Here is a 109,025-nt window from a genome sequence, read left to right as displayed (position 1 = left end):
TCGACACTCTGGCGAACGGCCTGCTCGAGTTCGAGACGCTGACCGGCGAGGAGCTGATCGGCCTGCTGCAGGGCAAGCGCCCGGTGCGCGAGGACGTTCCGCCGACGCCGCCGCCGACGCGCCCCTCGCCGGTGCCGTCCACCGGCCGCACGCGCCCCTCGCCCGAGCCCGACGCGGGCGGCCTCGAGCCGCATCCCGTCTGAGCGACGAGCGACGGACAAACAAAAATAAGCCCGGCGATGAGCCGGGCTTTTTTTCACGAAAGGCGCGCCTTTCTCTTTCGCGCTACTCCCGAACGCCGCAGCAAGGCGTCGCCGCCGGGTCCTTCGCCCGAGCTTCCTGGACGGGCGGGCACGGATGATCGCCATAGGAGCAGAAAACGCAGCAATCGCCAGCTTTTGGCCGCAGCAATACGCCACAGCCCCTGCATTCGTAGAAAAATTGGCAGGCGTCGGCCGGCATGGTCTCCAGAGCCCTATGTCCGCAATGCGGACAGGTGATTGTCGATGTGAGCTTCATTCCATGAATCTCTCAGTTCCTCGGCGTCGCCGGATAGCCGGCGTCGGCCGAAGCGGCCGCCAGAGAGCGTGGATCGGTCTTCGCATCGTCATAGGTCACGACCGCCGCCTTCTGCTCATAGGACACGACGACAGCGACGACGCCGGGCACGCCCTCGAGGCTGCGTTTTACGATGACCGGACACGCCTTGCAGGACATGTTCGCCACGGCGAATGTCACCGTCTTCTCCGCCGCGAAAGCGGCCGGCATTGCGGTGAAAGCGATGGCCGTCACGGCCGCGCGAAAAAGCTTCGGCATTTTCCACCTCGAGACTTCAGCAGCCGCATCCCGCCAACAGGAGGCTGGCGGCGAGAACGACGACGATGAGCGGACGGGTCATGCGAGAACCTCATTCGAAGAGAAGCGGGATGACGAGGTCGGCCGCGAGCGCGACGGCGACGAGCGCGGCGGAGAGGACGAAGCCGATGACGACGAGCCGGTTCGTCGGCACAGTCGCGCAAGCCGCTCCAGTCCCACAGGCGTCCCGACGCGAGCGCCAGGCCGACCACAGCCCTAAGGCGAGACAAGCCGCCGTGAACGCGACGAAATAGGGCTGGTACGGCGCGAGACGCGTCAGCTGGCCGATCCATGCCCCGCCGACGCCGAAGCTGAACAGCGCCAGCGGCAGAACGCAGCATGACGACGCGGCCAGCGCGCCGAGAAGGCCGCCCGCCGCGAGCAGGCGCTGCGCGGAAGAAGACGCCTCGGCCGGCGCGGCCTTCCCGACCGGCTCGGAGCGGCAATAGGCGGAAGGCGAGAGGTTCTCATTGATCGGCATGGGAAGATGTTGCATCCTGTAGCGACTACAGGAGCAAGGACAATTTGCGATGGCCGCCGTCCCGGATGCGCGCAGCGAGGACATATCGATCGGCGAGCTGTCGCGCCTGACCGGCGTGCATGTCGAAACCATTCGCTACTACGAGAAGATCGAGATGCTGCCGGCGCCGCCGCGCTCGCACGGCGGTCGGAGAATTTACGACGCGGGCCACAGGCGGACGCTGGCGTTCATCCGCCACGCCCGGGAGCTGGGCTTCACGCTCGACGAAATCCGGACGCTGCTCGGCCTCGCGCGACCCGGCGGAACGTCCTGCGCGCAAGTTCGCGACATCGCCGCCGCACATCTCGGGAGCGTCCGCGACAAGATCGCCAATCTCATGCGGCTCGAGGCCATTCTCTCGCGGACGATCGCGCAATGCGCAGACGGAGCGCCGACGAGCTGCGCCGTTCTCGATATGCTCGAAACGCCCGACGCAGCCTCCGTCGTGCGCCGCGTCATGTCGAAAAAACCTAGCCGCGCGGACCGAAAAATATGACCGCCGCGCCGGCGAGGCAGACCGCCGCGCCCCCCAGATCCCATCGATCCGGCCGAACGCCTTCGGCCGCCCAGAGCCAGACGAGCGAAGCGGCGATATAGACGCCGCCATAGGCGGCGTAGGCGCGGCCCGCCGCCTCTGTCTCGACGCGCGTCAGAAGATAAGCGAAGAGAAAAAGCGAGGCCGCGCCCGGCGCCAGCCACAGCGGCGACTTGCCGAGCCTCAGCCACGCCCAGAAAGCGAAGCAGCCGCATATCTCGGCGAAAGCCGCGCCGACATAAGCGGGAATCGTCGTCGCGCCGAGGGGAGCGCTCATCCGAGCAGCGCCTCGACGGCCTCCGGCGGGCGGCACAGCGCGGCCTTCTCGCCCACGACGACGATCGGCCGCTCGATCAGGATCGGATGCTTCTCGATCGCGTCGAAGATCGCCTCGTCTTTCACCGAAGGAGCGTCGAGGCCGAGCTCCTCATAGGGCGTCCCACGCTTGCGCAGAATCTCGCGCACGCCCTTGCCCATCTGCTTCAGCAGCGCCTTCAAGGTCTTTCGGTCCGGCGGCGTCTTCAGATATTGCACCACCTCTGGCTCGAGCCCGGCCTCCTTCAGCCGCGCCAGCACCTTGCGAGACGTGCCGCAGGCGGGATTGTGATAAATGACGACCTTCATCGAGCCCCCCGGATCATGTTACCATTGCGCAGGAGCATAGCCTCGTCCGCAGGCGGGGCGAAGCCGCGGAAAGCGGGAGTTTCGGCCACGCTCGGGCATACGCGTTAACCACAAGGCGCGAAATGCGATGGAAGCGGTCAGTATGAACGGCGATATTTGTTCATACGCTTTTCCTATGACGCGGAAAGGGACGGCCCCCCGTCCGAAAACGTCCACAATCTCGAGTTCGACTTAGCGCGGCGGCGGCTTTCGCGCCTTCGAGGCGTCGCCGCCCTCGCCGTTTCTCGGAGAACGACAAGCAATGACGCGCAGCTATTTCGGCACCGACGGCATTCGCGGACGCGCCAATCAGAAGATCACGCCCGAGCTCGCCTTGAAGGTCGGCCAAGCGGCCGGCCTCGTCTTCAACCGCGAGAGCGAGCGGCGCCATCGCGTCGTCATCGGCAAGGACACGCGGCTCTCCGGCTATATGATCGAATATGCGCTCGTCGCCGGATTCACCTCCGTCGGCATGGACGTTCTGCTGCTCGGCCCCATGCCGACGCCGGCCGTCGCGATGCTCACGCGCTCGATGCGCGCCGACCTCGGCGTGATGATCTCCGCCTCGCACAATCTCTACGAGGACAATGGCATCAAGCTGTTCGGCCCCGACGCTTTCAAGCTCTCCGACGAGACCGAGGCGGAAATCGAGAAGCTCATCGACCGCGATCTGACGAGCCGCCTCGCCGGCCCGCACGAGTTCGGCCGCGCCAAGCGCGTCGAGGACGTGCGCGCCCGCTACATCGAATACGCCAAGCGCACATTGCCGCGGAACATGAGCTTCGAAGGCCTGCGCGTCGTGCTCGATTGCGCCAATGGCGCGGCCTATAAGGTCGCGCCGGAGGCGCTGTGGGAGCTCGGCGCCGAGGTCATCACCATCGGCGACCAGCCGGATGGCTTCAACATCAATCGCGATCTCGGCTCCACGGCCCCGCAGGCGCTGCGCGACAAGGTGCGCGAGATGCGCGCCGATGTGGGCGTCGCGCTCGACGGCGACGCCGATCGCGTCATCATGGTCGACGAGCTCGGCCATATCATCGACGGCGATCAGCTGATGGCCGTGGTCGCGCGCAGCTGGCGCGACGAGGGCCTGCTCGCCAAGCCCGGCGTCGTCGCGACCATCATGTCCAATCTCGGCTTCGAGCGCCATCTGCAGCGGCTCGGATTGAGTCTCGAGCGCACCGCCGTCGGCGACCGCTATGTCATCGAGCGCATGCGCGAGCTCGGCTACAATCTCGGCGGCGAGCAATCGGGACATGTGATCCTCTCCGATTACGGCACGACCGGCGACGGGCTCGTCACCGCCATGCAGGTGCTGGCGGCGGTGAAGAAGCTCGACCGCCGCGTCAGCGAAGTGTGCCGCTGCTTCGAGCCGCTGCCGCAGGTGCTGAAGAATGTGCGCGCCCGCGGAGCCGCCCGCGCGCTCAAGCAGGAGCCGGTCGTCGCGGCGATAGAGGCGGGACGGCGCCGGCTCGAGGGCTCGGGCCGGCTGGTGATCCGCCCCTCGGGCACGGAGCCGGTCATTCGCGTGATGGGCGAAGGCGACGATCCGGAAATCGTCGCCAGCGTCGTCGACGACATTTGCAACGCTCTTTCCCGCTTCGCCGAAGCCGCGTGAGCGCCGAGAGTGAGTGGTGAGCGGCGCATGGTGAGCAGGGCGTGGCGTGCGGTGAGCGGCGAGTCGTGAGTGGCGAGTAGCCGCCACCCACCACTCACGACTCGCCGCTCACCGATATACGCCTAGAGAGGATAGCCCATGCTTAATAAATTGAAACGTGCTCTTGAAAATATGCAGTATCTGTGTTTTCGTCCAGTTATAAATGAACTAACTAAACAATTCGGCGCACTGCAATCTCAGCATGACATAATTCTGCGCGCGGATATGGAACGATTGAACTTTACAAGCAAAAACCCACTTAACAAATACGGTTCTAAATACTTCTCGCAATCCGATGAGGATGGAATAACTCTTGAAATTTTACGACGGATTGGTTTAGATTGTGGGACATTTGTCGAATTAGGCGTTGGAAATGGACTGGAAAATAATACATTGATTCTTCTTGCCTCTGGCTGGAAGGGGTTTTGGATAGGAGGAGAGGATTTGGCTTTCAACGACAAGGCCAATCCTGAAGTATTTTTATTTTTCAAGGAGTTTGTCACAAGAGAAAACGTAGCACAACTTATAAAGTCCGGACTGGATAAGGCAGATATTTCATCTATTGATGTTTTATCCATCGACCTGGACGGGAACGATTTATATTTCATGCAGGAGATTTTAAGGTCTGGAATCAATCCGTGTGTCATAATTGCAGAATACAACGCCAAATTTCCACCGCCAATCAGGTGGAGCATAGAATATAATGAGAATCATGTTTGGGACAATAACGATTACTTTGGAGTATCACTACAGCTTTTGAGCGATCTTTTGTTAAAGCACTCTTATATGCTCGTCTGTTGTAACGCAGGCGCCGGCACGAACGCGTTTTTTGTAGCAGGTCGCTTTCGTAATATGTTCGAAGATGTTCCCTCTGATATCTCGGAAATCTATATACCGTGTCGCTACAATTTATATAAACGTTGGGGGCACCCTCCGTCTCCTAGAACGATCGAGCAAATGCTGGCCTCGCGTATGACCGAGTTGGAGCCGCTTCGATGTGAACCGCCCCCCGGGATGACTGCGGGTCGCGTAATAGTCGAGGATGGCGCGGATGACCTTTGCTCGCCGGCGCGGCGCGCTTAGGTACATCGCCGGTAAGGTTAACTCTGCTTTAAGCGTTCTCGCTCAATCTTCCTTCACATCGGCGCCAGCCAAGGGTCCGCGCCGCGGTTCTCTATCGTGAAGGGAAGATTTAATGGGCATGACCAGAGCCCTCATCATAGCGGCCGCGCTCGCTTCCGGCGTGAGCACGGGCGTTTTCGCCGCCGATCTCCTGCCTCCTCCTCCTTTGGTCGAGCCGCCCCCGCCCGAGTTCGGCGGCTGGTATCTGCGCGGCGACGTGGGCGTCGGCGTCAATCAGATTTCCGAGCTTCGCTCGACCTTCAGCCCGACCGTCCTCGTCCCGGCTCCGCAATTCGATCAATATTCGATCGGTGACAGCGCTTTCGCGGGCGCCGGCGTCGGCTATCAGTTCAACAATTGGTTCCGCGTCGACGTGACCGGCGAGTATCGCACCGCCGCGAACTATCGCGCGACGCAGAGCTACGCCAATATCTTCGGCCTCCCCTGCGGCCTGCGCTGCTACGACATCTACAGCGCGCAGCACAGCGCGGCGGTGTTCCTCGCGAACGGCTATGTCGATCTCGGCGCCTGGTACGGGATCACGCCCTTCGTCGGCGGCGGCGTCGGCGTCGCGGTCAATAGGCTGAACGATCTCTACGACCTCTCGGCCCAGCCGGCCGGCGGCTTCGGCATCGCCCAGGACGCGACCAAGACCAATTTCGCTTGGGCCGTCATGGCGGGCCTCGCCTATGACATCACGCCCAATTTCAAGGTCGAGCTCGGCTACCGCTATCTCGACATGGGCAAGTTCGAGACCAATGTGATCGGCTGCATCGCCGCCGGCTGCGCGGGCGAGCGCCAGTCCTTCCGGCTCGCCTCGCACGATATTCGCCTCGGCTTCCGCTACGCGCTGATGGCGCCGCCGCCCATGCTGATGGCGCCTCCCGGCCCGCTGATCCGCAAATACTGATCGGGGCTTCCTCTCCGAGATTGGGCGCGCGGCTCGAAGGAGCCTCGCGCCTTTTTTCTTTTGCAAGCGCATTTATGTGCCCAACGTACGCGCTCATTTTGAGACATCAGCTCTTTGCACTCATCGGACGAGCTTGATTTTTCAATAGCCGGCCGTATAACTCCTCGCCACCTATGGTCGGAGGTGATTTATGTATATTTTGAGCGTGCATAGAACATTTTTGGCTTCTGATGGAGCATCAGCGATAAAACAACTGCCGATTGGCGACAACAGCGACCAAAAATCATTCTTATCGCTGGACATATCTGACGTAGCCGCCGGGCGCATCAAGACCGGTCCATTGTCTGGCTATGATGTGATCGAGGATAACGGAACATTTTATTTTCGATGTGGCGAGCATTATTTGTGCGCCGACAGAGAGAGTCCCGCTGTCACAACCGATAGATTGACTCCGCACGCGTGGGAATCGTTCACGCTCGTGCATCCGGATCGCGTTGACAGCGTCAAGATTCATGGCTCCGCCGCCGAGGAGATGATGCGCTTCAGACAGCGTGTCGAGCAGCTCAGAGCGGAAGGTAAACCGATCAAACTCTACGTCGGAGCCGGCGAGGTTCCGCGACTCGGCTTTTTGAATATCGATCTCGTCCCCGCCAACGCTACATTCTCATTCAACCATTTCGAAGATTACTTTATATTTCCTTGCGTGGACATGCGATGGGATATCCCCGATAATTCTGTAGATTACATCTTTAACGAGGACTTCATCGAGCATATAGACCAGACTAACCAATTCCGATTTCTGGCAGAATCTCTGCGTGTGCTGAAACCTGGCTGTTGGCACCGCGTAAATACGCCTGACATCATTTGGTCGATGAAAACAAGGTCCGATTTTTCCCGCGGGATGGACGGAATCTATACTGGCGAACGGCAATGGGACCACATTGCCATTTTCTCGCACGCCTCACTCGCCGAGGTCGCGAGAACGGTCGGGTATAAAGATGTCGTGTTTACGAAGAAAAACGAAGGCGTCTCCCCTTACGCCGAGGCGGACCATCGGCCGCTCGACGATCGCGATCCCGTGCTCGGAAACATCTATGCCGATCTATTGAAGGAGTGAGCGTAGCGATCAATGAGAGATCCAGGCGCGCCGAGACACTGATATCGAGTCGTCGGCGATCCTGAAGAATTCCTGTGCCGGTCGCGGCGCCGCCGCAATCCACTGGACGACCGCCCCGCCCCCCCTCGCGGGGAGCCACAAAATCGGCCATATCTCGCCCATGGCCAAGCGCCCCGCCAAATCCCCCGCCCCCGAGGCCGACGATCCGCCCGCGCCGATCGCCGCCGGGCCCAATGTGCCGGAGCTCTCCGTCTCCGAGCTCGCCAATGCGCTCAAGCGCACGGTGGAGGATCGCTTCGGCCATGTGCGCGTGCGCGGCGAGATCACCAATTATCGGGGGCCGCATTCCTCCGGCCATGTCTATTTCAGCCTCAAGGACCAGAACGCCCGTCTCGACGCGGTGATCTGGAAAATGACCTTCCTGCGCCTGCGCGTGAAGCCGCAGGAGGGGCTCGAGGTCGTCGCCACCGGCAAGATCAGCACGTTTCCAGGCAAATCCTCCTATCAGATCGTCATCGAGACGCTGGAGCCGGCCGGCGCCGGCGCGCTGATGGCGCTGCTCGACGAGCGCCGCAAGCGCCTCGCCGCCGAGGGCCTCTTCGACGCCGAGCGCAAGAAACCTCTGCCCTTTCTGCCGGCGGTCGTCGGCGTCGTCACCTCGCCGACCGGCGCGGTGATTCGCGATATTCTGCATCGGCTGCTGGATCGTTTTCCACGCCGCGTGCTGGTCTGGCCCGTTCGCGTGCAAGGGGAGACCTGCGCAGCCGAAGTGGCGGCGGCGATCGAGGGTTTCAACGCCCTGCCCCCCGGCGGCCCCATTCCGCGGCCGGATGTGCTCATCGTCGCGCGCGGCGGAGGCTCGCTCGAGGATCTGTTCGGCTTCAATGAGGAGATCGTCGTGCGCGCGGCGGCGGCGAGCGCCATTCCGCTGGTCTCGGCCATCGGCCATGAGACCGACACGACGCTCATCGATTTCGCCGCCGATCTGCGCGCCCCGACGCCGACCGGCGCGGCGGAAAAATGCGTGCCGGTGCGCGCCGAGCTCGTCGAGCAGACGGCGACTCTCGCCCGCCGGCTCGCCAGCGCGGAGCGGCGCCTTCTCGACGCCAATCGGCGGCATCTCCTCTCGCTGCAGCGCGTGCTGCCGGCGGGGACGCAATTGCTGCTCGCTCCCGCCCAGCGCGCCGATCGCGCGGGCGAGCGGCTGCGCAGCGCGCTTCATCGCGCGATCGACGGCAAGCGCCTTGCGCTCTCGCGCGTCTCCCATGTCCTCGCCCGCCATTCGCCGCAGGCGGAGCTGGCGCGCGCCTCCGAGCGGCTGAAGGGCCTGCACGCCCGCCTGCGCCAGGGCCTCGCGGCGCGGCGCTCTCTGGCCATCCGCGAGGCCGAGAGCGCGCACAGGCGGCTCGACCACGCCGAGCAGCGGCTACGCTCGGCCTTTCAGCGCATCATCGACGAAAAGCGCGCGCGGGCCGAGCGGCTCGACCAGCTGCGCAAGACGCTCGGCTATGAGCAGGTGCTGGCGCGCGGCTTCGCCCTGGTGCGCGACGAGGGGGATGCGCTGCTGCGCCGTTCCGCGGACGTCGCTCCCGGCGCGCGGCTGACGATTCAATTCGCCGACGGAAAAATCGGCGCGCGGGCGGAGACCGGGGACGCGCCGCCCCCTCCGGCCCCAGCGTCCAAGGGGAGGCGCCCCAAGGGCGGGAGCGACGGCGGCCAGGGGTCACTGTTTTGAAACGACAAGGCAAAATTCCTCTCGGCGTGCGTCGCCGGCTCGGCTGCGCGGTTGCAGGCAGGGCGGCGGCTCGCCATATGCTCGAACAGGAGGCTCGCGCCATGTTCAAGCGCTCGTCGTCGCCGCAGCCCGAAGGTCTGAGGCTCCAAGCCATGGACGCCGAGGATCTCTCCTGCCTCTCGGCCCTGCTCCAGGACGCCTTGGTCAGGGTCGGAGACATCGCCTTTCTACCGGAAAAGCGCCGTTTCGCCTTCGTCGGCTGCCGCTATGACTGGGCCGCCGCCGAGCAGGGCCGGCGCGAGCGCTGCCACTCTGGCGTGCATTTCGACGGGGTGCGGCGCGTCCGGCGGCTGAAGATCGCCCTCGACCGGCCGGAGGCGATCTTGGAGCTGCTGGCCGTCACTTTCGAGCCCGCCGCCGAGCCGCCGGGCGGCGTGGTGACGCTGATTTTCGCGGGAGGCGCGGCGATTTCGCTCGATGTGGAATGCGTCGAGGCCCGTCTCCAGGACCTCGGCTCCCGCTGGGGCGTGAGAGCCTGTCCGTCACATGAGCTTGACGAAGACGGCGAGGGAAGGTCATGACAACCGGAAATTCCGGTTGGAGAAGAACATGACTTGGCGATTGGATGCGTCGGCGGCGGATTTCGAGGAGCGCTTCTCGGCGCTGCTGGCGACGAAGCGCGAGGCCGCGCAGGACGTCGACGACACCGTCCGCGGCATTATCGAGGAAGTGGCCGCCCGCGGCGACGCGGCGTTGATCGATTATTCCAAGCGCTTCGACCATATCGACCTCGCGCAGACCGGCATCGCGCTGACAAAAGAAGAGATCGACGTTGCCGAGGCCAAAGTGCCGAAGGAGACGCTCGCCGCCCTCGATCTCGCCCACGCCCGCATCAAAGCCTTCCACGAGCGCCAGCGGCCGCAGGATCTGCGCTACAAGGACGAGGCCGGCGTCGAGCTCGGCTGGCGCTGGACGGCGCTCGAATCGGTCGGCCTCTACGTGCCGGGCGGCACCGCCTCCTACCCCTCCTCCGTGCTGATGAACGCCGTGCCCGCCAAGGTGGCCGGCGTCGACCGGCTGGTGATGGTGGTTCCCGCCCCGCATGGGGTGATCGACCCGCTGGTCCTGGCCGCCGCCAAGCGCGCCGGCGTCGACGAGGTCTATCGCGTCGGCGGCGCGCAGGCCGTCGCGGCGCTCGCCTATGGCACCAAGACCATTCGCCCCGTGGCCAAGATCGTCGGGCCGGGCAACGCCTGGGTGGCGGCAGCCAAGCGCCGCGTCTTCGGCCTCGTCGGCATCGACATGATCGCCGGCCCCTCGGAAATTCTCGTGCTCGCCGACAGAAGCGCCAATCCCGATTGGGTGGCGATCGATCTGCTCGCCCAGGCCGAGCATGACGAATCGGCGCAGTCGATCCTCATCACCGACGATCCCGCCTTCGCCGACGCCGCGGCCGCCGCCGTCGAGCGCCAGCTGGCGACGCTGTCGAGGCTCGAGATCGCCACCAAGAGCTGGCGCGACTATGGCGCGATCATCGTGACCAAGAGCCTCGAGGACTCCATTCCGCTCGCCGACCGCATCGCGGCCGAGCATTTGGAGATCGTCGCGGAGAACGCCGAGGAATTGGCGGCGAAGGTGCGCAACGCCGGCGCGATCTTCATCGGCGCCTATACGCCCGAGGCGATCGGCGATTATGTCGGCGGCTCCAATCACGTGCTGCCGACGGCGCGCTCGGCGCGCTTCTCTTCGGGTCTCAGCGTGCTCGATTTCGTCAAGCGCACCTCGATTTTGAAATGCGACTCCGCCTCGCTGAAGGAGATCGGCCCCGCCGCCGTGGCGCTCGGCGACGCCGAGCGGTTGCAGGCCCATGCGCGCTCCGTCGCGCTGCGTCTCGACCAGCGCGGGGCGTGAGGTGGCGGAAAGCGCGACCAAGCGGCTGATCTCGGTCACGCTCGATGAAGCATCCATCGGGCGCGGCACGGCGGATCAGGAGCATGAGCGCGCCATCGCCATCTATGATCTCATCGAGGACAATAGTTTCGCGCTCGAAGGCCATGACGGCGGCCCCTACGCCCTCGTCATCGCCCTGCACGACGCCAAGCTCGTCTTCGACGTGCGCGACGCAACGGGCGCCACCGTCGTCACGCATATTCTGTCGCTGACGCCCTTCAAGCGGCTGCTGAAGGATTATTTCCTCGTCTGCGAGACCTATTACGCCGCGATCCGCACCGCGACGCCGAGCCGGATCGAGGCGATCGACATGGGCCGGCGCGGGCTGCACAATGAAGGCGCCGCCCTGCTCGCCGAACGGCTGAAGGGCAAGATCGACTGCGACACGGACACCGCGCGCCGCCTCTTCACGCTGGTCACGGCCCTGCATTGGAAGGGCTGAGCCCATGCGGGACGAAGGCGGACCCGCACGACGGCCGCATGCCGTGCTGTTCGCCTGCACGCAGAACGCGGTGCGCTCGCCCATGGCGGAGGCGCTGGGGCGTCATTATTTCGGCCGCGAGATCTATTTCGCCTCGGCGGGGCTGAAGCGCGGAGAAGCCGATCCTTTCGCCGTCGCGGCGATGGAGGAGGTCGGCGTCGACATCTCGCGCCACAAGCCGCACACTTTCGAGGATTTGGAGGATTCCAACTTCGATCTCATCGTGACTTTGTCGCCGGAATCGCATCACAAGGCGCTGGAGCTCACCCGCACCATGGCGGTGGACGTCGTCTATTGGCCGACGCTCGACGCCACCGCGACGAGCGGCTCACGCGAGACGATCATGGAGTCCTATCGCGCCGTGCGGGACTCGCTTTCACAACGAATATTGAAGCTGCTGTCGGTCGAGCATGGCTCCGACTGACGCAACCGAAAAAACAACCGTCATCGCGAGCGCAGCGAATGGATCCAGGGGCCGCCCCTCGGCTCTGGATTGCTTCGCTGCGCTCGCAATGACGGGAAACGTCACACGCGCGCGAGAATGGCGAAGAGCAGCGTGAGCTGACAGCCCAAGCCGATGAGGAACATGGGCGTGCGCGCCCACGGCAGGCCGAGCGTATAGACGACATAATGCGCCGCGCGCGTCGCGAAGAAGAGCGGCGCCGCGATCGCCGTCGCCGCCGTGCCGCCGCCGATGATCTGGATCGTCAGCGCGAGCACAGCGAAGACGAGGAGATTTTCGATCATATTCGTATGCGCGTTCTTGGCGCGCTGCGCCCAGGGCGCCTTCGTCGAAACGTCATGCAGCGGATCGCGAAAGGTCTCGATCGGGCCGAGCTCGACGATACGCTGCAGAATATAGGGAATCCAGAGAATGGAGGCGAGACCGGCGGTCAGCACGGTCCAATAGAGCTCGGGGGAAATCGCATTGGTCATCGCTTGGCGCGCTCCTCTTTCGTCGAAGACGGCGCGAAACTAGCGAAACGCTTTTCATTGGTGAATTACGCAGAAATATCGCATATACTGCTGCGTAATGCCGATACGGCAACATTGGATACTTACAGCGCGATTGGGCGACGAAGGGCGCATCCACCCTCCCCTTCAGGGAAAGGGTCGGCCTGCGAAGCAGGCCGGGGTGGGGTGAAGCCCGTGACTCGGCGCGTCACCCCCTCCCGATCGCCTTCCTTCATGCGTTTCCGGATTCACCCGACTGCCGTGAATGGATACAATCTCATGCGCAAGCAGCGACACGAGCAATATGACGAATGCCCGATCGAAGGCGCGATGGACATTATCGGCGGCAAATGGAAGCCGTCGATTCTCTTTCGTCTCGCCGACGGAACCAAGCGCTTCAGCGAATTGCAGCGCCTCTTGAAGACGATCACGCAGCGCACGCTGACGCAGCAATTGCGCGATCTCGAGCGCGATCGCATGATCTCGCGCCGCGTCTATCCCGAGGTGCCGCCGCGCGTCGAATATAGCCTCACCGAGCGCGGCCGCTCGCTGGAGCCGGTTCTGGCGCTGCTGTTCCGCTGGGGCGTCGACAATGTGCTGGCGGAGAAGGCTACAGCCGCTCGACAAGCCCCCGCGCCGCGGCGATCAGCCGCCGATCCGACCAGCGCGGGCCGATCAACGAAATCCCGAGCGGCGGCGCGCCCGCGGGTTGCGAAAGAGGGAGGCTGATCTGAGGCAGGCCGAAGAAGCTCGCGAAGAGGAAGGTGCGGAACATCGAATAGCGTTTGCGGTCGAGCTCCTCCTCGCCCTCGTCGAGCCGCGGCGCGGCGAAAGGCGTCGTCGGAACCACGAGCAGAGTTTTCGGACCAAACATCGCGTCGACGCGCGCGCGCGCCGCGCTGCGGAAAGCGTCGGCCTCGGCCTTGGCCGCTTTTGTCACCGTCGCCGCATAATCGAAACGTCCGGCGACGCCGGGCCCGAATTTCGGCTCGGCCGCCGCGATCCATGCGCCATGCGCGCGCCAGGCCTCATAGGCCTGGAGATTGCGGAAATGGCGCAGCGCATCTGTCCAGAACGCCTCGCCGAGCGAGACCTCGCGGCAGGAGAAATTCTGCGCGACGACGGCGAGCGCCGGCTCCATCGCCGCGCGCGTCTCCTCGTCGCATTGCGCGAAACTCTCCTCGAGGATCGCGGCCTCCTCCAGCGCGTCGCCGCAGAGATCGCGCGGCAGCAGCGCGTCCCCGACGCGCGCGAAAAGATCGAGATCGCGCGCGAACCAGCCGACGACATCGAGCGACTCCGCGAGCGGAACGACGCCATTCGCCGAGATCGCGCCATGCGAGGAGCGAAAGCCGAAAATTCCGCAAAAGGCGGCCGGCGCCCGGCAGGAGCCCGCCGTATCCGTGCCCAGCGCGAAATCGGCGAGGCCGGCGGCCACAGCGACGGCCGAGCCCGAGGAGGAGCCGCCGGGATGGCGGTCCGGCGCCGCCGGATTGATCGGCGTCCCGTAATGGGCGTTGGCGCCGAGCAGGCTGTAGGCCATCTCGTCCATATGCGCCTTGCCGACCAGCCGCGCGCCGGCGGCGAGCAGGCGGTCGACGACGGGCGCGTGCATCGCCGCAGGCGCGTGACTCGCCGCCCATGTCGGCTGGCCATTGGTCGAAACGCAACCCTCGACGTCTATATTCTCCTTGACGACGAAGCTCGCGCCGGCGAGCGGCGCATCCGCGCCCGCCTCATGCGCGATGTCGAGCGAAACAGTCGTCGCGGCGAAGGAATCCGTCATCTCTCGAGCCCCCCTCTCGAGACGATGATAGGGAGACTTTCGCTCCCGTCAAAACGCCCTTTCGGCGCGAGCCCCGCGCCCAAAGCTCGAGCGCGCGAGGAGAATTGCTCATGACCAATCGATGCGGCGAGAGCGCCGTCCTGCTCTTTCTCTTGTCTCTCGCGGCTCCGGCTTTCGGCCAGAGCCTCGATCTTTCCAAATCGACGATCGTCGATCTCACCCATCCCTTCGACGCCAAAACGATCTATTGGCCGACCTCGCCCTCCGGCTTCGAGCTCAAATCGCTGCACAATGGGCTGACCGAGCGCGGCTATTTCTACGCCGCCAACAGCTTCTGCTCGCCCGAGCATGGCGGCACCCATCTCGACGCGCCGCTGCATTTCGCGCAAGGCCATTGGACGAGCGCGGAAATTCCCGTCGACCGCTTCGTCGGGCCGGCCTTCGTCATCGATGTGAGCGCCAAGGCCGCCGCCGATCCGGACTATACGCTGAAGCCCGAAGACGTCGCCGAATGGGAGGCCGCGCATGGGCGCATTCCGGAGGGCGCGATCGTGCTGCTGCGCACGGGCTGGAGCGCGCGCTGGAGCGACCGCAAGGCCTATCTCGGCGACGATACGCCCGGCGACGCCTCGCATCTGCATTTCCCCGCCTATGGCCCGCAGGCGGCGGCGCTGCTCGTCGTCGATCGCCGGGCGAAATTGCTCGGCGTCGACACGGCGAGCGTCGACAACGGCCCCTCGCAGGATTTCCTCGTGCATCGCATCGTCGCCAGCGCCGACGCCGCGGGTCTCGAAAATCTCGACAATCTGGACAAATTGCCGGCGACGGGAGCGATCGTCTTCGCGCTGCCGATGAAGATTTCCGGCGGCACCGGCGGTCCGGCGCGCATCGTCGCCGTCATCGCCAGACGAGCCGACGGAAGGTGATTTGGCGGAAGGCCGCCGGCGAGCCCGCCGTCACGCCTCGTGTTCGAGCAGGTCGGGAATGCGCTTGGCGAGGCTTCTCAACACGCTATCCGCGCCTTTGAGCATGATGTCGTAGAGCGCGTCGGCCGCCGGATCGGCGTCTATCCCTTCCTGCACGAAGAGGAGATGCGTGCCGCCGTTCGGCAGCGGGGAAATGGTCCAGGTGACGGTCACGTCCATAAAGTGGCCGAAGCCCTTGAGCTCCTCATGGCCGCCCTTCCATCGGAAGCTGAGCTTCTCATTGGGGACGACCTCGAGCACTTTGCATTGGAACTCGCCGTCCCAACGCTCGATCGGGCGGCTCCAAATGGTGAAGGAATGCCCTTCGACGGGCCGAATGTCATTGGGAAAGAACCAGACGGCGAGCCATTCCGAATCCGTCATGGCGCGCCAGACGGCGTCGATCGGATGCTCGAAATCCTTCTCGGTCGTGATGCTTCTCGTCTCGGACACGGCTGTCGCTCCTGTTTCACGATTAATTGCAAGCAACAAGCAAGCCAAAGGCCGATCCGGAGCCGACCGCCCCGCCGTGGCGAAAGCGGCGGTCACGCCGTGGCGCGCGGCGCCCTGGCGGGGCCGAGGTCGACCTGAATCTCGTCGCCCTCGACCCTCAGCTCGTAAGGATGCAGAGCGTTGCGGACGAGATGCGTCACGCATTTGCCATTGGCGCCGTCGAAGCCCCATTGATGATAGTTGCAGAGCACCGTCTTCCCGTCGAAAGCGGCCTCGTTCAGCGGCATGTCGGCGTGCGGACAGCGGCCGCGAAACGCCTTGAGCTCGCCGCCCGCCGGCCAGACCAAAAGCACGCTCTTGCGGCCGGCCTGAAACAGGCCCATGGCCCCTTCGCTCACGGCGCTGGTGTGACAGATAAAGGTGAACGCCATCGGGATCGCCCTCGTTTCAAGAAGCTTCCCGCGGCGAGACGCAAGTTGCGGACCACGGCGCGCATTGCGACGGATCGAACGCGCAATCCAGATCGAGCCGATCGCCATGAGCGGCGCAATCGAGTCGAGGCCGTCCTTTCTTAAAAAAACATGGTCGAATCGAGAAAAAATCTGCGGCGCCGCAACGTCGGAATCGGTTTCTGATTACAACCTTCAATATGTGTCCGAGGTCGCTGCAATCGTCGCTGCGCGGCCGATAAATCTCGCATCTTCCGCACCTCATCCGTTCGAGGGATTTTGAGGCGCCGCGTTTGCCCTAGGATGCACAGGACCGAGCCTATGTTCCATTTTGGACAGGGCCCGGGCCGCGAAGGCCTGTCGAATATTGCGTAAATACAAAGTCTCTAGTTCCGCGTTGCCAAGTTCTCGATCGCTGCGCCAAAACGCTACAGACGACATATGCGATGAAAAAGAAAAGCAACCCACCGATCAATCACGAGCCGTCGCCGTCTCGGCGGCGCGCGCTCCCTCATGCGCCTTTGGACAATGAGAGAAAACCGCCGCCTGTCGAGCCGCTGGCGGACAAGCTGCGGCATGTCCGGGCGATCCTTCGCGCCGTCGAAGAGTCGCGGGAGCGGAATCTGATGACGAAGCGCCTTTTCGAGCCGACAGCGCTCGACTGTCTCAAACAGCTGGTCGCAGCGCTCGACAAGGACGAAGGCGTCGAAGACGCCCTCGCCGAGGCGCGCACCATATTGAAGACGGCGGGAATCGGCTGAACGTCACGCGGCCCGTCGGCTCGGCGACGGCGGGCGCGGCGATTGCGGTCCTACCGCGCGACGAGCTGCGAATTGAACAGCGTATAGGCCGCGACGGCGAAGACGACGATCGCGAAGGCGATGGTGAGCCGGCCCGTCTTCCTCGAGAGACGCCGCGCAACAGCCGCGCCCATCAGCGTGCCCGCGGCGCCGCTGCCGATGATGACGATGGCGAGCAGCCAGTCGACGAGGCCGGAGAGCGCATAGGTGATCGCCGTCGTCAGGCCGAAGACGGTGACGGCGACGAGCGATGTGCCGACGGCGTTGATCATCGGCATTCCGGTGGAGCCGACGAGGCCCGGCACGACGAGAACGCCGCCGCCTATGCCGAAAAAGCCCGAGAACAGGCCAGTGACGAGGCCGAAGGAGGCGACGCGCGGCGCCCGCTCCAGCGTGCATTCGACAGCGGCGTCGCCGGCGGCGCCGCGGCCGCGCAGCATCATCACGCCGGTCACGATCATCGCCAGCGCGAAGAGAAACAGCAGACGTTGCCCGTCGAAACTCTTGCCGATCGTCGAGCCGACCACGGCGCCGAGCATTCCGGCCGCGGCGTAAATGCCGCCGCAGCGCCATTTCACCGAGCCGGAGCGCGCATGGCGCCACAGGCTGAAGGCCGCATTGACGGCGACGGCGAATGCGCTGGTGCCGATCGCGACATGCGGGTCCTTCACGCCGACGACATAGATCAGCAGCGGCACGGCGAGCACCGAGCCGCCGCCGCCGATGAGGCCGAGCGTGAAGCCGATGGCGCCGCCGCAGACGCCGCCGATCAGATATTGAACGAGCTCGAGATGCACATGCGCCTCTTCATTCTGCAGGCTGCTCGCCTTTTTCGATCATATGCGGCTTGCACAGCCATTCCTGGCCCTCGAGCATGACGCGCCAATAGATCGGCGGCAGCAGCCGCTCCTTCAGGAACCAGGCGGCGCGAGAGGGCCGCGTTCCATCGATGAGCCATTTGGGGAAGCTCGGCAGCAGCTTGCCGCCATAGCCGAATTCGGCGAGCACGATCTTGCCGCGCTCGACGGTCAGCGGACAGGAGCCATAGCCGTCGTAACCGACATGCGGCGCCTTGCCGTCGAGAACCGAGAGCACATTGATGGCGACGACGGGCGCCTGCTTGCGCGCGGCGGCGGCCGTCTTGGCGTTGGTCGTCGCGATCGCGTCGCCGAGCGCGAACACATTCGGATAGCCCGTATGGCGCAGCGTTTCCGGATCGACGGCGATGAAGCCGGTCTCGCCCGCGAGCTCGCTCTTGGCGACGAAATCCGGCGCGCGCTGCGGCGGCACGGCGTGCAGCATGGCGAATTCGCGCTCGACGCGCACAGCGGCGCCGTCCGGCCCCTTCTGCTCGAAGGTCGCGACCTTCGCGCGTCCGTCGACGGCGACGAGCTTCGACTCGAGCCGCAGATCGACGCCGTAGCGCTTCACATATTCCATCAGCGCCGGCACATAGGCCGGCACGCCGAAGAGCGCGGCGCCGGCGTTGTGGAACTCGACCTCCATGTTCGAGAGCGCGCCGGCGCGGCGCCAAGCGTCGCAGGAGAGATACATGGCCTTTTGCGGCGCGCCGGCGCATTTGATCGGCATGGGCGGCTGCGTGAACAGCGCGCGGCCGCCGCGCAGCGTCTGCGCGAGAAAATGCGTATAGGGCGCGAGATCGGCGCGATAGTTGGAAGTGACGCCATTCTTGCCCAGCGTCTCGACGAGGCCGGGGATGGCGTCCCAATCGAGCTTCACGCCCGGCGAGGCGACGAGCGCGCGATAGCGCAGCCGCGAGCCGTCGTCGAGGACGACCTCATCGGACTCGGGCGCGAATTCGGCGACCGCTTTTTTGATCCAGACCGCCTTGTCCGGAATGACCGCGGCCATGGGACGCCTCGTCACCTCGGGCTCGAACACGCCGGCGCCGACGAGGGTGAAGCCCGGCTGGTAGTAGTGAATTTCCGCCGGCTCGATGATGGCGACGGAGAGCGAGGAACGGCGCTTCAACAGGCTCGCCGCCGCCGCGACGCCGCCGCTGCCGCCGCCGACGATGACGACATCATAGGAGGCCGCGCCGCGGTCGCCGGAAGGCGCGGCTCCGCGCGCCATGATGCGCGCTTTCCACGGCTCGAGATCGACTCCGGCCGCTGTCGCCCCGGCGAGAATCGTCTCGGCGCCGAGCGCCTTCGCCTGAGAGAGCGCCCAGAGCGCGCTCGCGCGCCGACCGGTCTTGCAATAGCCGATCGCGGGGCCGCCGGCGGTCGCGAGAGCGGCGGCGAATTCGGCGACGTCGGCGTCGTCTATATTCGCCGGCGTCACCGGAACATGTTTCGCGGCAAGACCGCGCTTCGTCGCCCATTCGGCGACGTTGCGAAAATTCGGCTGGCCCTGCTCTTCATCGTCGGGACGACAGTCGATGACGAGGCGAAAGCCCTCGCGCGCGGCGCGCTCGACATCGGCCTCGGAAATCTGCGGCGAAACGGAGAAAGCGGACGACATTTTCGTGAAGGCCATGATGTCTCGTTCCTCTTTTTTTGTTCGCTTTTTTGGTGTGCTGGAGAAGGCGGAGGCCGGCGCGGCCATGCGCCATTGAGGAGAGGAGCGCCGTCAAAAGACGTCCAGGGGCAGCTTCAGATAGCGCGCGCCATTGTCCTCCGGCGGCGGCAAGCGTCCGCCGCGCACATTCACCTGCACGGACGGCAGGATCAGATGCGGCAGATCGAGCGTCGCGTCGCGACGCGTTCGCATCTCGACGAAGGCGTCCTCGCCGATCCCGTCATGGACATGGATATTGCTCGCGCGCTCCGCGCCGACCGTCGTCTCCCAGACGTAATGATCGCGGCCCGGGGCCTTGTAGTCATGGCAGAGAAACAGCCGCGTCGCGCCGGGCAGCGCCATCAGCCGGCGGATGGAGCGATAGAGAGCGCGCGCGTCCCCGCCGGGGAAATCGGCGCGCGCCGTGCCATAATCGGGCATGAACAGCGTGTCGCCGACGAAGGCGGCGTCGCCGATCACATAGGCGACATCGGCCGGCGTATGGCCGGGCACATGCAGCGCGATCGCCGGAACGTCGCCGAGGGCGAATGTCTCGCCATCGTCGAACAAATGATCGAACTGCGATCCGTCGCGGGCGAATTCCGTTCCGAAGTTGAAGACTTTGCCGAAGACGTTCTGAACCGTCGTGATCTCGCGGCCGATGGCGAGCTTGCCGCCGAGCTCGGCCTGGAGATAGGGCGCGGCGGAGAGATGATCGGCATGGGCGTGCGTCTCCAGCAGCCAATCGATCGTCAGACTTTCACGTTTCACGTAATCGATGATCGCATCCGCGCCTCTGGTCGAGGTGCGACCGGAAGCCGCGTCGAAATTCAGCACGCTGTCGACGATCGCCCCATGGCGGGTCGCCGGGTCATAGACGACATGAGTCGCCGTGAAGGTGGGCTCGTCGAAAAGGCTCTCGACCCGGATCGGCGGGCGCTTCGCGGCGGCGAGGATCAGATCGCTGGCCCGCCCGAGTGCTGCATCGGTCATAGCGACCTCCCCTTCAATTTCATTATTACATTGTTTATGTAATCGTATAAATCGCTTGTGTCAAGCGAGCAATGGGAGAAGATGGAAGCCATGGAAAAAGAACCGATTCCCGTTGCGGCGGCGGGCGCGCGGGCGCTGCGCGTCGGCGATGTCGCGCCGGTCTTTCAGGCGCGCTCCACAATGGGGGATGTGCGGCTCGATCAGTTCCGCGGGCGCTGGCTGATCTTCTTCTCGCATCCGGCGGATTTCACGCCGGTCTGCACCAGCGAATTCGTCGCCCTCGCCCATGCCGCGCCGGGTTTCGAGGCGATCGGCTGCTCGCTGCTCGGGCTCTCGGTCGACAGCCTCTATTCCCATCTGGCCTGGGTGCGCGCGATCCGCGACATTTTCGGCGTCACCGTTCCCTTTCCGATCGTCGAGGATCCGACGATGACGATCGGCCGGGCCTATGGAATGTTGGACGAGACCGCCCGAGATTCCTCGGCGATGCGCGCCACCTATTACATCGATCCGCAGGGCGTGGTGCGCGCCCTCACCTGGTATCCGCTGACGGTCGGGCGTTCGGTGGAGGAGATGCTGCGCCTCGCCGCCGCATTGCAGAGATCGGCTTCCGGCGAGGTGATGACGCCGGAGGGCTGGCGGCCCGGCGCCGATCTTCTGCTGCCGCCGACCAGCGCCGCGGCCGAGGCGCTCGCGCCCGGCGCGACCGAGAGCTGGTTCTATCGGATTTGCAAGGACAGATGACCGCAATCTACGAATCGCGCGAGCGCGCCAATGAGGCCGCTGAAAGGCTGAAGATCTTCGCGCAGCCGCAGCGGCTGATGATCCTCTCTTATCTCCTCGCCGGCGAGCACACCGTCGGCGAGATCGAGGCGGCGACCTCTATCGGCCAGCCGGCGCTGAGCCAGCAGCTCGCGGAGCTGCGCCGCGCCGAGCTCGTCGAGACGCGCCGCGCCGCCAAGCAGGTCTATTACCGTCTCGCCGACGGTCGCGTCGCGCTCTGCGTCAAATGCGTCGAAGCCATTTTCGAAGGCGCCGCCGATCCACAAGGCGCGCTCACCGAAGCCTTGCGCGCGCCGCAGACCGAGCGCGAGGCGCCGGGCCAGGCGGGCGCCGCCGCTTTCGCCAAGATGGTCTGACGGACAGCGCGCGCCCACCTCCCCCTCGAGGGGGAGGTCGATCGCCGAAGGCGAGCGGGAGGGGGTGCTCCCCGAGTCTCGGGAAGCTCACCCCACCCCGTCCGGCTTCGCCGGCCGACCCTCCCCCTGAAGGGGAGGGTGAAGCTCGCGCCGGTCTCGCCTGCTCTCAGCGCATCCTCGCGTCGCGCCCGCCTTCCATGATATTCGTGAGACCATGACGAAAGCCGCCGAACCTCGAGGCGCGGCCAAGCCGCTGTTCTCCTATCGCAAGCATTGGGCGCATCGCTTCGGCGTCGCGCCTTTTCTGCCCATGTCGCGCGCCGAAATGGAGGCGCTCGGCTGGGACGGCTGCGACATCATTCTCGTCACTGGCGACGCCTATATCGATCATCCGAGCTTCGGCATGGCCATCATCGGCCGCCTTTTGGAGGCGCAGGGCTTTCGCGTCGGCATTATCGCGCAGCCGGACTGGCGCGACGCTTCCGCCTTTCGCGCGCTCGGCAAGCCCAACCTCTTCTTCGGCGTCACCAGCGGCAATATGGATTCGATGGTGAACCGCTACACCTCCGACCGGCGGCTGCGGCACAATGATTCCTACACGCCGGGCGGCGAGGGCGGCAAAAGGCCCGATCGCGCCGTCATCGTCTACGCCCAGCGCTGCCGCGAAGCTTTTCCCGAGGCGCCGATCCTGCTCGGCGGCATAGAGGCGTCGCTGCGGCGCATCGCCCATTACGACTATTGGTCCGACAAGGTCCGCCGCTCGATCCTCTTCGACGCCAAGGCCGATCTGCTGCTCTACGGCAACGCCGAGCGCGCTTTGGTCGAAGTGGCGCATCGCATAGCGAAGCGCGGCATGGCGCAGGATTTTTCCGATGTGCGCGGCCTCGCTTTGGCGCGCGAGGCGACGCCGGAAGGCTGGTCGGAAGCCTCGGCCGAAGACATCGACGGGGCCGACGAAGGCCGCATCCGCAAGGATGAGCAAGGCGAGAACATCGTCATTCGCCTGCCCTCTTTCGAGCAGGTCGCGAGCGATGCGGAATCCTATGCGCGCGCCTCGCGCGTTCTGCATAGGGAGAGCAATCCCGGCAACGCAAGGGCGCTGACGCAGCGGCATGGAACGCGCGACATTTGGCTCACCGCGCCGCCCATTCCGCTGACGATGGCGGAGATGGACGGCGTCTATGATCTGCCCTTCGCGCGCGCGCCGCATCCCGCCTACGCGCAAGCGAAAATCCCCGCCTGGGAGATGATCCGCCATTCGGTGACGATCATGCGCGGCTGTTTCGGCGGCTGCTCCTTCTGCTCCATCACCGAGCATGAGGGCCGCATCATCCAGTCGCGCTCGGAAGGCTCGATTCTGAAAGAGATCGAGACGATCCGCGACAAGACCGAGGGCTTTACCGGAATCATCTCCGACATCGGCGGGCCGACCGCCAATATGTATCGCTTAGGCTGCAAGGATCGCGAGACCGAGGCTCTGTGCCGGCGACCCTCCTGCGTCTTTCCGGACATCTGCAAAAATCTCGATACCAACCACGAGTCGTTGATCCAGCTCTATCGCAAGGCGCGCGCGCTTCCCGGCGTGAAGAAAGTGATGGTGGCCTCGGGCGTGCGCTATGATCTCGCGGTGAAGAGCCCCGCCTATGTGCGCGAGCTCGTCGAGCATCATGTCGGCGGCTATCTGAAAATCGCGCCGGAACATACCGAGAGCGGCCCGCTCTCCAAGATGATGAAGCCCGGCATCGGCTCCTACGACCGCTTCAAGCGTCTGTTCGACGCCGCGGCGCAGGCGGCCAAGAAGCAATATTTCCTCATTCCCTATTTCATCGCCGCCCATCCGGGCACGAGCGACGAGGACATGATGAATCTGGCGCTATGGCTGAAGAAGAACGGCTATCGCGCCGATCAGGTGCAGACCTATCTGCCTTCGCCCATGGCGCTGTCGACCGCCATGTATCATTCGGGCTTCAACCCGCTGAAGCCGGTGCGCCGCGGCGCCTCGGAGAAGGTCGACGCGGTGAAGGGGCTGCGCCAGCGCCGCCTGCACAAGGCTTTTCTGCGCTATCACGATCCCGAGAACTGGCCCGTGCTGCGCGAGGCGCTGAAGGCGATGGGTCGCGCCGATCTCATCGGCCCCGGCAAGCATCATCTGGTGCCGGGATGGCAGCCGGCCGGAACCGGCAAAGCCGGCGAAGGCCGCCGCATCGGCCAGACGGGCGCGCGGCCGCAGGCGCGGGAATTCCGGACGAATGGACTGCGCTCGCGGGGGTCTTGAAAGCTTCGAACGATGGGAGAGCGCCCCCTCCCTCACCCTCCCCCGCTGCGCGGGAGAGGGGGCGGCAAACGCTGCGCGAACTCTCGATGAAGCGCCGACTCTGCTCCCTCTCCCGCGTAGCGGGAGAGGGCTGGGGAGGGGGAGCTCGCCGAGCCCGTCGCGACGACTCAGAACGGAATATCGTCGTCGAGCTGATCCGACAGGCGTCCGCCGCCGGCCGGCGCGGGAGAGCGCTCGGCGGGCGTGCGCTCCATCGGCGAGGAGCGGCCGAAGCTGGAGCCGCCGCCGCCGCTCGATTGATAGGAGCCGCCGCCCTCGTAATCACCCTCGCCGCGGCCGCCGCCCTTGCTGTCGAGCAGCTGAAGCTCGCCGCGGAAGCGCTGCAGCACGACATCGGTCACTTTGCGCTGCACGCCGTCCTTGTCCTGATATTCGCGCGTCTGAAGCTGGCCCTCGAGATAGACCTTGGAGCCCTTGCGGCAATATTGCTCGGCGACCTTCCCCAAATTCTCGTTGAAGATCGACACATTGTGCCATTCGGTGCGGTCCTTGCGCTCGCCCGTGTTGCGGTCGCGCCAGGATTCCGTCGTCGCCACGGAAAAGGAGACGACGCGGTCCCCCGAAGGCAGCGTGCGCACTTCTGGATCGCGGCCGAGATTGCCGACCAGAATGACCTTGTTGACCGCCATGATCCTCTCCGCCTCGATGATGCTCGCCGCACCTTAGTCCGAAACGCGCAGGCGCGGAGACGTTCCGCCGCCTTGTCCACAATTCGCGCGTGTTCTTTTTTTGTTCTAGCATCCCGCGTCTTCGCGCGCAACGGCCTCACTCCGTCGAGACGGCGGTCTCCACATCGCTCGGGTCGATGCGCTGCGCGAGGCCGGCGGCGAGCTTGTCATGGTCGAGCTCGCCCTCCCACCAGGCGACGACGATGGCGGCGACGCCATTGCCGCAAATATTGGTCAGCGCGCGGCACTCGCTCATGAATTTGTCGACGCCGATGACGATGGCCATGCCCGGCGCGAGACGCGGGTCGATCGAGGCGAGCGTCGCCCCCAGCGTGACGAAGCCCGCGCCGGTGACGCCCGAGGCGCCTTTCGACGTCAGCATGGCGACGGTGAGAATGACGAATTGCTGGCTCGCCGAGAGCTCGACTCCGAGCGCCTGGGCGATGAACAGGCTCGTCAGCGTCATATAGATATTGGTGCCGTCGAGATTGAAGGAATAGCCGGTCGGCACGACGAGGCCGACGACGGATTTCGAGCAGCCCAATCGCTCGAGCTTCTCCATCAGCTGCGGCAGCGCGCTCTCCGAAGAGGAGGTGCCGAGGACGATCAGCAGCTCGTCGCGAATATAGGCGACGAAGCGCAAAATATCGAAGCCGACGACGCGCGCGACGAGGCCGAGCGCGATGACGACGAATAACAAAGACGTGACATAGAAGGAGCCGACGAGCCAGGCGAGGCTCAGCAGCGATTGCGAGCCATATTTGCCGACGGTGAAGCCCATGGCGCCGAAGGCGCCGATCGGCGCGGCCTTCATCACTATGGCGATGACGCCGAACATCGCATGGCCGGCCTCGTCGATGACGCCGCGCAGCGCCCTGCCCCGCTCGCCCAGCGCCATCAGCGCGAAGCCGAAGAGAATCGAGAACAGCAACACCTGCAGAATATCGCCCTTGGCGAAGGCGCCGACGACGCTGTCGGGAATGACGCCGAGCACGAACTCGACCGGCGTGCGCTGCGCGCCCGCGTCGAGAAATTTGGCGACGGCGGCGGCGTCCGCCTTGCCGGAAAAACCCTCGCCCGGCCGCAGCAGATTGCCGACGAGCAGCCCCAGCGCCAGCGCGATCGTCGAGACCGCCTCGAAATAGACGAGCGCCTTGACGCCGACGCGGCCGACCTTGGCGGCGCTCTCGAGATGGGCGATGCCGGAGACGATGGTGCAGAAGATGATCGGCGCGATCACCATTTTGATGAGATTGACGAAGCCCTTGCCCATCGCCTCCATCCAGGGGCTCTTGGCGATGTCGGGGAAATAGACGCCGAGCAGCGCGCCGAGAATGATGGCGGCCAGCACCTGCAGATAGAGGCTATGCGCGCCCTTGCGCGGCGGCGCGGCGGTCTCGACGACGGCGGCGGTCAAATTTTCCATCCTTTTTCCGGGCTTCTCGCCTCGCCTTTTCTAGGGCGAGAGCCGAGCCGCCGCAACGGCGGGCGCGCGCGCCTTTGCCGCGTTCGTCTTATCGCTCATGCGCTCACGAGGTCGAGCCGCATCAGCGTCCGCGCGTCGAGCGCGAGCGTCGTCGCGCCCGAAATTTCCTCGAGCTGCGCGACGCTGTTGACGCCGACGATCGGCGCGGTCACGCCCTTTTGGGCGAGCAGCCAGGCGATGGCGACCTGCGCCGGCGTCGCGTTCAGCCGGCGCGCGGCGCTGTCGAGCTCGCGCAATATGTCGAGGCTGCGCTCGTCGAGAATGCGCGCGACAACGCCGCCGCGCGCCGCGCCGACCGTATCCTCGATGGAGCGATATTTGCCGGTGAGAAATCCCGCCTCCAGCCCCCGGAACGGCAGCACGCCCATATCCTCCTCGAGGCAGATGCGGCGCAGATCGCCCTCATAATAGGCGCGGGTGACGAGATTGTAATGCGGCTGCAGACAGCTGTAGAGCGGCAGCCCATGCGCTCTCGCCGTGGCGAGCGCCTCGGCGAGGCGCGGCGCCGAATAATTGGACGCGCCTATGGCGCGCACTTTGCCGCTCTCGATGAGGCCGGCGAAAGCATCGAGCGTTTCTTCGAAAGGCGCGGCCGTATCGTCGAAATGCGCCTGATAGAGATCGATGCGGTCGGTCCTGAGGCGGCGCAGCGACTCCTCGGCCGAGCGGATGATGTGCGCGCGCGAGAGACCCTTGCCGACATCGGGCATCGCGCCGCCGACCTTGGTCGCGATGAGAAGCCTGTCGCGCTTGCCGGTCGCCTTCAGCCAATTGCCGATGATCGTCTCGGATTCGCCGCCGCTGTGGCCGGGCGCCCAGGTCGAATAAGTGTCGGCCGTGTCGATCAGCGAGAAGCCGCGATCGACGAAAGCGTCGAGAATGGAGAAGCAGCTCGCCTCGTCGGCGGTCCAGCCGAAGACATTGCAGCCGAGCGCGAGCGGCGCGCAGGAAAGACCCGATCCGCCGAGCCGACGATGTTCCATGCGAAGGCCCCGCTTCCGGCTCGCATCCGCCGCTAGATATTGCTGTAATCTTCCGGGGCGATGCGGACGTGCATGCCGTCGAGGCTCGAGTCGAATTTCATCTGGCAGGCGAGGCGCGAATTGATCTGGCGGTTGGCGGCCTTGGCCAGCATGATGGCCTCGGCGGGCTCCATGGGGGGCATGGCGACGCCGTCGGGCGGATCGACATAGATTTGGCAGGTGGCGCAGGTGCAGCTGCCGCCGCATTCCGCGACCAGCTCCTCGACGCCCGATTTGCGGATCAGCTTCATCATCGTCGCGCGATCCTTGCCGGCGATCTCCGACAGCGTCCCGTCGCGCGTTTCGAGCGTGAATTTCGTCATCGTCAGTGTCCGATGTTCAAGGAGGCGAGATCGGCGCCGACCTCATGGCCGCTGGCGACCGAGCCGTCGCGCGCGATGCGGATGGTCGCGAGGCCGGCGGTCTTGGCGGCGTCCAATTCCTCCTCGCTCTCCGACAGGACGAGGATGGTTTCGGCGGCGACGCCGAGACGCTCGCAAATGTCGCGATAGGAGCCGGGCTCGATCTTCTGGCCGAGGGTCGTATCGAAGAAGCCCTCGAACAGACCCGTCACATCGGCGGACGAGCAACGGCTCAGCAGCAGCTTCTGCGCCGCCTGCGAATTGGAGGAATAGACGAAGAGACGCAAACCGGCGCCGGCCCAGGATTTCAGGCGATCGGCGACATCCGGATAGAGCGCGCCGCCGAGCGCGCCCGCCGCATAGGCCTCCTGCCAGATCAGCCCCTGGATGATCTTCAGCGGCGTCGCCTTGCGGCCCTGCTTCATCCAGCGCAACAGCAGAGATTCCGCCTGCGTGGGGTCGAGATCATAGCCGCCCATGAGCCGCCCGGTCTCCTCCAGCGCCTCCTCCACTTCCTCGTCTTCGGCGTGCTCGGCGATATAGCTCCCGAGCCGCTCTGCCGAGAGCGGCAGCAGCGTCTCGGTCATGAAGGACATGGGCAGGACGACGCCTTCGAGATCGACCAGGACGACGCGAATGGCTTCGCTCATCGCGCGGCCTCCCGCCGCTCATATGCGGAAAATTGTTTGATTAGCGCCATCGAACCGCTCGCCTTTCCCGATTGCCGCGGTCGAGACAGCATGATTTGTGCCGAGCCCGCCGGCTCCTCTGCTCGCGGCTGTGGATTACTGCGCCGCAGCATGGCAAGAGGGGAAGGAGGGCGTAAGATCGATGGTCGGTCGCCCCTCACTTGTCGAACCCGCCGCTCCAGTTCTGGTCGTGCACATGCGAAGCTCGAAAAAATCCGCCGCCGAAACGCTCGACGATCTCTTCGACGGCAAGGTCATCGCCATTCGCGGGGCGCGCGAGCATAATCTCAAGAATGTCGATCTCGTCATTCCGCGCGACAAATTCGTCGTCTTCACCGGCCTCTCGGGGTCGGGCAAATCCTCGCTCGCCTTCGACACGATTTATGCCGAGGGCCAGCGCCGCTATGTCGAGTCGCTCTCCGCCTACGCCCGCCAATTCCTCGAGATGATGCAGAAGCCGGACGTCGATCAGATCGACGGCCTCTCGCCCGCCATCTCCATCGAGCAGAAGACGACGTCGAAGAATCCGCGCTCCACCGTCGGCACGGTGACGGAGATTCACGACTATATGCGCCTCTTGTGGGCGCGCGTCGGCGTTCCCTATTCGCCGGCGACCGGCCTGCCGATCGAGAGCCAGACCGTCTCGCAAATGGTGGATCGCGTGCTGGCGCTGCCGCAGGGAACGCGCCTCTATCTGCTCGCGCCCGTCGTGCGCGGCCGCAAGGGCGAATATAAGAAAGAGATCGCCGATTACACCAAGCGCGGCTTCCAGCGATTGAAGATCGACGGCGCCTATCACGAGATCGCCGACACGCCGCCGCTCGACAAGAAATTGAAGCACGATATCGACATCGTCGTCGATCGCATCGTCGTGCGCTCCGACATCGCCGCGCGGCTCGCCGATAGTTTCGAGACGGCGCTGGAGTTGGCCAATGGACTGGCGGTCGTCGAATTCGCCGATAAAGTGAGTAGTGAGATAGTGAGTGGTCAGGGAGCCTCCAAAGCCCTACTCACCACTCACTACTCACAGGACCACATCGTCTTCTCCTCCAAATTCGCCTGCCCCGTCTCCGGCTTCACCATTCCGGAGATCGAGCCGCGGCTCTTCTCCTTCAACAATCCCTTCGGCGCCTGCCCGGTCTGCAGCGGCCTCGGCCAGGAGCAGGCAGTCGATCCCGATCTCGTCGTTCCCGATCCTAGGCTCTCGCTGCGCAAAGGCGCCATCGCGCCCTGGGCGAAATCCTCCTCGCCCTATTACCAACAGGCGCTCGAATCGCTCGGGCGCCATTACAAATTCCGTCTCGACACGCCTTTCGAGAAGCTCGACAAATCAGTGCGCGACATTCTGCTGCACGGCTCCGGCAGTGAGGAGATCCGCTTCTCCTATGACGACGGAATGCGCGCCTATGATGTGAAGAAGCCTTTCGAAGGCGTCGTCGCCAATCTGCAACGGCGTTTTTTGGAAACGGACAGCGAATGGGCGCGCGAGGAGATCGGCCGCTATATGTCGGCCGAGCCCTGCAAATCCTGCATCGGCTATCGCCTGAAGCCGGAAGCGCTGGCGGTGAAGATCGACATGCGCCATATCGGCGAAGTGTCGGACCTCTCCGTGCGCGCCGCGCTCGACTGGTTCCGCGCGCTGCCGGAAAAGCTCGACGCCAAGCGCAATGAGATCGCGCATCGCATATTGAAGGAAATCCGCGACCGCCTGACCTTCCTCGTCGATGTCGGCCTCGATTATCTCACCTTGTCGCGCGCCTCCGGCACTCTGTCCGGCGGCGAGAGCCAGCGCATTCGCCTCGCCTCGCAGATCGGCTCCGGCTTGACCGGCGTGCTCTATGTGCTGGACGAGCCCTCGATCGGCCTGCATCAGCGCGACAATGACCGTCTGCTCGACACGCTGCGGCGGCTGCGCGATCTCGGCAATAGCGTCATCGTCGTCGAGCATGACGAGGACGCCATCCTCTCCGCGGATTATGTCGTCGATGTCGGACCCGGCGCCGGCGTGCATGGCGGCAAAATCGTCTCCAAAGGGGCGCCGCAGGAGATCATGGACGATCCCAACTCGCTCACCGGCCAATATCTGACCGGCGCGCGCCAGGTGACGCTGCGCCATGCGCTGCGCAAGCCCGATCCCGGCCGCTGGCTGAAGATCAGCGGCGCGAGAGGGAACAATCTCAAAAATGTCGAGGCGAAGATTCCCTTGGGCCTCTTCACCGCCGTCACTGGCGTCTCCGGCGGCGGCAAATCGACTCTCGTCATCGAGACGCTCTACAAGGCCGTGGCGCGCCGCCTCAATGGCGCGCATGAGCATCCGGCGCCTTTCGACAAGATCGACGGATTGGAGCATATCGACAAGATCATCGATATCGACCAATCGCCGATCGGCCGCACGCCGCGCTCCAATCCGGCGACCTACACCGGCGCCTTCACGCCGATCCGCGAATGGTTCGCCGGCCTGCCGGAGGCCAAGGCGCGCGGCTATGCGCCGGGGCGCTTCTCCTTCAATGTGAAGGGCGGGCGCTGCGAGGCCTGCCAGGGCGACGGCGTCATCAAGATCGAGATGCACTTCCTGCCCGACGTCTATGTCACTTGCGACGTCTGCAAGGGCAAGCGCTACGACCGCGAGACGCTGGAGGTGAAATATCGCGAGAAATCCATCGCCGACGTGCTCGACATGACCGTCGAGGAAGCGGCCGTATTGTTCAAAGCGGTGCCGGCGATCCGAGACAAGATGGAGACCCTAAAGCGCGTCGGCCTCGACTACATCCGCGTCGGCCAGCAGGCGACGACGCTCTCCGGCGGCGAGGCGCAGCGCGTGAAGCTCGCCAAGGAACTGGCGCGCCGCTCCACCGGGCGCACGCTCTATATCCTCGACGAGCCGACGACGGGCCTGCATTTCCACGATGTCGCCAAGCTGCTCGAAGTGCTGCACGAGCTCGTCGATCAGGGCAATAGCGTCGTCGTCATCGAGCATAATCTCGAGGTCATCAAGACCGCCGATTGGATCATCGATCTCGGGCCCGAGGGCGGCGACGGCGGCGGCGAGATCGTCGCCGCAGGGCCGCCCGCCGAGATCGTCGCGGCGAAGCGCAGCCATACGGGCCGCTATCTCACCGAAGTGCTGAAGCGCCGTCCGCCGCGCGCGGAGAAGGCGAAGGATGCGAAAGCGGCGAAGGAGGCGCCGGCGCCGCGCCGCAAGCGCGCCGCGCAGGAGCAATAATCGATATCTGATATCGTTTCCGTGTGATCGCTTCGCTTGAAGAAGCGATGACCGCCCCGTCCGTCATTGCGAGCGAAGCGAAGCAATCCAGCGCCGTGGGGCGGCTCCTGGATCGCTTCGTCGCTCCGCTCCTCGCGACGACGCGCGAACCGATCAGTCGGCGCGGGCGGCGAAATAGGAATCGATCTTCTCACGCATCTCGCGCAAGAATCGCTCCTCGCCGAAGCCGAGCGCATGGGCGCGGATGCGCTCCGGCGAAAACTCCATGCGCTCGAAACGAGTGATCGCCTCGCTCAGCGATTCGACCGTCTGCGCGTCGAAAAAGACGCCGGTCTCGTTCTCCACGACGGTCTCGGTCGCGCCGCCGCGACGAAACGCGATCACCGGGCGTCCGCTCGCCATCGCCTCGAGCGGCACGATGCCGAAATCTTCCTCACCCGGAAAGATCAGCGCGCGGCAGCGCGAATAATGCCGCGTCAGAACATCGAAAGGCTGCGGGCCGAGCACCGACACTGTGGGGCCGGCCCGCCTGCGCATGGCCTCCAGATTGGAGCCGCCGCCGATGACGACGAGCTTCTCGCCTCGAGCGTTGAAGGCGTCGATGGCGAGCTCGGGCCGCTTATAGCCGACGAGCTCGCCGACCATGAGATAATAATCGCCGATCTCTTGCCCCGGCGCGATGGAGAAAGCGTCGGCGGCGACGGGCGGATGCACGATGTCGGCGGAGCGCCGGTAATAGCGCTCGATGCGATGCGCGACCGTCGTGGAATTGGCGATGAAATGATCGACGCGCGTTGCCGACAGAGCGTCCCAATTGCGCAGATAATGGGCGAGCGGCGGCATCAAGAAGCGCGTGAGAAATCCCGACTCCTCGCGATATTCATGATACATGTTCCACAAATAGCGCATGGGCGAGTGGCAATAGCACACATGCAGCGCCTCCGGCGGCGGAATGACGCCCTTGGCCGGCCCGGACTCGCTCGAGATCACGAGATCATAGCCGCGCAGATCGAGCTGCTCGCAGGCGAGCGGCATGAGCGGCAGATATTGCCGATAATATTTCGCCGCGCGAGGCAGAGATTGAATGAAGCTCGTCGTGATCGGGCGCGATCGAATTGTCTGCGAGACGGCGGCCGGATCGATGACATGGGCGAAGAGATCGGCCTGCGGAAAGAGTCGGATCAGGGCTTCGACGACCTTTTCACCGCCGCGCATGCCGACGAACCAATAGTGAACGATCGCCACGCGCATTCTACGTTCCCACCTCGACGCCCGGACAGAAGCGCAGGAGCGCGCAAACTACGAAGCCGGGCATGAGCCCGGCTTCGAGAATACCGTCGAAGTCATTAACATCCCGTGAGGATTCGATGCGCGCTCAGTTCTTGAGCGGCGTCTCCGGGACGCTGCGCGGACGCGCGCCGCGCGGCTGCGGCTCGGGCTTGCCCGACTCGCTCTCCTTCGGCTTGCGCGACTTGCGCGGCTCGCCGCCTTCGGCCGCCGAAGCGCGCTTCTTGCCAGCCTCGACAATGTCGCGCTCTGGACGCGGCAGCACCGGCCCCTCGGGGAAGACGAAGCCGAGCGTCTTGGCGCCATTGTCGTCTGTCACCACCACCACGCGCACCGCGCCGCCATTCTTCAGCCGGCCGAACAAGACCTCGTCGGCGAGCGGCGTCTTGATATGCGTGTGGATGACGCGGCCCATCGGACGCGCGCCCATGGCCTGGTCATAGCCATGCTCGACGAGCCAGGAGCGCGCCTCGTCGGAGAGCTCGATCGTGACATTGCGGTCGGCGAGCTGCGCCTCGAGCTGCAGGATGAATTTGTCGACGACGCGGGCGATCACCTCTTCCGGCAGATGGCCGAAATGGACGATCGAGTCGAGACGATTGCGGAACTCCGGCGCGAAGAGGTGATTGATCGCCTCATTGTCCTCGGCGCTATGCGTCTTGCCGCGCGTGAAGCCGATGGGCTTCCTCGCGAGATCGGCGGCGCCGGCGTTGGTCGTCATGATGAGGATCACATTGCGGAAGTCGATCTGCTTGCCGTTGTGGTCCGTCAGCTTGCCGTGGTCCATCACCTGCAGCAAAATATTGAAGAGATCGGGATGCGCCTTCTCGATCTCGTCGAGCAGCAGCACGCAATGCGGATGCTGGTCGACGCCGTCGGTCAAGAGGCCGCCCTGATCGAAGCCGACATAGCCGGGAGGCGCGCCGATGAGCCGGCTCACCGTATGGCGCTCCATATATTCCGACATGTCGAAACGTAAGAGCTCGATGCCGAGCGAGGTGGCGAGCTGGCGCGCGGCTTCCGTCTTGCCGACGCCGGTCGGGCCGGAGAAGAGATAGCAGCCGATCGGCTTCTCCGGATCGCGCAGGCCGGCGCGGGCGAGCTTGATCGCCGAAGTGAGCGCGGTCAGCGCCTTGTCCTGGCCATAGACGACGCGCTTCAACGTCTCGTCGAGATGGGCGAGCACCTCGGCGTCGTCCTTGGAGACGGTCTTGGGCGGAATGCGCGCCATGGTCGAGATCGTCGTCTCGATCTCTTTGAGGCCGATCGTCTTCTTGCGCTTCGACTCCGGCACCAGCATCTGCGCGGCGCCGGTCTCGTCGATGACGTCGAGCGCCTTGTCCGGCAGCTTGCGGTCGTGAATGTAGCGCGCCGAGAGCTCCACCGCCGCCTTCAACGCTTCGTTGGTGTAGCGGATCTTGTGGAACTCCTCGAAATAGGGTTTGAGCCCCTTGACGATCTCCACCGCGTCCGGGATCGACGGCTCATTGACGTCGATCTTCTGGAAGCGCCGCACCAGCGCGCGGTCCTTCTCGAAATATTGGCGATATTCGCGATAGGTGGTCGAGCCGATGCAGCGCAGCGTGCCCTGCGCCAGCGCGGGCTTCAGCAGATTGGAGGCGTCCATCGCGCCGCCGGAGGTCGCGCCGGCGCCGATCACCGTATGGATCTCGTCGATGAAGAGAATGGCGTTCTTATGCGCCTCGATCTCCTTGATGACCTGCTTCAGGCGCTCCTCGAAATCGCCGCGATAGCGCGTGCCGGCGAGCAGCGTGCCCATGTCGAGCGCGAAGACCGTCGCGCCGGAGAGAACTTCCGGCACCTCGTTGGAGATGATCTTGCGGGCGAGGCCTTCGGCGATCGCCGTCTTGCCGACGCCGGGATCGCCGACGAGCAGCGGATTGTTCTTCTGCCGGCGGCAGAGCACCTGCACGGTGCGCAGCACCTCCGGCTCGCGGCCGATCAGCGGATCGATGCGGCCCTCGCGCGCCTTGCGGTTCAAATTCACGCAATAGGCCTCGAGCGCGCCTTCCTTCTTGCGCTGCTCGCCCTCGCGGCCCTCGCGGCCCTCGCCCCGCTCCGCCTCGTCCTCGACGCCGCGCGGCGAGCGCGACGCGTCGGAGAGGCCCGGCCGCTTGGCGATGCCGTGGCTGATGTAATTGACCGCGTCATAACGCGTCATGTCCTGCTCCTGCAGGAAATAGACGGCGTGGCTCTCGCGCTCGGCGAAGAGCGCGACCAGAACATTGGCGCCGCTCACATCCTCGCGGCCGGAGGACTGCACGCTGATGATGGCGCGCTGCACGACGCGCTGGAAGCCGGCGGTCGGCTTGCAGTCGCCCGCCGATTCATTGACCAGATTGTCCAGCTCGTGATCGATGTATTCGCGCAAATTCTTGGCGAGCAGATCGAGATCGACCGAGCAGGCGCGCAGCACGGCGGCGGCGTCCTGGTCGTCTATGAGACTGAGGAGCAAATGCTCCAGCGTCGCATATTCATGGCGCCGCTCTCTCGCCGAGGCGAGCGCGCGGTCGAGAGACTGCTTCAGGTTGCGCGAGAATGTCGGCATGGATCGTCCGCCCTCACTTCTTTTCCATGATGCACTGAAGCGGATGCTGATGCTTGCGCGCATAGTCCATCACTTGCGTGACTTTCGTCTCCGCCACCTCATAGGTGTAGACGCCGCATTCGCCGACGCCGTGATTATGCACGTGCAGCATGATCCGAGTGGCTTCTTCCAGGCTCTTGTTGAAATATTTACGCAGGACGATGACGACGAACTCCTGGGTCGTATAGTCGTCGTTGAGCAACAAGACGCGGTACATGTTGGGCCGCCGCGTCTGCGTTCTCGTGCGGGTGATCAGCGCCGTTCCCGACCCCGACCCCCCATCGCCGCCGCTGCTTTTGCGAGGCTCTTTCCCGCCCGCATGGGGAGGCGCGCCGCGTTCGTCCGCAGAGGAAGAAACCCGGCTGTCGAGCGTAAGATCATCGATCACAGTCACCTCGGCTTTCCTCATTCCCCTTTCCGATATTCGCCCGCGACAGGCCTGCCGAATGTCCACGTAGCATTCTCTGTGCCGCGGGCCTTCGCCGGCGCTCGCGGCGCGGGCGAGGCGGAGAGGACCCGAGTTTTCTTTCTCGCAGGAGCATTGGCAAGACCCGAAAAGGTGAAACGGCCAAAAAAGTCCGAAGCGCTGCTCCGGCGCGGCGCCGCCTTTCGCGCCGCCCCTTCCACAATCCGACTAGGAGATAATGTGCCGGCGCGGCGGAACAAGTGAATGCGGGCGTCGGCGCGCCCCATCGCCGGCGCAGGTTTCCAACCGGCGCCGCGAATGTCTGGATTTGGCCACGCGACGCGACCCGCTTCGATCCACATATCGATAACCGCGAGCGTAAACACGTCCTTTACCGCCGCTTTCTATGGTCGATCGAAAGCGAGGCGCACGATTGAAAGAGGCGCGAATGTCGATGCTCGATCAATTTCGGCGGGACGCGGCGGGCACGCTCGTCGAGAAAGTGGCCTTGGTGTCGGCGGCGCTGGCGCTCGCCTGCGTGCTCGGGGTCAATCTCCTGTCGGCAAAGTTACAAAACGGCGAGCTCCCGCTCATCGCTTTTGTCGATAAAGCGGAACGCGGCCGGACTCTGCACGCCGCATCGCGGCCCTCCGCCTCGCCGCAACCTCTGCCTCGGGCCGGCTTCGTCGGCGTGGACCACGCCGCCACCGGCTCGATCGCGACGAGACCGAAAGCCCTCGCCCCGGTCTCGCCCTGCCGTTTGGACGAGAAATAGTCGGTTTTCCGACGCGGGATCGGCTGGCGCGCGGCGCCGCCGATCATTCGGCCACGTCAATTCCATTGACATCCGACGCGTTCGGCTCCAAGCATGGCGCGCGTCTTGCTCCCGCGATGGACGAGCAGAACGCCAGCGGAACACACGCCGTCGATTTGCGACGGACCCGCCTCTCAAAGGACGACGCGCGCCCCCCGCGGCCTACGCGCGCCCATCCCTCGCCAGATGTCACGAACGCCGCGACCAGGACAATTGATGAACTTCGACGAACTCGGCCTTTCCCAAAAGGTCCTCGCGGCCGTTGAGGCGTCCGGCTACACCAAGCCCACGCCCATTCAGGAACAGGCGATTCCCCCCGCTTTGCAGGGGCGGGACATATTGGGCATCGCCCAGACCGGCACGGGCAAGACGGCGGCGTTCACGCTGCCCATGCTGTGCCGGCTCGAGCAGGGCCGGCCCCGCGCGCGCATGCCGCGCACGCTGATTCTGGAGCCGACGCGCGAGCTCGCCGCTCAGGTCGAGGCGAGCTTCGCCAAATACGGGGCCAATCACAAGCTCAATGTCGCGCTCTTGATCGGCGGCGTCGCCTTCGGCGATCAGGAGGCCAAGATCATGCGCGGCGCCGATGTGCTGATCGCGACGCCCGGCCGCCTGCTCGACTTCTTCGATCGCGGCAAGCTGCTGCTCACCAATATCGAGATCCTCGTCATCGACGAGGCCGACCGCATGCTCGACATGGGCTTCATCCCGGACATAGAGCGCGTCTGCAAGCTCGTGCCCTTCACGCGGCAGACATTGTTCTTCTCCGCCACCATGCCGCCGGAGATCACCCGTCTCACCGAGGCCTTTCTGCACAATCCCGTGCGCGTCGAAGTGGCCCGCGCCTCGACGACGGCGGCGACCATCCGCCAGGCGCTCATCGCCACGCATGGCCATGCCGAGAAGCGCGAGACTCTGCGCCGGATCATCCGCGACGCGGACAACTTCAAAAACGCGATCATCTTCTGCAACCGCAAGCGCGACGTGGCCATTTTGCACCGCTCGCTCGACAAGCACGGCTTCTCCGCCGGCGCGCTGCATGGCGATATGGACCAGCTCGCGCGCATGGCCTCGCTCGACGCCTTCAAGAACGGCGACGTCAATCTGCTCGTCTGCTCCGATGTCGCCGCGCGCGGCCTCGACATTCCCGACGTCAGCCATGTCTTCAACTTCGACGTCCCGACCCATAGCGAGGATTATGTCCATCGCATCGGCCGCACCGGCCGCGCCGGCCGCTCCGGCACGGCCTTCACCCTCGTCACCGACGACGACCGCAAATATCTCGACCAGATCGAGACGCTGATCGGCAAGAAGATCGATTGGGAAGGGCCCGGCCTCGACGAGCTGCCGCCGCCCCTGGAGGCTCCGGCGCGGGAATCGCGCAGCCGCGCGCGCGGTCGGGGAAGCGAGCGGAGCGGCCGCCGCCCGTCTGCGGAACGCGAACCCCGCCGAGAACGGCAGGCGGGAGAGCCACGCCAGGAGAGAGAGGCGCGGCCGGCGAGAGAGCCGCGCCAAGCGAGAGAGCCGCGGGAAGCGCGGCCCGAGCGTCCGGCCCGGCCCGAGAGGCCGCCCACCTATGGCGACCGGCGCGACCGTAGACCCATGCGCCAGCCGGAGGACGACGGGCCGCCGGTCATCGGCCTCGGCGACCATATTCCGTCCTTCCTGCTGCGCCCTGTGGTGCTGAAGCCGGCCAAGGTCGACGAATAGAGCGTTCAGATTCCAGAGTCTTTCTGTGTTTCATTGAAACATGGAAAGACTCTCGGCTTTTGTTTTTGATGCATTTCCCGACGCCGAACCGGCCTCGAAGCGCTCCAGAGGCGCCGCTCAGCCGGCGAGCGCCTCTTCCACCAGATCGAGCATCAGGTCGATGTCCGGATCGGCGTAGACCTCGCCGGACGGCTCGATGCGCAGCATGGGAACGCCCTGCGAGCAATGGCGCAGGCAGCTGCGCCTCACGCAGGCGATTTCGCCGGCTGCGATCCCTTTGCCGAAATCGACGTCGAGCGCCTCGCTCAAACGCTCGTGCAGCACGCTGCCGCTTCCCTCGCGGTCGCAAACGTCTCCGACACAGACGACGAAACGTATGAGCGGCGGCTCGATCATATCTATCCTCTGATACGGCATCCGACTGATCGCTTCGCTCGGCGAATGCAATCTCCGTGTCCTTCGTGTCTTCGTGGTGAAAAAACCACAAAGACACGAAGAACGCCAAGCCGTCACGCTCGATGATAGGGATGGCCGGAGAGGATGGTCGTCGCGCGATAAATCTGCTCGGCGACGAGAATGCGCACGAGCTGATGCGGCAGCGTCATGCGCCCGAAGGAGAAGACCGCGACCGCTTTCTCCCGCACCGCGGGCGCGAGCCCTTCCGAGCCGCCGATGGCGAACCACAGCGATTTGGTCGCTTTGTCCCGCTCGCTCCCGACGAGCGCCGCGAAATCGGCGCTGCTCGCGGCGGTCCCGCGCTCGTCGAAGACGACGAGCTTCGCGCCGACGGGCAGAGCGGCGAGCAGGCCCTCGCCCTCCTGCGCCATGCGCTCGGCCGGATTGCGCGCCCGGCTCTCGTCGATTTCCAGGAGATCGAGCCCCGAAAGGCCGAGATTTCGCATCGCCGCGACGCGGGCGGCGTAACGCGCGTAGAGATCGCGCTCCGGGCCGGCCTTCAGCCGCCCGACACAGAGAATTCCGACGCGCATGTCCTCCCGCGCGAGCATTCGCGCGCAGCGAACGCCGTTCCCTACCTATCTATCGGCCCTACCGGCGCCTCTTTAGACCGCGCGCAGCTCGCTCGGCCGCGCGCCGCCCCACATTTTCTCGAGGTTGTAGAACTGACGCACCTCGGGCCTGAAAATGTGGACGATGACGTCGCCCGCGTCGATCAGCACCCAGTCGCACTGCGGCAGCCCCTCGACGCGCGGAGCGACGAGGCCGGCCTCCTTGCAGGCTTTGAGCACTTTGTCGGCGATGGCGCCGACATGCGTGGTCGAACGGCCGGTCGCGATGACCATGTCATCAGCGATCGTCGTCTTGCCGCGCAGATCGATGGAGATGACGTCCTCCGCCTTGGCGTCGTCGAGGCTAGTGAGGACTTTTTGAATGATGGAGCCGGCGATCTGGCCGATCGGCCCGGAAGCCGGTTGAGACGGCGCGCGCGCCGCCCCCGGAAGACTTGTCGTCAGCGTTGCGACCCTCATGCTTAACGGCGCTGGCGCCGCATCTCTCAAGATGTGCCGTTTTGGCCCTGAATGCAACCACGCAGATATGCGCGCGAGCCGCTAAGATCGCGCTCGAACCTGCGAGATTGCTTCACAAGCAATTGTTATAGAAAATGTTTTCCTTCCAGAGACGCGCCCCGGGGACAGAAAAAAACCCGGCGAGAACGCCGGGTTTTGAGAGTGGGCCCCGGCCCATCGGGAGGTGGGAGGAACCTCAAAGCCGGAACGAGTGAGAGCCTAACCGATTCCGCGCCGAGTCGCCCGGCATAAAAGGTCGCATTTGTCCAGGAGCGCCCGAGAAGAGCTGCGACAAAGCCGCGCTCGAGCGCCGCCCGAGCGGGTGGGGCCCATCATTGCGATTCGGCAGCGCCCGCAGATTCAATCCCCTAAATTCTGCGACCGGAGCCACCGCTACGTTCTTGTGTTAAAAATGTCACAGATACGAAAATTCTTCAGCGGCGGCCGCAGGTCGGCTCACGGAACCAGCACGAGCGCTCCCGTGGTGCGCCGCGCCTCGAGATCGGCGTGGGCGAGCGCCGCGTCTTCGAGCCGATAGAGCGTCGGGCGCTCGAGCCGCAGCACGCCCTTCTTGATCGCGCGCACGACGTCGCTCGTCATCTTATCGAGATCCTTGCGCCGCGCGATATGGGCGAACAGCGACGGGCGCGTCACAAAGAGCGAGCCTTTCTGCGACAGGAGATTGATGTCGAAAGCGTCGATCTTGCCGGAGGCGGAGCCGAAGCTCACGAAGAGGCCGAAGGGCTTCAGGCAATCGAGCGAAGCGGGAAAGGTCGCGCGCCCGACGCCGTCATAGACGACGTCGCAGAGCTTGCCGCCCGTCAGCTCGCGCACGGCGGCGGCGAAATCCTCGCTGCGATAGAGAATCGTATGTTCCGCGCCGGCCGCTCTGGCGATTTTCGCCTTCTCCTCGTCGCCGACAGTGGCGATCACATGCGCGCCGAGCGCGCTTGCCCATTGGCAGAGCAATTGGCCGACGCCGCCCGCCCCCGCATGGACGAGAATGCGATCGCCCTCCTTCACCTTATGCGTGCGGCGCAGCAGATATTGCGCGGTGAGCCCTTTGAGCATCATCGAGGCGCCGGTCTCGAAGGAGAAGGATTTGGGCAGCTTCACCAGCGAAGCGGCGGCAATGTTGCGCGCCTCGGCGTAGCCGCCGAGCGGCCCGACATAGGCGACGCGATCGCCGATCTCGAATTCGTCGACGCCCTCGCCCAGCGCGACCACCTCGCCCGCGCCCTCATAGCCCGGAACGAAGGGAAGATCGGCGGCGTAAGAGCCGGCGCGCAGATAAATATCGATGTAATTGACGCCGATCGCCCTCTGCGCGATCTGCGCCTCGCCCGGCCCGGGCGGGGGCAGCTCGACCTCCTCGTAGCGCAGAACCTGCGGCCCGCCCGTTTCGTAAATGCGAATGGCCTTCACCATGATCTTCTCCGCATGATCTTCTTCGAATGACTCGTCTCTTGCGCCTCTTCGCAAAAATCCGCGTCGATTGCGACCAGGGATTGACCGCCATGGCGCAGCCGACTGATTTCGGGCAGCGACGGAAAGCCGCCGCCGGCCCGCTTCGCCTTCCCGTCCCCATGGTGTAGAAAGCACGCAACACGGAGACGAAGCACATGGCCGAGACATTGGCGGGAGCGAGCCCCGCGATCGACACGCAGATACTCGTCGCCGGCGCCGGCTCCACCGGCATCGCCGCCGCCCTCGCCTTCGCCGCCGCGGGCTGGCGCGTGACGCTCGCCGGCCGCTTCCCGCAGCCCCTGCCCGGACGCACCGTCGCGCTGTTCGAGGCCTCGCTCCGCTTCCTCGAATCGATCGGCGTGCTCGACGAGGTGCGCGCCGCCGCCTGTCCGATCGAGACGATCCATATGATCGACGACACGGACCAGCTTCTCCCCGTGCCGGATCTCGTCATGCGCGCGGAGGAGATCGATCTTCCCGCTTTCGGGCTCAATGTCTCCAATGACGAGCTGACCGGGATCCTGCTCGCGCACGCCCGCGCCGCGCAGAGCTTCGAGATCGTCGAGAGCGACATCGTCGATTATGAGTTCGAGGACGACGGCGCCACGGCGATCCTGTCCGACGGGCGCCGCATAGAGGCCGATTTCATCGTGGCGGCGGACGGGCGCGCGAGCAAGGCCCGCGCCGCCGCCGGCATAGACACGAAGGAATGGACCTATCCGCAGGTCGCGCTCACCGCGCTGCTGCGCCATGAGCTGCCGCACGACAATGTCTCGACCGAATTTCACACGCGCTCCGGCCCCTTCACTCTGGTGCCGCTGCCGTCGCGCGAGGGCGCGGAGCATCGCTCCAGCCTCGTCTGGCTGATGAGCCCGCGCGACGCCAAGCGCCGCCTCGCCAAGCCGCGCGCGGAGCTGCAATATGAGATGGAGGATTATTCGCGCGAGAAGCTCGGCGCGATCACGATCGAGAGCGGCATAGGCGAGTTCCGCATGGGCGGGCTGCAAGCGTCGCGCCTCACCGCGCCGCGCCTGGCGCTCGTCGGCGAGACTTGCCATGTGTTTCCGCCGATCGGCGCGCAGGGACTCAATCTCAGCCTGCGCGACGTCGCCGATCTCGAGGACTGCCTCGCCAGCGTCGATCTGCGCAATCCCAAGGAGCTCTCGCGCGCGCTGACGCGCTATGAGATGCATCGGCGGGCCGACATCGGCTTGCGCACCCATGGCGTCGATCTGCTCAACCGCTCCCTCATCATCCCCTATCTGCCGGTCGATCTCATCCGCGGCGCCGGCTTCATCGCCATGACGACGCTGGGGCCGCTGCGCCGCGCGGTGATGCGCGAGGGCGTGGCTCCGCATCTCGCCCAGCCGCGGCTGATGCGCCGCGAGACGCCCAAGGAGCCGCGCATGCGCGGCAAGCGTCCACGCGGACCGGAGGCCCTCGCCGACGCGGCGCGCGGCGCCTTCGCCCATCTGCGCGAGACGGCCTCCCGACTGGGCTGAATCAAAAAAATTTCGCGCCTTCCTTCTCCCGCCTGCAGGAGAAGGTGGCCCTCGCGTCAGCGAGGGTCGGATGAGGGTCCGTGAGAGTCAAAGAGGGGCCGTGGAATCCGAAGCGCCCTCATCGGACCCGGCTTCGCCGAGCCACCTTCTCTCACTCCGTGGGAGAAGGATTCACAGCGACGACGTCGCGAACAGCGTCGGAATCGCGAAGCGAAAGGCGGCGCCCTCGCCTGGCCGCGACTCGACCGCTATCTCCCAGCCATGGCGATCCGCGATCGATTTGCAGATCGCCAGCTCTATGCCCGTGCCGGCATATTCCACGCCGCCCGCGGGCCGGCTGAAGGGCTCGAAAATCCGCTCCGCGAACTCCTGCTCGAAGCCGACGCCCTTGTCGACGATGGAGAGATGGATCGCGCCCTCCTCCAGCGTCGCCGCGATCGTCACCTCCGCCGGGCGGCCGGGCTTGCGATATTTGACGGCGTTGGCGACGATGTTCTGCATCAGCGAGGCGAATTGCGCGCGGTCGCCGACGAAAGCGGCGGCGGGAAGATCGACCTCGAGCCGCGTCTCGCCGGCGGCGAGCGAATGCGCGAGCTCGGCGAGCGAGAACTGCACTTCCTCGCGCAGCTCCAGCACCTCCAATTGCTGATCGCCATAGATGGTTCGCGCATAGGTGAGCAGATCGGCGACGAGCTTGCGCGCGCGAATCGCCGCATGGCGCATCCGCGCGCTCGCCTGCGCGATCTCGTCGAGAGCGCCGACCGTCATCGCGGCCTCGATCCGCGCCGATTGCGCGGCGATCTCCGCCAGAGGCTGTTGCAGGTCGAGCGAAGCCACATAGGCGAATTGGCAGAGCCGCTCATTGGCGCGCTCCAATTCGGCGACGCTCGCGGCGAGCGCCCGCTCCGCCTCGCGGCGTTCGCTCATGTCGAGGACGGTGGCGGTGACGAGCAGGCCGCTCTCCGTCTCGAGCGGGGCGAGGCCGATCTCGACCGGAAATTCGCCGCCGTCGCGCCGTCGCGCCCTTATCTCACGGGCGACGCCCATCATGCGGCGGCAGGGCTCGGCCCAATAGTGCTTGCGGAAGGCGGCGTGGCGTCGCCGAATGACGGCCGGCGTGAGCAGCTCGACCGAACGGCCGATCAATTCCGCGCGAGCGTAGCCGAACAGCAGCTCCGCCTCGCGATTGACATAGCGCATGCGCCCGTCTTCGCCGACGATGAGGATCGCCGCCGGCGAGGCTTCGACCATCACGCGATAGCGATCATATCCGATCGTCTCGGCGCTCATCGCGCTCCCCTCGCGTCGCCCGCCTCTCGCGTGACGGCTTGGTCTTCGCCGTCGCGCCTCCCGAAGGCGGTGAATGGTGATATGTGAATTGCGGGGGAAGAAGAAAAGAGCCGGAGCTACGATGACGGACGAAGCGACGGAACGGCCCCGGACGGACGCGAAGGCGCATCCGCTCGGCAGGCGCAAGATCGGGCTCGCGCTCAGCTCCGGCATGGCGCGCGGCTGGGCGCATATCGGCGTTTTGCGGGCGCTGACGCGCATGGGCGTTTCCTTCGACGTCGTCGCCGGAACCTCGGCCGGCGCGCTCGTCGGCGGCTGCTTCCTCGCCGGCAAGCTCGATGAATTGGAGAACTGGGCGAGCTCGCTCGACAAGCGCAAGATCGTCTCCTATCTCGATCTCCAGATCGGCTATGGCGGACTCATCAAAGGCGATCGCCTCTTGATGGAGCTGCGCCGCGCGCTCGGGCCCATGCGCATCGAGACATTGCCGACGCCTTTCGTCGCCGTCGCGACCGATCTCGTGACCGGCCATGAGATCTGGCTGCGAGAAGGCGATCTCGCCGAGGCGCTGCGCGCCTCCTTCTCTCTGCCGGGCCTGTTCCCGCCCATGGAGATGGACGGGCGTTGGCTGGCCGACGGCGCGCTCGTCGATCCGCTGCCCGTCGCCGCCTGCCGCGCGCTGGGCGCCGAGCTCGTCATCGCCGTCAATCTCAACACCGACATCATCGGCAAGTCGCGCGACGCCGCGCGCATTCCTTCGACCATGGGCTTCGATCCGGTGACGCTGCTGCAGGAGAAGCAGAAGCCCTTCGTCGCCTCGCTCACCGAGAGCTTGACACGCGGCGTCTTCCGCCGCGATCCGGACCGGCCGAGCATTTTCGGCGTGATGACGACCTCGCTCAGCATCATGCAGGACCGCTTGACGCGCTCGCGCCTCGCCGGCGACCCGCCCGACGTTCACATCACGCCGCGCGTCGGCCATATCGGCCTTCTGGAATTCGACCGCACGGAAGAGGCGGTGCGCGAAGGCGAGGATGCGGTGGAGAGACGGCGCGAGGAGATTTTCGACGCGCTGCAGGTAATGGGGCTGATTTAGGCGGCGAAGCCCCCTCCCCCGCTACGCGCTATCGGATTCACACATCGCGAGACGCTGTGGCCGTCATGGCCGGGCTTGTCCCGGCCATGACGTCGCGGGGGCGAGGAAAATGTGTGCATTCGATAGCCCGCTACGGGGGAGAGGGGGCGCTCCGCGTCAATCCTCGCGCGGCGCGGCGCGGCCGAAGTCCGGCGCCGCCGTGTCCTGCCCCTGCTCTATGATGCTGCGGCGGATCGCGCGCGTGCGCGTGAACAGCGCGAACAAGCCGTCGCCGTCGCCGGTGCGGATCATGCGGCGCAGCGCCGTCAGATCCTCGTCGAAACGGCCGAGCATCTCCAGCACGGCCTCTCTATTGTTCAAGAAAATATCGCGCCACATGGTCGGATCGGAAGCGGCGATGCGCGTGAAATCGCGAAAGCCGGACGCCGAGAATTTGATCACTTCCGATTGCGTGACCTCCTCGAGATCCGCGGCCGTGCCGACGATATTATAGGCGATGAGATGCGGCAGATGGCTCGTCACCGCGAGCACCAGATCATGATGCGAGGCGCTCATCGTCTCGACATTGGCGCCGAGCCTCTTCCAAAACTCCGAGAGCCTCTTCACCGCCTCGCCGTCGAAACCGTCCTGCGGCGTCAGAATGCACCAGCGATTCTGAAAGAGCGTCGCAAAACCCGCGTCGGGCCCGGAATATTCGGTGCCGGCGATCGGATGCGCCGGAATGAAATGCGCGCTCGCCGGCACATGCGGCGCGACCTCGGCGACAATGGCCGCCTTCACCGAGCCGACGTCGGAGAGAATGGCGCCCGTCTCGAGATGCGGCGCGAGCGCGCGCGCGACCTCGCCGCAAGCGCCGACCGGCACGCAGAGAATGACGAGATCGGCGCCCTTCGCGGCTTGCGCGAGATCGGACGTCGCCTCATCCGCTATGGCGAGCTCGCGCACCCGCGCGAGCACGTCTTCCGAGGCGTCGCTCGCGGCGATGCGCGTCGCCGCGCCATAGGCGCGAATGGCGCGCGCGATCGATGAGCCGATGAGGCCGAGGCCGATCAGCGCGACTTTCTCGAAGATCGGCGCGCGCTCCTCAGCCATGCGCGGCCCGCGGCGCCCGCGAGGACGCCGTGAATTCGCCGAGCGCCTCCACGACGAGACGATTGGCCTCCTCGGAGCCGATCGTCAGCCGCAAAAATTGCGGCATTCCATAAGCGCCGATCGCGCGCAGCACCAGCCCGCGCGAGGTGAGGAAGCGATCGGCGTCCGCCGCCGTGCGTCCGGCCTCGTCGGGAAAGCGGATGGCGATGAAATTGGCGACGCTCGGCAGAACCTCGAGCCCCAGCGCCGCGATCTCGCGCGTCAGCAACGGCAGCCAGCGCGCATTATGCGCGATCGCCGCCTCGAGATGCGCTCTGTCCTGCACCGCCTCTATGCCCGCCTCGATCGCCGCGCTGCTCACATTGAAGGGGCCGCGAAGGCGATTCAGCGCATCCATGATATGCGCCGAGCCATAGCCCCAGCCGAGCCGCAACCCCGCGAGGCCGTAGATCTTCGAGAAGGTGCGCGTCGTCACCACATTCTCGCGCGTCGCGGCGAGCTCGAGCGCCGGCGAATAATCCTCGGCGCGCACATATTCGGCATAGGCCGCGTCGATGACGAGCACGACATGCGGCGGCAGCGCGTCGGCGAGCCGCAGGATCTCCGCTTTCGGCAGATAGGTTCCGGTCGGATTGTTCGGATTGGCGACGAACACGATCTTCGTGCGCGCGGTCACTTTCTCGAGAATAGCGTCGACGCTCGCTCTGTAATTCGTCTCCGGCGCGACGACGGGAACGCCTCCCGACGCCAGAATGACGATGCGATATTCGAGAAATCCGTATTGCGTGTAGATTCCCTCGTCGCCCGGCTCGATGAAGGCGTGCGCGAGCAGAGCGAGAATATCGTCCGAGCCCGCGCCGCAGACGATGCGCTCGGGATCGAGCCCCAGCTCTGCGCCGATCGCCTGCCGCAGGCGCGTCGCCGAGCCGTCCGGATAGGCGGCGATTTTCGGCGCGAAGGCGCGCAGCGCTTCGATCGCCTTGGGCGACGGCCCGAGCGGCGTCTCATTGGCGGAGAGCTTGAAGACGCGCGCGGCGCCGGGGGCGGCGCTCTTGCCGGGCACATAGGCGTCGATCGCCAGCACGCTCGGCCGCACGACGGGTTTCGTCATCTCGTCAACTCCTCGGGACAAAAACGCCACTGCGGGCCGTGTCCAATTCGAAACGCGCCGCATGGCTGCCGACCGGCGCGGCGCTCGCGCGTCCCGCTCCAGCCCTCTCCAGCTCTTGCACGAATTGCATGGCGCCGACATGGCCGGGCGCGGCGACGAGCAGCGACAATTCGCCGGCGGAGGGCGCGGTGGCGAGAATTTCGCCGGCGAGCGCGTCGATCGCCGCCGGCGCGGCCGGATGCCATTTCGGCAGCGAGAGCGCATGGAGGGCGATATCCTGCGAGGCGGCCTCGGCGAGCGGCTTGGCGACGATCAGCACGGGCAGGCCCGCCGGATGGTTCGGCCGCTCGACGAAAGGCAGGCGCGCGATGATCTTGGGCGCGTCCACGCCGACGAGCCGCGTCCACCAGGCGCCCTCCTCCTGCGCGCCCGAGGAGCGCAACATGCCGAGATCGCCCTTGGAGGCCGCCACCGCCGCGACGACCGCGCCGGCGCCGTGATGGGCGACATAGGGCACGGTGAAGCCGAAGTGAAAGCGCGCGCTGTCGCGCATGGCCGCGTCGCCGCCGGAATCATCGGCGTGGACGCTGTATTCGGCCTGCATATAGGTGAAGGTCGAGACGATGATGCGCCAAATGCCCTCGACCGTATCGACCGGCAGCAGGCCTCTGTGCCGCGAGACGAGCGCACGCATCATCCGGGCCTCGCGATCGGGCCGAAAAGCGGAGGCCCCGTTCGGTCCTTTGACCGCGATCAGCCGATCTATGATCTCGCCGCGCTGCATGAGCAGGCCATGCATCTCGCGATCGATGCGGTCGATCTCGTCGCGCAGATCCGCGAGCGTCTCGGTCTCGATCTTCGGCAAAGATTCGTCTCGCATCGGCGCGGGCTGGCTTTAAGGAAAGGGCGGTGGGCTGTCTTAGGCCAGCGCGGCGCGGGAGGCAATGCGAGGGGGAGCGGGCTCAGGGCTCCGTATCCAAGTTCACGAGCGGAGTCATGGCCCCGCGTGTCGCGGCCATCCACGCCGCGACGGCTCAGGAAAGTCGGAACATGAGCGGAACAACGCCGCTTCCTCTCCCTGCGAGTCGCAATTGTCTCGGATGCCCGCGACAAGCGCGGGCATGACCCGGCCCTCCTCCCACGCTTGCCCAAACGCACATTCGCGATAAGATGTGTACGTGAAAGCACAAAGCAGCGCCCAAGCGAGCGAAACCTTCACCGTCCGCGTCGACGCCTCGACCAAGGAGCGGTTGGAGAAACTCGCGGAGAGCACTGGCCGTAGCCGTTCCTTCCTCGCAGCGGAAGCGATCGCTCAATTTCTCGACGCCAATGAATGGCAAGTCGAGGGAATTCGAGCGGCCATCCGAGCGATCGACGCGGGCGAAGCGATCGCGCATGAAGACGTGCGGAAGTGGGTGGAGTCATGGGACACGCCGGATGAAGCGCCCGCTCCATGAAAATCGTCTGGTCGCGAAAAGCGCTCGGCGATCTGGCGGCGATCCGCGCCTATATCGCGCGCGATAATCCCGTCGCCGCCCGGCGGATGGTCTTACATCTCGTCGATACGCTCGAAACGACGCTTCCCGACGCTCCCCACATCGGACGTCCCGGCCGCGTTTTCGGCACGCGGGAATTCGTCGTCGTGGAGACCCCGTTGCTTGTTCCGTATCGCGGGCAGAACGAGACCATACACATACTGCGCATCTTTCACGGAGCGCGACGCTGGCCGGACGCTTTTTGAGGCGCGGCGCTCACTGCTGCGCCGTCTGCTCCTCCGGCGCGACGGGGGACTGCGCGGCCGTATACTCCATAATCGGCGCCGGCTGGGCTTGCGCCTCCGCCGCCTCTACGCGCCTCCCCGCGGGAATATCGATCGCCGCTAGCGCGAGAGCCCGCGTCTCGGCCGAGGCTGCTACGGGCGCCGCCGGCTCGCTCTTCTCTTCGGCGCCCGAGCGCCCGCTCATCATCTGCCCGAGCAGCCCCTTGCGCTTGGCCTCGAAATAAAAGCCCTTGGCGTAGAGCTGGATCGCCCGTTGCGCGTTTCCGCCGGCGACGCGGAAGGCGTTGGCGAGATAGGCGCCGGCATAGGCGAGATTGGTCTCGGCGTCGAGCAGGCCCTTGGCCGGGCCGCTGTAGCCGACGCTGCGCGCCGTGTCGTAGCGGATCTGCATCAGACCCCAATAGGGCCCGTGCTTGGCGGCGGGATTGTAATTGCTCTCGCGGCGGACCGCGGCGTGGATCAGCGATTCGGGAATGTCATAGGCGAGCGCATAGCGGGAAATGCTCTCGTCGAGCTGCTCGCGTTGCGAGAGCCTCACCTTCGGCGGCGGCGGCTCGTCCACCGCTTTGGCGACGAACTCGCGCTCGGGCGAGGGGGTGTTGCAGCCCGCGAGCGAGAAGCCCAAGGCGGCGGCCGCCGCGCAGATCGCCAGTCTCATTCGTCCTCCCGAGCCCGTCTGGTTACGCTTCTTTAACCCGAGATCGAGCTTTCGCCAAATCGGACCGAATCCGTACGGGCCTCAGAGCGTTTCCCGCCGAAGTGGACGCCGGTTCGGCGTTGGAAATGCGTCGAACAAAAGACTCTACCCCGCCCCCTCGAGCAGCCTACGGGCGGCGGCGCGGGCCTCGTCGGTGATCGCCGCGCCGGAGAGCATCCGCGCGATCTCCTCGCGCCGCTCCGCCTCCTCGAGCTGCGCGACGCGCGTCGCCACCCTGTCCTTCGCCTTGCCCCCGGCCGCGCCCTTCACGGCGCTCTTGGCGATGCGCAAATGCCGGCTCGCCCGCGCCGCCACTTGCGGCGCATGGGTGACGGTCAGCACTTGCGCGCGTTTCGCGAGTCGGGCGAGGCGCTGGCCGATGGCGTCCGCCACCGCGCCGCCGACGCCCGTATCGATCTCGTCGAAGACGAGTGTGGGCGCCGAGCCGCGGTCGGCGAGCACCACTTTCAAAGCCAGCATGAAGCGCGCGAGCTCGCCGCCGGAGGCGACCTTCACCAGAGGGCCCGGCCGCGAGCCCGGATTGGTCTGCACCCAGAATTCGACGCGATCATAGCCCTCCGGCCCGCCCGTCTCGATATCGCTGACGATCTCCGTGCGAAAGCGCGCCCCTTCGAGCTTCAAGGGCTTCAGCTCGCCCTCGACCAGCGCGTCGAGCTTTTTGGCCGCCGCGCGCCGCGCCGCCGAAAGGCTCTCCGCCGCCTCGGCATAGGCGGCCTGCGCCTTTCCGACCTCCGCGCTGAGAGCGGCGACGCGCGCCTCACCGGCGTCGAGCGCCGCCAGATCGGCGACGAAGCGCTCGGCGAGCGCGGCGAGCGCGTCGACGCTCGTCTGATGTTTGCGCGCCGCGCCGCGCAGCGCGAACAGCCGCTCCTCTATGCGCTCCAATTCGCGCGGGTCGAAATCGGCGTCGGCGAGCGCCTGCTCCAACGCCTGCTCGGCCAACGACAGCGCGTCCAGCGCCTGGGCGAGCGCGCGCGCCGGCGGCTCTATGAGTTGCGGCGCCTGGGCCATGCGCCGCTCCAGCCGCCGCGCGGCGGAGGCGATCTCGGAGGCCGGCGAATGATCCCCGGCGAAAGCTTCGAGCGCGTCGCGCAGATCGCCCGCGACCTTCTCCGATCGCTGCATGGATTGGCGCCGCTCGGCGAGCGCGGCCTCCTCGCCCGGCTGCGGGGCGAGCGCCGCGAGCTCGGCGGAAGCATGGCGCAGATAATCCGCTTCGGCGCGCGCTCTTTCGACGCGCGCCTCCTCCTCCGCGAGCGCGCGGCGCGCCCGCTGCAGGGCGGCGTGCAGCTCGCGCACTTCGGCGGCCTTGTCGCCGAGCCCGCCATGGGCGTCGACGAGGGCGCGATGGGCGCTCGGATCGACGAGCGCGCGATCGTCGTGCTGGCAGTGGATCTCGACGAGCGAGGCGCCGATCGCGCGCAGCGCCTGGGCGCTCGCCGGCTGGTCGTTGACGAAGGCGCGCGTGCGCCCGTCGCTCGTCTGCACGCGGCGCAAGACCAGCTCGTCCTCGGCGTCGAGGCCGAACTCGCGCGCAGCGGCGAGCGCCGGATGGCCATGCGGCAGATCGAAGGCCGCCGTCACCTGCCCCTGCTCCTCGCCGGCGCGCACCAGAGAGGCGTCGCCGCGCGCGCCCAAAGCGAGCAGGAAAGCGTCGAGCAGAATGGATTTGCCGGCGCCGGTCTCGCCGGTCAGCGTCGTCAGGCCGGACGCGAATTCGAGATCGAGCCGGTCGATGAGGACGATGTCGCGAATGGAAAGACGGACGAGCATGCGCGCGCTTCTACTCTTCCGGCTGCCCCGTCTCGGCCGGGCGAACTCAGCTCGCGCCGAGCGTCTTGCCGATCTTGGAGAGCCAAGAGCCCCGATGCTCCTCGGGCGCCACGCCGCCCGTCGCGAGCAGCGCATGGGCGTCCTTGTACCAGGACGAATCGGGGAAATTATGCCCCAGAATGGCCGCCGCCGTCTGCGCCTCATTGACGACGCCCATGGCGAAATAGGCTTCCGTCAGGCGATAGAGCGCCTCCTCGGCGTGGCGCGTCGTCTGATATTTGGCGAGCACCTCGTGGAAACGGTTCACCGCGGCCGAATAATTCTTGCGGGTCAGATAGAAGCGGCCGACCGTCATCTCCTTGGCGGCGAGCTGGTCGCGCGCCACCTGGATCTTGTATTTGACGTCGGTCACATATTCCGACTTGGGAAATTTCTCGACGAGCTGGGTGAAGATGGCGAGCGCCTTCTCCGCCGTCTCCTGGTCCTGCATCACCGCAGGAACCTGATTATAGTAGGACATGCCCGCGAGATAATAGACATAGGGCGTGTCCGGCGAGGTCGGATAGAGCCCGATATAGCGCTGCGCCGTGGCGACGGCGTCGTCATAGGCGGGCTTCTGATATTGCGCGAAGGTCTGCATCAACAGGCCTTTGCGGGCCCATTGCGAGAAGGGATATTGCTTCTCGAGCTCGCCGAACTTCTTGGCGGCGTTCTCGTAATCATGCTTCTCGAGGCGGGCGAGACCCTGATTATAGATATCCTCGGCCGGGATCTCCGGCAGAATCTCGGTCTTGTATTTGGGGCCCGAGAACAGCCCGAAACCGCTGGTGATGCTGTCCAGAATATCGGCGCGGGCGGGCGCGGCCGGCAGGGCCGCGACGAGGGCCGCCGCCAGCGCGGCGCGCGCGACGGCGGAAATTCGGGACGAGCTGTCTTTCGGCATGAAATCGCCTCGCGGGGACGTCGGTTACGTCGTTCTCTAGACCAATTCGACCGCCGGCGCCACTCGGGAACACGCGCGATGGCGGGCCTTCCACTCTTCTCGAAGAAGACGGTTCGGATCGGGCGAGATTATGGCGGGACACGCCGGGGAGTGGATTTGCGCTCGGCGCAGCAATCAGCGCTCGATTTTGCCTATGACGATTACATGTGCGCCGACAAGGAGCGAGCGGGCCTGCGCGTTGTGACGCGTCGAACTCTCTTGCCAGGCAAGCGTGGCGGCGTCATCTCCGCAACAGGCCAAACCACGTATAAAGGTCGGCGACGAATTGATCTATCGAGCCGACCGGCTCGCTGGCGCCGCCGTGAGCGCAGTGATTTCGAAGCGCATATGCCCGCAAGATATTTGCCTTGCGCGGGTCCCTTTGATCGATCACCAAAGCTAATCTGCTCTCGAATGGAACTCGGCGGTCACGGTAGGCAGAAACGTCCCAACCACGCCGAGCGGTCCAGTCAGGGTTGACAGAACGGTTGTCGCGGCTTGCTCGAAATACTCCGTCACGGACTTTTCGAATTGACCAAAAAGCATCACGAACACGCCCTGCAGAACTCGAACTTTCGCACACTTGTTTTCAGAATGCCGGATCGCGCAAGACTTGTGCGCAAAAGTCCGGCATCACTCGAACGAGAGCTTGAACCCCGCCGTTCCTTACAAAGATGCGCTCTCAGGCCGTCGCCCGCTCTCGCTGGCGCACACGCTCCGGCACGAGATCCCAGCGCGTCTTGAACAGCATGTCGCAAATGCCCGGCGTGCCGAAACCGTCGGAAAAGCTCACATTGCCGCGCGTGTGGTGATAGCCGTGCGCGATGCTCGACGTCAGACGATCGAGCGCGCCGTTGAGCCGCTTGCGCCACCCCCTCGCCTGCGGGTCGCGGAAGGCGAGCCCGAAATCATAGCCCGAATGCTCATAGAGTCCGCCGAACGCGCCGAGGCTGGTCGTCACCATATGAAAGGCGACGCTGGCGCCGCCGCCGCCGGCCAGAACCAGCGGCAGCAGATAGGGCAGCACGATCTCGAAGAAGAAATCGGCGCTCGACTGATAGCAGGCGCTGATCGCCTTGCTCGCGCCGGTCTGATGATGCAGCGCATGGCCCAGCCGGCTCATCATCGCGGGATGATGCAGCAGATGACGATGCGCGACATATTGCACGACGTCGTGGCCGACCAGCATGACGATCATGGTGAGCGCGAGCGCGGTCCAGGACAGATGCGGCTCGCCGACGAAGCCGAGGCCGAAATATTCGACCGCCAGCATGGAGGGCAGGAGAATCGCCGTCTGATTGAACAGCACGCGCGGCAAGAGCTCGCGATAGCTCATGCGGTCGAGCTCGCGCACTTTGAATCGCTTCAGCCGGCCGGTCGAATCACACCATTCGAACGCATATCCGATCCCATGGAACGCGACCATTTGCGCGGTCCAGGCGAGAAACGACAGAGGAATATGGTCGAAAGGGTCGAGAAACATGGAAGGGCGGACTCCGGCCGGAAATCCGTTCGTCGCGCCGGCCGCATTGCGCGCGGCGAACGGAGGAATTTTTTTCGTCCTATAGCCGAGTTCATGGCGTATTTCTAGTGAGGCGCGGCGACGCATCCCCTTCAAATCTCGAGATTTCGCCTTACGGGAAAATTGCGGGAGAACTCCCGGCGCCGGCCCTCAGCGCGCGATGGCGGCCCGCGCCGCGCGGCGCGCCCGCGGCTCTCGCGCGCCGCCGACCAAGGCGAAGGCGGAAGGCGTCGCCAGCAGCGTCTCGACGAGCGCGAGATTGAGCCTGTGGCCGCCGCGATAGGAGCGGAAGGCGCCGATGATCGGCGCGCCCGCGAGCGTGAGGTCGCCGAGCACGTCGAGCATTTTGTGGCGCACGAATTCATCGGCGAATCGCAGGCCCTGCGGATTGAGCGCGCGTCCGTCCGCGATGACGATCGTATTGTCGAGCGAGGCGCCGAGCGCCCTGCCCTCGCGCCACAGACGTTCGGCGTCGGAAAGGAAGCCGAAAGTGCGCGCCCGCGCGATCTCGGCGCGAAAGCTCGCCGGCGTCACGCGCATCCGCCGCCGCTGCCGTCCGATCGGCGCGGCGGCGTAGGAGATCTCCACATCCATATGGAAGCCGCCGGCGGGCGCGGGCGAAAGCTCCGCCCAGGCGGCGCCGTCGGCGACGCGCACCGGCGCGCGAATCTCGAGGTAGCGGCGGGGCGCTTCGAGCGCGACGACGCCCGCTTCGTCGATCGCCGCGACGAAAGCCGCCGCGGAGCCGTCCATGGCCGGGATCTCCGGCCCGTCCACATCGATGGCGACATTGTCGATCTCGAGCCCGCGCAAGGCCGCCAACAGATGCTCGATCGTCGAGACAGAGGCCTCGCCCGCGCCGAGGCGCACGCGAAGATCGGTCGAGGAGACATTGCGCGCCTGCGCGAGCAGCGGCGCATCGGCCGCGGCGAGCCGCGTGAAGACGATTCCCGAGCCCGCGTCGGCGGGCGACAACAAGAGCCGCGACCGCAGGCCGCCATGCGCGCCGACGCCTTCGAGCGCCACTGCGGCGGCGAGCGTCGTCTGCATGCTCGTCGATCGACGCGCTGTCATGAAATTTCGTTCTCACTCCCGGCAAGGCCGACGCGCCTCGTCGCGCGCGATTGTGGCCGTTCGGCGCCCGCGCAAGATAATCCGCGCCGCGGCGCGGCTCCAGTCACGGTTTTTTACAGAATGTTACAGCCGCCCCGAACGAGAAAGGCCCGCCGAAGCGGGCCTTTCGCAAAAGCGGCTCGGAAACCCGGCGCCCTGCCGCGGCGCGGCGCTCCCACCTCCCCCTCGAAAGGCTATCGAATGCACACATTTTCCTCGCCCCCGCGACGTCTTGGCCGGGACAAGCCCGGCCATGACGGCCACAGCGTCTCGCGATGTGTGAATCCGATAGCCTCCGAGGGGGGAGGTCGAGCGCCGAAGGCGCTCGGGTGGGGGTGCTTCCCGAGTCTCGGGGCTTCACCCCACCCCGTCCGGCTTCGCCGGCCGACCCTCCCCCTGAAGGGGAGGGTGGAAAGGGACTCAGCTGTTGATCTGCCGGCGCAGAAAGGCCGGGATTTCGAGCTGCTCGTCCTCGATCGAGCGGACCGGCGCGACGCGGCGGCCGTGCGGATCGAGGCCGGCGTGGCCTCCCGCCTGCTGCGGAGCCGGCGCGGCCGGGCGCTTGGCGTATTCCGCAGGGTTCTGCGAAGGAGCGGGAGCCTGCGGGCGCTGCGGCGGGCGCGGCGCGGCGGGGGCTCCCTGCATCGCATCCTCCTGGCGGCTCGCGCCGAAGGAGGCGAGGCGCTCCAGCAGCGTGCGGCGGCGGGCGGCCTCCGGCGCCTGGGCGGCCTCGCCGCGCGCCTGGCGATATTGCTCCTGCACCGGCCGCGGGAAATCCTCGATCTGCGGCATGCGCATGCGCGGCAGCTCGGCGGCCGGCGGAATATAGGGCTCATGCGCCTCCATCGCCGGAGCCGGCGCGGGAGCGGGCTCCGGCGCATAGACCGGACGCGTCGCGACCTGCTCCAGATAGACGTCGCGGGAGGCGACGGGCGCCTGCGGCGGCTCGCCGTAATAGGGCGAGGGCTGCCGCTCGATCGGAGCCGGCGCAGCCTCGCCCGCATAGGCCTGCGGCGCATAGGCCTGCGGCGCCGGCTGCGGAGCGGGCTCGGCGACGGGCTGCGAGACGACGATGCGGCTCTGCGCGGCGACCTGCGCGCGCAGCCGCTCGGCGGCCTCCAGCACGCGGGCTTCGGCGGCGGCGGCGTCCTCGGCGGCGGCGCTGGGCAGATCGATGCCCGTCGCCACCACCGACACGCGCACGACGCCTTCGAGCGAGGAGTCGAAGGTCGCGCCGAGGATGATATTGGCGTCCTCGTCCACCTCCTGGCGGATGCGGCTCGCCGCCTCGTCCACCTCGTAGAGGGTGAGATCATTGCCGCCGGTGATGGAGATGAGCAGGCCGCGGGCCCCCTTCATCGACACTTCGTCGAGCAGCGGATTGGCGATGGCCGCCTCGGCCGCGAGGCTCGCGCGACGCTCGCCGGTCGCCTCGCCCGTGCCCATCATCGCCTTGCCCATGCCGCGCATGATCGAGCGCACATCGGCGAAGTCGAGATTGATGAGGCCTTCCTTGACCATGAGGTCGGTGACAGACGCGACGCCCGAGTAGAGCACCTGATCGGCCATGGCGAAGGCGTCGGCGAAGGTCGTCTTCTCCGTGGCGATGCGGAAGAGATTCTGATTCGGGATGATGATCAGCGTGTCGACCGACTTCTGCAATTCGGCGATGCCGCTCTCGGCGATGCGCAGGCGCCGCTGGCCCTCGAAATGGAAGGGCTTGGTCACGACGCCGACGGTGAGAATGCCCATCTCGCGCGCGATCGCCGCGATGACCGGCGCCGCGCCCGTGCCGGTGCCGCCGCCCATGCCGGCGGTGACGAACACCATGTGAGCGCCGGAGAGATGGTCGCGGATCTCGTCCTTGGCCTCTTCCGCCGCGGCGCGGCCGACTTCCGGCTGCGCCCCGGCGCCGAGGCCTTCCGTCACCTGCAGGCCCATCTGGATGATGCGCTCGGCGCGCGCCGAGGCGAGCGCCTGCGCGTCGGTGTTGGCGACGAGGAAGTCCACGCCCGACAGGCCCGACATGATCATATTGTTGACGGCGTTGCCGCCGCCGCCGCCGATGCCGCACACCAATATGCGGGGCTTCAATTCCCGGAGCTCGGGCGCCTTGAGATTGATCGTCATCGTCAGACCTTTCGACTGATTTGTAAGCGACTTGGCGTCGGTGTCGTCCCCGGAGCGCTTCGCCGACGCGCGCCTCGCTCTCCTTGCTCGAAATCCTCTAGAAACTGTCCCTCAACCATTGTCCGACCCGAGAGAAGTAGCCATTGGTCCCGGTCCCGCGCAGATCCGCCTCGCGCCGCGGCTCGAAATATTCGCGCCCCGAGAATTGCGGATAGACGAGCAGGCCGACGGCCGCGGCGAAAGCCGGGCTCCTGGCCGATTCGGGCAGGCCGTCTATGCCGGCCGGACGGCCGACGCGCACCTGGCCGCCCAGAATGCGCCGCGCCGCCTCCGGCAGGCCGGTGAGCAGGCAGGCGCCGCCGGTGAGCACCACGCGGCGCCCCGCATGAGCCGAGTAGCCCGACGCGGCCAGCCGATCGCGCAAAAATTCCAGCGTCTCCTCGACGCGCGGACGAATGATGCGCACGAGATGCGACTTCGGCGCATGGGCCGGATGCTCGCCGCTCTCGCCGACATGATCGAAGGCGATCGTCTCGCGATCGTCCGACGGCGAGGAGATCGCCGCGCCATAGAGCGTCTTCAGCCGCTCGGCGTCGCTCAGCCGGCAGTCGAGGCCGCGGGCGATGTCCATGGTGATGTGATTGCCGCCGAGCGTCACCGCGTCGACATGCGCGAGCGCGCCGCCCGCGAACACCGCGAGCGAGGTGACGCCGGCGCCCATGTCGATGACGATCGCGCCGAGCTCCGCCTCATCCGCCTCGAGCACGGCGAGGCCGGCGACGTAAGGCGCCGCGGCGGCGGCTTCTATGCCGAGATGGCAGCGCTCCACCGCGACGAGCAGATTGCGCATCGCCGCCTGATCGCAGCTCGCGACATGAAGATCGACGCCGAGCTCGCCGCCGACCATGCCGGCCGGCTCGCGAATGCCGCCGGAGCCGTCGAGCGAGAAGCCGGTGGGCAGCGAATGCACGACGACGCGGCCGCGCTCCGTCACATGGGCGGCGGAGGCCTCGAGCACGCGATGCACGTCGGCGGTCTGGACGGCGCCCGAGGAGACGCGCGTCTTGGCGGCGAAATGCTGCGAGGCGAGCCGCCCGCCCGAGGCGGTGACGATGATCGAATCGATCTGCGATTTGGCCATGCGCTCGGCCGCGTCCACGGTGCGGCGGACGGCGCTCTCGACCTCCTCCATATCGACGATCTGGCCGGCCTTCACGCCGCGCGAGCGCTGATGCCCGATGCCGAGCACGCGCGCGCGATGCGTGCGCCCGCGCAGGGAGCCGTCGCCGACCGGGCTCAGCCGCGCGATCAGACAGGCGATCTTCGACGTGCCGACGTCGAGCACGGCCATGGTCGCGCTGCGGCGCGCGCCGAGCTGCTTCATTCGCGGCGGGAAGAGATGTGGCTTCATGTCTGGCCGCCCTTGTGTGAATTGCGCGAAGCCGCGGCCGCGCGCGCGGCGGCCGCCTCCTCCGAGAGGCGCGCCGCGACGCGTCCTTGCGTGCGCAAATCGATCGAGATCACATCCTTGTCGAGGATCCTGGCCTCGCGCTGGAGCCGCTGCAGCAGCGCGAGCGCGACCTCCGGCTCCTGCTCGGGAAGCTTCACTTCGACGCCATTGGTCATGTCGAGCGACCAGCGCCGCTTGGAGACGAGCACGCCGGCGCGCACGCGCGATTTGAGGTCGCCGGCGGCCTCGAGCAGGCGCATATATTCGTCGAGCCGCTTCTCCGCGCCTTCGCCGACGACGAAGGGCAGCCCCAAGAATCGCTCGTCGCGCATTTCGTCGATGACGACGCCGTCGGCGGCGACGACCGAGAGCTGGCCGTCGCGCTGCCAGAGCGCGAAGGGCCTTCGCCCCTCGAGCGCGATGACCAGCCGGTCGGGATAGAGCTTCAGCACGCGCGCGCTCTCGACGAGCGGCAAGGCCGTCAGCCGAGCGCGGATCGTCTCGGGGTCGAGGAAGAGCAGCGAATGCGTCGGCTTGACGCCCGAGGCGGCGAGCACGTCGCTCTCGCTCACCTCGCCGAGCCCGCTGATCGTCACCACCTCGATAGAGAAGCCGAGCGCGCGCGCGACAATGTCGCGCGGCGCGCCATTGCGCGCGACGAATTCGTCATAGCCGCCGTTCTGCACGAAGCCCGCGGCGCCGACGCCGCCGAAGAGGAGAGCGAGCGCCGCCGTTCCGATTCCGGGCAGAGCGGCGAGCCGCGACAGGCCGCGCGCCGGACGGGGAGCGGCGCTAGCCGGCGGGCGCGGACGCCGCTCGGCGGGCTGGGAGGCGACGGGATTCCCGTAAGGGGCGGCGTAGGCGCCGACCTGGATGGAGCCGACTTGGATGGAGCCGGTTTGGACGGGACGCGGACGCGCGACATCGAAGAGAGCCTCGACAGGCTCCCTCAACGATCGCAGGACGCGTCTTCCACCATCCATCTTACGAGCTCGCCAAACGAATATCCGGCGTGGGCCGCCATTTCGGGAACCAGCGAGGTCTCGGTCATGCCCGGCTGCGTGTTGACCTCCAGCACGACGAGCTCGCCCGTGCCTCCGGGGCGATCGTCGTATCGAAAATCCGCGCGGCTGACGCCGCGACAGCCGAGAGCTCGATGAGCCTCGAGCGCCAACTGTTGGACCTCTTGGTAAATATTTTGTTTAAGATTCGCCGGAAGCACGTGTTTCGAGCCGCCTTTCGCGTATTTCGCGTCGAAACCATAGAAGTCCTCCGACACGGGGAGTATCTCGATGACGTCGAGCGCGCGGTCGCCCATCACCGCGCAGGTGAGCTCGCGGCCGTCGACGAAATTCTCCGCGAGCATGTAATCGCCGTGCCGCCAATCGGCGCTCGCGAGCTCCTGCGGCGGATGCGAGCGCCCCTCCTTGACGATGAACACGCCGAAGGACGATCCCTCGCTGACCGGCTTCAACACGTAAGGGGGCTCCAGCGCATGGGCCTTGGCGGCCTCGAGGCGATGCAGCACGCGGCCGCGCGGAACCGGCACGCCGGCCGCCGCCATGACGCTCTTGGCGACATCCTTCTTCATCGCCAGCGAGGAGGCGAGCACGCCCGAATGCGTATAGGGGATGCGCAAAATCTCCAGCACGCCCTGAATGGCGCCGTCCTCTCCGAAGCGTCCGTGCAGCGCGTTGAAGGCGACGTCCGGCGAGAGCTTCGCCAGGACCTCGGCGACGTCGCGGCCGACGTCGACGCGGGAGACGCGATAGCCGACGCTCTCCAGCGCCTCGGCGCTCGCCTCGCCCGACCGCAGCGAGACCTCTCGCTCGGAGGAGAATCCGCCCATCAGAACGGCGACGTGAACGGCGACGTGAGCAGTCATGAGACGCCTTTACGTGGTTTGGCGGGCGATCTTCGCCCGATGAAGGAACGAACCGCTTCGAACACCGCTTCGGCCTGCTCGGCTCCGAGGCGTCCGGCGCGCCGCACGATCCGGGAGGGCTCGACGTTGGCGATCTTGAGGGGCCGCACGATCGACGGACTCGAAAGCCCGGCGGCTGACAGATCTTCGATCGGCATGTCATGGTCCATGCCGGAATTCTGCTCCGTCGTGATCATGACGAGCCAGAGAAATCCGGCCGACATCACCTCGTCGTTCGAGACGACCAGCGCCGGCCGCCGCTTTTCCGCGAAGCGGTCTGAATAGGGAAAGGGCACGACGACCACGTCGCCAGGCGCATAGCGCGTCATTTCGCTCTCGCCAGGATCGGCCAGCGCTCCCTCAAAGGTCGGCATAGGCTTCGTCGTCGGCGTCGCTCGCCCATTCGGTGAAAGTCGCGAAGGGATCGTCTTCCTCATTCGGCGCGCCGCGCTCGATCCGCACGCCGGTCTCGTCGATCACATAGCGCAGCCGGTCGCCCGGCTTGATGCGCAGGCGCTCGCGGACCTCGGCGGGCAGCACGGTCTGGCTCTTCACGGAAACCTTCGAATAGACCGTCTGGCGCCTGGCGGACGGCATGGCTCGCGCTCCTTGACCTCTTGGTTTCCGCGTGATTGGGGCGCATCCCCCCCACTCACGCTCCTTGACCTCTTGGTTTCCGCGTGATTGGGGCGCATCCTCCCCACTCTCACGCGAAGAGTGAGTGGTGAGTAGTGAGTAGCGTTCTTTCTACTCACCCCTCTCCCCGCGAGCGGGGAGAAGGAAGGCGGCGAACGCCTCACGAAGCGATCAACCCGGAAACCGTCTTACCGCCTTACCGCCTTACCGCCTTACCGCCTTACTATAGACCGGCCGGCGCCCAAGTCCAGCCTCTCACTCCGCCCGCCGCCAAATCTCGATATCTCCGACATGTTTCGCCAGCCTGTAGGAATCGAGCGCCCCGGCCATTTCCGGCCGCTTCAGCACCCATTCCCGCGTGGCCCGATCTTCGGCGACGATGATATCTGGCCGCCCCTCGCGAATGTCGTCCGCGAGGGCGGCGAGATCGGCGCTGCGCCGCGCCTCCAGCCGCGCGCGCTGCCGCGGGACCGCCCTGTCCAGCAGCTTGCCGACCGCCGCCGTCGTCCATAGCGCATTCTGCCGGCCGACCCATTCGCCGCCGAGCCGGCGCACGAGCGGATGGCCGAAATCGAGCTGGCTCGCGATCGTCGCGACGCGCGGATGCGGCGGCGCGACGCGCGCGACGGCGTCGAGCAGGCCCTCATGCTCCTCGCGGTCGCTCAGCTGCTCCACGACGCCGAAATAGGCCGGCGCGGCGAGCAGCGCCGGCAGGAATAGGAATTTTATCAGCGCATGTTTCGCGCCCATCGGCGGAGCGCGATCGTTCAGCGCGAGAAAGGTCCAGGCGAGGAGCAGCAGAACGAGCGCCGGATAGGCGTGATTCATCCAGCCCTTCCCCTGAATGAGAAAGGCCGCGAAAAAGCCGAGCGAGGACAAAAGCGCGACGAGCGTCGCGCGTCCGAGGACGACGCCGCGCGCGGCGAGGAGAAAGCCGGCGAAGAGCGCCGCATAGGCGAGCGCGAGCGAATGGCCGAGGAAATGGGCGAGATCGTCGCGCGCCGCCCCATAGACCTCGAGCGCGAGCGGCAGCGCCTGCGTGACATAGGCCGGAAAGGCGAGGAGCGTCGCGCCCGTCACGCCCACGGCCGCGAGCGCCGCCGCGACGAGCGCGTCCCGCCATAGAACGCGCATAGATCGCTCGCGCCAGGCGATGGCCAGAGCCGGCAGCGCTATGGCGAGCGCGAAATGCGGCTTCAGCGCGACCGCGGCTCCGCCGCCGAGACCGGCGATGATGCGCGCCCAGCGCGGGGGCGGTCGGCGCCCCTCCCCCGCCGCCAGCGTCGCGAGCAGCGGCAAAAGCGCGAGCAAGGCGATGTGCTCGCGCTCGGCGAAGACGATTTCGGGCGCGACCAGCAGCAGAAAGATCGCGGCCTCGAGCAGCAGCATCCAATCGCGCCGGCTGCGCGCCGCGCCCGAGCGCAGCAGATAATAGGAGAAGCCGACCGAGCCCGCCGCGAAGGCGAAGACCAGCGCCGCGACGACCGCCTCCGGCGCGAGAGCCAGCGCGCGCGCGAGCCACACGGCGGGCATGAGCGAGAGAAAGGCCGCCGGCGGATTGGGATCGCTCACCTCGACATAGGCGACGCGGCCGTCCAGCACTTTCTCGGCGAAAGTGAGGAACCAGGAGACGTCGCAGTCGATATGGCCGAGGAGCTGCTGCGCGACGGCGAGGAGGATGAGCGCGGCGCAGAGCCGGGGGCTCGACAGCGCTTGCGCGAGTCCGTCCGGCTCGTCGCCCGCCCGCGCGACGGGGCTCCTCTCGGTCACGCTCATGCGACGATCCTGCTCACGGGACGCCGATCCGCTTGATCTCCCAGCGCAGGAGAATCCCGCTCTTCTCTTGAACGCGCCGCCGCACCTCTTCGCCCAGCGCCTCGACGTCGGCCGCCGTCGCCCGGCCGCGATTGACGAGGAAGTTGCAATGCATCTCGCTCACCTGCGCGTCGCCGATGACGAGCCCGCGGCAGCCGGCCGCGTCGATGAGCCGCCATGCTTTATGGCCGGGCGGATTGGCGAAAGTGGAGCCGCCGGTCTTCTCGCGAATGGGCTGCGAGGCTTCTCGCGCTTGCGTTATCCGCTCCATCTCGGCGAGGATCGCGGCAGGATCGCCCTTGCGGCCCTGATAGAGCGCCTGCGTGAAGATCACATCGTCCGGCGCATCGCTATGGCGATAGGACAAGCCGAGATCGGCGTTGGCGAAGACGCGCGCCGTCCCCGATCGATCGACGCCGCGCGCTTCGATCAGCGCATCCTTGGTCTCGCCGCCATGGGCGCCGGCGTTCATGCGCAGCGCGCCGCCGACGCCGCCCGGAATGCCGCGATAAAAGGCGAGCCCATCTATGCCGGCGTCGGCCGCCGCGCGCGCCAGCTTGACGTCCGGAACGGCGGCGCCGACGCGAATGCGCTCGCCCTCTTCCACCTCTATCGCGCCGAAGCCCTTGGCGGTCAGCCGCACGACGACGCCCTCGACGCCGCCGTCGCGCACGATGAGGTTGGAGCCGAGACCGATGACCATGACCGGAATCCCGCGCGGCAGACGCGAAAGGAAATAGGCGAGGTCCGCCTCATCGGCAGGCGCGAAGAGAATTTGCGCCGGCCCGCCGACGCGAAACCAGGTGAAAGGCGCGAGCGGCTCATTGGCGGCGATGCGCCCGCGCAGATCGGGCATGAGCGCCGAGATTTCCGCGGAGATATCTGGAAAGCTCATCCGCAACCTCCGTGCGCGACTCCTTCTCCCGCCTGCGGGAGAAGGTGGCCTCGCGAAGCGAGGTCGGATGAGGGCCCCTCGATCTTACGCGCGGCATTGCGATCTCGCGCAATCACGAGATTCACGCTTCGGCATGAGCCCTCATCCGACCCTCGCTGACGCGAGGGCCACCTTCTCCCACAAGTGGGAGAAGGAGCGCGCATTCTGCGAGATTGCGCGAGCGTCATGGGGCGAGCTCCGCCAATTGCCGGGGCAGCGCATAGGCCCATTTGGTGATATCGCCGGCGCCGAGAAACACCACATAATCGCCCGGCGCCGCGATCTCGCGCACAATGCCCGGCAACTCCTGCGGCGAAGCCAGAGCGAGCGCCCGCCCGTGCCCCTGCGCCGCGGCGGCGCGCGCCAGCGCCAAGCCGTCGACGCCTTCGATCTTCGTCTCGCCGGCAGGATAGACATCGGCGATGAGCGCGACATCGGCGTCGCCGAAGCAGGCGGCGAACTGATCGAACAGAGATTGCAGCCGCGTGTAGCGATGCGGCTGCATGACGGCGATGACCTTGCCCTTGGTGGAGGCGCGCGCGGCGCGCAGCACGGCGGCGATCTCCACCGGATGATGACCATAATCGTCGAAGATGGATACGCCGTTCCACTCGCCCGTCTTGGTGAAGCGACGCTTCACGCCGGCAAAGCTCGCGAGCCCTTCGCGAATCTTCTCCACGGAGACGCCGAGCCGATGCGCCACCGCAATGGCCGCAGCAGCGTTGAGCGCATTGTGCCGCCCCGCCGCCGGCAACAGCAGATCCTCGAGCCGCGTCTCCTCGCGCGTATCGCGATCGCGCAGCAGCACGGAGAAGCGCGCGACGCCGCCCGAAAGATCGAGATCGAGCAGCCGCGCCTCGGCCTCCTCGCTCTCGCCATAGGATACGACTCGCCGATCCTCGATCTCTCCACTGATCTCGCGCGCCGTCGGATGATCGACGCAGACGGCCGCGAAACCATAGAAGGGCAGATTTTCGAGAAAGGAGCGAAAGCCCCGCTTCACGCCGTCGAAGTCGCCGAAATGATCGAGATGCTCTGGATCGACATTGGTGACGATGGCGACTTCCGCCGGCAGCTTCAAAAATGTGCCGTCGCTCTCGTCGGCCTCCACCACCATCCACTCGCCGGCGCCCGGCCGCGCATTGGTTCCGTAAGCGTTGATGACGCCGCCATTGACGACGGTCGGATCCAATCCGCCGGCGTCGAGCAGCGCGGCGACGAGCGAGGTCGTCGTCGTCTTGCCATGCGTTCCGGCCACCGCGACGCAACGCTTGTCGCGCATCAGCTCGGCGAGCATTTCGGCGCGCTTGACCACCGGCAGGCGCCGCGCGCGCGCCTCGACGAGCTCGGGATTGTCGCGCTTGATCGCGCTCGACACGACGACGACCGCCGCCTCGCCCAGCCATTTCGCGTCATGGCCGACATGCACGCGCGCGCCCCTCTCGGCGAGGCGTCGCAGATTGGCGCCGTCGGCGGCGTCCGTGCCCTGAACCTCATAGCCTTGCGCGAGCAATATGTCGGCGACGCCGGACATGCCGATCCCGCCGACGCCGACGAAATGAATGGGGCCGAGACGGCGCGGCATTCTCATGAGCGGCTCCCTCGCGCCGTCTCGGCGCGGTCTTTCTTCTGCGCGACGTCGAGCACGAGATCGGCGAGCCGCTCGGCGGCGTCGGTGACGCCGACGCTTTTCGCCGCCTGCGCGCGCCGCTGCAATTCCTCTGGATTCGCCGCGAGCGATGCGATGCGCTCCGCGAGCCATTGCGGCGTGAAATCGGATTGACGCACCACCTCCGCCGCGCCGGATTTCGCCAGAACGGCGGCGTTGGCGGCCTGATCCTGATCCAGCGCATGGGGCAGCGGCACGAGAATGCACGGCCGCCCGATCGCCGCCAGCTCGGTGACGGTCGAAGCGCCGGCGCGCGCGATGACGAGATGCGCGCTCGCCATGCGCTCCGGCAGATCGGCGAAAAACGGCGCGATCTGCGCGATGATCCCGGCGCGCGCATAGGCCGTGGCGACGCGCGCGAGATCTTCCTCGCGCGCCTGCTGCGTCAGCTCGATGCGCTCGCGCAGCTCCTTCGGCAGAGATTCGAGCGCCGGCGGCGCGATGTCCGACATCACCCGCGCGCCCTGCGAGCCGCCGGTGACGAGAATGCGCAATTTGCCGTCCTCGAAACCCGGATAGGGCCGCGCCGCCGCAGCGAGTGCTGCGGGGCGCAGCGGATTGCCGGTGACGATGATCTTCTCGGCGAGCGCGCCGCAGACGCCAGCGAGCGGAAAGCCGGCGGCGATCCGATCGACGCGGCCGGAGAGAAAGGAATTGGCGCGGCCCATCACCGCATTGGCCTCATGCAGCACGGTGGGGATGCGCAGAAGCGAGGCGGCGAAGAGCGGCGGCGCGCTCGGATAGCCGCCGAAGCCGACGACGGCGAGCGGCCGCGTCCGGCCGAGATGTCGAAGCGCCTGCAAGGTTCCGAAGCCGAGCGTCGCGACGGCCTTCGCCTTGTCGAGAAGCGAGCCGCCGCGCGGCGTGGCGGAGGCGATCGTGTGCATCGCCCGCGCGGGAAATTCGCCGCCATAGCGCAAAGCGCGCGCGTCGGTGACGAGTTCCACCGCGAGCCCGCGCGCGCGCAGCGCGTGAGCGAGCGCCTCGGCCGGAAAGAGATGGCCCCCGGTGCCGCCGGCGGCGAGCAGGATCAAAGCCTCGCTCATGCCGGCGCGCCCATGGGCGAGGGAGCCGCATGAGCGGTCTCGACCACCGGCTCTATATGCGGCCGTCGCCGCGTCACCGCGAGCAGGAAGCCGAAGCCGAGCGCGAGCGATATGAGCGAGGAGCCGCCATAGGAGATGAAGGGAAGCGTCATGCCCTTCGACGGCATCAGCTGGAGATTGACCGCCATATTGATCGAGGCTTGCAGGCCGAACAGCATGACGAGCCCCGCCGTCGCGAAGCCGCAGAAGGCGTCGTCGTTGCGCGCGGCGGAATAGAGGCCGCGCAGCACGATGAAGCCATAGATCGCGGCGACGGCCATGCAGACGAAGAGGCCGAACTCCTCGCCGATGACGGCGAAGATCGTATCCGTATGCGCATCAGGCAATATGCGCTTCAGCGTGCCCTCGCCCGGCCCCTTGCCGAACCAGGAGCCGCTGATGAAGCTGTAGAGCGCGGTGTCGGCCTGGAATGTGTCGGCGACGCCCTGCCCCGCCGCCTGCGGATCGAGAAAGCGCGTCACGCGCGCATGAACATGCGGCAGGAATTTATAGGCGGCGACCGCGCCCGCGAAGCCCGCGCCGCCGACGCCGAAAATCCAGAACCAGTGAATGCCGGCCATGAACAAGAGCCCGGCCCAGACGAGCGAGATCAGCATCGTCTGTCCGATATCGGGTTGCAGCACCAGCGGCGCCGCAGTGGCCGGCAGCAGCGCGATGGCGAGAAGATTGCCCGGCACGTCCCTGCGCTTCGCGCCTTCCGAAAAGGCCCAGGCGGCGAGGACGACGAAAGCGGGCTTTAAAAACTCGGACGGCTGGACGCCGAAAATCCAGCGCTTCGCGCCCTTCACCTCCTGGCCGAAGAACAGCGTTCCGACGACGAGCGCGAGCGAGACGATCCACAAGACGATCGCCGCGCGCCGCACATGGCGCGGCGAGAGGAAGGACGCGCCGATCATCACGAAAAGCGCCGGAACGAGATACATCACCTGCCGATGCACGAAATGGAAGGTGGAAAGATGCAGCCGCTCGGCCACAGGCGGGCTGCCGGCCATCGCGAAGACGAGGCCGCAGACGATCAACAGCGCGACGCCGGCGACGAGCCAGCGGTCGATCGTCCAGGCCCAATCGGATAAAGTGGAACGCTCCGCGCGCGAGATCATGGGGTTTCTCCGGCAATGGGCGCATGCGCATGGAGTTCACGCGCGATGAGGCGAAAGGCGTCGCCGCGCGCTTCGAAATTGGCGAACTGGTCATAAGAGGCGCAGGCCGGCGACAGCAGCACGACCGGCTCGCCCGCTTCGCTCAGCGCGGCGTCCTCGGCGGCGCGCGCGATGGCGACATCGAGCGTCCCGCATTGCTCGCAAGTCACGGCGCCCTCCAGCGTGCGGGCGAAATCCTGCGCCGCCGCGCCGATGAGATAGGCTTTGCGAATGCGCGAAAAGAGCGGGCGCAGCGGCTCTATGCCGCCCTCCTTCGCCTTGCCGCCGGCGATCCAGAAAATCTCGTCGAAGGAGAGCAGCGCCTTCTCCGCCGCGTCGGCGTTGGTCGCCTTGGAATCATTGACGAAGACGACGCGTCCGCGCCGCCCGACCTCCTCCATGCGATGCGGCAGGCCGGGATAGGTGAGAAGCCCGCGCGCGATCTCTTCGCCCGACAGTCCGCAATGCCAGGCCGCGGCGGCGGCGAAGGCGGCGTTCTGCGCGTTGTGCGCGCCGCGCAGCGCGCGCGCGCCATCGAGATCGCCGAGCGTCTCGGTCTCCTCTGGACCATGGCCGGCAGCGCGATAGAGCGCCTTGCGATTGTCGATGAAAAAACCCCAGTCGAGCGCGCGCGCCGCCGAGACCGGATAGACGCGCTGGCCCTCGCGCCGCGCCTCCGTGAGGCGCGCGCCGATCGCATGGGAGAAAAGATCATCGACGCCGACGAGCGCCACATCGGCGCTGGCGACGAGCCGCTCCTTCACCGCGGCGTAATTCTCCATCGCCCCGTGACGATCGATATGGTCCGGCGTCAGATTGATGAGAATGCCGATCGAAGGCGCGAGCGAAGGCGTCAGATCAATCTGGAAGGAAGAGCATTCGATGACGTGAATGCGCCCCTCCGACGGCGGCTCGAGATCGAGGATCGGCGTGCCTATGTTGCCGCCGAGCTGCACATCCTTGCCGGCGCTGCGCAGAATATGCGCGATCAGCGCCGTCGTCGTCGACTTGCCATTGGTGCCGGTGATGGCGATGAAGGGCGCTCCCGGCGCATGAGCCTGCCGCTCGCGGCAGAAGAGCTCGATATCGCCGATCACCTCGACGCCCGCTTCGCGCGCGCGCGCGACCGTCCAATGCGGCTCAGGATGCGTCAGCGGCACGCCGGGCGAGAGCACGAGCGCCGAGAACGCGCTCCAATCGGCGCTCGAAAGATCGACGAGCTCGACGCCCTGCTCGCGCGCCTTGGCGCGGCCGGCCTCGCCATCGTCCCAGGCGGCGACGCTCGCGCCGCCCGCGATCAATGCGCGCGCCGTCGCGAGGCCGGAGCCCCCTAAGCCGAAGAGCGCGACGGCGCGCCCGGAGAATGTCGTCGCCGGCGTCATGCGTTCACCTCAGCTTCAGCGAGGAGAGCCCGAGCAGGGCGAGCACGAAGGAGATGATCCAGAAGCGGATGACGATCTGCGGCTCGGTCCAGCCCATCTGCTCGAAATGATGGTGGATCGGCGCCATGCGGAACACGCGCTTGCCGGTGAGCTTGAAGGAGGCGACCTGCACGATGACGGAGGCGCCCTCGAGCACGAAGAGGCCGCCGATGATGACGAGCACGAACTCCTGCTTGATCGCGACCGATATGGTCCCGAGCAATCCGCCGAGCGCCAGCGAGCCGGTGTCGCCCATGAAGATCTGCGCCGGCGGCGCGTTGAACCACAAAAAGCCGAGGCCGGAGCCGATGAGCGCCGCGCAGACGATGGTGAGCTCGCCCGTGCCGGCGACGTGATTGACGCCGAGATAATCGGAGAAGATCGAATTGCCGACGAGATAGGCGATGATGGCGAAAGCCGCCGCCGCGATCATGGAGGGCACGATGGCGAGGCCGTCGAGGCCGTCGGTCAGATTGACGCAATTGCCCGCCGCCACGATGACGAAGGCGCCGAAAGGAATGAACAGCCAGCCGAGCGAGAAGGCGTAGCCTTTGAGCAGCGGCAGAGCGAGCTTCGACATGTTCTCGCCGCCGACGGTGGTGAGCGCATAGCAGGCGAGGCCGGCGACGGCGAACTCCAGCGCGAGGCGCGCGCGGCCGGAAAAGCCCTTGTGCGATTGCTTCGTCACTTTGAGATAATCGTCGTAGAAGCCGATCGAGCCGAAGGAGGCCGTCACCAATATGACGATCCACACATAGGAATTCTTCAGATTCGCCCAGAGCAGAGTGGCGACGAGGAGCCCCGAGAGGATCATCAGCCCGCCCATCGTCGGCGTGCCCTTTTTGGTGAGCACATGCGAGGCCGGGCCATCCTCGCGAATGGGCTGGCCCTTGCCTTGCTTCAAGCGCAGCGCGTCGATGATGGAAGGGCCGAAGAAAAAGACGAAGAACAGCGCCGTCCCCGCCGCTCCGGCGGCGCGGAAGGTGATGTAGCGGAACAGGTTCAGCGGACCGAACAGATGCGAGAAGTCCGCGAGCAGCGTCAGCATTCGTCTGTTTTCCTCTACGGGACCGCGTCGCCCGGGACGGCGGTGAATGTCCTGCGGATCGCCTCGACGACGCCCGCCATGCGGGAGCCGTTCGAGCCCTTGACCATGATCGCGTCGTCCGGCGCGACGGCGGCGAGGACGGCCTCCTCGAGCTCGCGCGCATTGGCGCGGTGGACGCCGCGCATCGGCTCCGGCGCGGCGTAGAAGAGCCGCGCCATCAGCGGACCGGCGGTGAAGACGAGATCGACGCCCGCGGCCTCGAGGTCGCGGGCGAGCCCGGCGTGCAATTCGCCGGCGCTCGGCCCGAGCTCCAGCATGTCGCCGAGCACGGCGACGCGCCGCGTGGCCTTCTCGGCGCCGAGCAGATCGAAGGCGGCGCGCATGGAGGTCGGATTGGCGTTGTAGCTCTCGTCGATGAGCGTGAAGCTCCCGCCGCGCAGAGAGAAGGTCTCGCGCCTTCCGCGCCCCTCGGGCGGCTCGAAACCGGCGAGCGTTTCGGCCGCCTGCTCGATGTCTATGCCGAAAATATGCGCGATCGTCAGCACGGCGAGCGAATTCACCGCGAAATGACGTCCGGGCGCGCCGATCGAATAGCGCAGGCGCCGGCCGAAAATCTCCGCCTCGGCCACATGCTCCTCGGCGTCATAGGAGAGGAGCCGCGCCTGCGCGCCCTCGCTCTCGCCGAAGGAGAACACATGCGCGGCCCTGGAGGCGGCGGCGCCTTCGAGCAGCGCGTCATAGGTCTCGTCGTCGCGATTGATGACGGCGACGCCGCCTTCGATCAGCCCTGAGAAAATCTCCGCCTTGGCGGCGGCGATCGCCTCGAGCGAATCGAAATGCTCGAGATGCACCGGCGCGACGCGCGTCACCACGGCGACATGCGGAGCGACGAAAGGCGCGAGCGAAGCGATCTCGCCCGCGTGATTCATGCCGATCTCGAAGACGCCGAACCGCGCCGAGGCCGCCATGCGCGCGAGCGAGAGCGGCACGCCCCATTGATTATTGTAGGAGGCGGCGGAAGCGTGCGTCTCGCCGAAGCTCGACAGCATCGTCCGCGCCATCTCTTTCGTCGAGGTCTTGCCGACGGAGCCGGTGATCGCCGCGACATAGGCGGAGGAGCGCTCGCGCGCGCGGGCGCCGAGCCATTCGAGCGACTCCTGCACGTCGCGCACGACATAGAGCGGCGCGATATCCTTGAATTCCCCGGCGTGGGCGTCGTCGACGACGGCGCCGGACGCGCCGCGCTCCAAGGCCGCGCGCACGAATTCATGTCCGTCGCGCGCCTCGCCTTTGATGGCGAAGAAGAGATCGCCCGGCGTCAGCGTGCGCGTGTCGATCGAGACGCCGGAGGCGTCGCGCGGCAGGCCGCCGCTGATGCGGGCGCGTAGCGCGCCGATCAGCCCCAGCCCCGTCCATAGCGCTTGGCTCTTCATTCGATTCCACCCTGCAAGGCCGCTTCGACCGCCGCCCGGTCGGAGAACGGCAGGACCTGATCGCCGACGATCTGGCCCGTTTCATGGCCCTTTCCGGCGACGACCAGCGCGTCGCCGGCGCGCAGCCAGGACACCGCCTCGCGGATCGCCGCGGCGCGGTCGCCGATCTCATGCACCTGCGCCCGGCGCACGCTCCGCGCCGCCTCGAGGATGGCGGCGCGGATCGCCGCCGGCTCCTCGCTACGCGGATTGTCGTCGGTGACGACGACGACATCCGCCGCGCGCGCCGCTATTTCTCCCATCAGCGGCCGCTTGCCTCTGTCGCGGTCGCCGCCGGCGCCGAAGACGACGACGAGCCGCCCCGTCGCCAGCGGCCGCAGCGCGGCGAGAACTTTGTCGAGCGCGTCGGGCTTATGCGCATAGTCGACGAACACCGGCGCGCCGTCGCGCGCGCCGATGAATTCGAGCCGCCCCGGCGCGCCGCGCAATTGTTCCAGCGCCGCGAACACCTGCGCCGGCGTTTCGCCGCAGGAGATCGCCATGCCGGCCGCGACCAGCGCATTGGAGATCTGAAAAGCGCCGGCGAGCGGAAGAGCGACGCCGAATGTCTCGCCGCCGCAGCACAGTCGCAAATTCGAGCCGAGCGCGTCGGCTTTCGCGTCGAGCAGCGAAATGGCGCGCCCCTTCTCGCCGACGTCGTAGATCGTCAGCCCGCGCTTTTCGCAAATGTCGATCACCCGCGGGGCCACAGCACTGTCGGCGTCGATGACCGCCGTCCGGCCCGGCGCGAGCAGAGTGTCGAAGAGCCGCATCTTCGCCGCGAAATATTCCTCGAGGTCGCGGTGATGATCGAGATGATCGCGCGAGAAATTGGTGAAGGCGCCCACAAAAAGGCGCACGCCGTCGAGCCGCCGCTGATCTATGCCGAGCGAGGAGGCCTCCATCGCGAGGCGCGTGACGCCGCGCGCGGCGAGCGCGTCCAAAGTCCGATGCAGAGCGACCGGGCCCGGCGTCGTCAGCGAGCCGTAATGCGCGCCATGCTTGTCGACGACGCCGATCGTGCCGAGCGACGCCGCCTCGCGCCCGAGCGAAATCCAGATCTGGCGCAGAAAATCGACGACCGAGCTCTTGCCGCTCGTGCCCGTCACCGCCGCGATTATCTCGGGCTGGCGCGGAAAGAACTTCGCCGCCGCATGGGCGAGCGCCGCGCGCACGTCCGAAACCACGACGAGCGGCAATCCGACCTCCGCCGCGCGCGGCGCGACGACGACCCTCGCGCCGCGCGCTCTCGCGTCGGACGCATAAGCGAGGCCGTCGCCGGCATGGCCCGGCACGGCGAAGAAAGCATAGCCTTCGCGCACGTCGCGGCTGTCGGCGGTGACGCCGGCGATGTCGAGATCGCTCAAGCCCGCCGCTTCCGCTTCGCCGAGAAGGTCGGAAAATCGCATCAATGCCCTCCCCCGCCACGGGCGGGAATAGTGGCCAGGCCGAAGCCGAGCTTGGCGAGCAGCGGGAAGGGCTGCGTCGGCAATTCGAAGCGCGGCGGCAGGCCGAGCAGCGGGCCGACGCGCTCGATGATCTGCGCCGTCACATGGCCCGAATTATAGGCGGCCGTGGCGTAGCCGCCCGTCTCCGGCAGGCCCTGCGGCTCGTCCATGATGGTGAGAAACAGATACTTCGGTTTGTCCGAGGGCGCCACCGCCATGAATGTGGTGAACAGGCGCGTCTTGGAATAATGGCCGCCGATCACCTTTTCCGCCGTGCCGGTCTTGCCGCCCACATAATAGCCGTTGACATTGACCTTCTTGGCCGTGCCGATCTCGGCGTTGAGCCGCATGAGATAGCGCATCGCCTCGCTCGTCTCGGGCCTCACCACTTGCACGGCGGCCTTCTTCGCCTCCTCCTCGCTGCGCTTGAGAAACGTCGGCGTCATCAGATAGCCGCCGTTCATCAGCGCGGAGACCGCCATCATCGCCTGCAGCGGCGCGACGGCGAGACCATGGCCGAAGGCGATGGTCATCGTGTTGAGCTCGCCCCAATTCTTCGGGACGATCGGCTCGGCGCTCTCGGGCAGCTCCGTGCGCATGCGCGTGAGCTGGCCCATCTTGCGCAAAAACGCCTTGTGGCGCTCGACGCCCTGGCCCAGGGCCATGCGCGCCGTGCCGATGTTCGAGGAATAGGTGAAGACTTCCGGAACGGTCAGGGCGCGGTTCTGCGCATGATAGTCATGGATGCGGAAGCGGCCGAAGCTCAAGGTCCCGCGCGCGTCGAGCCGCGAGTTGAGATTGACCTTGCCGGAATCGAGCGCCATGGCGATGGTCAACGCCTTGAAGGTCGATCCCATTTCATAGACGCCGACATTCATGCGATTGATATAGGTCAGATCGTGCATGTCCGGCGGCTTGTTCGGATCGTAATCCGGCAGCGAGGCGAGCGCGACCACCTCGCCCGTGTTGACGTCCACGATCGCCGCGGCGCCGGCCTTGGCCTTGAAGTGGACGATGCCCTTCTCGAGCTCGTCGCGCACCGCATGCGTCGCCTTTATGTCGACCGACAGCGAGATCGGCTTCAGCTCCTCGGGCGTCAGGCTGAAGCCCGCGTCATGCAGGTCTGCGAGACCCTGGCCGTCGATATATTTCTCTATGCCCGCTATGCCGGCGTTGTCGATATTGACATAGCCGAGCACATGGGCGGCGGCCGGGCCGTTGGGATAGACGCGCTTGTTCTCCGGCACGAGGCCGACGCCCGGCAGTCCGAGATGGAACACTTCGTCGCGCTGCTTGGGCGTCACCTCGCGCTTCACCCAGACGAAGCCTTTCTTCGAGGCGAGCTTCTCGCGCAGATCGCGCGCGTCGAGATTGGGCAGAACAGCGGTGAGCAATTCGGTCGCCTCGTCCTTGTCGATGAGGCGGCGCGGCTCGGCGAAGACGGACATCGTCTTCACATCCGTCGCGAGAATTTCGCCGTTGCGGTCGAGCACGTCGGGCCGCGAGGCGGCGATGGTTTCGCCGGAGGCGCGGCGCATCGTCGTCGGATCGGGCTTGAAGCCGATGACGACGAGCCGCGCGCCTATGCCGAGATAGAGGCAGAAGAAGCCGGCCGCGACGATGCGCATGCGCGTTCCGGTCTTGCCGAGCGAAGTGGAGAGCAGCCCGTCGAGCCCGCGCGGGCGTCTCGTCGCGCGCTCGGCGCCAGCGGTCGTCATCGCGTCTTTCCTTTCGGCGTCGTCGGCGCTTCGCTCGCCGCCGGCGTCGTCGCGGCGCCGCCGAGGCCGAGCGCGTCCAGCTTGCGGCCGATCGAGTCGATGCGCTCCGGCTTTTCCGGCAGCGATTGCGCGCTCGCGATCTGCGTGACGGCGAGCGGCTTCAGATCGAGATATTTGTCGGCGAGCTCCTGCATGCGCTCGGGCCGCGTCATGAAGGCCCATTCGGCGCGCAGCACGGCGATGGCGTCGCGCTCGCTCTTGGCCTCGCGCTTCATCTTGTTGATCTGCTCGGCCCGCAGCATCGTCTGATATTTGATCGAATAGGCGTAGAAGCCCGAGCCGATCAGCGCGAGAATGGCGAAGACATTGAGAAAGCGCAGCATCAGCGTCTCCCTTTCGCGCGTTCCGGCAGGCGCGCGAGGCGCGCCAGCGTCTCGTCGATCGCGCGCGCCGGCGCCTCGCTGCGCATCGCAAAGCGCAGCTTGGCGGAGCGCGCGCGCGGATTTGCGGCGATCTCCCGCTCCGAAGGCGTCACCGGCTGACGTCCTTCGCTGACGAAAGTCGGCGGCGGCGGAACCGGCTCGCCCGGCAGGCGCCGCGAGCGCGTCTCGCCGCGGCCCGACCGCTCGGCGAGGAATTGCTTGACGATGCGGTCCTCGAGCGAGTGAAACGTCACCACGGCGAGCCGTCCGCCGGCTTTGAGCACGCGCTCGGCGGCGCCGAGCGCCGCGACCAATTCGCCGAGCTCGTCATTGACGGCGATGCGCAGCGCCTGAAAGCTCTTCGTCGCCGGATGAATGTCGCCCGGCCGTCCGGGCGCGGCGCGCTCGATGATCTGCGCCAGTGCGCGCGTCGACTCTATGCGGCCCTGCTCGCGCGCTTTGACGATGGCGCGGGCGATGCGGCGCGAGGCGCGCTCCTCGCCGTAATGATACAGAATATCGGCCAGCGTCTCCTCATCCGCTTCGGCGATGATGTCGGCGGCGCTCTGCCCACGCCCCTCCATGCGCATGTCGAGCGGCCCGTCGTTGCGGAAGGAGAAGCCGCGCGCCGCCTCGTCGAATTGCATGGAGGAGACGCCTATGTCGGCGACAATTCCATCGAGCGGCGCGAGCCCCATGCGCTCGGCGACCTCGGCGAGCTCGGAGAAGCGCGCCTCGACCAGCGTCAGCCGCCCCCCCGCGGCCTCGACCAGCCCATAGCCGCCGCGCACCGCGTTCGGATCGCGGTCGAGCGCCAGCACGCGCGTATTTTCGTGCGCCAGCAGGGCGCGCGTGTAGCCGCCGGCGCCGAAAGTGGCGTCGAGATAGACGCCGCCCGGGCGCGGCGCGAGGGCGGCGACCGCCTCCTCGAGCAGCACGGGAACATGCCGCTCAGCGCCGCCCGCGGTCATCTCGCCCCTCCATCCGATCCCGAAGCCGCGCCGCTTCGCCGCCCCGCATCCGCCGGAGCCGCCCGCAGCGGATATGTGGCGTCGCCGCGGCCGCGCGCCGAGCCCGCAGGCGCGCCGAACGCGCGGACACGCGCGCGAAGAGGGCGCGCCTTTTCCCGCGAAGACGTGTGATCGCTCTGAACAACAACGCATATCATGAATGACCGGGGCGACGGAGACGGCGCGGGCGACGCGGCGCTGGCGATCATTAGGCGTCGTCAGGGTTAAGGGAGTGTTGACGCGGCGAGGGGGCAATGGGCAGTAGGCAGTGGGACGACTGCCCACTGCCGACTGCCGACCGCCAAAAAATCGCCAGTCGGCCTATAAGCCGGGTTCTGTATGGCGCGGTCGGGTCGCCCCTCCCGCGCGCGATGGCCATTCCTCTGGGACGGCAATTGCGTGCCGCCTCTAGCGACCAACCCGGGCGACGGCCCGGAGACGGGCCGGGAAATATCGCTATTTCCAGTCGCCCCTATTCGGTCTTGCTCCCGGCGGGGCTTGCCATGCCTCGAACGTCGCCGCCCGAGCGGTGCGCTCTTACCGCACCCTTTCACCCTTGCCGCGCGCCCGAAGGGCTGCGGCGGTTTGCTTTCTGTGGCGCTTTCCCTGGGGTCGCCCCCGCCGGACATTATCCGGCGCCGTGTCTCCGTGGAGCCCGGACTTTCCTCTGTCCTCGAGGGACAGCGGCCATCCAGCCGACTGGCTGATGAGGGAATAGGAAGGCCGGCCGGGAAGGTCAAGACTGGCGTTACGGCTCGCGCCCCCTTCCCAGCTACGTGCGCTACGCGGGAGAGGGTGAGGGAGGGGCCTTCTGGTCCTTCAATTCGAATGACGCAGACCAGCCGGGGCGCGCAGCGCCGTAGACATACGTACGCCTACATGAAACACCCTTGTAAACCATAGTGATACATGCTCATGCGGCGCCGCGTCGCGCGCCTTTCCGGGAAAAATGCCGGTCTCCGGCTTGCGCCCGAGGCGACCGTGACGGCAAAAAGGGCTATCGTCCGAGCGGTCGGACCATGGGCCGGAGACGGCTGCAGCGGAGCGAATATCGACATTGGCGACGGCGGGGAAAGAAAATACGAGACGCGTGGTCGTCTCGGGCATGGGCGCCATATCGGCGGCCGGCGTCGGGGCGCAGGCGCTTTGGGAGGCGGCCCGCGACGGCCGCTGCCAAGTCCGCCCGCTGAAGCTCGAGCGCCCCTATGGCGGGCGCATCAAGATCGCCGCGCAAGTGCCGGACTTCGACGCGGCCGCCCATCTCGAGCCCGAGATTCTGCCCTATTGCGACCCTTTCACCCAATATGCGGTGGTCGCCGCGGACGAAGCTTTGGCGCAGGCCGGCTTCGGCCGCAAGGACATGGGCGGGCCGCGCACGGCGGTCGTCATCGGCTCCGGCATAGGCGGGTCCAAGACGATCGACGACGAGGCCTATAAGGAATACAACTCCCGCGAGCGCGCCGATCCGCTGACCGTGCCGCGCCTCATTCCGAGCGCGGCGCCGACCATGCTCGGAATGCGCTATTCCTGCAACGGCCCGACCTTCACCATCGCCAGCGCCTGCGCCTCCGCGAGCCAGGCGATCGGCGTCGGCCTGCAGATCATCCGCTCCGGCGCGGCCGACCGCGCCATCGTCGGCGGCGCGGAGGCGGCCGTCATCAATGGCTCGCTACGCTCCTGGGAAGCGCTGCGCGTGCTGACGCCGGACTGCTGCCGGCCCTTCTCGGCCGGGCGCAACGGCATCGTTCTCGGCGAAGGCGCCGGGATCTTCGTGCTGGAGACGGAAGAGCTCGCGCGTCAGCGCGGCCACGAGCCCCTCTGCGAGCTCGCCGGCTATGGCACGACGAGCGACGCCTTCGATCCGCTGCGGCCCAATGTCGAGGGTCCCTCCTCCGCCATGCGCCAAGCGCTCGCGGACGCCGGGCTCTCGCCCGACGACATCGACTATCTCAACGCCCATGGCACCGGCACCTACGCCAATGACATCTCCGAGTCGGAAGCCATATTGAGCGTCTTCGGCGAGCGCGGATCGCGTCTGGCGGTCTCCTCGACGAAGCCGATTCACGGCCATGCGCTGGGCTCCTCCGGCGCGCTCGAGCTCGCGATCACGATCTTCGCGCTGCGCGAGCAGCTCGCCCCGCCGACGATCCATTTCAAGTCGCCGGACCCCAAATGCCCCGTCGACCCCGTGCCGCATGAGGCGCGCCGCGTCCCGATCCGCGCCGCCATGTCGAACTCCTTCGCCTTCGGCGGCATCAACGCCGTGCTGGTGGTGCGGCGGGCGTGACAACTCATAGGGCGCCGTCATCACGAGCGGAGCGAAGCGATCCAGAGCCGTGGCGCGGCCCCTGGATCGCTTCGTCGCTTCGCTCCTCGCAAGGACGACCGGGGTAGTTATCGTCTGGTCCGGATCACGCGCCGAGAAACCCCTCCACCTCGCGCCAAAAAACCTCCGGCGCTTCGTCGGCGACGAAATGGCCGCTCTCCTCGACGATGACGGAGGAGAGCGCGCGCGCCTGCGGCGCCAGCGCCTCGGCGAGCTGCGGCCCGACGCCATGGCGGCCGGCGATCGCCAGCACCGGCATGTCGAGCCGGCGATCCGAAAGGCTCGCCACGAGAAGCGCGTCCTGGGGAAGCGCGCGATAATAGTCGAAGCCGGCGGTCATAGCGCCCGGCCTCGCATAATGGCGCGTGAACTCCTCGATCGCCGCCTCGCTCACCGCGTCTTTCCTGTAGGACCAGGCGCGAATCTGCGCGGCGATATAGTCCCTCTCGCGCCCGCGCGTCAGCAGCTCTGGAATATCGCGCGCCATGTGAAATCCATAATGCCAGGCGCCGCCGCGCCGCGCGTCCATATTCTCGGTTCCGGGCAGGAGGCAGTCGACGAGGACGAGCCTCTCCACCTTCTCGGGGCGCAGCAATGCGAGCACATAGGCCGCCTTGCCGCCCATGTCATGACCGACCACATGCGCCCGCCCGCCCGCGGCGCGATCGATCAGCGTGGCGATATCCTCGGCGACGGCGCGCTTGTCATAGCCGGAGGGCGGACGCTCCGACACGCCGAGGCCGCGCAGATCGGGCGCGACGACGGTGAAGCGGCGCGCCAGGCGCTCCATCGTGGCGCGCCAGGCGAACCATGTCTGCGGCCAGCCATGGAGCAGCACGACCGCCGGCCCCGCGCCGAGGACGACATGATGCAGCCGCACCCCGCCGACCTCGAGAAAGCGGCTCTCCGCGCCTCGCGGCAAGAGCCCCGGCTCCTGCGCCTGCGCCCGCCCAAATCCCTGCGCGGCGGCCGCTCCGGCGGCGGCCAGAAATGCGCGTCTGTCGATCGTCATCGTCTCTCTCCTCGCGGATCGCGTTGCGAGAGAGTTGCCGATCGTCCGCCATGCGTCTATCGACTGGAATGAGACGATTATCATAACCGAAAGTTATGCATGGACCTCGCCGCCGCCCTCCGCGCTTTCGTCCGCATCGTCGAGCGCGGCTCGATGACGGCGGCGGCCGCCGATCTCGGCGTGTCGCAGCCCGCCGTGAGCAAGCTGCTGCGCAATCTCGAGGCCCATGCGGGCGCGCGTCTCTTCGAGCGCGGCCCGCGCGCGCTGCGCCCGACGCGCCAAGGTCTCGCGCTCTATGAGGCCGCCAGCGCTCCGCTCGCGGCCATAGAGGCGGCGCTCGAGAGCCTGCGCGGCGAGGGCGCCGCGATCTGCGGAGAATTGCGCCTGCATTGCCCGAGCTGCATCGGCGAACGCCATTTGCATGCGATCGTCATGGCGTTTCAGGACGCGCATCCTGCCGTCGCCGTCGCTCTCTCGCTCGAAAATCGCGCGGTCGATCTCATCTTCGAGAATTTCGACGTCGCGCTGCGCATGGGCCGGCCGAGCGAGCAGGCGCTCATCCAAAAGCGCATCGGCTTCAGCCGGCGCATTCTCGTCGCCGCCCCCGCCTATCTCGCGCGCGCCGCGCCTTTGCGCGCGCCCGCCGATCTTGGCGCGCATGATCTCCTCGTCACCGACGCCTCGCTGCGCAATGGCGCGCTGCGCCTGCGCAAAGGCGACGCGACGAAAGACATCGCCCTGCGGCCGAAGCTCGCGACGAACAGCGCGCAGGTTCTCGTCCAGGCGCTGCGCGCCGGCCGCGGCGTCGCCACCGCGCAACTGCTTCTCGTCGCCGAAGAGCTGCGCAGCGGCGCGCTGATCCGCGTCCTGCCGGAGTATGAGATAGAGCCGAGCGAATTCTTCCTCGTCTATCCCTCGGCGAAATTCCTGCGGCCGGCGGTGCGCGCCTTCGTGGATTTCGCCGCGCCGGCTCTGCGCCGCGTCGAAGGGATTTTCTGATCCGCTTACGCTCCATGCGCGAGCCGATCGGGACGAAGCTGAAAAATTCGATTCGTGAAGAGAATGTGATCCACAAACAGAAAGCGACATGTCATGGCCACAGTCACTCTGCTCGCCGACGACGAGCTCTCGCCCGAGGCGCGCGCCGTCCTCGACGATATTCGCGCCACGCGCAAAAGCGATTTCGTCAATAATTTCTGGCGCGCCCTCGCGCATGACCCCATCACGCTGAAGCGCACCTGGGAGAGCGTCAAAGCGGTGATGGGTCCGGGCGTGCTGGACCCGAAGGTGAAGGAGATGCTCTATATCGCCGTCTCCATCGCCCATGGCTGCGCCTATTGCATCCATTCCCACACGGCGAGCGCGCGCGCCAAGGGCATGACGGAAGCGGAGTTCCACGAGTTGCTGGCGATCGTCGGCATGGCGTCGGAGACGAACCGCCTCGTCACCGCGCTCGGCGTGGAGGTGGACGCGGAATATGAGGCGGGGTGAGGGCGAGAAACCTCGGGCCGCGTCATTGCGAGCGAAGCGAAGCAATCCAGGAACCGCGAGGCGGTCTCTCGCGAAGATTTCGCGTTACGGCTCCAGATTGCTTCGTCGCTTCGCTCCTCGCAAGGACGGCGGGAGTCCAATGGCTGAGAATAGCAATTTTTGCCACTCCTCCGCCTTCGTGTCATAATGCCTCGCGAGGAGGCGCCCCATGAATATGAACGTGTCCCTTACCGACGAGCTGGCCGAGTTCGTCAAGGCCAAGGTCGCGGGCGGGCGCTACAGCTCATCCAGCGAGGTCGTCCGCGAAGCCTTGCGCCTCATGGAGAAGGCCGAAAAACAGGAAGCGGAGAGGCTTCGCCTGCTGCGCAAAGCGTGGAAGCAGGGCGTCGACAGCGGCGACGCCGGCGAATTGGATTTCGCCGCCTTGAAGAAGGAAGCGCGCGCGCGGAAAGCGCCCGCCAAAGCGTGAGCGCGTGGGGGAGCTTCATTATACGCGCCGCGCGCGAGACGATCTTTTCGATATTTGGCTCTACATTTCCGGACGGAATTCCGAGACCTTCGCCGATACGGTCCTCGACCGCATCGAGCAGAGCTGTGCGCGCCTGAAGCAACACCCGCAGCTCGGCCCGGCGCGACCCGACATCGCGTCCGACGCGCGGACGCTTGTCATCGACCGTTGGCTGGCGCTCTATCGAGAGACCGAATACGGAGCGCAGATCGTGCGCATCGTCGATGGAGCCCGCGATCTCACGGCGATCGAATGGACGCCGGAATGACATGGGAAAGTCATGGCGACGCGCGAGTCGCGACGGACGCCCGGAGCGTCGGCGCGCCGAGCTCGATGAGCCGAGATCGCGCCGCAGCGTCATTGCGAGCGGAGCGAAGCAATCCAGAGCCGTGAGGCGGTCTCTCGCGAAGATTTCGCGCTGCGGCTCCAGATTGCTTCGTCGCTTCGCTCCTCGCAAGGACGGCGAGTCCTGCAAACGATTCTGTCGCGGTTTTGATGAAGCGTCGATCCGATAATTTTCCGGGGCTCGCGCAATTGCAGAAACCCGGGCCGGTTTCGCTCGGCATTGCATTGGGAAGGGTCGCGTCGGGTCGAAATTTCGCGTTCGCCTGTGGCGCGGATGCGCCAGCAGCGGAGCTTTCGCGGGAAGGGTCCGCCAGCGAATTCGCCCGATTGCGGCAGCCTCGGCTCGTCACGAAATTCAAGAATTTCCCACCAAAATCAGGCCTCTAAAAAATCAGGGTTTTTGCTGCGATTTTTCCGGTGTGAAACGATCGGCGCTTATGGCAGACTTCCCCCATGCCTTTGACGCCGATCCTCGTGCGCTTTCGCGCCGCGCTTGCCGAGACCTATGGCGACCGGCTGGCGCGCGCCGTCTTGTTCGGCTCCCGCGCGCGCGGAGATGCAGAGCCTGATTCCGATTATGATATCGCGGTGTTTTTGCGTGAAATGCCCGACCGTTTCGTCGAGATGAAACGACTTGCCGACCTCAGCACCGGCATTCTCTACGAAACCGGCGGCGTTATTCACGCCCTGCCTTATCAATCTGCGACCTATGACGACCCGCGCATGCCTTTGATGCATGAGATCCGCGCGGAAGGGCTCGAGTTGTGAAGCCCCAGACGGATGCGTTTCTCGAAAAGGCGAATGAGCTTCTCGGACAGGCAAAAACAATGCTGGGCGTCGGCTTGAACGAAGCTGCTGGGCGCACCGCCTATCTCGCCGGATTTCATGCCGCCCAGGCCCTGATCTTCGAGACGCACGACCGCGTTTTCAAAAAGCATTCGAGCGTTCAGGGTGAATTTGCGCGACTCGTGAGAGACGATCCGCGCTTCGACATCGAGCTTCGCGCCTTTCTCGGCCGCGCCTATAATCTGAAATCCATCGCTCATGGTCATGCTTCGTCGTTCGCCTTCCCAAAGGGAAAGTCGCTGCATAGCTTCCCGTTCGCCGTCCCGAACGGGGAGGTTGCGCCATTTTCAGACCTTCGCGCGCAGTTCAGTAATAAAGGCTTATACGACTTTGAGCTGATCGGCGCACGCTTCCTCAAAACGCAATAATTCCGTAACACGTCGCGATCTACTTTTGATCATTACGTACCTCAATACCTTCGTGTCCGTTATGCTCAGTTCGAACCCGGACAAAACATACATTGGCATTCGCTGGCATGGAAATTCCACTGTGTCCATTATGTGATAATTCGCTGTCGATAATTTGAATTGAGTTCGGCGGACACAAATCCGCACTTGGATATGGATTACTGCTTGACCCGTTCGGCTGGTTCATTGCAGCAGTTAAAATCGGCGTGATTGTCATGGCGCATTGTCTCGGATCAGTCTTGTATTGATCAGCTGTTTGACTTATGCCGTCCAAAATTTCCTTTGTGATTTTCCCAGCACCATTGACGCCGCAATTTTAAGGGTCGCGCCGATATTTAGGTCGCCTTCAATTTTGAGGTATGTCCCCTTTTGAGCAGGCTGAACACAAATGCGCTGAACTGCTTTGCCGATAGCATCTAAATCTTGTTTGTCGAGAGCATTTGCCTCGCTGACGATACCACTCGTTAATGTGGCCAGCTGGAGTGCGAGCAATGGGCGCATAAGAGTCTCCAAAAAAAACGCTGCTTAAGCTTAAGTCATTGGCGGTGGCGGAACGGGCATTTTATCGCAAGACATCCTTTTGAGTAAAGCCAATCTACGAAAAGTCATGTGATGAGTAACGAATGACGCTTTGGATCATAAGCCCGCCCCGACCGCCTCGACAATGAGCCTTGACACGCCCTGAAAATATTCCTATACTCCTCCCCACCTCCGCCCAAAAGGGCGCGCTCCTCGGGTCGTGGAGCGCGGGCGGGGGGCGGCTCCATCCGGGATGGCGACCCCCGTCCCTGGACAGGCAGCGCGTCGCCGGGCGGCGTTCTTCTCCCGTCCATAGGGAGAAACAAGAACCGTTCGCGATCCCAGGCCGTGCGGACTCGATCGCGTCTTGAATGGGAAACCCCAGGATGCGCGGGCCTTGCGACGCCTCGGGATGTCGACGAGAACGACAACCGCGTTTCGGGACGCTCCGGACCCGGATAATTTCTTCGCGCACCGGCCGTAAGGGGCCGGAGCGTCCCGAACCGCCCTTCCCTCCCCCGCCGCCGCGAGGCGCCGGGACGCGGTCGCGCGCGCTGAATGGTCGTCCTTGCGAGGAGCGGAGCGACGAAGCAATCCAGGGGCCGCTCCACGACTCTGGATCGCTTCGCTCCGCTCGCGATGGCGGAAGGGGCGGTCATCGCTTTTTGGAACGAAGCGACCACACGAAAAAGGCAAGAATAATTTCCTAGCTTACCAGAAGCTCTGCGGATCGACATCCACCGCCACGCGCACGCCGCCGCGCGCCGGCGGCGCCGCCGCCAGCGTGGCGCGCAGAAAGGCCTGCAGATCGGCGCTCTTGGGCGCCTTCGCCAGCAGGCGGAAACGATAGCGCCCGCGGATGAGCGAGATGGGCGCTTCGGCCGGGCCGAGCACGGTGATCTCGCCCTCCTCCGGCAGGCCCCCGGCCGGCGCGACGCGATAGCGATCCGTCGCGGGCAGCGAATGCGCCGCCCGCGCCAGGGCGCGCGCATGGGTCTCGGCGGCGCCGGCGTCCTTGGCGGAGACGATCAGCGCCGCCAGCCTTCCGAAGGGCGGCAGGCCGGCGCGCTCGCGCAGCCGCGTCTCCTGCGCGTAAAATGCCTCGGCCTCGCCGGAGAGAATGGCGCGAATGACCGGGTGATCGCTCTGCCAGCTCTGGATCAGCGCGCGGCCCGGCCTGTCGCCGCGGCCGGCGCGGCCGGTCACTTGATTGAGCAGTTGAAAGGTGCGCTCCGCCGCGCGGGGGTCGCCGCTGCCGAGGCCAGAATCGGCGTCCACCACGCCGACCAGGGTGAGGAAGGGGAAATTATGCCCCTTGGCGACGAGTTGCGTGCCGATGACGATATCGAAAGCCCCCGCCGCGATCTCGGCGAGCTCGCGCCGCAGCCGCTCCTGCCCGCCGGGAAAATCCGAGGAGAGCACGAGGACGCGCGCCTCCGGAAACAGGATCGCCGCCTCCTCCGCCAGCCGCTCGACGCCGGGCCCGCAGGCGGCGAGCGAATCCTCCGCCTCGCATTCCGGGCAGATGTTCGGGCGCCGCTCGACATGGCCGCAATGATGGCAGACGAGCGCGCGGCGAAAGCGATGCTCGACGAGCCAGGCGTCGCAATTCGCGCAGCGGAAGCGATGGCCGCAATTGCGGCACAGCGTCAGCGGCGCATAGCCGCGCCGATTGAGGAAGAACAGCGCCTGCTCGCCGCGCGCGATCGTCTCTCTTGCCTCGGCGACGAGGCGCGGCGCGATCCAGCGTCCGCGCTCCGGCCCTTCCCGACGCATGTCGATCGCCTCGATCCGCGGCATCGGCCGCGCATTGGCGCGGGCGGTGAGGCGCAAATGGCCATAGCGGCCCGTCTGCGCGTTGACGCGCGTCTCTATGGAAGGTGTGGCCGAGGCGAGAACGATGCTCGCGCCCTCGAGCCTTGCGCGCACCACCGCCATGTCGCGGGCGTGATAGGCGACGCCGTCCTCCTGCTTATAGGCGGCCTCATGCTCCTCGTCGACGACGATGAGCCGCAGATTCGAGAAAGGCAGGAACAACGCCGAGCGCGCGCCGGCCACCACGCTCACATCGCCCATGGCGACGCCGCGCCAGAGCCGCGCGCGCTTGCGCTCGGAGACGCCGGAGTGCCATTCGCCGGGCTTTCCCCCGAAGCGCGCGGAAAAACGCTCGAGAAACTGCGCGGTGAGCGCGATCTCCGGCATCAACACCAGCGCCTGCCCGCCGGCGCGCAGCGCCTCCGCGACGGCCTCGAAATAGACCTCCGTCTTGCCGGAGCCGGTCACGCCCTCGAGCAGAAACGGGCTATAGCCGCCCTGCTCCACCGCGCGCGTCAGCGCCTGCGCCGCCGCGCGCTGCTCGGCTTCGAGCGGCGCGGACGCGAAATCGGGATCGAGCGCCGCGGCGACGGGCTCCCGGGGGAGAGCCACGGCCTCCAGCGTGCCCTCGTCGACGAGCGCGTCCACCACTCCGGCGGAACAGGCGGCCGCTTTCGCGAGCTCGCCCTTGGAGAAGATCAGCCCGCCTTCGGCCGCCGCGATGACGCGCGCGCGCGCCGGCGTCATGCGCTCGGGCGGCGGGCCCTCGAGCCGATAGCCGACGCGGGGCGTCTCGGGCGCCGCCTCCTCCACGGCGCGGGTGGCGAGGCGCAGCGCCATGCCGCGCGGCGCCAGCGTCCAGCGCGCCACCCAATCGACGAAGGCGCGCAGCGTCTCGTCGAGGGACGGGCGGTCATATTTGGAAATCACGCTCTTGAGATTGCCGCGGCCCCCGGCGCCGGCCGCTCCGACCAACCAGACGACGCCGAAGGATTTGCGGGCGCCGAGCGGGACTTCGACGCAATCGCCCGGCGAAAGGCGCAGCGCCGGCGGCGCGAAATAGGAATAGGCGATGTCGACGGCGACCGGCAGCAGCACCTCGACGATCTGCGCGCCTTCCGATATGTCCGCTTCGCCGCTCATGGGCGCTGTCTTAGAGCCCTTTGCGCCCAGCGGAAAGTCGATGAAAGCTCAGCGGGCGGCGAGGCGCTCCCTCCGATCGCGGCGCGCCACGGCGCGTTTCTCCTTCGGCGTCTCGCTCGCCGTCTTCGCGACCACGGGCGGCGCGCCCACATCGAGCTCGCCCGTGAAAAAGCGCGTCAATTCGGAGACGATCATCGACTTCACATCGGCGCCCGCCGCGGTGACGACGGCCTGATAGCAGGCGCTCGGACGCCCATAGACCGGATGCGTCTTCTGATCGACGACATCGTCCCGCCGCGAGATCTCGATGAGGCCTTTCTCCTCGAGCGATTTGTCGATGACCGCGTAGAGCCGCATTCTCGCGTCCGCCTTGTCGTAATCGCATTTGACGACCTCGGGGCCGAGCTTCGCCATATTCGTCGCATCGAGCGGCAAGAGGTGGATGAGGCGCTCGACCTCGCGGGGCCCGAGGCTCCTCGCGCGCGCGATGAGCGCGGCCCGATCGTCGTAACTCTTCGACTCGCCGAGATCGGCGTTGATGTCGAAAGCCTTTTGCCCGAGCGCGACCTTGAAATCGCCGATCTCGACCGACTGCACCTTGGAGAGAAGCAGCAGCATCGCGTCCGGCCGCTCATAGGCGAAAACCCCGGCGGCGGCGCTCGGCGCGCCGATCGCCGTCGCCAGGGTCGCGCTCTTGACGAAATCGAACAGGTTTTTGGCAAAGTCGGTCATCGCAATGCTCCCTCCGCAATAATTCCGGGCTCTCCAACGCCCGTGATATTGCGGGAGGGAGCGGCGACATTCTGTGTGTCGCCGCACAAATTGATGAACGCTTCGTTAAGAATTCTCCGCCGCTCGACGAAAGGACGGATCGCGTCGCCGCGGCTCGGTTCACGCCAGCATGGCGGCGGGATGCTCGATCAGCCGCTTGAACTCGGCGAGCAGCGTCGCGCCGAGCGCGCCGTCGACGGCTCGATGATCGACCGACAGGGTGACGCTCATGATCGTCGCCACCGAGGGCGCGCCATTCCTCACGACGACGCGCTCTTCGCCCGCGCCGACGGCGAGAATCGTCGCATGGGGCGGATTGATCACCGCGGCGAAATTCTTGACGCCGAACATGCCGAGATTGGAGACGGCGGTCACGCCGCCCTCATATTCATTGGGCTTCAATTTGCGCTCGCGGGCGCGCCTCGCGAGATCCTTCAGCTCGATGGCGATCTCGCGAAAATTCTTGGTCTCGGCGTTGCGCACGATCGGCGTCACCAGCCCGCCCGGAATGGAGACGGCGACGCCGACATCGGAAGACTTGTGCTTCAGCATCGCATTCTGCGTGAAGGTGACGTTGGCGTCCGGCACATGTTGGAGCGCGAGCGCCATGGCCTTGACGATAATGTCATTGACCGAGACCTTCCACTCCGGCTTTCCATCGGCACCGGGAGGCGCGGCGCTATTGTAATCCTCGCGCAGGCGCAGCAGCGCGTCGATCTCGCAATCCGTCTGCAGAGCGAAATGCGGAATCGCGCGCACCGCCTCGGTCATGCGCCGCGCGATCGCCTTGCGCATGGAATCATGCGGAATTTCGATGAAGGAGCCCGGCGCGAAGAGCTGGCGCACGACGGCGTCGGACATCCCGGCGAGCGCTTCGACTGGCGCGGCGGCGGACGCGGCCGGCGCGAAACGCGCTCCCAAGCCCAGCGCCGCTTTCACATCGCGCTCGATGATGCGGCCATGCGGGCCGGAGCCCTTCAGCCTGGAAAGATCGAGCCCGCCTTCCTTGGCGAGCCTTCGCGCCAAGGGCGAAGCGAAGATGCGTCCGTCACCGTCCGAAACACGAGCCGCGACGTTCATTGCGATGCCCTCATTTGCCCGAGCCGACTTTGGCGGCGCGACTTTGACGGTATATTCTTAGCATAATGTCGACAGCGGCGGCGTCCATGAAGCGGGAGGACCGAATGCCCACGAGCCGGCTATATGACAGCGACTTCTACGCCTGGGCGAATGAGCAGGCGGAACTCCTGCGCGCCGGCAAGCTCGCGCAGGCCGACATCGAGCATATCGCGCAGGAAATCGAGAGCATGGGCAAGACCGAGAAGCGCGAGCTGGCGAGCCGGCTGAAGGTGTTGGTTCTCCATTTGCTCGAATGGCGCTTCCAGCCGCTGAAGCGCAGCGCGAGCTGGGAAGTGTCGATCACCGTGCAGAGGCACGAGCTCGCCGACCACCTGGACGACAATCGAGCCTGAAATCGCTGATCGCGCGCATGGTGGAAAAAGCCTATGGCGACGCCGTGCTCAGCGCCATGCTCGAGACGGGGCTGCCGAAATCCGCCTTCCCCGACGCCTGCCCCTGGACATTCGAGGAGATGATGGCTGAGGATTTTTGGCCGTCAGCGATATAGGGCCGCCTTGACCGCCGCGATCACCTCGGCGACGGACGGCAGGGCGAGCTTTTCGAGATTGGCGGCATAGGGCATGGGCACATCCTTGCCGGTAACGCGCAGCACGGGCGCGTCGAGATAATCGAAGGCCTCTTCCTGCACGCGCGCGGCGATCTCCGCGCCTATGCCGCATTGCGGCCAGCCCTCTTCCACCGCGACGCAGCGGCCGGTCTTCCTCACCGATTCGATGATCGCCGGAACATCCATCGGCCGCAGCGTGCGCAGATCGACGACCTCGGCCTCTATCCCCTCCTTCGCCAGCGCCTCGGCCGCCGTGAGGCAATGCGAGACGCCGATCGAGAAGGAGACGAGCGTCACATCCTCGCCCGCGCGGGCGACGCGCGCCTTGCCGATCGGAATGAGGAAATCCTCGAGAATGGGCGTGTCCCATTGCTTGCCGTAGAGAATTTCGTTCTCGAGGAAGACCACCGGGTTCGCATCGCGAATGGCGCTCTTCAAGAGGCCCTTGGCGTCGGAGGCGTTGGAGGGCGCGACGACTTTGAGCCCCGGCACCTGCGAGAACCAGGCGGCGTAATCCTGGCTGTGCTGGGCGGCGACGCGCGCGGCGGCGCCGTTCGGCCCGCGGAAGACGATCGGGCAATTGATCTGCCCGCCGGACATATAGAGCGTCTTCCCCGCCGAATTGACGATGTGGTCGATCGCCTGCATGGCGAAATTGAAGGTCATGAATTCGCAGATCGGCCTCAAGCCCGCGAAGGCCGCGCCGACGGCGAGGCCGGCGAAGCCATATTCGGTGATCGGCGTATCGACGACGCGGCGCGGGCCGAACTCCTGCAGCAGGCCCTGCGTGACCTTATACGCCCCCTGATATTCGGCGACCTCCTCGCCGATGACGAAGACATTCTGGTCGCGGCGCATCTCCTCGGCCATGGCGTCGCGCAGCGCCTCGCGCATGGTCATCGGGATGAGCGTCGTATCGGGGGGAATTTCCGGCGCGGCGACGGCGGGCGACGGGGCGGCGGGAACGGCGGCGGGCTCCGCCGGAGCTGCGGGGACCGTGGCCGCCGCGGCGACGGCTTGGGGAGCGGATGCCGGTATGTCCGGCGCCTTCGCCGGAGCCGAGGCGGCCGGGGCGGCGGCCTCGGCGGGACCGATCTCCTCGCCCTCCTCGGCGATGACGGCGATCGGCGTGTTGACCGCGACATTCTCGGCCCCGCCGGGCACGAGGATGCGGGCGAGCACGCCCTCGTCCACGGCCTCCACCTCCATCGTCGCCTTGTCGGTCTCGATCTCGGCGATGACGTCGCCGGCCTTGACCTTGTCGCCTTCGTTCTTGAGCCATTTGGCGAGCTTGCCCTGCTCCATCGTGGGCGACAGCGCGGGCATGAGGACATTCACGGTCATGGATTTATCCGCCGAGTGAAAAGGCGAGAAGCCGCGCCGGAAGGGCGTCGCGCGCCCCCTTCCTCACCCTCCCCCGCTGCGCGGGAGAGGGGGCGGCAGGCGCGACGCGAACTCTCGATGAAGCGCCGAATCTGCTCCCTCTCCCGCGCAGCGGGGGAGGGCTGGGGAGGGGGCGACGCTTCGGCGCTTCCCTCATAGAACCACATCCGTCCACAATTCGCTCGGATCGGGCTCCGGATCATTGGTCGCGAAATCCGCCGCCTCGGAGACGATCCTGCGCACCGCCGCGTCGACCTGCTTCAGCTCGTCCTCGCTGGCCCCGCCGGCGAGAAGGCGCGCGCGCACCTGCTCGATCGGATCATGCTCCTCGCGCACTTTCTGCACCTCTTCCTTGGAGCGGTATTTGGCCGGATCGGACATGGAATGGCCGCGATAGCGATAGGTCTGCGCCTCGATGAGAAACGGCCCCTTGCCGGCGCGGCACCAGTCGAGCGCCTCGCGGACCGCAGAAGCGACGGCGCGCACATCCATGCCGTCGATCTGCCGGCCGGGAATGTTGAAGGCCGCGCCGCGCATCGAGAAATTGGCCTGCGCCGAAGAGCGGGCGACCGATGTGCCCATCGCGTAGCGATTATTCTCGACGATGAAGACGATGGGCAGCTTCCAGAGCTCCGCCATGTTGAAGCTCTCATAGACCTGCCCCTGATTGGCGGCGCCGTCGCCGAAGAAGGTCAGCGAGACGGAGCCGTCGCCACGGTAGAGATCGGCGAAGGCGAGGCCCGCGCCGAGCGGCGCCGGCGCGCCGACGATGCCATGGCCGCCATAAAAATTCTTCTCGCGCGAGAACATATGCATGGAGCCGCCCTTCCCTTTGGAATAGCCGCTCCGCCGCCCGGTGAGCTCCGCCATCACGCGCTTGGGCTCCATGCCGCATGCGAGCATATGGCCATGGTCGCGATAGGCGGTGATGAACTGGTCGCTCGACTTCGCCGACATGCGCGCGCCGACGACGACCGCCTCCTGGCCGATGTAGAGATGACAGAAGCCGCCGATGAGGCCCATGCCATACAGCTGGCCGGCCTTCTCCTCGAAGCGGCGGATGAGCAGCATGGCGCGATAGGCCGCGAGCTCCTGCTCGCGCGAGAAGGCCAGAATTTCGCCTTCGGCCGGCGCCCCTTCGGCGGCGCCGGCGACATCGGCGAATTTCGCATTTTTGTCCGCTGCCGGCATGTCCGCCCGTCCTCGTCGTCTGGACAATATCTGGGAGCGAGTGAGGCGCTGAGCGAGCCCTCGTCCCCTCCCGCATCGCGGCGAGAACTCCGCCCTGGAGGCTTTCCGTGATTATCACGGAAAGACTCCAGGTTTTTGTTTTGACGCGTTTCCGACGCCGAACCGGCGTCCACTTCGGCTGGAAACGCTCTAGAGGCAGAATAGCTCGAGCGCGCGACGAAAACGAGCGCTCTGGCGCAGCATCCTCAGCGGCGCGCGGGCGGCGGCGGCGCGAGGATCACAATGTCGTTGCGATGCACGCGGCCGAGCACGACGCGCGCCTCCTCGTCCAGAATATCGGCGTCGACGACATCGCCGCGCACCAGAGCGAGCTTGCGCTCCCATTGCGCGCGCTCGGATTTCAGCCCGGCGAGCTCGGCGCGCAGCTCGGCGATGCGCTGCTCATATTCGACGCCGGTCTTGAGGCCGCGCTGGCCGTTGACGCCATGCCAGACGAAATAGGCCGCCACGAGCCCCGCCGCCCCATAGAGCAGCAAGGGGATCACGAAGGAGCGCAAGACATGACGAGCGAACATGCCGGCACATTGCGCTAAACATTGTATAAGCGCCGTTAACGGCCTCGGTCTCGCCCAATGCGACGCGGCGGATCGGACGGTCAGCGCCGCCCGCGCGCCACCCGCTCGATCTCCGCGCGCACGAGGCGCTCGACGAGATGCGGGAGATTGTCGTCGAGCCATTGCTTGAGCATGGGCCGCAGCATATCCTGCGCATAGCGCTCGATGAGATCGGCCTCGCTGATCACAATGCTCGCCGCCAGCGCCTGGAAATGCGCGCCGATCGACATCGCCGCATCGGAGGAGACGAGCGGCGGAGGCTCGCGATCATTCGCCGGCTCGGCCGGGCTCGGCTGAATGCTCGCGGTAGCGGCGGACTCGTCGTCGGCCTCTTCGTCGATATCCTCGGCGTAGACATCCTCGGACGCCGCGACGGGGGCGTCGAGAATTTCGTCCACGACGTCCTCGGCCGTGTCTTCCGACCAGCTTCCGTCATCGGCCGGCTCGGGCGCAGCGCCCGGCCGCATCCAGAAATCAGCGGTGTGCGGAGGCACGACCTCGGGAGCGGGAGGAATGGCGACGGGAGCCGGAGCGGCGGGACGCGTCGCCAAAGGCGCGCGAACGGCGGTCGCGGGCGGCGCCTCCTCGCGCGGCGGCGGCTCGGCAGGACGCTTGTCGCGCCTCGAGGCCGGCAGGGCCTCGTCGTCGGCGATGATGCGCCGGATCGATGCGAGGATCTCTTCCATCGACGGCTCGTGCGACCGGCGCTCGGCGTCGAGCGCCGGCGCGTTGATCGAAGCATTCACTGCGCTCATGAGATGTGCCGCTTCCCGTCTCGCGGCGACGCTTTCGCACCGCCCTTCGCCGCTCGCTCTTCGTCTCCGCTCTCATCGAGCGGCGATTCGCATCATCGGACGATTCCCCCTTTCGGTAAAACCACGGGGGTTATGCGTAGGGGAGTTTTCACACGAATTTTTACTTATGCCGGCCCCGAGGGGCGCGCCGCTCAGCGCGCGGCGGGCGAATCGACGCCGAGCCACAGGCCTTTGACCTGCTCGAAATGCGTCGTCGGATCATAGGCGACGACATCGAGCTGCAGGCTCGCGGCCGAGAGGCGCCCGATCGAGCCGAGCGCCGCATAAGAGGCGACGACGCGGTCGCGCTGCGCGATGATGAGAGCGACGCGCGCGTTGAGCAGCGCATATTGCGCGTTGAGCACGTCGAGCGTGGTGCGCTGACCGACCTGCGCCTCCTCGCGCACGCCGCGCAGAGCGAGTTCCGCCGCCTTGACGGCGGCCTGGCCGGAGACGATGGAGGCGCGCGCCGTCTCGAGCTGAGCGTAGCTCGACATGACGCTCGCGCGCACGCTGTCGCGCTGCACATCGGCGTTGAAGCGGGCCTGGCCCAATTGCTCCTTGGCTTGGCGAATCGAGGCGTATTCGGCGCCGCCCTGATAGATCGGCACGTCGAGCCGTCCGGTCGCGGCCGCCGAGAATTGCCGCGTCGCGGGCGAGCCGAGAAAAGAATCGTATTGCTGCGAGAGCTGCGCGCCGACCGAGAGGGTCGGCAAAAGCGCGCCTTCCGCGACCTTCACGGCGGAAGCGGCGACGTCGACCTGATGCTGCGCGGCGACGACGCCGGGATGCTCGACGATGGCGACGGCGATCGCCTGATCGACGGATTTCGGCAGCAGAGCCTCGACCGGCGGCGCGGGCTGCAGATTCTTGGCGTCGACGCCGATGATCTGGCGATAATTGGCGACGCTCGTCTTCAACTGGCCCTGGGCTCCATAGAGCTCGGTGCGCGCCTGCGCGAGCGTCGATTCGGCCTGAGCGACATCCGTGCGCGTCACCTCGCCGACGGCGAAGCGGTCGCGCGTGCGCGCGAGCTGCTGCTCGAGCACGGCGACATTGTTCTTGCGCAGATCGAGCACCGCCGTGTCGCGCAGAACATTCATATAGGCGGTCGCGCCATTCTGCAGCGTCGCCTGCTCGGTGAGCCGCATCGCCTCGCGCGCGGCGTAGATCCCCGATTCGGCCTGGCGCACGGAATTGCCGGTGCGCCCGCCGTCAAAGAGCGTCTGCGAAAGGCTCAGCGTCGCGCCGCGCGGATAGCCGACATATTCGTCGTAGAAATAGGAGCGCTGACCGGTGGTCTGATTGCGGCCGGCCGGGATTTTTATATTGGAGCTCTGCGGCCCGGCGCTCGCCGAAATGCTCGCCCTGGGGCGCATTCCGGCGGCGGCCTTGGGCGCGTCCTCGTCCTTGGCGCGCACATTGGCGCGCTGCTGATTGAGGTCCGGATTGCCGTAATAGGCGCGCGCCAGCGCCTCCTTCAGCGTCTCCGCCCCGGCGGCGGGCGGATCGACGAAGCCCGCGGCGAAAAGCCAAAGCCCGAGCCGGGACAACCGACGCAATTGGACGATACGCATTCCACAAAGACCCGCTCAGGAACAGAGCGCGCCCGACGCTCTAGAGCTATTCGAACTCGCATGTTCCCGAAAAACCGCTTCGCGCTTTTCGGGAACATGCGCTAAGCGCAGGGCGCGCCTTTCGGCCTACTCATGGGAACACGACTCTCGAAACAGGGCGAATCCAAGACGTCAGAACACGAACCCCGGCGCTTTTTCAAAGCCCTTCAGAACAGGCGCGCAAGCGTCGAACAGCGCGCGCGCGCCGGCCGGCGCGCCGCCGGAGCGATCGAAGCGCATGACCGCCCAGCCGGCGTCCGGCTCCGGCCTGGCGATGGCGAGAAGCCGGCCATTGGGCGTGAGCTGCTCGAAGAGGCGGTCGAGGCCGGTCTCGACCGCGCCTTGGACAATGATGACGTCGAAGGGCGCCGCGGCGGGAACGCCGGCGGCGAGCGGCCCCGCCTCGACGCGGACATTGTCCGCCCCGACGAATTGCAGATAGGAGCGCGCGGTGGCGGCGAGGCGGGCGTCGTCCTCGAGCGCGACGATCTCGCGCGCGAGCGGAAAGGCCAGCGCCGCCGAATAGAACGTGCCGCCGGCGATGTCGAGCACGCGCTCGGTCTCGCGGATTTCGGCCTCCTGCAGCAGCCGGGCGAGAACGAGCGGCGGCAGCAGCGCGCGCGCCGGACGGCCGCGCTCGTCCTTCAGCGTCAGCATGAGGTCGGAATAGGCGAGCGGCGCGAGCTCCTGGGGCAGGAAAATCTCGCGCGGAACGGTGAGGAAGCGCCGCAGCAGCGGCAAGTCCGTCACGTCGAAGGTGCGCAACTGCCGCTCGACCATCGTCTGGCGCAGAGCGGCGGTCGCCGCGCCTCGTTGCGAATTCGTCTCTGCTTGGAGCTCAGCAGCTTCGGCCATCGACCTTCCGGCGTCACGCCGGCCTCTCGTGGGGTGTCTCGACGACGGCCGCCGGTCCGCCGCGGGCGCCCCCGCCATTGAAAGACGCCAAAATTCCAAAGAAGGCGTTCGGACGGGCCGGCTCCTCTCGCCGAACGCTTTCGCTTTCGCCGGCTGCAAGAGCTCGGCCGTGCGCTTTATAGGTTCGCGCCGCGCCCATGTCCATTGAAACAAGGAACGAACGGGGCGGCCCGAGCGGCTGCCCACTCAATTCCGCTCGAGCTCAAAAGACGAGCGCGCTCGCGGGATGGTCCTCGCCGAGCGCGCGCATCTGGGCGAGCGTGCAATTGTCGAGCACATTGGCGATGGCGTCGCGCGCCTCCAGCATGAGGAGCCGCACGGCGCAACGGGCCTCGTTCTCGCAGTCGTCGCAGCGCCGATAGACGGTGCGGCTCGCGCACTGAATCGGCGCGAGCGGCCCGTCCAGCACTCTGACGACGGCGCCGACGCGAATGTCTTGCGGCGAGCGGGCGAGCGTGTAGCCGCCGCCCTTGCCCTTTTTGGAGTGGACGAATCCGGCGTTGCGCAGCTCGCCGAGAATGGCGTCGAGGAATTTCTTGGGGATCTGATTCGCCGTCGCGATATCGGTGACGAGCGCCGTCCGCCCCGGCTCGAAACCGGCCAGATAGACCATCGCCTTCAATCCGTATTTCGCTTTTTTCGTCAACATGGAGCGGCGTCTCCTCGGGTCCGCCTCGCCGGCGTTTTGGTGAATTTTTCTCCGGCGACGGGATTTTACAGCAAATGGCGCCATTGCGCGCCCATTGTCCACTCGGCCGGCCACTTTGCGCCGAATGGCGAATTTCTTTCATAATCTACTCGGTTCATAGAAAAAACATAGGGCGAGAGGAGCGGCGCCGCCGAGCGGCCGCGCCGAACTCTGGCCGAGCCGGATTTCATCGCCTCGTCGCGGTTCGGCGGCCGTCCGGCGCAGAACGGCTCAGCGGGCCGCTTCTCTCCTTGACATGTTATAGTGTTTTTGTCGACTATAGGAAAACCTTCTCGTAACGCCACGGACGCGCCATGGACGCCATAGACCGCCACATTCTTTCGATTCTCCAGGAGGACGCCTCTCTCTCGATCGCCGACATAGCGGCGCAGGTCGGCCTCTCGCAGACGCCTTGCTGGAAACGCATTCAGCGGCTCGAGACGAGCGGCGTGCTGCAAGGCCGCGTCGCCCTGCTCTCCCCCGAGAAGCTCGGCTTGGGCCTCAGCGTCTATGTCTCCATCGTCGCCGGCGAGCATTCCGACGCCTGGCTCGACCGTTTCACCGGCGCCGTCGCCGCCATGCCCGAGGTGGTGGAGTTCTACCGCATGGCCGGCGACGTCGACTATATGCTGCGGGTGGTGGTGTCCGACATGGTCGCCTTCGACGATTTCTACAAGCGCCTCATCGCCGTCGCCCCCCTGCGCAACGTCGTGTCGCGCTTCGCCATGGAGCGGATCAAGGCGACGACGGCGCTGCCGCTCGAAACGGCGCCTCCAATCGCTTTTCCCCGCGCGCGCCGGGTGGCCGAAGAGGCCGTGGCGGGCTAAAGTCGCGCCAGCGCGTCAGCGATCCACACGATTCCAGGAGCATCCTATGTCCGAGGCAGTAGAAGCGCCGATTTTCATCCGAACGGAAAAACCCGGCCGCGGCCGCATCTATGATTCCATCACCCAGACGATCGGCGACACGCCGCTCGTTCGTTTCGACCGCCTCGCCAAGGAGAAAGGCGTCAAGGCCAATCTTCTCGGCAAGCTCGAATTCTTCAATCCGCTCGCCAGCGTCAAGGACCGCATCGGCGTCAATCTCATCGACTCGCTCGAAAAGAGCGGGCGCATCGCGCCGGGGCGCAATCTGCTCATCGAGCCGACCTCCGGCAACACGGGCATAGCGCTCGCCTTCGTCGCCGCGGCGCGCGGCTACCGCCTCGTTCTGGTGATGCCGGAATCCATGTCGATCGAGCGCCGGCGCATTCTCGCCGTGCTCGGCGCCGAGCTCGTGCTGACGCCGGCCGCGCAAGGCATGAAGGGGGCCGTCGCCAAGGCCACCGAGCTCGCTGCGGAAAATCCGGACGCGGTCATTCCGCAGCAGTTCGAGAACCCTGCCAATCCGGAAATCCATCGGCTCACGACGGCCGAGGAGATCTGGAACGACACCAAGGGCGAGATCGACTATTTCGTCTCCGGCGTCGGCACGGGCGGGACCATCACCGGCGTCGGCCAGGTGCTGAAGCCCCGCCGTCCCGGCCTCAAGGTCGTGGCGGTGGAGCCCGAGGATTCGGCGGTGCTCTCCGGCCGTCCGCCGGGACCGCACAAGATCCAGGGCATCGGCCCCGGCTTCGTGCCGCCGATCCTCGATCGCGGCGTCATCGACGAGATCATCACCATCGGCAATCAGACCGCCTTCGAGACCTCGCGCGAGCTCGCCAAGCTCGAGGGCGTTCCGGTCGGCATTTCGTCGGGCGCCGCCGTCGCGGCCGCTCTCGAGATCGCCGCGCGTCCGGAGGCCGCCGGCAAGAATATCGTGCTGATCATCCCCGATTTCGCCGAGCGCTATCTCTCGACCGCGCTGTTCGAGGGCGTCTGATCCTGTTTCGCCGATCCGGGCGGCTCGGCTCGGATCGGCCGTCATTGCGAGCGAAGCGAAGCAATCCAGGGCCGTGAGGCGGCTCCTGGATTGATTCGTCGCTCCGCTCCTCGCAATGACGACCCATGCGGAATGCGAAGCATAAACCGCATCAGCGCGTATGCGGCTTTTGCGGAGCCGCTTTGCCGCGGCGCTCCAGATGGCGGCGGCCGTAGCGGCCGGTCCAATAGGCGACGAAGACGATAAAGAAATAGATCAGCAGCATCCACGCCCAGCGCTCGCTGGCGCTCTGCGCCTTGTCGGAGAATTTGATCCAGTCCTCGAAGAGATATTCGACGCCGAATCCGAAGATGAAGGTGAGAATCAGCACGCTCTTCCACCAGGACAGGCGAAAGAAGCCGACGGCGAGCGCGGCCATCAATGCAGCGACGCCCACGCCATTGATGAACTGCTGTAGAAGGCCTTCCAGAAACAGTGTGATCAGACGAACGACAAAGACCATGCGGCGCCCCTCTGCGATCGACGAGACGAGCGCATACTACACATTCGGCAGGTGCTGCGCGAGCGCCTCCAGCACCGCCATGCGCATAGCGACGCCCATTTCCACCTGATCGCGAATGAGCGAGCGGCTTCCGTCGGCCACGCTCGAGTCGATCTCGACGCCGCGATTCATCGGGCCCGGATGCATCACCAGCGCATCGGGCGCCGCGTAAGCGAGCTTCTCCTCGTCGAGACCGAAGAAATGGAAATATTCCCGCGAGCTCGGCACGAAGGCGCCGTTCATGCGCTCGCGCTGAAGTCGCAGCATCATCACAATGTCCGCGCCGGCGAGCCCCGAGCGCATGTCGTGGAACACTTCGACGCCGAGACGCGCGAGCGAATCGGGAGCGAGAGTGGAGGGGCCGACCGCGCGCAGACGCGCGCCGAGCGCGCTGAGCAGAATGATGTTGGAGCGGGCGACGCGCGAATGCAGCACATCGCCGCAGATCGCCACCTCGAGCCCCTCTATGCGGCCCTTGTGGCGGCGGATCGTCAGCGCGTCGAGGAGCGCCTGGGTCGGATGCTCATGGGCGCCGTCGCCGGCGTTGACGACAGCGCAATCGACCTTGCGCGCGAGCAGATGCACGGCGCCGGCGCGGGCGTGGCGCACGACGAGAATATCGGGCCGCATGGCGTTGAGCGTCGTCGCCGTGTCGAGCAGCGTCTCGCCCTTTTTCTCGGAGGAATTGGCGACCGACATGTTCATGACGTCGGCGCCGAGCCTTTTGCCGGCGATCTCGAACGAGGCCTGCGTGCGCGTCGAGGATTCGTAGAAGAGATTGACCTGGGTGCGGCCGCGCAGAGTGGCGCGTTTCTTCTCCACCTGACGGGAGACCTCGATCGCGTCCTCGGCCATGTCGAGCAGAGTGACGATGTCGATGCGCGACAGTCCCTCTATGCCGAGCAGATGGCGGTGCGGGAAGGCGGGATGCGATTTTTGCGGCATGGCCGCCGTCTATAACAGTTTCTCGCGCGCTGGCCAGCCTTGGAGCCCGACCGATGGCGCATTCCCGGCAGGCCGAAGGCGGCGCGAGAATGGCGGCGCCGGATCTCTCATGGTTGAGAAATCCTCGAGACATTCGCTCGAAAGCGACGGCGGAACCAAAGGGGATGAAAAAGAGTTCTGGAAATTGCCCGACATAGAGACGTCCTTTCCCGCAATCCTTCGCGAAACAGGAGATCGTCATGAAGTTCCGGCCCGGCTCGTCGCTCCTCGCGGCGGCCCTCACCTTCTGCGCCGCCTCGGCCATGGCGGCTCCCCGTTACGCCACGGATTTCTCGAATATGAGGTCCGGCCCCGGCGCGAGATGGCCGGTCATCGCCCAGATCCCGGCCGGCGCCAAAATCCAGCTCGACAATTGCGGGCCGGGTTGGAAACGCGATTGGTGCCAGATCCGCTACAAGGGCAAGCGCGGCTTCGTCGCCGCCAACACGCTGTCGCCCACGGCCAAGAATGTCGTCATCGCCCCTCTGGTGACGCGCGACATCACGGCGGTCAGATCCGGCCCCGGCGACAGCTGGAAGGTCGTCGCGAAAATCCCTTCGGGCCGGAAAGTCGTCTCCTCCGGCTGCCAGAAGGGCTGGATGACGAGCTGGTGCAAGGTCGCCTATGAGGGCAAATCCGGCTACGTCGACCGCAACTATCTGAAGCGGAAGGGCGCCGTCTTCGCCAGATAGGCATTAATTTCGTCTCGACGCGAAAAGCCCGAGACCGCGAAGCCCTCGCCCGGCCCGCGGGCCGGGCTTTTTTCGTTCCGCCCATTTGACATATGCTCATAAAGAGCATATGTCTCTGGACGACGATCCGGCGAGGGTGTTGCCGAAACGTCATATCGCTTCTAAGCTCGAGAACCTCTCCGACGGGCCTCCCGCTGGAGTTTTTGATTGGCCCTCTTATGCTCTAATTGAGCATAAGTGAGTTCGGAGCAAGCCAATGGGCATTCCGTTCCAGATCGGCGACAAAAAGCGAGCGGCCGCTCCGCCCTTCGGCGCGCTGGATGGGGCCGCGCGGCGCTTCCCCGTGCTGCCCATGCCCAGTCTCGCTTGGAACAAGGAGGTCGAGACCGCGACCGCCCATCTCTATGAGCGCGTCGCAAAGGTCATGCCGGCGGTCGAGTGGCCCTTCCATGCGCCCTATGTGAAGGCGATCAACGAGCTGAAGCGGGAACGCAACGCCGTCATTCTCGCCCATAATTACCAGACGCCGGAAATCTATCATTGCGTTGCCGATTTCGTCGGCGACAGCCTGCAGCTCGCCAAGCTCGCCGCCACCTCCGACGCCGAGATCATCGTGCAGGGCGGCGTGCATTTCATGGCCGAGACGTCCAAGATTCTGAGCCCCGACAAGGTCGTGCTCATGCCCGACCTCGAGGCCGGCTGCTCGCTCGCCGCCTCCATCACGGCGGCCGACGTGCGCGCGCTGCGCGCCGAATATCCGGGCGTGCCGATTGTCGCTTATGTCAATACTTCCGCCGAAGTGAAGGCGGAGGTCGACATCTGCTGCACCTCCTCCAATGCGCTGAAAATCGTCGAAAGCCTGGGCTCGGAGCGGGTCATCATGCTGCCCGACCGCTATCTCGCGGAGAATGTCGCCGCGCAGACCAAGGTGAAGATCATCGCCTGGCGCGGCGCCTGCGAGGTGCATGAGCGCTTCACCGCCGAGGAGCTCGAGAGCTATCGCGCCGATCATCCCGGCGTGAAGATCATCGCTCATCCCGAATGTCCGCGCGAGGTGGTGAACATATCCGATTTCGCCGGCTCGACGGCGGCGATGATCGATTATGTGCGCACGAAAAAGCCGGCGCGCGTGCTGCTCGTGACCGAATGCTCCATGGCCGACAATGTCGCCGCCGAGACGACGGGCACGGAATTCATCCGCCCCTGCAATTTCTGCCCGCATATGAAGCGCATCACCCTGCCGAAAATCCTCGACGCGCTGGTCCATATCCGCGAGGAGGTGACGGTCGATCCGCTGATCGCAGCAAAGGCGCGCGTCGCCGTGCAGCGGATGATCGATCTGGGGTGATCGACTCCCTTCTCCCGCCTGCGGGAGAAGGATTTTTCAAGGAGCGCGACATGTCGGCTCGTTACCAGGCTCTGATCGCGGCGATCGACGCCGCCAACGCCGACGATCCGCGCCGCGTGACGATCGACGGCGTCGAACGCCCCTTCGAGATCGTCTACGCCGAGCGCATGACGGCGCGCCTCTTCGCGATCTATCCGGAAGCCTCGGAGCTCTTGAAGATCGCGACGCGCGCGCAGCATCTGCGCCGCTGGGACATTCCGCGCGAGAATTTTCCGCTCGGCCGCCACGGCTACAACGACTGGCGCAAGGAATGCCGCGCCCATCACGCCCGTCTCGTCGGCGAGCTCATGCGCGCGCATGGCTATGCCGAAGAAGGGATCGGCCATGTCGGCGCGATCATTCGCAAGGAGAAGCTGAAGAAGGAGCGCGACTCCCAGGCGCTGGAGAATGTCGCGGCGATCGTCTTCCTCGAGCATTATTTCGACGATTTCCACGAGAAATACAAAGACTATGACGACGAGAAGATCGTCGACATTCTCGGCAAGACGCTTTGCAAAATGTCGCCCAAGGGCCATGCCGCCGCGCTCGCTCTGCCTTTGCCGGAGCGCACGCGCGCGCTCATCGCCGCGGCGATCGCCAAGGAGAGCGCGGCGCTCGCCAAGCTCGCCGCCGTCGCGGTCGACTAATGGCCGGCGCGCCCCCTCCCCGGCCCTCCCCCGCTGCGCGGGAGAGGGAGAAGTCTGCGCCCTTCATCGATGTTACGCGCAACACCTGCCGCCCCCTCTCGCGCATAGCGGGGGAGGGTGAGGGAGGGGGCGCGGCGCTCGCTCGGGAGCTTTCGCAATGGTGACGCAGGCTCCTCCCATCCTCATCGTCGGCGGCGGCCTCGCCGGCCTGTTCTGCGCGCTGAAGCTCGCGCCGCGCCGCGTCGCCGTGCTGACCCCCGGCTCGATCGACGAAGGCGCCGCCTCCTTCTGGGCGCAGGGCGGCGTGGCGGCGGCGGTGCTCGACACGGATTCGCCAGAGCGCCACGCCGAGGACACGCTGAAGGCCGGCGCCGGAATCGTCGACGCCGAAGTCGCGCTCGGCGTCGCGCGCGAGGCGCGCGCGCGCATCGACGATCTCCTCTCCTATGGCGTGCCCTTCGATCGCGCCGACGGCGCATTCACGCCCTCGCGCGAGGCTGCCCATAGCGAGCGGCGCATCGTGCGCGTGAAGGGCGACACGGCCGGCCGCGCCATAATGGAGACGCTCGTCGCCCGCGTGCGCGCGGCGCCCTCGATCGAATTGCTGGAGGGCTATTCCGCGCGTGAATTGCTGACCGGCGACGGCCGCGTCATCGGTCTGCGCGCGAGCGGGCGCGACGGTCTTCTCCGCGACTTCTTCTCTTCCGCGATCGTGCTGGCGACAGGCGGGATCGGCCATCTCTATCGCGTCACCACCAATCCGAGAGAGGCGTGCGGCGCCGGCCTCGCGATGGCGGCGCGCGCCGGCGCGCTGATCGCCGACGCGGAATTCGTGCAGTTTCATCCGACCGCGATCGACATAGGCGTCGACCCGGCGCCGCTGGCGACCGAATCGCTGCGCGGCGAAGGCGCGATCATCGTCGATCGCTCCGGCCATCGCTTCATGGCCGACATCGACCCGGCCGCCGAGCTCGCGCCGCGCGACATCGTCGCGCGCGGCGTCTTCGCCTCAATCGCCGCCGGGCGCGGCGCCTTTCTCGACGCGCGCGCCACTGTCGGCGCGGAGTTTCCCGCGCGCTTTCCGACCGTCTATGCGAGCTGCCTGGCCGGCGGCGTCGATCCAGTGACCGCGCCCATTCCGATCGCGCCCGCCGCGCATTATCACATGGGCGGCGTCGTGACCGACGCGCGCGGGCGAACGTCGCTCGCCGGGCTCTGGGCGGCCGGAGAAGTCGCTTCGACCGGCGTGCATGGCGCCAATCGCCTCGCCTCCAATTCGCTGCTCGAGGCGGTGGTGTTCGCGGCGCGCATCGCCAAGGACATGGGCGAGCCGAGCCTCGAGACCGCGCCGCCCTCGTCCGCCCCGGCGCGAGACGAAACGGGAGCGCCGGACCAGGGCCTCGTCGACGAGCTGCGCGATGTGATGGCGCGCGACGTCGGCGTCATTCGCGATCGAGCGGGGCTGACGCGCGCGGCGCGAGCGATATTGCGCATAGAGGCGGCGGCGACCCATGCGCATTTGCGCAATATGGCGCTGACCGCGCTGCTGGTGACGAGCGCGGCGCTGACCCGGCGCGAGAGCCGCGGAGCGCATTTCCGCTCCGATTTCCCACAGGCCGAGGACGCTCTCGCGCATCGCTCCTATCTGACCGAGACACAGGCGCGCGCCATCGCCGAGGAGGCGCTGAAATGATCAAGTTGCAGGGCTATCGAAGCGAGCCTGAAGGCTCGCGGTCCAAAGCGCGCGTCGGACCGCGAGCCTTCAGGCTCGCTTCTGTTCGGGTCACTCGATGACCGCCCGCTGGACGCTCCCCGCCCCTCATATCGAGGATGTCGTGCGCGCCGCTCTCGCCGAGGATTTCGGCCGGGCCGGCGACATCACGACGCAAGCGACCATCCCCGAGACTGCCCGCGCCCGCGCCGTCATCGCCGCGCGCGAAGCCGGCGTCGTCGCGGGCCTCGCCGTCGCATCCACCGCTTTTCGCCTCGTCGATCCCTCCATCGTCGTCACCTTGGCGACGCAGGATGGCGCGCGCATCGGCGAAGGCGATGTGCTCGCCCACGTCGAAGGGCCGGCGCGCGCCATTCTCTCGGCCGAGCGCGTCGCCTTGAATTTTCTCGGCCGACTCTGCGGCGTCGCCACTCTGACGGCGCGCTACGCCGAGAAAATCGCGCATACGAAGGCGAAGGTCTGCGACACCCGCAAGACGACGCCGCTGCTGCGCGCTTTCGAGAAATATGCGGTGCGCTGCGGCGGCGGCGCCAATCACCGCTTCGGCCTCGATGACGCGCTGCTCATCAAGGACAATCACATCGCCGTCGCCGGCGGCGTCGGTCCCGCCTTGCGCGCGGCCAAGGCTTTCGCCGGCCATATGATGAAGATCGAGATAGAGGTGGATACGCTCGAGCAGTTGGAAGAAGTCCTCGCCGAAGGCGCGGATATCGTGCTGCTCGACAATATGCCGCCGGACTTGCTGCGCGCCGCGGTCGCGATGATCGGCGGAAGGATGCTGGCCGAAGCTTCCGGCGGCGTCACGCTGGAGACGATCGCGGCGATAGCGGAGACGGGCGTCGATCTGATTTCCGTCGGCGCGCTCACCCATTCGGCGCGCACGCTCGACCTCGGCCTCGACATTGAGATCGGTGAGTAGTGAGTAGCTCGCCCGCCACGCCCTATTCACCACTCACCACTCATGATGATTTCACACCTCACGCCTCAAACGACCGAGCGCGGCGCTGCGATTGGTCATCACCTCCTCGAAGCGCGGCGAGAGGAGAAAGGCGAGCTCCTGCTCGCGCGTCACCGTCACCGGATCCTGCGCGCGCAAATCCTCGTCGACGCGGCCGGGATGGCACATCACGAGATGACGCTCGCCGGGCGCGCGCAGATAGGCTTCGAAACGCGCGGCGTAATCGCTCTGCGGATCGAAATCGGAGAAACCGGCGAAACCTTCGTTCAGCAGGAACCCCCGCGCCGTCGCCTCGCCGCGATAGCCGCGGCCGATGGCGCGCACCGCCAGCGCCTTGCGCATGTCGGCGCCGCGAATCACGATGCGATGCATTCTGTCGCCCGCGTCGCGCAGCCAGATCTTCTCTCCCGTGAGCCCGCGCTTCTCCAGCGCGTCGAAGAGAGCGGTGCGCACGCCGGGCAGCGCATGCACATGCTGATGCCCGTCGAGATGGTCCGGCGCGCGGCCCATCACCGCATAGAAACGGTCGATCTGACGGTCGATCTCGGCGCTGATCTCCTCCATCGGCAGTCTGCCGCGCATGGCGGCGCGAATCACCTCGCGCAACGGCGGAAACACGCCGCCGGGCGCGAATTTCGGCATATTGGCGAGCGGGCGCCCGAGCGTCAGATTGAAATGGACGCCGATATCGGCGTCGTGGCGGCGGCGCGCCAGCTCCCGACCCATGGCCGGCCAGCGCTCGGCGTTGGTCAACGCCGAGACCGCCGTGAGCCGTCCTGCGTCCAGCGCCTCGAGAATGCCGAGGCTGACGCCCATCGAAAGCCCATAATCGTCCGCGCAGAGCGCGATCGAACGTTGCGCCGCCATCTTTCTTCCTCGTCCCTCGCCCTTCCCCACCCCCTCGACGCGCTTGCGCATTCTGGCGCGCCCGCCTAGGTCTTGCCCGGATCGAACCTATAAGGCGAGCGATGGTCGATAAAGCCGAAAATCCGCCTCCGGAAATATCCGTAGCCATTCCGGTCTTCAACGAGGCGGCCAATCTTCGCCCGCTCGTCGCAAGGCTGAAGCCTGTGCTCGAGCAGGTCGCCGCCTCCTTCGAGATCGTCTTCGTCGACGACGGCTCCTCGGACGCGACCCTCGCGGGGCTGCGCGAATTGCACGCCGAGGACACCCGCGTCAAAGCGGTCTCCTTCAGCCGCAATTTCGGCAAGGAGATCGCCATCGCCGCCGCGCTCGACCATGCGCGCGGCGCCGCCGTCGTGCTGATGGACGCCGATCTGCAGCACCCGCCGGAGACGATCGCGCAATTCGTCGCCAAATGGCGCGAGGGCTACAGAAACGTCTATGGCGTGCGCCGCGACCGCGCCGGCGAACCGCTGCTGCGCACGCTCTTCGCCAAGCTCTTTTACGGCCTATTCGACCGCTTCGGCGAGACGCCGCTGCCGCGCGGCGCCGGCGATTTCCGCCTGCTCGACCGTCAGGCGATCGACGCGCTCTCGCGTATGCGCGAGCGGGCCCGCTTCTCGAAGGGGCTCTTCGCCTGGATCGGCTTCAAATCGATCGGCGTCCCCTTCGAGGTGGAGGAGCGCGCCTCCGGCCGCTCCAAATTCAACTACGCCAAGCTCGTCCGCTTCGCGCTCGACGGGCTCATGTCCTTCTCCTCCGTGCCGCTGAAGGTCTGGGCGGTGGTCGGGATCGCCGTCTCGACCTTCGCCCTGGCGATGGCGGCCTATTATTTCTGGCGCACGGTCTTCTATGGCGTGGATGTGCCCGGCTACGCCTCGCTCATCGTCTCCATCGCCTTTTTCGGCGGAATGCAGCTATTCTCGCTGGGCGTGCTCGGCGAATATATCGCCCTCATCTTCGCCGAGGTGAAGGGACGCCCGCTCTATCTCATCGCCGAGCATGTGGGCGTGGAGGAGCAGTGATGACCGAGCGCGAGCGCCCCACCTCCCCCTCGAGGGGGGAGGTCGATCGCCGAAGGCGAGCGGGAGGGGGTGACCTCCCGAGACTCGGGAATTCACCCCACCCCGGACGGCTCCGCCGTCCGACCCTCCCCCTCGAGGGGAGGGTGGAGCGCGGCGGGCGCCGATGATCCGCAATCTCCTCTCCGTCGGCGGCTTCACGCTGCTCTCGCGCATCACCGGCTTTTTGCGCGATGTGATGCTGTCGGCCATTCTCGGCGCCGGGCTCGCGGCGGACGCTTTCTTCATCGCCTTTCGCCTGCCCAACCATTTCCGCGCCATTTTCGGCGAAGGCGCCTTCAACGCCGCCTTTGTGCCCTGCTACGCCAAGGCGCTCGAGCAGCAGGGAAAAAATTCGGCGAAGGCGTTCTCGAGCGAGGTGTTCACGCTTCTGCTCGCCTCGCAGATCGCGCTGCTCGCGCTCGCCTACGCCCTCATGCCGCAATTCGTCGCCCTGCTCGCGCCGGGCCTCGACGATCGTCCGGAAAAATTCGCGCTCGCCGTCTCGCTGACGCGCATCACCTTTCCCTATCTGCTCTGCATGACCCTGGTCACGCTGCATCAGGGCGCGCTCAACGCCAATGGAAGATTCGCCGCGCCGGCCTTCGCGCCCAATCTGCTCAATCTCTCCATGATGGCGGCGCTCGCCGTCGCTTTCCTCTTTCCGAGCGCCGCCGCCGCCGCGGCCTGGGGCGTGACGATCTCGGGCGTTCTGCAGCTCGCCCTGCTCATGGCCGACGCCCGCATGATCGGCGTGCTGGCAGGGCTCGCGTGGCCGCATTGGAAGCGCGTGCGCGAGTTCTTCCTGATGCTCGGACCGGCGGTGATCGGCTCGGCGAGTGGGCAGATCGCGATTTTCGCCGACACGATCATCGCCTCCATGCTGCCGGACGGAGGCGTCTCCTCGATCAATTACGCCGACCGCATCTATCAGCTGCCGAATGGCGTCATCGGTCTCGCCGCCGGCACTGTGCTGCTGCCGGAAATGAGCCGCCGCATCGCCGCCGGCGACGAGGACGGCGCCCATGCGGCGCAAAATCGCGTGATGGCGCTCACCATCGCGCTGGCCGCGCCTTTCTTCGTCGCCTTCGTGACGATCCCCGAGCTCATCATGAGCGGCGTCTTCGAGCGCGGCGCCTTCACCCGCGCCGACGCGATCGCCGCGGCGGATGTGCTCGCGGCCTATGGCGGCGGGCTGATGGCGCTGGTGCTGATCGCCTCGGCGCGCGCGAGCTTCCAGGCGCATGGCGACACCAAGACGCCCATGTATGTCGCGCTCGGCGCGGTGGCCGTGAATGTCGCGCTGAAGATCGCGCTCTATCGACCCATGGGCGCGCCGGGCCTCGCGACGGCGACCTCCGTCGGCCTCTGGATCAATCTCGCGGCGCTGATCGGCCTCGCGCTGCGTCGCGGCGCGATGCGCTTCGACGCGACGTTTCTGCGCGTTGCGCTCGCGAGCCTCTGCGCCTGCGTTCCGCTGCTGGCGACGGCGATCTATGGCTATGGACCGGCAATGGCGCTGGCTCGGCGTCTCGGCCCCTTGCGCGACATTGCCGCGCTGCTCGCGCTCGGAGCGGCGGGGGCGCTCGTCTATGGGAGCGTCCTCGCCCTCTCGCTGCGCGTCTTCGGCCTGCGCCTGTCCGAGCTGCGACGATCGC

Annotated in this window: 105 protein-coding genes, 1 other RNA gene and 3 pseudogenes (1 of these 109 only partly in view); 42 read left to right on the top strand and 67 right to left on the bottom strand. The window is 66.2% G+C overall.

Annotation, left to right across the window (positions count from 1 at the left end; translation table 11 throughout):
• Positions 1-203, top strand: a pseudogene (locus tag Mspo_RS07155) (cell division protein FtsH); the annotation flags it as partial.
• Positions 204-285: 82 nt separating this feature from the next.
• Here Mspo_RS07155 and Mspo_RS19865 read toward each other — a convergent pair.
• The 3 genes from Mspo_RS19865 to Mspo_RS07140 all read right to left on the bottom strand — a co-directional run bounded on the left by Mspo_RS19865 (position 286) and on the right by Mspo_RS07140 (position 1,336).
• The gene (locus Mspo_RS19865) at positions 286-519 is read right to left on the bottom strand and encodes a GDCCVxC domain-containing (seleno)protein (protein WP_159728264.1); all 234 of its coding nucleotides are present in this window, start codon (positions 517-519) and stop codon (positions 286-288) included.
• A gap of 12 nt (positions 520-531) precedes the next feature.
• Positions 532-816 carry a cation transporter gene (locus Mspo_RS07145; RefSeq protein WP_159728262.1) on the bottom strand — a complete coding sequence of 95 codons (285 nt, stop codon included), beginning with the start codon at positions 814-816 and terminating at the stop codon, positions 532-534.
• A 91-nt stretch (positions 817-907) separates the two neighbouring features.
• Positions 908-1,336 (bottom strand): mercuric transporter MerT family protein, encoded by a 429-nt coding sequence (locus Mspo_RS07140; protein WP_159728260.1) that lies wholly within the window; start codon positions 1,334-1,336, stop codon positions 908-910.
• Between the two features lie 49 nt (positions 1,337-1,385).
• Here Mspo_RS07140 and Mspo_RS07135 point away from each other — a divergent pair, with 49 nt between their 5' ends.
• Positions 1,386-1,871: a helix-turn-helix domain-containing protein gene (locus Mspo_RS07135; protein ID WP_159728258.1), complete on the top strand. Its 486-nt coding sequence runs from the start codon at positions 1,386-1,388 to the stop codon at positions 1,869-1,871.
• Here the strand turns inward: Mspo_RS07135 and Mspo_RS07130 are convergent.
• Together Mspo_RS07130 and arsC are read right to left on the bottom strand one after the other, a co-directional pair.
• Complete coding sequence (locus tag Mspo_RS07130; protein ID WP_159728256.1) at positions 1,846-2,187, bottom strand: YnfA family protein; 342 nt, start codon at positions 2,185-2,187, stop codon at positions 1,846-1,848. The two genes, Mspo_RS07135 and Mspo_RS07130, sit on opposite strands and share 26 nt — an antisense overlap.
• Positions 2,184-2,534: an arsenate reductase (glutaredoxin) gene (arsC, locus tag Mspo_RS07125; protein ID WP_159728254.1), complete on the bottom strand. Its 351-nt coding sequence runs from the start codon at positions 2,532-2,534 to the stop codon at positions 2,184-2,186. Before arsC ends, Mspo_RS07130 begins: the two co-directional genes overlap by 4 nt.
• A 301-nt stretch (positions 2,535-2,835) precedes the next feature.
• Here arsC and glmM point away from each other — a divergent pair, with 301 nt between their 5' ends.
• The 9 genes from glmM to Mspo_RS07080 all read left to right on the top strand — a co-directional run bounded on the left by glmM (position 2,836) and on the right by Mspo_RS07080 (position 11,969).
• On the top strand, positions 2,836-4,191 hold the full coding sequence (gene glmM / locus Mspo_RS07120; RefSeq protein ID WP_159728253.1) for a phosphoglucosamine mutase: 1,356 nt from the start codon (positions 2,836-2,838) through the stop codon (positions 4,189-4,191).
• A gap of 138 nt (positions 4,192-4,329) precedes the next feature.
• Positions 4,330-5,313 (top strand): hypothetical protein, encoded by a 984-nt coding sequence (locus Mspo_RS07115; protein WP_201281647.1) that lies wholly within the window; start codon positions 4,330-4,332, stop codon positions 5,311-5,313.
• A 118-nt stretch (positions 5,314-5,431) separates the two neighbouring features.
• Positions 5,432-6,262: an outer membrane protein gene (locus Mspo_RS07110; protein WP_244613216.1), complete on the top strand. Its 831-nt coding sequence runs from the start codon at positions 5,432-5,434 to the stop codon at positions 6,260-6,262.
• A gap of 190 nt (positions 6,263-6,452) precedes the next feature.
• A complete protein-coding gene (locus Mspo_RS07105; RefSeq protein WP_159728249.1) occupies positions 6,453-7,379 on the top strand; it encodes a methyltransferase domain-containing protein in 927 nt (308 codons plus the stop codon).
• 160 nt (positions 7,380-7,539) lie between these two features.
• A complete protein-coding gene (gene xseA / locus Mspo_RS07100; RefSeq protein ID WP_159728247.1) occupies positions 7,540-9,114 on the top strand; it encodes an exodeoxyribonuclease VII large subunit in 1,575 nt (524 codons plus the stop codon).
• Between the two features lie 101 nt (positions 9,115-9,215).
• Positions 9,216-9,695 carry a DUF2948 family protein gene (locus tag Mspo_RS07095; protein ID WP_159728245.1) on the top strand — a complete coding sequence of 160 codons (480 nt, stop codon included), beginning with the start codon at positions 9,216-9,218 and terminating at the stop codon, positions 9,693-9,695.
• A gap of 28 nt (positions 9,696-9,723) precedes the next feature.
• Positions 9,724-11,025: a histidinol dehydrogenase gene (gene hisD / locus Mspo_RS07090; protein ID WP_159728243.1), complete on the top strand. Its 1,302-nt coding sequence runs from the start codon at positions 9,724-9,726 to the stop codon at positions 11,023-11,025.
• The gene (locus Mspo_RS07085) at positions 10,982-11,506 is read left to right on the top strand and encodes a UPF0262 family protein (RefSeq protein WP_244613214.1); all 525 of its coding nucleotides are present in this window, start codon (positions 10,982-10,984) and stop codon (positions 11,504-11,506) included. Before hisD ends, Mspo_RS07085 begins: the two co-directional genes overlap by 44 nt.
• A 4-nt stretch (positions 11,507-11,510) precedes the next feature.
• Positions 11,511-11,969 carry a low molecular weight phosphatase family protein gene (locus Mspo_RS07080; RefSeq protein WP_159728241.1) on the top strand — a complete coding sequence of 153 codons (459 nt, stop codon included), beginning with the start codon at positions 11,511-11,513 and terminating at the stop codon, positions 11,967-11,969.
• Positions 11,970-12,070: 101 nt separating this feature from the next.
• On the opposite strand, the gene Mspo_RS07075 is transcribed toward Mspo_RS07080, so the two are convergent.
• Positions 12,071-12,481 (bottom strand): MAPEG family protein, encoded by a 411-nt coding sequence (locus Mspo_RS07075; RefSeq protein WP_159728239.1) that lies wholly within the window; start codon positions 12,479-12,481, stop codon positions 12,071-12,073.
• A 297-nt stretch (positions 12,482-12,778) separates the two neighbouring features.
• Between Mspo_RS07075 and Mspo_RS07070 the strand changes: the two genes are divergently transcribed.
• Positions 12,779-13,228: a helix-turn-helix domain-containing protein gene (locus Mspo_RS07070; protein WP_159728237.1), complete on the top strand. Its 450-nt coding sequence runs from the start codon at positions 12,779-12,781 to the stop codon at positions 13,226-13,228.
• Here the strand turns inward: Mspo_RS07070 and Mspo_RS07065 are convergent.
• Complete coding sequence (locus Mspo_RS07065; RefSeq protein WP_159728235.1) at positions 13,110-14,285, bottom strand: amidase; 1,176 nt, start codon at positions 14,283-14,285, stop codon at positions 13,110-13,112. The two genes, Mspo_RS07070 and Mspo_RS07065, sit on opposite strands and share 119 nt — an antisense overlap.
• 110 nt (positions 14,286-14,395) lie before the next feature.
• On the opposite strand from Mspo_RS07065, the gene Mspo_RS07060 reads away from it, so the two are divergent.
• The gene (locus Mspo_RS07060; protein WP_159728233.1) at positions 14,396-15,211 is read left to right on the top strand and encodes a cyclase family protein; all 816 of its coding nucleotides are present in this window, start codon (positions 14,396-14,398) and stop codon (positions 15,209-15,211) included.
• Positions 15,212-15,241: 30 nt separating this feature from the next.
• On the opposite strand, the gene Mspo_RS07055 is transcribed toward Mspo_RS07060, so the two are convergent.
• Together Mspo_RS07055 and Mspo_RS07050 are read right to left on the bottom strand one after the other, a co-directional pair.
• Entirely contained in the window at positions 15,242-15,703 is a 462-nt protein-coding gene (locus tag Mspo_RS07055; protein WP_159728231.1) for an SRPBCC domain-containing protein, read from the bottom strand.
• A 92-nt stretch (positions 15,704-15,795) separates the two neighbouring features.
• Positions 15,796-16,134: a Rieske 2Fe-2S domain-containing protein gene (locus Mspo_RS07050; RefSeq protein ID WP_159728229.1), complete on the bottom strand. Its 339-nt coding sequence runs from the start codon at positions 16,132-16,134 to the stop codon at positions 15,796-15,798.
• A gap of 106 nt (positions 16,135-16,240) precedes the next feature.
• Here Mspo_RS07050 and Mspo_RS07045 point away from each other — a divergent pair, with 106 nt between their 5' ends.
• Together Mspo_RS07045 and Mspo_RS20080 are read left to right on the top strand one after the other, a co-directional pair.
• On the top strand, positions 16,241-16,435 hold the full coding sequence (locus Mspo_RS07045) for a hypothetical protein (protein WP_159728228.1): 195 nt from the start codon (positions 16,241-16,243) through the stop codon (positions 16,433-16,435).
• Between the two features lie 343 nt (positions 16,436-16,778).
• Positions 16,779-16,913, top strand: coding sequence for a hypothetical protein (locus tag Mspo_RS20080; protein ID WP_256366350.1), 135 nt, complete (start codon positions 16,779-16,781; stop codon positions 16,911-16,913).
• A 50-nt stretch (positions 16,914-16,963) separates the two neighbouring features.
• Here the strand turns inward: Mspo_RS20080 and Mspo_RS07040 are convergent, their stop codons facing one another.
• The 3 genes from Mspo_RS07040 to Mspo_RS07030 form a co-directional block, all read right to left on the bottom strand.
• Positions 16,964-17,749, bottom strand: a complete 786-nt coding sequence (locus Mspo_RS07040; protein WP_159728226.1) for a sulfite exporter TauE/SafE family protein — start codon at positions 17,747-17,749, stop codon at positions 16,964-16,966.
• Positions 17,750-17,759: 10 nt separating this feature from the next.
• Positions 17,760-19,451, bottom strand: a complete 1,692-nt coding sequence (locus tag Mspo_RS07035; protein ID WP_159728224.1) for a bifunctional protein tyrosine phosphatase family protein/NAD(P)/FAD-dependent oxidoreductase — start codon at positions 19,449-19,451, stop codon at positions 17,760-17,762.
• Positions 19,452-19,544: 93 nt separating this feature from the next.
• Entirely contained in the window at positions 19,545-20,465 is a 921-nt protein-coding gene (locus tag Mspo_RS07030; RefSeq protein WP_159728222.1) for an MBL fold metallo-hydrolase, read from the bottom strand.
• A gap of 90 nt (positions 20,466-20,555) precedes the next feature.
• Here Mspo_RS07030 and Mspo_RS07025 point away from each other — a divergent pair, with 90 nt between their 5' ends.
• The 3 genes from Mspo_RS07025 (at position 20,556) to Mspo_RS07015 (ending at position 23,879) form a co-directional block, all read left to right on the top strand.
• Positions 20,556-21,209, top strand: a complete 654-nt coding sequence (locus tag Mspo_RS07025) for a peroxiredoxin (RefSeq protein ID WP_159728220.1) — start codon at positions 20,556-20,558, stop codon at positions 21,207-21,209.
• Positions 21,206-21,604: a metalloregulator ArsR/SmtB family transcription factor gene (locus Mspo_RS07020; RefSeq protein ID WP_159728218.1), complete on the top strand. Its 399-nt coding sequence runs from the start codon at positions 21,206-21,208 to the stop codon at positions 21,602-21,604. Before Mspo_RS07025 ends, Mspo_RS07020 begins: the two co-directional genes overlap by 4 nt.
• A gap of 214 nt (positions 21,605-21,818) precedes the next feature.
• A complete protein-coding gene (locus Mspo_RS07015; RefSeq protein ID WP_159728216.1) occupies positions 21,819-23,879 on the top strand; it encodes a YgiQ family radical SAM protein in 2,061 nt (686 codons plus the stop codon).
• Between the two features lie 167 nt (positions 23,880-24,046).
• On the opposite strand, the gene ssb is transcribed toward Mspo_RS07015, so the two are convergent.
• The 5 genes from ssb to mtnC form a co-directional block, all read right to left on the bottom strand.
• The gene (gene ssb, locus Mspo_RS07010) at positions 24,047-24,568 is read right to left on the bottom strand and encodes a single-stranded DNA-binding protein (RefSeq protein WP_159728214.1); all 522 of its coding nucleotides are present in this window, start codon (positions 24,566-24,568) and stop codon (positions 24,047-24,049) included.
• Between the two features lie 136 nt (positions 24,569-24,704).
• A complete protein-coding gene (gene dctA, locus Mspo_RS07005) occupies positions 24,705-26,024 on the bottom strand; it encodes a C4-dicarboxylate transporter DctA (RefSeq protein WP_159728279.1) in 1,320 nt (439 codons plus the stop codon).
• A gap of 104 nt (positions 26,025-26,128) precedes the next feature.
• Positions 26,129-27,076, bottom strand: coding sequence for an aldo/keto reductase (locus tag Mspo_RS07000; RefSeq protein WP_159728212.1), 948 nt, complete (start codon positions 27,074-27,076; stop codon positions 26,129-26,131).
• A gap of 32 nt (positions 27,077-27,108) precedes the next feature.
• Positions 27,109-27,438 carry a 2Fe-2S iron-sulfur cluster-binding protein gene (locus Mspo_RS06995; RefSeq protein WP_159728210.1) on the bottom strand — a complete coding sequence of 110 codons (330 nt, stop codon included), beginning with the start codon at positions 27,436-27,438 and terminating at the stop codon, positions 27,109-27,111.
• A gap of 2 nt (positions 27,439-27,440) precedes the next feature.
• Positions 27,441-28,127, bottom strand: a complete 687-nt coding sequence (gene mtnC / locus Mspo_RS06990) for an acireductone synthase (protein ID WP_159728208.1) — start codon at positions 28,125-28,127, stop codon at positions 27,441-27,443.
• A gap of 235 nt (positions 28,128-28,362) precedes the next feature.
• On the opposite strand from mtnC, the gene uvrA reads away from it, so the two are divergent.
• Positions 28,363-31,389 (top strand): excinuclease ABC subunit UvrA, encoded by a 3,027-nt coding sequence (uvrA, locus tag Mspo_RS06985; protein WP_159728206.1) that lies wholly within the window; start codon positions 28,363-28,365, stop codon positions 31,387-31,389.
• A gap of 153 nt (positions 31,390-31,542) precedes the next feature.
• On the opposite strand, the gene Mspo_RS06980 is transcribed toward uvrA, so the two are convergent.
• The 3 genes from Mspo_RS06980 to clpS form a co-directional block, all read right to left on the bottom strand.
• Complete coding sequence (locus Mspo_RS06980) at positions 31,543-32,640, bottom strand: glycosyltransferase (RefSeq protein WP_159728204.1); 1,098 nt, start codon at positions 32,638-32,640, stop codon at positions 31,543-31,545.
• A gap of 124 nt (positions 32,641-32,764) precedes the next feature.
• A complete protein-coding gene (gene clpA / locus Mspo_RS06975) occupies positions 32,765-35,245 on the bottom strand; it encodes an ATP-dependent Clp protease ATP-binding subunit ClpA (RefSeq protein WP_159728202.1) in 2,481 nt (826 codons plus the stop codon).
• A gap of 13 nt (positions 35,246-35,258) precedes the next feature.
• Positions 35,259-35,693 (bottom strand): ATP-dependent Clp protease adapter ClpS, encoded by a 435-nt coding sequence (clpS, locus tag Mspo_RS06970; protein WP_159728200.1) that lies wholly within the window; start codon positions 35,691-35,693, stop codon positions 35,259-35,261.
• Between the two features lie 445 nt (positions 35,694-36,138).
• Here clpS and Mspo_RS06965 point away from each other — a divergent pair, with 445 nt between their 5' ends.
• Positions 36,139-36,465 (top strand): hypothetical protein, encoded by a 327-nt coding sequence (locus tag Mspo_RS06965; protein WP_159728198.1) that lies wholly within the window; start codon positions 36,139-36,141, stop codon positions 36,463-36,465.
• 255 nt (positions 36,466-36,720) lie between these two features.
• Complete coding sequence (locus tag Mspo_RS06960; RefSeq protein WP_159728196.1) at positions 36,721-38,214, top strand: DEAD/DEAH box helicase; 1,494 nt, start codon at positions 36,721-36,723, stop codon at positions 38,212-38,214.
• Positions 38,215-38,331: 117 nt separating this feature from the next.
• Here the strand turns inward: Mspo_RS06960 and Mspo_RS06955 are convergent, their stop codons facing one another.
• The 4 genes from Mspo_RS06955 to Mspo_RS06940 form a co-directional block, all read right to left on the bottom strand.
• Complete coding sequence (locus Mspo_RS06955; protein ID WP_159728194.1) at positions 38,332-38,610, bottom strand: (2Fe-2S) ferredoxin domain-containing protein; 279 nt, start codon at positions 38,608-38,610, stop codon at positions 38,332-38,334.
• Between the two features lie 113 nt (positions 38,611-38,723).
• Positions 38,724-39,203: a 23S rRNA (pseudouridine(1915)-N(3))-methyltransferase RlmH gene (rlmH, locus tag Mspo_RS06950; RefSeq protein WP_159728192.1), complete on the bottom strand. Its 480-nt coding sequence runs from the start codon at positions 39,201-39,203 to the stop codon at positions 38,724-38,726.
• Between the two features lie 72 nt (positions 39,204-39,275).
• Complete coding sequence (gene rsfS / locus Mspo_RS06945) at positions 39,276-39,701, bottom strand: ribosome silencing factor (RefSeq protein ID WP_159728190.1); 426 nt, start codon at positions 39,699-39,701, stop codon at positions 39,276-39,278.
• A gap of 495 nt (positions 39,702-40,196) precedes the next feature.
• Positions 40,197-41,168 carry a quinone oxidoreductase gene (locus Mspo_RS06940; RefSeq protein ID WP_159728188.1) on the bottom strand — a complete coding sequence of 324 codons (972 nt, stop codon included), beginning with the start codon at positions 41,166-41,168 and terminating at the stop codon, positions 40,197-40,199.
• A 194-nt stretch (positions 41,169-41,362) separates the two neighbouring features.
• Between Mspo_RS06940 and Mspo_RS06935 the strand changes: the two genes are divergently transcribed.
• Positions 41,363-42,709 carry an FAD-dependent monooxygenase gene (locus Mspo_RS06935; protein ID WP_159728186.1) on the top strand — a complete coding sequence of 449 codons (1,347 nt, stop codon included), beginning with the start codon at positions 41,363-41,365 and terminating at the stop codon, positions 42,707-42,709.
• 171 nt (positions 42,710-42,880) lie between these two features.
• Here the strand turns inward: Mspo_RS06935 and Mspo_RS06930 are convergent, their stop codons facing one another.
• Positions 42,881-43,999, bottom strand: a complete 1,119-nt coding sequence (locus Mspo_RS06930) for an ATP-binding protein (RefSeq protein ID WP_159728184.1) — start codon at positions 43,997-43,999, stop codon at positions 42,881-42,883.
• Positions 44,000-44,120: 121 nt separating this feature from the next.
• On the opposite strand from Mspo_RS06930, the gene rssA reads away from it, so the two are divergent.
• Positions 44,121-45,095, top strand: coding sequence for a patatin-like phospholipase RssA (gene rssA / locus Mspo_RS06925; protein WP_159728182.1), 975 nt, complete (start codon positions 44,121-44,123; stop codon positions 45,093-45,095).
• Between the two features lie 156 nt (positions 45,096-45,251).
• Here the strand turns inward: rssA and Mspo_RS06920 are convergent, their stop codons facing one another.
• Genes Mspo_RS06920 through Mspo_RS06910 form a run of 3 tightly spaced genes read right to left on the bottom strand, consistent with a single transcriptional unit; the run spans position 45,252 to position 48,178 of the window.
• On the bottom strand, positions 45,252-46,187 hold the full coding sequence (locus tag Mspo_RS06920; protein ID WP_159728180.1) for a prephenate/arogenate dehydrogenase family protein: 936 nt from the start codon (positions 46,185-46,187) through the stop codon (positions 45,252-45,254).
• A complete protein-coding gene (hisC, locus tag Mspo_RS06915) occupies positions 46,180-47,298 on the bottom strand; it encodes a histidinol-phosphate transaminase (protein WP_159728178.1) in 1,119 nt (372 codons plus the stop codon). Before hisC ends, Mspo_RS06920 begins: the two co-directional genes overlap by 8 nt.
• A 4-nt stretch (positions 47,299-47,302) precedes the next feature.
• Positions 47,303-48,178, bottom strand: coding sequence for a chorismate mutase (locus tag Mspo_RS06910; protein WP_159728176.1), 876 nt, complete (start codon positions 48,176-48,178; stop codon positions 47,303-47,305).
• A gap of 292 nt (positions 48,179-48,470) precedes the next feature.
• Here Mspo_RS06910 and Mspo_RS06905 point away from each other — a divergent pair, with 292 nt between their 5' ends.
• Positions 48,471-48,755: a CopG family ribbon-helix-helix protein gene (locus Mspo_RS06905; protein WP_159728174.1), complete on the top strand. Its 285-nt coding sequence runs from the start codon at positions 48,471-48,473 to the stop codon at positions 48,753-48,755.
• Positions 48,752-49,039 (top strand): type II toxin-antitoxin system RelE/ParE family toxin, encoded by a 288-nt coding sequence (locus tag Mspo_RS06900; protein ID WP_159728172.1) that lies wholly within the window; start codon positions 48,752-48,754, stop codon positions 49,037-49,039. The genes Mspo_RS06905 and Mspo_RS06900 overlap by 4 nt, the downstream gene beginning before the upstream one ends.
• Positions 49,040-49,049: 10 nt before the next feature.
• On the opposite strand, the gene Mspo_RS06895 is transcribed toward Mspo_RS06900, so the two are convergent.
• From Mspo_RS06895 to rnpB, 24 genes are all read right to left on the bottom strand, one after another.
• Complete coding sequence (locus tag Mspo_RS06895) at positions 49,050-49,736, bottom strand: transglycosylase SLT domain-containing protein (RefSeq protein ID WP_159728170.1); 687 nt, start codon at positions 49,734-49,736, stop codon at positions 49,050-49,052.
• Between the two features lie 144 nt (positions 49,737-49,880).
• Complete coding sequence (recN, locus tag Mspo_RS06890) at positions 49,881-51,569, bottom strand: DNA repair protein RecN (RefSeq protein ID WP_159728168.1); 1,689 nt, start codon at positions 51,567-51,569, stop codon at positions 49,881-49,883.
• A 46-nt stretch (positions 51,570-51,615) separates the two neighbouring features.
• Positions 51,616-52,512, bottom strand: a complete 897-nt coding sequence (locus Mspo_RS06885) for an outer membrane protein assembly factor BamD (RefSeq protein WP_159728166.1) — start codon at positions 52,510-52,512, stop codon at positions 51,616-51,618.
• Between the two features lie 721 nt (positions 52,513-53,233).
• Positions 53,234-54,034, bottom strand: a complete 801-nt coding sequence (locus Mspo_RS06880; protein WP_159728164.1) for a sterol desaturase family protein — start codon at positions 54,032-54,034, stop codon at positions 53,234-53,236.
• A gap of 189 nt (positions 54,035-54,223) precedes the next feature.
• A complete protein-coding gene (gene lpxC, locus Mspo_RS06875) occupies positions 54,224-55,147 on the bottom strand; it encodes a UDP-3-O-acyl-N-acetylglucosamine deacetylase (protein WP_244613210.1) in 924 nt (307 codons plus the stop codon).
• A gap of 459 nt (positions 55,148-55,606) precedes the next feature.
• Positions 55,607-57,316, bottom strand: coding sequence for a cell division protein FtsZ (ftsZ, locus tag Mspo_RS06870; protein WP_159728162.1), 1,710 nt, complete (start codon positions 57,314-57,316; stop codon positions 55,607-55,609).
• A gap of 97 nt (positions 57,317-57,413) precedes the next feature.
• Entirely contained in the window at positions 57,414-58,727 is a 1,314-nt protein-coding gene (gene ftsA / locus Mspo_RS06865) for a cell division protein FtsA (protein ID WP_159728160.1), read from the bottom strand.
• The gene (locus Mspo_RS06860; protein ID WP_159728158.1) at positions 58,724-59,719 is read right to left on the bottom strand and encodes a cell division protein FtsQ/DivIB; all 996 of its coding nucleotides are present in this window, start codon (positions 59,717-59,719) and stop codon (positions 58,724-58,726) included. Before Mspo_RS06860 ends, ftsA begins: the two co-directional genes overlap by 4 nt.
• Positions 59,716-60,651 (bottom strand): D-alanine--D-alanine ligase, encoded by a 936-nt coding sequence (locus tag Mspo_RS06855; protein WP_159728156.1) that lies wholly within the window; start codon positions 60,649-60,651, stop codon positions 59,716-59,718. The genes Mspo_RS06860 and Mspo_RS06855 overlap by 4 nt, the downstream gene beginning before the upstream one ends.
• Positions 60,648-61,019, bottom strand: coding sequence for a type II toxin-antitoxin system PemK/MazF family toxin (locus Mspo_RS06850; protein WP_159728154.1), 372 nt, complete (start codon positions 61,017-61,019; stop codon positions 60,648-60,650). Before Mspo_RS06850 ends, Mspo_RS06855 begins: the two co-directional genes overlap by 4 nt.
• 31 nt (positions 61,020-61,050) lie before the next feature.
• Entirely contained in the window at positions 61,051-61,287 is a 237-nt protein-coding gene (locus Mspo_RS06845; RefSeq protein WP_159728152.1) for an AbrB/MazE/SpoVT family DNA-binding domain-containing protein, read from the bottom strand.
• Between the two features lie 294 nt (positions 61,288-61,581).
• On the bottom strand, positions 61,582-63,102 hold the full coding sequence (locus tag Mspo_RS06840; protein ID WP_159728150.1) for a hypothetical protein: 1,521 nt from the start codon (positions 63,100-63,102) through the stop codon (positions 61,582-61,584).
• Positions 63,103-63,115: 13 nt separating this feature from the next.
• The gene (gene murB, locus Mspo_RS06835; RefSeq protein ID WP_159728148.1) at positions 63,116-64,036 is read right to left on the bottom strand and encodes a UDP-N-acetylmuramate dehydrogenase; all 921 of its coding nucleotides are present in this window, start codon (positions 64,034-64,036) and stop codon (positions 63,116-63,118) included.
• Between the two features lie 223 nt (positions 64,037-64,259).
• The gene (gene murC / locus Mspo_RS06830) at positions 64,260-65,666 is read right to left on the bottom strand and encodes a UDP-N-acetylmuramate--L-alanine ligase (RefSeq protein WP_159728146.1); all 1,407 of its coding nucleotides are present in this window, start codon (positions 65,664-65,666) and stop codon (positions 64,260-64,262) included.
• A complete protein-coding gene (murG, locus tag Mspo_RS06825; protein WP_159728144.1) occupies positions 65,663-66,790 on the bottom strand; it encodes an undecaprenyldiphospho-muramoylpentapeptide beta-N-acetylglucosaminyltransferase in 1,128 nt (375 codons plus the stop codon). Before murG ends, murC begins: the two co-directional genes overlap by 4 nt.
• Positions 66,787-67,950 carry an FtsW/RodA/SpoVE family cell cycle protein gene (locus Mspo_RS06820; protein WP_159728142.1) on the bottom strand — a complete coding sequence of 388 codons (1,164 nt, stop codon included), beginning with the start codon at positions 67,948-67,950 and terminating at the stop codon, positions 66,787-66,789. The genes murG and Mspo_RS06820 overlap by 4 nt, the downstream gene beginning before the upstream one ends.
• Positions 67,947-69,371, bottom strand: a complete 1,425-nt coding sequence (gene murD, locus Mspo_RS06815) for a UDP-N-acetylmuramoyl-L-alanine--D-glutamate ligase (protein ID WP_159728140.1) — start codon at positions 69,369-69,371, stop codon at positions 67,947-67,949. The genes Mspo_RS06820 and murD overlap by 4 nt, the downstream gene beginning before the upstream one ends.
• Before the next feature lie 4 nt (positions 69,372-69,375).
• Positions 69,376-70,458: a phospho-N-acetylmuramoyl-pentapeptide-transferase gene (gene mraY, locus Mspo_RS06810; RefSeq protein ID WP_159728138.1), complete on the bottom strand. Its 1,083-nt coding sequence runs from the start codon at positions 70,456-70,458 to the stop codon at positions 69,376-69,378.
• Positions 70,459-70,472: 14 nt separating this feature from the next.
• Positions 70,473-71,891 carry a UDP-N-acetylmuramoylalanyl-D-glutamyl-2,6-diaminopimelate--D-alanyl-D-alanine ligase gene (locus tag Mspo_RS06805; protein WP_159728136.1) on the bottom strand — a complete coding sequence of 473 codons (1,419 nt, stop codon included), beginning with the start codon at positions 71,889-71,891 and terminating at the stop codon, positions 70,473-70,475.
• Entirely contained in the window at positions 71,888-73,339 is a 1,452-nt protein-coding gene (locus tag Mspo_RS06800; protein WP_159728134.1) for a UDP-N-acetylmuramoyl-L-alanyl-D-glutamate--2,6-diaminopimelate ligase, read from the bottom strand. The genes Mspo_RS06805 and Mspo_RS06800 overlap by 4 nt, the downstream gene beginning before the upstream one ends.
• Positions 73,339-75,096: a penicillin-binding protein 2 gene (locus Mspo_RS06795; RefSeq protein WP_159728132.1), complete on the bottom strand. Its 1,758-nt coding sequence runs from the start codon at positions 75,094-75,096 to the stop codon at positions 73,339-73,341. Before Mspo_RS06795 ends, Mspo_RS06800 begins: the two co-directional genes overlap by 1 nt.
• On the bottom strand, positions 75,093-75,479 hold the full coding sequence (locus Mspo_RS06790; RefSeq protein ID WP_159728130.1) for a hypothetical protein: 387 nt from the start codon (positions 75,477-75,479) through the stop codon (positions 75,093-75,095). Before Mspo_RS06790 ends, Mspo_RS06795 begins: the two co-directional genes overlap by 4 nt.
• Positions 75,479-76,489, bottom strand: a complete 1,011-nt coding sequence (rsmH, locus tag Mspo_RS06785) for a 16S rRNA (cytosine(1402)-N(4))-methyltransferase RsmH (RefSeq protein ID WP_159728128.1) — start codon at positions 76,487-76,489, stop codon at positions 75,479-75,481. The genes Mspo_RS06790 and rsmH overlap by 1 nt, the downstream gene beginning before the upstream one ends.
• 347 nt (positions 76,490-76,836) lie before the next feature.
• Positions 76,837-77,231, bottom strand: an RNA gene (rnpB, locus tag Mspo_RS06780) — RNase P RNA component class A.
• Positions 77,232-77,618: 387 nt separating this feature from the next.
• Here rnpB and Mspo_RS06775 point away from each other — a divergent pair.
• On the top strand, positions 77,619-78,815 hold the full coding sequence (locus Mspo_RS06775; protein WP_256366349.1) for a beta-ketoacyl synthase: 1,197 nt from the start codon (positions 77,619-77,621) through the stop codon (positions 78,813-78,815).
• A gap of 124 nt (positions 78,816-78,939) precedes the next feature.
• Here Mspo_RS06775 and Mspo_RS06770 read toward each other — a convergent pair whose 3' ends face one another.
• On the bottom strand, positions 78,940-79,866 hold the full coding sequence (locus Mspo_RS06770) for an alpha/beta fold hydrolase (protein ID WP_159728126.1): 927 nt from the start codon (positions 79,864-79,866) through the stop codon (positions 78,940-78,942).
• 99 nt (positions 79,867-79,965) lie between these two features.
• On the opposite strand from Mspo_RS06770, the gene Mspo_RS06765 reads away from it, so the two are divergent.
• From Mspo_RS06765 to Mspo_RS06740, 6 genes are all read left to right on the top strand, one after another.
• Positions 79,966-80,865 carry a LysR family transcriptional regulator gene (locus Mspo_RS06765; RefSeq protein WP_159728124.1) on the top strand — a complete coding sequence of 300 codons (900 nt, stop codon included), beginning with the start codon at positions 79,966-79,968 and terminating at the stop codon, positions 80,863-80,865.
• A 93-nt stretch (positions 80,866-80,958) separates the two neighbouring features.
• Positions 80,959-81,357, top strand: coding sequence for a carboxymuconolactone decarboxylase family protein (locus Mspo_RS06760; protein ID WP_159728122.1), 399 nt, complete (start codon positions 80,959-80,961; stop codon positions 81,355-81,357).
• Between the two features lie 208 nt (positions 81,358-81,565).
• On the top strand, positions 81,566-81,826 hold the full coding sequence (locus Mspo_RS06755) for a type II toxin-antitoxin system ParD family antitoxin (protein ID WP_159728120.1): 261 nt from the start codon (positions 81,566-81,568) through the stop codon (positions 81,824-81,826).
• A gap of 4 nt (positions 81,827-81,830) precedes the next feature.
• Entirely contained in the window at positions 81,831-82,133 is a 303-nt protein-coding gene (locus tag Mspo_RS06750; protein WP_159728118.1) for a type II toxin-antitoxin system RelE/ParE family toxin, read from the top strand.
• A gap of 530 nt (positions 82,134-82,663) precedes the next feature.
• Positions 82,664-82,978 (top strand): nucleotidyltransferase domain-containing protein, encoded by a 315-nt coding sequence (locus Mspo_RS06745; RefSeq protein WP_159728116.1) that lies wholly within the window; start codon positions 82,664-82,666, stop codon positions 82,976-82,978.
• Positions 82,975-83,424 carry a HEPN domain-containing protein gene (locus tag Mspo_RS06740; protein WP_159728114.1) on the top strand — a complete coding sequence of 150 codons (450 nt, stop codon included), beginning with the start codon at positions 82,975-82,977 and terminating at the stop codon, positions 83,422-83,424. Before Mspo_RS06745 ends, Mspo_RS06740 begins: the two co-directional genes overlap by 4 nt.
• 300 nt (positions 83,425-83,724) lie before the next feature.
• Here Mspo_RS06740 and Mspo_RS06735 read toward each other — a convergent pair whose 3' ends face one another.
• The 4 genes and pseudogenes from Mspo_RS06735 to Mspo_RS06720 form a co-directional block, all read right to left on the bottom strand.
• Entirely contained in the window at positions 83,725-83,964 is a 240-nt protein-coding gene (locus Mspo_RS06735) for a hypothetical protein (protein ID WP_159728112.1), read from the bottom strand.
• Between the two features lie 729 nt (positions 83,965-84,693).
• A complete protein-coding gene (locus Mspo_RS06730; protein WP_159728110.1) occupies positions 84,694-86,940 on the bottom strand; it encodes a primosomal protein N' in 2,247 nt (748 codons plus the stop codon).
• Between the two features lie 48 nt (positions 86,941-86,988).
• Positions 86,989-87,672: a hypothetical protein gene (locus tag Mspo_RS06725; protein ID WP_159728108.1), complete on the bottom strand. Its 684-nt coding sequence runs from the start codon at positions 87,670-87,672 to the stop codon at positions 86,989-86,991.
• A 159-nt stretch (positions 87,673-87,831) separates the two neighbouring features.
• A pseudogene (locus Mspo_RS06720) lies at positions 87,832-88,770 on the bottom strand (2-oxo acid dehydrogenase subunit E2); the annotation flags it as partial.
• A gap of 86 nt (positions 88,771-88,856) precedes the next feature.
• Here Mspo_RS06720 and Mspo_RS20265 point away from each other — a divergent pair.
• Positions 88,857-89,338, top strand: a pseudogene (locus Mspo_RS20265) (DUF29 domain-containing protein).
• Here Mspo_RS20265 and Mspo_RS06710 read toward each other — a convergent pair.
• The 7 genes from Mspo_RS06710 to Mspo_RS06680 all read right to left on the bottom strand — a co-directional run bounded on the left by Mspo_RS06710 (position 89,327) and on the right by Mspo_RS06680 (position 96,560).
• Positions 89,327-90,742 carry a pyruvate dehydrogenase complex E1 component subunit beta gene (locus Mspo_RS06710; RefSeq protein WP_159728104.1) on the bottom strand — a complete coding sequence of 472 codons (1,416 nt, stop codon included), beginning with the start codon at positions 90,740-90,742 and terminating at the stop codon, positions 89,327-89,329. The pseudogene Mspo_RS20265 and the gene Mspo_RS06710 sit on opposite strands and share 12 nt — an antisense overlap.
• 192 nt (positions 90,743-90,934) lie before the next feature.
• On the bottom strand, positions 90,935-91,972 hold the full coding sequence (pdhA, locus tag Mspo_RS06705; RefSeq protein ID WP_201281645.1) for a pyruvate dehydrogenase (acetyl-transferring) E1 component subunit alpha: 1,038 nt from the start codon (positions 91,970-91,972) through the stop codon (positions 90,935-90,937).
• 245 nt (positions 91,973-92,217) lie between these two features.
• Positions 92,218-92,547 (bottom strand): septum formation initiator family protein, encoded by a 330-nt coding sequence (locus tag Mspo_RS06700; protein WP_159728102.1) that lies wholly within the window; start codon positions 92,545-92,547, stop codon positions 92,218-92,220.
• A gap of 80 nt (positions 92,548-92,627) precedes the next feature.
• Entirely contained in the window at positions 92,628-93,341 is a 714-nt protein-coding gene (locus Mspo_RS06695; RefSeq protein WP_159728100.1) for a PopZ family protein, read from the bottom strand.
• Positions 93,342-93,532: 191 nt separating this feature from the next.
• Positions 93,533-94,957, bottom strand: coding sequence for a TolC family outer membrane protein (locus tag Mspo_RS06690; RefSeq protein ID WP_159728099.1), 1,425 nt, complete (start codon positions 94,955-94,957; stop codon positions 93,533-93,535).
• A gap of 171 nt (positions 94,958-95,128) precedes the next feature.
• Positions 95,129-95,851 (bottom strand): protein-L-isoaspartate O-methyltransferase, encoded by a 723-nt coding sequence (locus Mspo_RS06685; protein ID WP_159728097.1) that lies wholly within the window; start codon positions 95,849-95,851, stop codon positions 95,129-95,131.
• Positions 95,852-96,113: 262 nt separating this feature from the next.
• Entirely contained in the window at positions 96,114-96,560 is a 447-nt protein-coding gene (locus tag Mspo_RS06680) for an Rrf2 family transcriptional regulator (protein ID WP_159728095.1), read from the bottom strand.
• Between the two features lie 353 nt (positions 96,561-96,913).
• On the opposite strand from Mspo_RS06680, the gene Mspo_RS06675 reads away from it, so the two are divergent.
• Complete coding sequence (locus Mspo_RS06675; protein WP_159728093.1) at positions 96,914-97,426, top strand: Lrp/AsnC family transcriptional regulator; 513 nt, start codon at positions 96,914-96,916, stop codon at positions 97,424-97,426.
• Between the two features lie 46 nt (positions 97,427-97,472).
• Entirely contained in the window at positions 97,473-98,462 is a 990-nt protein-coding gene (gene cysK / locus Mspo_RS06670) for a cysteine synthase A (protein ID WP_159728091.1), read from the top strand.
• 151 nt (positions 98,463-98,613) lie between these two features.
• On the opposite strand, the gene Mspo_RS06665 is transcribed toward cysK, so the two are convergent.
• The gene (locus Mspo_RS06665) at positions 98,614-98,964 is read right to left on the bottom strand and encodes a hypothetical protein (protein WP_159728089.1); all 351 of its coding nucleotides are present in this window, start codon (positions 98,962-98,964) and stop codon (positions 98,614-98,616) included.
• Between the two features lie 36 nt (positions 98,965-99,000).
• A complete protein-coding gene (locus Mspo_RS06660; RefSeq protein ID WP_159728087.1) occupies positions 99,001-99,948 on the bottom strand; it encodes an aspartate carbamoyltransferase catalytic subunit in 948 nt (315 codons plus the stop codon).
• Positions 99,949-100,187: 239 nt separating this feature from the next.
• On the opposite strand from Mspo_RS06660, the gene Mspo_RS06655 reads away from it, so the two are divergent.
• The 5 genes from Mspo_RS06655 to nadC all read left to right on the top strand — a co-directional run bounded on the left by Mspo_RS06655 (position 100,188) and on the right by nadC (position 105,364).
• Positions 100,188-100,679, top strand: a complete 492-nt coding sequence (locus tag Mspo_RS06655; RefSeq protein WP_159728085.1) for an SH3 domain-containing protein — start codon at positions 100,188-100,190, stop codon at positions 100,677-100,679.
• Positions 100,680-100,935: 256 nt separating this feature from the next.
• Entirely contained in the window at positions 100,936-102,027 is a 1,092-nt protein-coding gene (gene nadA, locus Mspo_RS06650) for a quinolinate synthase NadA (protein WP_159728083.1), read from the top strand.
• A gap of 50 nt (positions 102,028-102,077) precedes the next feature.
• On the top strand, positions 102,078-102,713 hold the full coding sequence (locus Mspo_RS06645; RefSeq protein ID WP_159728081.1) for a DUF4202 domain-containing protein: 636 nt from the start codon (positions 102,078-102,080) through the stop codon (positions 102,711-102,713).
• 157 nt (positions 102,714-102,870) lie between these two features.
• Positions 102,871-104,406, top strand: coding sequence for an L-aspartate oxidase (locus tag Mspo_RS06640; RefSeq protein WP_159728079.1), 1,536 nt, complete (start codon positions 102,871-102,873; stop codon positions 104,404-104,406).
• Positions 104,407-104,503: 97 nt separating this feature from the next.
• Positions 104,504-105,364 carry a carboxylating nicotinate-nucleotide diphosphorylase gene (gene nadC / locus Mspo_RS06635; RefSeq protein ID WP_159728077.1) on the top strand — a complete coding sequence of 287 codons (861 nt, stop codon included), beginning with the start codon at positions 104,504-104,506 and terminating at the stop codon, positions 105,362-105,364.
• Between the two features lie 51 nt (positions 105,365-105,415).
• On the opposite strand, the gene Mspo_RS06630 is transcribed toward nadC, so the two are convergent.
• Positions 105,416-106,270: a ChbG/HpnK family deacetylase gene (locus Mspo_RS06630; RefSeq protein ID WP_159728075.1), complete on the bottom strand. Its 855-nt coding sequence runs from the start codon at positions 106,268-106,270 to the stop codon at positions 105,416-105,418.
• A 101-nt stretch (positions 106,271-106,371) separates the two neighbouring features.
• Between Mspo_RS06630 and Mspo_RS06625 the strand changes: the two genes are divergently transcribed.
• On the top strand, positions 106,372-107,331 hold the full coding sequence (locus Mspo_RS06625; protein ID WP_159728073.1) for a glycosyltransferase: 960 nt from the start codon (positions 106,372-106,374) through the stop codon (positions 107,329-107,331).
• 163 nt (positions 107,332-107,494) lie between these two features.
• A protein-coding gene (gene murJ, locus Mspo_RS06620) for a murein biosynthesis integral membrane protein MurJ (RefSeq protein ID WP_159728071.1) crosses the window boundary here: on the top strand, positions 107,495-109,025 show its 5' portion. 8 nt of this gene lie beyond the right edge of the window; the window shows 1,531 of its 1,539 coding nt (coding positions 1-1,531); the start codon lies at positions 107,495-107,497; its stop codon lies beyond the right edge, outside the window.

Origin of the sequence: Methylosinus sp. Ce-a6 (assembly GCF_009811655.1) — a bacterium.
Lineage (GTDB): Bacteria > Pseudomonadota > Alphaproteobacteria > Rhizobiales > Beijerinckiaceae > Methylosinus.
The sequence above is the reverse complement of the archived record's forward strand: the minus strand, read 5'-3'. Positions and strand labels throughout refer to the sequence as shown.

What these genes read in the sequence shown, in the direction of transcription:
- nadC (WP_159728077.1), top strand. Translation starts at nt 104,504, where the DNA reads ATGACCGCCCGCTGGACGCTCCCCGCCCCTCATATCGAGGATGTCGTG.
- Mspo_RS06900 (WP_159728172.1), top strand. Translation starts at nt 48,752, where the DNA reads ATGAAAATCGTCTGGTCGCGAAAAGCGCTCGGCGATCTGGCGGCGATC.
- mraY (WP_159728138.1), bottom strand. Translation starts at nt 70,458, where the DNA reads ATGCTGACGCTGCTCGCGGACTTCTCGCATCTGTTCGGTCCGCTGAAC.
- Mspo_RS06930 (WP_159728184.1), bottom strand. Translation starts at nt 43,999, where the DNA reads ATGAGCGCCGAGACGATCGGATATGATCGCTATCGCGTGATGGTCGAA.
- Mspo_RS06660 (WP_159728087.1), bottom strand. Translation starts at nt 99,948, where the DNA reads ATGCCGCAAAAATCGCATCCCGCCTTCCCGCACCGCCATCTGCTCGGC.
- Mspo_RS06665 (WP_159728089.1), bottom strand. Translation starts at nt 98,964, where the DNA reads ATGGTCTTTGTCGTTCGTCTGATCACACTGTTTCTGGAAGGCCTTCTA.
- Mspo_RS06630 (WP_159728075.1), bottom strand. Translation starts at nt 106,270, where the DNA reads ATGGCGGCGCAACGTTCGATCGCGCTCTGCGCGGACGATTATGGGCTT.
- Mspo_RS06690 (WP_159728099.1), bottom strand. Translation starts at nt 94,957, where the DNA reads ATGCGTATCGTCCAATTGCGTCGGTTGTCCCGGCTCGGGCTTTGGCTT.
- Mspo_RS06855 (WP_159728156.1), bottom strand. Translation starts at nt 60,651, where the DNA reads ATGACTGCTCACGTCGCCGTTCACGTCGCCGTTCTGATGGGCGGATTC.
- Mspo_RS07110 (WP_244613216.1), top strand. Translation starts at nt 5,432, where the DNA reads ATGACCAGAGCCCTCATCATAGCGGCCGCGCTCGCTTCCGGCGTGAGC.
- Mspo_RS06910 (WP_159728176.1), bottom strand. Translation starts at nt 48,178, where the DNA reads ATGCGAGACGAATCTTTGCCGAAGATCGAGACCGAGACGCTCGCGGAT.
- murB (WP_159728148.1), bottom strand. Translation starts at nt 64,036, where the DNA reads ATGAGCTTTCCAGATATCTCCGCGGAAATCTCGGCGCTCATGCCCGAT.
- Mspo_RS07075 (WP_159728239.1), bottom strand. Translation starts at nt 12,481, where the DNA reads ATGACCAATGCGATTTCCCCCGAGCTCTATTGGACCGTGCTGACCGCC.
- pdhA (WP_201281645.1), bottom strand. Translation starts at nt 91,972, where the DNA reads ATGCCGGCAGCGGACAAAAATGCGAAATTCGCCGATGTCGCCGGCGCC.
- hisD (WP_159728243.1), top strand. Translation starts at nt 9,724, where the DNA reads ATGACTTGGCGATTGGATGCGTCGGCGGCGGATTTCGAGGAGCGCTTC.
- Mspo_RS06790 (WP_159728130.1), bottom strand. Translation starts at nt 75,479, where the DNA reads ATGCTGCGCTTTCTCAATGTCTTCGCCATTCTCGCGCTGATCGGCTCG.
- Mspo_RS06850 (WP_159728154.1), bottom strand. Translation starts at nt 61,019, where the DNA reads ATGACGCGCTATGCGCCTGGCGACGTGGTCGTCGTGCCCTTTCCCTAT.
- Mspo_RS07015 (WP_159728216.1), top strand. Translation starts at nt 21,819, where the DNA reads ATGACGAAAGCCGCCGAACCTCGAGGCGCGGCCAAGCCGCTGTTCTCC.
- Mspo_RS06935 (WP_159728186.1), top strand. Translation starts at nt 41,363, where the DNA reads ATGGCCGAGACATTGGCGGGAGCGAGCCCCGCGATCGACACGCAGATA.
- Mspo_RS07140 (WP_159728260.1), bottom strand. Translation starts at nt 1,336, where the DNA reads ATGCCGATCAATGAGAACCTCTCGCCTTCCGCCTATTGCCGCTCCGAG.
- Mspo_RS06755 (WP_159728120.1), top strand. Translation starts at nt 81,566, where the DNA reads ATGAATATGAACGTGTCCCTTACCGACGAGCTGGCCGAGTTCGTCAAG.
- Mspo_RS07030 (WP_159728222.1), bottom strand. Translation starts at nt 20,465, where the DNA reads ATGACCGATGCAGCACTCGGGCGGGCCAGCGATCTGATCCTCGCCGCC.
- Mspo_RS07000 (WP_159728212.1), bottom strand. Translation starts at nt 27,076, where the DNA reads ATGGAACATCGTCGGCTCGGCGGATCGGGTCTTTCCTGCGCGCCGCTC.
- recN (WP_159728168.1), bottom strand. Translation starts at nt 51,569, where the DNA reads ATGCTCGTCCGTCTTTCCATTCGCGACATCGTCCTCATCGACCGGCTC.
- hisC (WP_159728178.1), bottom strand. Translation starts at nt 47,298, where the DNA reads ATGACGAAACCCGTCGTGCGGCCGAGCGTGCTGGCGATCGACGCCTAT.
- Mspo_RS06760 (WP_159728122.1), top strand. Translation starts at nt 80,959, where the DNA reads ATGGCCACAGTCACTCTGCTCGCCGACGACGAGCTCTCGCCCGAGGCG.
- xseA (WP_159728247.1), top strand. Translation starts at nt 7,540, where the DNA reads ATGGCCAAGCGCCCCGCCAAATCCCCCGCCCCCGAGGCCGACGATCCG.
- Mspo_RS06735 (WP_159728112.1), bottom strand. Translation starts at nt 83,964, where the DNA reads ATGCGCCCATTGCTCGCACTCCAGCTGGCCACATTAACGAGTGGTATC.
- Mspo_RS06770 (WP_159728126.1), bottom strand. Translation starts at nt 79,866, where the DNA reads ATGACGATCGACAGACGCGCATTTCTGGCCGCCGCCGGAGCGGCCGCC.
- uvrA (WP_159728206.1), top strand. Translation starts at nt 28,363, where the DNA reads ATGCGAAGCTCGAAAAAATCCGCCGCCGAAACGCTCGACGATCTCTTC.
- rlmH (WP_159728192.1), bottom strand. Translation starts at nt 39,203, where the DNA reads ATGCGCGTCGGAATTCTCTGTGTCGGGCGGCTGAAGGCCGGCCCGGAG.
- Mspo_RS06940 (WP_159728188.1), bottom strand. Translation starts at nt 41,168, where the DNA reads ATGGTGAAGGCCATTCGCATTTACGAAACGGGCGGGCCGCAGGTTCTG.
- lpxC (WP_244613210.1), bottom strand. Translation starts at nt 55,147, where the DNA reads ATGACAGCGCGTCGATCGACGAGCATGCAGACGACGCTCGCCGCCGCA.
- murD (WP_159728140.1), bottom strand. Translation starts at nt 69,371, where the DNA reads ATGACGCCGGCGACGACATTCTCCGGGCGCGCCGTCGCGCTCTTCGGC.
- Mspo_RS06885 (WP_159728166.1), bottom strand. Translation starts at nt 52,512, where the DNA reads ATGCCGAAAGACAGCTCGTCCCGAATTTCCGCCGTCGCGCGCGCCGCG.
- Mspo_RS06730 (WP_159728110.1), bottom strand. Translation starts at nt 86,940, where the DNA reads ATGAGCGGCGAAGCGGACATATCGGAAGGCGCGCAGATCGTCGAGGTG.
- rsmH (WP_159728128.1), bottom strand. Translation starts at nt 76,489, where the DNA reads ATGACCGCGGGCGGCGCTGAGCGGCATGTTCCCGTGCTGCTCGAGGAG.
- arsC (WP_159728254.1), bottom strand. Translation starts at nt 2,534, where the DNA reads ATGAAGGTCGTCATTTATCACAATCCCGCCTGCGGCACGTCTCGCAAG.
- Mspo_RS07130 (WP_159728256.1), bottom strand. Translation starts at nt 2,187, where the DNA reads ATGAGCGCTCCCCTCGGCGCGACGACGATTCCCGCTTATGTCGGCGCG.
- Mspo_RS06895 (WP_159728170.1), bottom strand. Translation starts at nt 49,736, where the DNA reads ATGAGACTGGCGATCTGCGCGGCGGCCGCCGCCTTGGGCTTCTCGCTC.
- murG (WP_159728144.1), bottom strand. Translation starts at nt 66,790, where the DNA reads ATGAGCGAGGCTTTGATCCTGCTCGCCGCCGGCGGCACCGGGGGCCAT.
- Mspo_RS06625 (WP_159728073.1), top strand. Translation starts at nt 106,372, where the DNA reads ATGGTCGATAAAGCCGAAAATCCGCCTCCGGAAATATCCGTAGCCATT.
- Mspo_RS07065 (WP_159728235.1), bottom strand. Translation starts at nt 14,285, where the DNA reads ATGACGGATTCCTTCGCCGCGACGACTGTTTCGCTCGACATCGCGCAT.
- Mspo_RS07095 (WP_159728245.1), top strand. Translation starts at nt 9,216, where the DNA reads ATGTTCAAGCGCTCGTCGTCGCCGCAGCCCGAAGGTCTGAGGCTCCAA.
- Mspo_RS06995 (WP_159728210.1), bottom strand. Translation starts at nt 27,438, where the DNA reads ATGACGAAATTCACGCTCGAAACGCGCGACGGGACGCTGTCGGAGATC.
- murC (WP_159728146.1), bottom strand. Translation starts at nt 65,666, where the DNA reads ATGAGAATGCCGCGCCGTCTCGGCCCCATTCATTTCGTCGGCGTCGGC.
- Mspo_RS06965 (WP_159728198.1), top strand. Translation starts at nt 36,139, where the DNA reads ATGTCGATGCTCGATCAATTTCGGCGGGACGCGGCGGGCACGCTCGTC.
- Mspo_RS07060 (WP_159728233.1), top strand. Translation starts at nt 14,396, where the DNA reads ATGACCAATCGATGCGGCGAGAGCGCCGTCCTGCTCTTTCTCTTGTCT.
- Mspo_RS07020 (WP_159728218.1), top strand. Translation starts at nt 21,206, where the DNA reads ATGACCGCAATCTACGAATCGCGCGAGCGCGCCAATGAGGCCGCTGAA.
- Mspo_RS07085 (WP_244613214.1), top strand. Translation starts at nt 10,982, where the DNA reads ATGCGCGCTCCGTCGCGCTGCGTCTCGACCAGCGCGGGGCGTGAGGTG.
- cysK (WP_159728091.1), top strand. Translation starts at nt 97,473, where the DNA reads ATGTCCGAGGCAGTAGAAGCGCCGATTTTCATCCGAACGGAAAAACCC.
- rsfS (WP_159728190.1), bottom strand. Translation starts at nt 39,701, where the DNA reads ATGAGGGTCGCAACGCTGACGACAAGTCTTCCGGGGGCGGCGCGCGCG.
- glmM (WP_159728253.1), top strand. Translation starts at nt 2,836, where the DNA reads ATGACGCGCAGCTATTTCGGCACCGACGGCATTCGCGGACGCGCCAAT.
- Mspo_RS07080 (WP_159728241.1), top strand. Translation starts at nt 11,511, where the DNA reads ATGCGGGACGAAGGCGGACCCGCACGACGGCCGCATGCCGTGCTGTTC.
- Mspo_RS06840 (WP_159728150.1), bottom strand. Translation starts at nt 63,102, where the DNA reads ATGAGCGTGACCGAGAGGAGCCCCGTCGCGCGGGCGGGCGACGAGCCG.
- Mspo_RS06640 (WP_159728079.1), top strand. Translation starts at nt 102,871, where the DNA reads ATGGTGACGCAGGCTCCTCCCATCCTCATCGTCGGCGGCGGCCTCGCC.
- Mspo_RS07025 (WP_159728220.1), top strand. Translation starts at nt 20,556, where the DNA reads ATGGAAAAAGAACCGATTCCCGTTGCGGCGGCGGGCGCGCGGGCGCTG.
- Mspo_RS07135 (WP_159728258.1), top strand. Translation starts at nt 1,386, where the DNA reads ATGGCCGCCGTCCCGGATGCGCGCAGCGAGGACATATCGATCGGCGAG.
- Mspo_RS06765 (WP_159728124.1), top strand. Translation starts at nt 79,966, where the DNA reads ATGGACCTCGCCGCCGCCCTCCGCGCTTTCGTCCGCATCGTCGAGCGC.
- Mspo_RS07105 (WP_159728249.1), top strand. Translation starts at nt 6,453, where the DNA reads ATGTATATTTTGAGCGTGCATAGAACATTTTTGGCTTCTGATGGAGCA.
- Mspo_RS07070 (WP_159728237.1), top strand. Translation starts at nt 12,779, where the DNA reads ATGCGCAAGCAGCGACACGAGCAATATGACGAATGCCCGATCGAAGGC.
- Mspo_RS06960 (WP_159728196.1), top strand. Translation starts at nt 36,721, where the DNA reads ATGAACTTCGACGAACTCGGCCTTTCCCAAAAGGTCCTCGCGGCCGTT.
- Mspo_RS06800 (WP_159728134.1), bottom strand. Translation starts at nt 73,339, where the DNA reads ATGCGATTTTCCGACCTTCTCGGCGAAGCGGAAGCGGCGGGCTTGAGC.
- ssb (WP_159728214.1), bottom strand. Translation starts at nt 24,568, where the DNA reads ATGGCGGTCAACAAGGTCATTCTGGTCGGCAATCTCGGCCGCGATCCA.
- ftsA (WP_159728160.1), bottom strand. Translation starts at nt 58,727, where the DNA reads ATGAAGCCACATCTCTTCCCGCCGCGAATGAAGCAGCTCGGCGCGCGC.
- mtnC (WP_159728208.1), bottom strand. Translation starts at nt 28,127, where the DNA reads ATGAGCGAAGCCATTCGCGTCGTCCTGGTCGATCTCGAAGGCGTCGTC.
- Mspo_RS07035 (WP_159728224.1), bottom strand. Translation starts at nt 19,451, where the DNA reads ATGGCCTTCACGAAAATGTCGTCCGCTTTCTCCGTTTCGCCGCAGATT.
- ftsZ (WP_159728162.1), bottom strand. Translation starts at nt 57,316, where the DNA reads ATGACGATCAATCTCAAGGCGCCCGAGCTCCGGGAATTGAAGCCCCGC.
- Mspo_RS06820 (WP_159728142.1), bottom strand. Translation starts at nt 67,950, where the DNA reads ATGATCTCGCGCGCGGAGCGTTCCACTTTATCCGATTGGGCCTGGACG.
- Mspo_RS06725 (WP_159728108.1), bottom strand. Translation starts at nt 87,672, where the DNA reads ATGACCGACTTTGCCAAAAACCTGTTCGATTTCGTCAAGAGCGCGACC.
- Mspo_RS06805 (WP_159728136.1), bottom strand. Translation starts at nt 71,891, where the DNA reads ATGAAGAGCCAAGCGCTATGGACGGGGCTGGGGCTGATCGGCGCGCTA.
- Mspo_RS06680 (WP_159728095.1), bottom strand. Translation starts at nt 96,560, where the DNA reads ATGTTGACGAAAAAAGCGAAATACGGATTGAAGGCGATGGTCTATCTG.
- Mspo_RS06955 (WP_159728194.1), bottom strand. Translation starts at nt 38,610, where the DNA reads ATGATCGAGCCGCCGCTCATACGTTTCGTCGTCTGTGTCGGAGACGTT.
- Mspo_RS06710 (WP_159728104.1), bottom strand. Translation starts at nt 90,742, where the DNA reads ATGACCGTGAATGTCCTCATGCCCGCGCTGTCGCCCACGATGGAGCAG.
- Mspo_RS06675 (WP_159728093.1), top strand. Translation starts at nt 96,914, where the DNA reads ATGGACGCCATAGACCGCCACATTCTTTCGATTCTCCAGGAGGACGCC.
- Mspo_RS06745 (WP_159728116.1), top strand. Translation starts at nt 82,664, where the DNA reads ATGCCTTTGACGCCGATCCTCGTGCGCTTTCGCGCCGCGCTTGCCGAG.
- Mspo_RS06655 (WP_159728085.1), top strand. Translation starts at nt 100,188, where the DNA reads ATGAAGTTCCGGCCCGGCTCGTCGCTCCTCGCGGCGGCCCTCACCTTC.
- Mspo_RS07045 (WP_159728228.1), top strand. Translation starts at nt 16,241, where the DNA reads ATGAGCGGCGCAATCGAGTCGAGGCCGTCCTTTCTTAAAAAAACATGG.
- nadA (WP_159728083.1), top strand. Translation starts at nt 100,936, where the DNA reads ATGGGCATTCCGTTCCAGATCGGCGACAAAAAGCGAGCGGCCGCTCCG.
- Mspo_RS06880 (WP_159728164.1), bottom strand. Translation starts at nt 54,034, where the DNA reads ATGTTTCTCGACCCTTTCGACCATATTCCTCTGTCGTTTCTCGCCTGG.
- Mspo_RS07050 (WP_159728229.1), bottom strand. Translation starts at nt 16,134, where the DNA reads ATGGCGTTCACCTTTATCTGTCACACCAGCGCCGTGAGCGAAGGGGCC.
- Mspo_RS06845 (WP_159728152.1), bottom strand. Translation starts at nt 61,287, where the DNA reads ATGCCGTCCGCCAGGCGCCAGACGGTCTATTCGAAGGTTTCCGTGAAG.
- Mspo_RS06920 (WP_159728180.1), bottom strand. Translation starts at nt 46,187, where the DNA reads ATGGCTGAGGAGCGCGCGCCGATCTTCGAGAAAGTCGCGCTGATCGGC.
- rssA (WP_159728182.1), top strand. Translation starts at nt 44,121, where the DNA reads ATGACGGACGAAGCGACGGAACGGCCCCGGACGGACGCGAAGGCGCAT.
- Mspo_RS06700 (WP_159728102.1), bottom strand. Translation starts at nt 92,547, where the DNA reads ATGTTCGCTCGTCATGTCTTGCGCTCCTTCGTGATCCCCTTGCTGCTC.
- Mspo_RS20080 (WP_256366350.1), top strand. Translation starts at nt 16,779, where the DNA reads ATGACGAAGCGCCTTTTCGAGCCGACAGCGCTCGACTGTCTCAAACAG.
- Mspo_RS06685 (WP_159728097.1), bottom strand. Translation starts at nt 95,851, where the DNA reads ATGGCCGAAGCTGCTGAGCTCCAAGCAGAGACGAATTCGCAACGAGGC.
- Mspo_RS06645 (WP_159728081.1), top strand. Translation starts at nt 102,078, where the DNA reads ATGTCGGCTCGTTACCAGGCTCTGATCGCGGCGATCGACGCCGCCAAC.
- Mspo_RS06980 (WP_159728204.1), bottom strand. Translation starts at nt 32,640, where the DNA reads ATGCGCGTGGCGATCGTTCACTATTGGTTCGTCGGCATGCGCGGCGGT.
- clpA (WP_159728202.1), bottom strand. Translation starts at nt 35,245, where the DNA reads ATGCCGACATTCTCGCGCAACCTGAAGCAGTCTCTCGACCGCGCGCTC.
- clpS (WP_159728200.1), bottom strand. Translation starts at nt 35,693, where the DNA reads ATGAGGAAAGCCGAGGTGACTGTGATCGATGATCTTACGCTCGACAGC.
- Mspo_RS06695 (WP_159728100.1), bottom strand. Translation starts at nt 93,341, where the DNA reads ATGAGCGCAGTGAATGCTTCGATCAACGCGCCGGCGCTCGACGCCGAG.
- Mspo_RS07115 (WP_201281647.1), top strand. Translation starts at nt 4,330, where the DNA reads ATGCTTAATAAATTGAAACGTGCTCTTGAAAATATGCAGTATCTGTGT.
- Mspo_RS06795 (WP_159728132.1), bottom strand. Translation starts at nt 75,096, where the DNA reads ATGACGACCGCTGGCGCCGAGCGCGCGACGAGACGCCCGCGCGGGCTC.
- Mspo_RS07145 (WP_159728262.1), bottom strand. Translation starts at nt 816, where the DNA reads ATGCCGAAGCTTTTTCGCGCGGCCGTGACGGCCATCGCTTTCACCGCA.
- Mspo_RS19865 (WP_159728264.1), bottom strand. Translation starts at nt 519, where the DNA reads ATGAAGCTCACATCGACAATCACCTGTCCGCATTGCGGACATAGGGCT.